The sequence below is a fragment of the Providencia sp. TYF-12 genome, from assembly GCF_041344805.1.
Taxonomy (GTDB): domain Bacteria; phylum Pseudomonadota; class Gammaproteobacteria; order Enterobacterales; family Enterobacteriaceae; genus Providencia; species Providencia huashanensis.
The window spans coordinates 1,268,129-1,383,471 of record NZ_CP166833.1 but is presented as its reverse complement, the minus strand read 5'-3'; the positions used below and the strand labels follow the sequence as shown (position 1 = coordinate 1,383,471).

At 39.9% G+C, this 115,343-nt stretch carries 86 protein-coding genes and 1 tRNA gene (2 of these 87 running past the window's edge); 43 read left to right on the top strand and 44 right to left on the bottom strand.

The window, feature by feature from the left end:
* Both ABE954_RS06035 and ABE954_RS06030 read right to left on the bottom strand, forming a co-directional pair.
* Nucleotides 1–205 carry the start of an integrase arm-type DNA-binding domain-containing protein gene (locus tag ABE954_RS06035; protein ID WP_181488339.1) on the bottom strand. The gene continues 1,007 nt to the left of window position 1, outside the view, so the window shows 205 of its 1,212 coding nt (coding positions 1–205); the start codon lies at nt 203–205; its stop codon lies beyond the left edge, outside the window.
* 165 nt (nt 206–370) lie between these two features.
* Nucleotides 371–447 (bottom strand) — tRNA-Arg (locus ABE954_RS06030).
* A gap of 187 nt (nt 448–634) precedes the next feature.
* On the opposite strand from ABE954_RS06030, the gene folD reads away from it, so the two are divergent.
* From folD to fruA, 5 genes are all read left to right on the top strand, one after another.
* Nucleotides 635–1,492: a bifunctional methylenetetrahydrofolate dehydrogenase/methenyltetrahydrofolate cyclohydrolase FolD gene (folD, locus tag ABE954_RS06025; RefSeq protein ID WP_042845338.1), complete on the top strand. Its 858-nt coding sequence runs from the start codon at nt 635–637 to the stop codon at nt 1,490–1,492.
* Nucleotides 1,493–1,509: 17 nt separating this feature from the next.
* Nucleotides 1,510–1,722: a ribosome-associated protein YbcJ gene (gene ybcJ / locus ABE954_RS06020; protein ID WP_071548520.1), complete on the top strand. Its 213-nt coding sequence runs from the start codon at nt 1,510–1,512 to the stop codon at nt 1,720–1,722.
* 403 nt (nt 1,723–2,125) lie between these two features.
* Nucleotides 2,126–3,298, top strand: coding sequence for a fused PTS fructose transporter subunit IIA/HPr protein (fruB, locus tag ABE954_RS06015; RefSeq protein WP_166686108.1), 1,173 nt, complete (start codon nt 2,126–2,128; stop codon nt 3,296–3,298).
* Nucleotides 3,295–4,239 (top strand): 1-phosphofructokinase, encoded by a 945-nt coding sequence (fruK, locus tag ABE954_RS06010; RefSeq protein ID WP_042845343.1) that lies wholly within the window; start codon nt 3,295–3,297, stop codon nt 4,237–4,239. Before fruB ends, fruK begins: the two co-directional genes overlap by 4 nt.
* A gap of 11 nt (nt 4,240–4,250) precedes the next feature.
* A complete protein-coding gene (gene fruA, locus ABE954_RS06005; RefSeq protein ID WP_210814356.1) occupies nt 4,251–5,945 on the top strand; it encodes a PTS fructose transporter subunit IIBC in 1,695 nt (564 codons plus the stop codon).
* Nucleotides 5,946–6,744: 799 nt separating this feature from the next.
* Here fruA and cysS read toward each other — a convergent pair.
* Complete coding sequence (gene cysS / locus ABE954_RS06000) at nt 6,745–8,133, bottom strand: cysteine--tRNA ligase (RefSeq protein WP_129466312.1); 1,389 nt, start codon at nt 8,131–8,133, stop codon at nt 6,745–6,747.
* 269 nt (nt 8,134–8,402) lie between these two features.
* Between cysS and ppiB the strand changes: the two genes are divergently transcribed.
* From ppiB to ABE954_RS05975, 5 genes are all read left to right on the top strand, one after another.
* Nucleotides 8,403–8,897 carry a peptidylprolyl isomerase B gene (ppiB, locus tag ABE954_RS05995; protein ID WP_042848090.1) on the top strand — a complete coding sequence of 165 codons (495 nt, stop codon included), beginning with the start codon at nt 8,403–8,405 and terminating at the stop codon, nt 8,895–8,897.
* Nucleotides 8,898–8,907: 10 nt separating this feature from the next.
* Nucleotides 8,908–9,633 carry a UDP-2,3-diacylglucosamine diphosphatase gene (lpxH, locus tag ABE954_RS05990; RefSeq protein WP_042848091.1) on the top strand — a complete coding sequence of 242 codons (726 nt, stop codon included), beginning with the start codon at nt 8,908–8,910 and terminating at the stop codon, nt 9,631–9,633.
* A 149-nt stretch (nt 9,634–9,782) separates the two neighbouring features.
* The gene (gene purE / locus ABE954_RS05985) at nt 9,783–10,298 is read left to right on the top strand and encodes a 5-(carboxyamino)imidazole ribonucleotide mutase (protein WP_210814248.1); all 516 of its coding nucleotides are present in this window, start codon (nt 9,783–9,785) and stop codon (nt 10,296–10,298) included.
* Nucleotides 10,298–11,380, top strand: a complete 1,083-nt coding sequence (gene purK, locus ABE954_RS05980) for a 5-(carboxyamino)imidazole ribonucleotide synthase (protein ID WP_042848094.1) — start codon at nt 10,298–10,300, stop codon at nt 11,378–11,380. The genes purE and purK overlap by 1 nt, the downstream gene beginning before the upstream one ends.
* Nucleotides 11,381–11,499: 119 nt before the next feature.
* On the top strand, nt 11,500–12,738 hold the full coding sequence (locus ABE954_RS05975) for a CynX/NimT family MFS transporter (RefSeq protein ID WP_217008418.1): 1,239 nt from the start codon (nt 11,500–11,502) through the stop codon (nt 12,736–12,738).
* Between the two features lie 129 nt (nt 12,739–12,867).
* Here the strand turns inward: ABE954_RS05975 and ABE954_RS05970 are convergent, their stop codons facing one another.
* From ABE954_RS05970 to ybbA, 3 genes are all read right to left on the bottom strand, one after another.
* On the bottom strand, nt 12,868–14,238 hold the full coding sequence (locus tag ABE954_RS05970) for an esterase-like activity of phytase family protein (protein ID WP_042848098.1): 1,371 nt from the start codon (nt 14,236–14,238) through the stop codon (nt 12,868–12,870).
* A 214-nt stretch (nt 14,239–14,452) separates the two neighbouring features.
* Nucleotides 14,453–16,900 (bottom strand): putative ABC transporter permease subunit YbbP, encoded by a 2,448-nt coding sequence (ybbP, locus tag ABE954_RS05965; RefSeq protein WP_371025799.1) that lies wholly within the window; start codon nt 16,898–16,900, stop codon nt 14,453–14,455.
* Nucleotides 16,897–17,583 (bottom strand): putative ABC transporter ATP-binding protein YbbA, encoded by a 687-nt coding sequence (ybbA, locus tag ABE954_RS05960; RefSeq protein WP_042848102.1) that lies wholly within the window; start codon nt 17,581–17,583, stop codon nt 16,897–16,899. The genes ybbP and ybbA overlap by 4 nt, the downstream gene beginning before the upstream one ends.
* Between ybbA and tesA the strand changes: the two genes are divergently transcribed.
* The 5 genes from tesA to ABE954_RS05935 all read left to right on the top strand — a co-directional run bounded on the left by tesA (nt 17,551) and on the right by ABE954_RS05935 (nt 21,427).
* Nucleotides 17,551–18,192: a multifunctional acyl-CoA thioesterase I/protease I/lysophospholipase L1 gene (tesA, locus tag ABE954_RS05955; protein ID WP_129466315.1), complete on the top strand. Its 642-nt coding sequence runs from the start codon at nt 17,551–17,553 to the stop codon at nt 18,190–18,192. The two genes, ybbA and tesA, sit on opposite strands and share 33 nt — an antisense overlap.
* Nucleotides 18,193–18,271: 79 nt before the next feature.
* Nucleotides 18,272–19,075: an SDR family oxidoreductase gene (locus ABE954_RS05950; RefSeq protein ID WP_042848107.1), complete on the top strand. Its 804-nt coding sequence runs from the start codon at nt 18,272–18,274 to the stop codon at nt 19,073–19,075.
* A gap of 60 nt (nt 19,076–19,135) precedes the next feature.
* Nucleotides 19,136–19,993, top strand: a complete 858-nt coding sequence (locus ABE954_RS05945) for a co-chaperone YbbN (protein WP_042848109.1) — start codon at nt 19,136–19,138, stop codon at nt 19,991–19,993.
* Between the two features lie 13 nt (nt 19,994–20,006).
* Nucleotides 20,007–20,951: an SPFH domain-containing protein gene (locus ABE954_RS05940; protein ID WP_042848111.1), complete on the top strand. Its 945-nt coding sequence runs from the start codon at nt 20,007–20,009 to the stop codon at nt 20,949–20,951.
* Nucleotides 20,948–21,427, top strand: coding sequence for an NfeD family protein (locus tag ABE954_RS05935; protein ID WP_129466316.1), 480 nt, complete (start codon nt 20,948–20,950; stop codon nt 21,425–21,427). The genes ABE954_RS05940 and ABE954_RS05935 overlap by 4 nt, the downstream gene beginning before the upstream one ends.
* Here the strand turns inward: ABE954_RS05935 and cueR are convergent.
* Nucleotides 21,381–21,791, bottom strand: a complete 411-nt coding sequence (gene cueR / locus ABE954_RS05930) for a Cu(I)-responsive transcriptional regulator (RefSeq protein WP_129466317.1) — start codon at nt 21,789–21,791, stop codon at nt 21,381–21,383. The genes ABE954_RS05935 and cueR overlap by 47 nt on opposite strands.
* 117 nt (nt 21,792–21,908) lie before the next feature.
* Here cueR and copA point away from each other — a divergent pair, with 117 nt between their 5' ends.
* The 5 genes from copA to ABE954_RS05905 all read left to right on the top strand — a co-directional run bounded on the left by copA (nt 21,909) and on the right by ABE954_RS05905 (nt 27,354).
* Nucleotides 21,909–24,851, top strand: a complete 2,943-nt coding sequence (gene copA / locus ABE954_RS05925; RefSeq protein ID WP_042848116.1) for a copper-exporting P-type ATPase CopA — start codon at nt 21,909–21,911, stop codon at nt 24,849–24,851.
* Between the two features lie 151 nt (nt 24,852–25,002).
* A complete protein-coding gene (locus ABE954_RS05920; protein ID WP_042848118.1) occupies nt 25,003–25,584 on the top strand; it encodes an HdeD family acid-resistance protein in 582 nt (193 codons plus the stop codon).
* A gap of 170 nt (nt 25,585–25,754) precedes the next feature.
* Entirely contained in the window at nt 25,755–26,552 is a 798-nt protein-coding gene (locus ABE954_RS05915; RefSeq protein WP_129466318.1) for a TraB/GumN family protein, read from the top strand.
* Nucleotides 26,553–26,581: 29 nt separating this feature from the next.
* Complete coding sequence (ybaK, locus tag ABE954_RS05910) at nt 26,582–27,055, top strand: Cys-tRNA(Pro)/Cys-tRNA(Cys) deacylase YbaK (RefSeq protein WP_042848122.1); 474 nt, start codon at nt 26,582–26,584, stop codon at nt 27,053–27,055.
* A gap of 11 nt (nt 27,056–27,066) precedes the next feature.
* Entirely contained in the window at nt 27,067–27,354 is a 288-nt protein-coding gene (locus ABE954_RS05905; protein ID WP_042848125.1) for a hypothetical protein, read from the top strand.
* Nucleotides 27,355–27,396: 42 nt separating this feature from the next.
* Here the strand turns inward: ABE954_RS05905 and ushA are convergent, their stop codons facing one another.
* Entirely contained in the window at nt 27,397–29,067 is a 1,671-nt protein-coding gene (gene ushA / locus ABE954_RS05900) for a bifunctional UDP-sugar hydrolase/5'-nucleotidase UshA (protein WP_129466320.1), read from the bottom strand.
* A gap of 256 nt (nt 29,068–29,323) precedes the next feature.
* Between ushA and ABE954_RS05895 the strand changes: the two genes are divergently transcribed.
* The 3 genes from ABE954_RS05895 to ABE954_RS05885 all read left to right on the top strand — a co-directional run bounded on the left by ABE954_RS05895 (nt 29,324) and on the right by ABE954_RS05885 (nt 33,488).
* Nucleotides 29,324–30,547, top strand: coding sequence for an MFS transporter (locus ABE954_RS05895; protein ID WP_042848128.1), 1,224 nt, complete (start codon nt 29,324–29,326; stop codon nt 30,545–30,547).
* A 286-nt stretch (nt 30,548–30,833) separates the two neighbouring features.
* The gene (gene ybaL / locus ABE954_RS05890; protein ID WP_042848129.1) at nt 30,834–32,585 is read left to right on the top strand and encodes a YbaL family putative K(+) efflux transporter; all 1,752 of its coding nucleotides are present in this window, start codon (nt 30,834–30,836) and stop codon (nt 32,583–32,585) included.
* 111 nt (nt 32,586–32,696) lie between these two features.
* Entirely contained in the window at nt 32,697–33,488 is a 792-nt protein-coding gene (locus tag ABE954_RS05885; RefSeq protein WP_131680958.1) for a hypothetical protein, read from the top strand.
* 68 nt (nt 33,489–33,556) lie between these two features.
* On the opposite strand, the gene ABE954_RS05880 is transcribed toward ABE954_RS05885, so the two are convergent.
* The 4 genes from ABE954_RS05880 to ABE954_RS05865 form a co-directional block, all read right to left on the bottom strand.
* Entirely contained in the window at nt 33,557–33,907 is a 351-nt protein-coding gene (locus ABE954_RS05880; RefSeq protein ID WP_042848131.1) for a DUF1937 family protein, read from the bottom strand.
* Nucleotides 33,908–34,015: 108 nt separating this feature from the next.
* Nucleotides 34,016–34,792 (bottom strand): DeoR/GlpR family DNA-binding transcription regulator, encoded by a 777-nt coding sequence (locus tag ABE954_RS05875; RefSeq protein ID WP_042848132.1) that lies wholly within the window; start codon nt 34,790–34,792, stop codon nt 34,016–34,018.
* A 35-nt stretch (nt 34,793–34,827) separates the two neighbouring features.
* The gene (locus ABE954_RS05870; RefSeq protein WP_042848135.1) at nt 34,828–36,057 is read right to left on the bottom strand and encodes an NAD(P)/FAD-dependent oxidoreductase; all 1,230 of its coding nucleotides are present in this window, start codon (nt 36,055–36,057) and stop codon (nt 34,828–34,830) included.
* Nucleotides 36,054–37,454: an NAD(P)/FAD-dependent oxidoreductase gene (locus tag ABE954_RS05865; protein WP_206227457.1), complete on the bottom strand. Its 1,401-nt coding sequence runs from the start codon at nt 37,452–37,454 to the stop codon at nt 36,054–36,056. Before ABE954_RS05865 ends, ABE954_RS05870 begins: the two co-directional genes overlap by 4 nt.
* 241 nt (nt 37,455–37,695) lie before the next feature.
* On the opposite strand from ABE954_RS05865, the gene ABE954_RS05860 reads away from it, so the two are divergent.
* Together ABE954_RS05860 and eutH are read left to right on the top strand one after the other, a co-directional pair.
* Entirely contained in the window at nt 37,696–39,135 is a 1,440-nt protein-coding gene (locus ABE954_RS05860) for an FGGY family carbohydrate kinase (RefSeq protein ID WP_371025798.1), read from the top strand.
* Nucleotides 39,136–39,155: 20 nt separating this feature from the next.
* Entirely contained in the window at nt 39,156–40,400 is a 1,245-nt protein-coding gene (gene eutH / locus ABE954_RS05855; protein WP_042848141.1) for an ethanolamine utilization protein EutH, read from the top strand.
* A gap of 331 nt (nt 40,401–40,731) precedes the next feature.
* Here the strand turns inward: eutH and ABE954_RS05850 are convergent, their stop codons facing one another.
* From ABE954_RS05850 to apt, 9 genes are all read right to left on the bottom strand, one after another.
* Nucleotides 40,732–42,045: an inosine/guanosine kinase gene (locus ABE954_RS05850; protein ID WP_048608064.1), complete on the bottom strand. Its 1,314-nt coding sequence runs from the start codon at nt 42,043–42,045 to the stop codon at nt 40,732–40,734.
* A 105-nt stretch (nt 42,046–42,150) separates the two neighbouring features.
* Complete coding sequence (gene wzz(fepE) / locus ABE954_RS05845) at nt 42,151–43,272, bottom strand: LPS O-antigen length regulator Wzz(fepE) (RefSeq protein WP_371025797.1); 1,122 nt, start codon at nt 43,270–43,272, stop codon at nt 42,151–42,153.
* Nucleotides 43,273–43,395: 123 nt separating this feature from the next.
* Nucleotides 43,396–44,361, bottom strand: a complete 966-nt coding sequence (gene hemH / locus ABE954_RS05840) for a ferrochelatase (protein ID WP_071548528.1) — start codon at nt 44,359–44,361, stop codon at nt 43,396–43,398.
* 173 nt (nt 44,362–44,534) lie between these two features.
* A complete protein-coding gene (adk, locus tag ABE954_RS05835; protein ID WP_004913624.1) occupies nt 44,535–45,179 on the bottom strand; it encodes an adenylate kinase in 645 nt (214 codons plus the stop codon).
* Nucleotides 45,180–45,371: 192 nt separating this feature from the next.
* Nucleotides 45,372–47,240 carry a molecular chaperone HtpG gene (gene htpG / locus ABE954_RS05830; RefSeq protein ID WP_042848252.1) on the bottom strand — a complete coding sequence of 623 codons (1,869 nt, stop codon included), beginning with the start codon at nt 47,238–47,240 and terminating at the stop codon, nt 45,372–45,374.
* A 495-nt stretch (nt 47,241–47,735) separates the two neighbouring features.
* Complete coding sequence (gene recR, locus ABE954_RS05825; protein WP_042848149.1) at nt 47,736–48,335, bottom strand: recombination mediator RecR; 600 nt, start codon at nt 48,333–48,335, stop codon at nt 47,736–47,738.
* Nucleotides 48,335–48,664 (bottom strand): YbaB/EbfC family nucleoid-associated protein, encoded by a 330-nt coding sequence (locus ABE954_RS05820; protein ID WP_004260403.1) that lies wholly within the window; start codon nt 48,662–48,664, stop codon nt 48,335–48,337. The genes recR and ABE954_RS05820 overlap by 1 nt, the downstream gene beginning before the upstream one ends.
* Before the next feature lie 48 nt (nt 48,665–48,712).
* Nucleotides 48,713–50,635: a DNA polymerase III subunit gamma/tau gene (gene dnaX, locus ABE954_RS05815; RefSeq protein WP_371025796.1), complete on the bottom strand. Its 1,923-nt coding sequence runs from the start codon at nt 50,633–50,635 to the stop codon at nt 48,713–48,715.
* Between the two features lie 111 nt (nt 50,636–50,746).
* Nucleotides 50,747–51,298 (bottom strand): adenine phosphoribosyltransferase, encoded by a 552-nt coding sequence (gene apt / locus ABE954_RS05810; RefSeq protein WP_042848155.1) that lies wholly within the window; start codon nt 51,296–51,298, stop codon nt 50,747–50,749.
* Nucleotides 51,299–51,441: 143 nt separating this feature from the next.
* On the opposite strand from apt, the gene priC reads away from it, so the two are divergent.
* Together priC and ABE954_RS05800 are read left to right on the top strand one after the other, a co-directional pair.
* Nucleotides 51,442–51,990: a primosomal replication protein PriC gene (gene priC / locus ABE954_RS05805; protein ID WP_042848158.1), complete on the top strand. Its 549-nt coding sequence runs from the start codon at nt 51,442–51,444 to the stop codon at nt 51,988–51,990.
* A 27-nt stretch (nt 51,991–52,017) separates the two neighbouring features.
* Nucleotides 52,018–52,194, top strand: coding sequence for a DUF2496 domain-containing protein (locus ABE954_RS05800; protein WP_042848160.1), 177 nt, complete (start codon nt 52,018–52,020; stop codon nt 52,192–52,194).
* Here the strand turns inward: ABE954_RS05800 and mscK are convergent.
* From mscK to acrR, 3 genes are all read right to left on the bottom strand, one after another.
* Entirely contained in the window at nt 52,191–55,571 is a 3,381-nt protein-coding gene (gene mscK / locus ABE954_RS05795; RefSeq protein WP_371025795.1) for a mechanosensitive channel MscK, read from the bottom strand. The two genes, ABE954_RS05800 and mscK, sit on opposite strands and share 4 nt — an antisense overlap.
* Before the next feature lie 106 nt (nt 55,572–55,677).
* A complete protein-coding gene (locus ABE954_RS05790) occupies nt 55,678–56,031 on the bottom strand; it encodes a DsrE/DsrF/TusD sulfur relay family protein (protein ID WP_042848163.1) in 354 nt (117 codons plus the stop codon).
* Nucleotides 56,032–56,043: 12 nt separating this feature from the next.
* The gene (gene acrR / locus ABE954_RS05785; protein WP_042848164.1) at nt 56,044–56,694 is read right to left on the bottom strand and encodes a multidrug efflux transporter transcriptional repressor AcrR; all 651 of its coding nucleotides are present in this window, start codon (nt 56,692–56,694) and stop codon (nt 56,044–56,046) included.
* A 134-nt stretch (nt 56,695–56,828) separates the two neighbouring features.
* On the opposite strand from acrR, the gene ABE954_RS05780 reads away from it, so the two are divergent.
* Together ABE954_RS05780 and ABE954_RS05775 are read left to right on the top strand one after the other, a co-directional pair.
* Entirely contained in the window at nt 56,829–58,016 is a 1,188-nt protein-coding gene (locus tag ABE954_RS05780; RefSeq protein ID WP_042848165.1) for an efflux RND transporter periplasmic adaptor subunit, read from the top strand.
* A 15-nt stretch (nt 58,017–58,031) separates the two neighbouring features.
* Entirely contained in the window at nt 58,032–61,190 is a 3,159-nt protein-coding gene (locus ABE954_RS05775) for an efflux RND transporter permease subunit (protein ID WP_042848167.1), read from the top strand.
* A gap of 60 nt (nt 61,191–61,250) precedes the next feature.
* Here ABE954_RS05775 and ABE954_RS05770 read toward each other — a convergent pair whose 3' ends face one another.
* Nucleotides 61,251–67,658 (bottom strand): TcdA/TcdB pore-forming domain-containing protein, encoded by a 6,408-nt coding sequence (locus ABE954_RS05770; protein WP_371025794.1) that lies wholly within the window; start codon nt 67,656–67,658, stop codon nt 61,251–61,253.
* 237 nt (nt 67,659–67,895) lie between these two features.
* Between ABE954_RS05770 and ABE954_RS05765 the strand changes: the two genes are divergently transcribed.
* Entirely contained in the window at nt 67,896–68,834 is a 939-nt protein-coding gene (locus ABE954_RS05765; RefSeq protein ID WP_042848169.1) for a filamentous hemagglutinin N-terminal domain-containing protein, read from the top strand.
* Between the two features lie 75 nt (nt 68,835–68,909).
* Here ABE954_RS05765 and ABE954_RS05760 read toward each other — a convergent pair whose 3' ends face one another.
* From ABE954_RS05760 to mazG, 5 genes are all read right to left on the bottom strand, one after another.
* Nucleotides 68,910–70,295: a DASS family sodium-coupled anion symporter gene (locus ABE954_RS05760; RefSeq protein WP_042848171.1), complete on the bottom strand. Its 1,386-nt coding sequence runs from the start codon at nt 70,293–70,295 to the stop codon at nt 68,910–68,912.
* A 299-nt stretch (nt 70,296–70,594) separates the two neighbouring features.
* Entirely contained in the window at nt 70,595–76,549 is a 5,955-nt protein-coding gene (locus ABE954_RS05755) for a TcdA/TcdB pore-forming domain-containing protein (RefSeq protein WP_371025793.1), read from the bottom strand.
* 230 nt (nt 76,550–76,779) lie between these two features.
* Nucleotides 76,780–78,081 (bottom strand): phosphopyruvate hydratase, encoded by a 1,302-nt coding sequence (eno, locus tag ABE954_RS05750; protein ID WP_042848174.1) that lies wholly within the window; start codon nt 78,079–78,081, stop codon nt 76,780–76,782.
* Nucleotides 78,082–78,146: 65 nt separating this feature from the next.
* A complete protein-coding gene (gene pyrG / locus ABE954_RS05745) occupies nt 78,147–79,784 on the bottom strand; it encodes a glutamine hydrolyzing CTP synthase (protein ID WP_042848176.1) in 1,638 nt (545 codons plus the stop codon).
* Nucleotides 79,785–80,258: 474 nt separating this feature from the next.
* Nucleotides 80,259–81,053 carry a nucleoside triphosphate pyrophosphohydrolase gene (mazG, locus tag ABE954_RS05740; protein WP_129466331.1) on the bottom strand — a complete coding sequence of 265 codons (795 nt, stop codon included), beginning with the start codon at nt 81,051–81,053 and terminating at the stop codon, nt 80,259–80,261.
* A gap of 363 nt (nt 81,054–81,416) precedes the next feature.
* Between mazG and ABE954_RS05735 the strand changes: the two genes are divergently transcribed.
* Nucleotides 81,417–82,061 (top strand): hypothetical protein, encoded by a 645-nt coding sequence (locus tag ABE954_RS05735; RefSeq protein WP_129466332.1) that lies wholly within the window; start codon nt 81,417–81,419, stop codon nt 82,059–82,061.
* 44 nt (nt 82,062–82,105) lie between these two features.
* On the opposite strand, the gene relA is transcribed toward ABE954_RS05735, so the two are convergent.
* The 3 genes from relA to dgt form a co-directional block, all read right to left on the bottom strand.
* On the bottom strand, nt 82,106–84,337 hold the full coding sequence (gene relA / locus ABE954_RS05730; RefSeq protein ID WP_042848182.1) for a GTP diphosphokinase: 2,232 nt from the start codon (nt 84,335–84,337) through the stop codon (nt 82,106–82,108).
* Nucleotides 84,338–84,353: 16 nt separating this feature from the next.
* The gene (gene rlmD / locus ABE954_RS05725; protein ID WP_210815353.1) at nt 84,354–85,685 is read right to left on the bottom strand and encodes a 23S rRNA (uracil(1939)-C(5))-methyltransferase RlmD; all 1,332 of its coding nucleotides are present in this window, start codon (nt 85,683–85,685) and stop codon (nt 84,354–84,356) included.
* Nucleotides 85,686–85,858: 173 nt separating this feature from the next.
* Nucleotides 85,859–87,385: a dGTPase gene (gene dgt, locus ABE954_RS05720; protein WP_042848185.1), complete on the bottom strand. Its 1,527-nt coding sequence runs from the start codon at nt 87,383–87,385 to the stop codon at nt 85,859–85,861.
* Nucleotides 87,386–87,629: 244 nt separating this feature from the next.
* Between dgt and mtnN the strand changes: the two genes are divergently transcribed.
* Entirely contained in the window at nt 87,630–88,322 is a 693-nt protein-coding gene (gene mtnN, locus ABE954_RS05715; protein WP_048608086.1) for a 5'-methylthioadenosine/S-adenosylhomocysteine nucleosidase, read from the top strand.
* Between the two features lie 71 nt (nt 88,323–88,393).
* Nucleotides 88,394–89,224 (top strand): vitamin B12 ABC transporter substrate-binding protein BtuF, encoded by an 831-nt coding sequence (gene btuF, locus ABE954_RS05710; RefSeq protein WP_131680967.1) that lies wholly within the window; start codon nt 88,394–88,396, stop codon nt 89,222–89,224.
* A gap of 483 nt (nt 89,225–89,707) precedes the next feature.
* Here the strand turns inward: btuF and erpA are convergent, their stop codons facing one another.
* Nucleotides 89,708–90,052: an iron-sulfur cluster insertion protein ErpA gene (erpA, locus tag ABE954_RS05705; RefSeq protein WP_042848258.1), complete on the bottom strand. Its 345-nt coding sequence runs from the start codon at nt 90,050–90,052 to the stop codon at nt 89,708–89,710.
* A 212-nt stretch (nt 90,053–90,264) separates the two neighbouring features.
* Here erpA and hemL point away from each other — a divergent pair, with 212 nt between their 5' ends.
* On the top strand, nt 90,265–91,554 hold the full coding sequence (gene hemL, locus ABE954_RS05700) for a glutamate-1-semialdehyde 2,1-aminomutase (protein ID WP_042848260.1): 1,290 nt from the start codon (nt 90,265–90,267) through the stop codon (nt 91,552–91,554).
* Nucleotides 91,555–92,409: 855 nt separating this feature from the next.
* Here the strand turns inward: hemL and mrcB are convergent.
* Both mrcB and hrpB read right to left on the bottom strand, forming a co-directional pair.
* Entirely contained in the window at nt 92,410–94,932 is a 2,523-nt protein-coding gene (gene mrcB / locus ABE954_RS05695; RefSeq protein ID WP_048608088.1) for a bifunctional glycosyl transferase/transpeptidase, read from the bottom strand.
* A 188-nt stretch (nt 94,933–95,120) separates the two neighbouring features.
* Nucleotides 95,121–97,601 (bottom strand): ATP-dependent helicase HrpB, encoded by a 2,481-nt coding sequence (gene hrpB, locus ABE954_RS05690; protein ID WP_166696570.1) that lies wholly within the window; start codon nt 97,599–97,601, stop codon nt 95,121–95,123.
* Between the two features lie 95 nt (nt 97,602–97,696).
* Here hrpB and sfsA point away from each other — a divergent pair, with 95 nt between their 5' ends.
* The 7 genes from sfsA to panD all read left to right on the top strand — a co-directional run bounded on the left by sfsA (nt 97,697) and on the right by panD (nt 103,922).
* Nucleotides 97,697–98,407 carry a DNA/RNA nuclease SfsA gene (sfsA, locus tag ABE954_RS05685; protein WP_042848192.1) on the top strand — a complete coding sequence of 237 codons (711 nt, stop codon included), beginning with the start codon at nt 97,697–97,699 and terminating at the stop codon, nt 98,405–98,407.
* A 195-nt stretch (nt 98,408–98,602) separates the two neighbouring features.
* The gene (gene dksA, locus ABE954_RS05680) at nt 98,603–99,058 is read left to right on the top strand and encodes an RNA polymerase-binding protein DksA (RefSeq protein ID WP_042848193.1); all 456 of its coding nucleotides are present in this window, start codon (nt 98,603–98,605) and stop codon (nt 99,056–99,058) included.
* 742 nt (nt 99,059–99,800) lie between these two features.
* Nucleotides 99,801–101,144, top strand: a complete 1,344-nt coding sequence (gene pcnB / locus ABE954_RS05675) for a polynucleotide adenylyltransferase PcnB (RefSeq protein ID WP_206074972.1) — start codon at nt 99,801–99,803, stop codon at nt 101,142–101,144.
* 20 nt (nt 101,145–101,164) lie between these two features.
* Nucleotides 101,165–101,656 carry a 2-amino-4-hydroxy-6-hydroxymethyldihydropteridine diphosphokinase gene (gene folK, locus ABE954_RS05670; RefSeq protein WP_042848194.1) on the top strand — a complete coding sequence of 164 codons (492 nt, stop codon included), beginning with the start codon at nt 101,165–101,167 and terminating at the stop codon, nt 101,654–101,656.
* Between the two features lie 58 nt (nt 101,657–101,714).
* Entirely contained in the window at nt 101,715–102,506 is a 792-nt protein-coding gene (gene panB, locus ABE954_RS05665; protein WP_042848196.1) for a 3-methyl-2-oxobutanoate hydroxymethyltransferase, read from the top strand.
* A gap of 31 nt (nt 102,507–102,537) precedes the next feature.
* Nucleotides 102,538–103,401, top strand: a complete 864-nt coding sequence (gene panC / locus ABE954_RS05660; RefSeq protein WP_048608094.1) for a pantoate--beta-alanine ligase — start codon at nt 102,538–102,540, stop codon at nt 103,399–103,401.
* 140 nt (nt 103,402–103,541) lie between these two features.
* The gene (gene panD, locus ABE954_RS05655; protein ID WP_042848200.1) at nt 103,542–103,922 is read left to right on the top strand and encodes an aspartate 1-decarboxylase; all 381 of its coding nucleotides are present in this window, start codon (nt 103,542–103,544) and stop codon (nt 103,920–103,922) included.
* 57 nt (nt 103,923–103,979) lie between these two features.
* Here panD and ABE954_RS05650 read toward each other — a convergent pair whose 3' ends face one another.
* The 8 genes from ABE954_RS05650 to ABE954_RS05615 form a co-directional block, all read right to left on the bottom strand.
* The gene (locus tag ABE954_RS05650) at nt 103,980–104,519 is read right to left on the bottom strand and encodes a fimbrial protein (RefSeq protein WP_042848202.1); all 540 of its coding nucleotides are present in this window, start codon (nt 104,517–104,519) and stop codon (nt 103,980–103,982) included.
* A gap of 9 nt (nt 104,520–104,528) precedes the next feature.
* Complete coding sequence (locus tag ABE954_RS05645) at nt 104,529–105,074, bottom strand: fimbrial protein (RefSeq protein ID WP_042848204.1); 546 nt, start codon at nt 105,072–105,074, stop codon at nt 104,529–104,531.
* A gap of 16 nt (nt 105,075–105,090) precedes the next feature.
* The gene (locus ABE954_RS05640; protein WP_042848207.1) at nt 105,091–106,113 is read right to left on the bottom strand and encodes a fimbrial protein; all 1,023 of its coding nucleotides are present in this window, start codon (nt 106,111–106,113) and stop codon (nt 105,091–105,093) included.
* 15 nt (nt 106,114–106,128) lie between these two features.
* Complete coding sequence (locus tag ABE954_RS05635; protein ID WP_226619096.1) at nt 106,129–108,603, bottom strand: fimbria/pilus outer membrane usher protein; 2,475 nt, start codon at nt 108,601–108,603, stop codon at nt 106,129–106,131.
* Nucleotides 108,604–108,732: 129 nt separating this feature from the next.
* Nucleotides 108,733–109,410 (bottom strand): molecular chaperone, encoded by a 678-nt coding sequence (locus ABE954_RS05630; protein ID WP_042848213.1) that lies wholly within the window; start codon nt 109,408–109,410, stop codon nt 108,733–108,735.
* 49 nt (nt 109,411–109,459) lie between these two features.
* Nucleotides 109,460–110,005, bottom strand: coding sequence for a fimbrial protein (locus ABE954_RS05625; RefSeq protein ID WP_042848214.1), 546 nt, complete (start codon nt 110,003–110,005; stop codon nt 109,460–109,462).
* A 710-nt stretch (nt 110,006–110,715) separates the two neighbouring features.
* The gene (locus tag ABE954_RS05620) at nt 110,716–111,486 is read right to left on the bottom strand and encodes an ABC transporter permease (RefSeq protein ID WP_042848215.1); all 771 of its coding nucleotides are present in this window, start codon (nt 111,484–111,486) and stop codon (nt 110,716–110,718) included.
* Nucleotides 111,483–112,424 (bottom strand): ABC transporter ATP-binding protein, encoded by a 942-nt coding sequence (locus ABE954_RS05615; protein WP_042848216.1) that lies wholly within the window; start codon nt 112,422–112,424, stop codon nt 111,483–111,485. Before ABE954_RS05615 ends, ABE954_RS05620 begins: the two co-directional genes overlap by 4 nt.
* Before the next feature lie 257 nt (nt 112,425–112,681).
* Between ABE954_RS05615 and can the strand changes: the two genes are divergently transcribed.
* Both can and ABE954_RS05605 read left to right on the top strand, forming a co-directional pair.
* A complete protein-coding gene (gene can / locus ABE954_RS05610) occupies nt 112,682–113,335 on the top strand; it encodes a carbonate dehydratase (protein WP_042848217.1) in 654 nt (217 codons plus the stop codon).
* Nucleotides 113,336–113,766: 431 nt separating this feature from the next.
* A protein-coding gene (locus ABE954_RS05605) for a filamentous hemagglutinin N-terminal domain-containing protein (protein ID WP_166687287.1) crosses the window boundary here: on the top strand, nt 113,767–115,343 show its 5' end (the start). The gene runs 2,608 nt beyond the window's last position; only the first 1,577 of its 4,185 coding nucleotides appear in the window; its start codon is at nt 113,767–113,769; its stop codon lies beyond the right edge, outside the window.

Here is a 115,343-nt window from a genome sequence, read left to right as displayed (position 1 = left end):
CTCTTTTCGCCCTAGCTTGTGCGAGTGATATTGATGGATATACACCTAAAGCCAGCCTTTTCTCTTTACCAGCATATCTATATTTCATACGCCAATACTTAGAACCATTTGGAGCAACTTCTAAATACATGCCCCCACCGTCAGAAAGTTTATAAGCTTTCTCTTTTGGCTTGGAAGTGTCTACTTGTCTGGCTGTTAGCTTCATTTGGGGGCACCGATTTTCATTGAACGGGGTAATGCCCCCAATTATGCCCCCACATATATGTAAATTTCAATAGACGTAACTAGACCTTGGAATACTAGGAATTCTTGTGATAGCTGATTTTATAAGGGTTTTATAGACTGTTGTAGACTTTGAAATACTTGAGAATGGTACGCCCTACAGGATTCGAACCTGTGACCTACGGCTTAGAAGGCCGTTGCTCTATCCAACTGAGCTAAGGGCGCATTGATAATGCAGGTAGCCTATATGGCTGATGGCGTTGAATTATACGGTTGCTGAGCGCCGAGTCAATGGCTTTTCGCTACTAAAATTACTAGATGCTCAATTTATGTAACAGTTTGAACTGACAATAGTGTGAAGTTCTGACAAAATAGAGATATTACCGTGTCTCATATATGGATTAAGTTACAGATGTTAGCAAAAATTATTGATGGGAAAACGATTGCGCAGACAATTAGGCAAGAAGTTGCCCAAAAAGTACAGTTACGTTTAGAACAAGGAAAACGCGCTCCAGGGCTTGCCGTTATTTTAGTCGGTGCCAACCCTGCCTCGCAAATCTATGTTGGCAGTAAGCGTCGTGCTTGTGAAGAAGTCGGTTTTATTTCGCGTTCCTATGATTTACCTGATACAACGTCAGAAGCGGAATTACTAAAACTGATTGACGATTTAAACCAAGATACCCAAATTGATGGGATCTTAGTTCAATTGCCATTACCTGCGGGCATTGATAACGTTAAAGTTATTGAACGCATTCATCCAGACAAAGATGTTGATGGCTTCCACCCCTACAATGTGGGTCGCCTTTGCCAGCGAGCACCTCGCTTACGCCCTTGCACACCAAGGGGCATCGTTACGTTGCTAGAACGCTATAATATCAATACACACGGTTTAAATGCCGTTATTATTGGCGCATCTAACATCGTTGGTCGCCCAATGAGCCTAGAGCTACTATTAGCAGGTTGCACCACAACCGTTACCCATCGTTTTACCCAAGACTTAGAACAACATGTGCGCAATGCGGACTTACTTGTTGTTGCGGTTGGTAAGCCTAATTTTATTCCAGGAGAGTGGATTAAACCTGGTGCTATCGTTGTTGATGTTGGTATTAACCGTTTAGAAAATGGTAAAGTAACAGGGGATATTGATTTTGATGAGGCGTCAAAACGCGCATCTTGGATAACCCCCGTTCCCGGTGGAGTTGGGCCAATGACCGTAGCAACCCTGATTCAAAACACGTTACAAGCGTGTGAAGAGTACCACGATATTTAATGTAATCTGGAGCAACAATGGAAATTTTCAATCTTGATGGGCATCCGCACGTCGAACTGTGCGATTTGCTAAAAATTCAAGGCTGGGCTGAAAGTGGCGCAATGGCTAAAGCAATGATTGCTGATGGCTTAGTACAAGTCGACGGCGTCGTTGAAACACGTAAACGCTGCAAAATTTTGGCTGGAAAAACCGTTTCAATGGGTAGTGAAACAGTCAGAGTTGAAGAATAGTTTATTTGGGTAAGCTGAGCCAGTCAGCTTACCCACCTCCCTCTTTACCCCATCATAACACTCCTTTATCTGTTAGCTCATTTCCAAGTAAACCATCAACAATTTATTTTGAGATATTTTTTATCCCCTGCCTTTTTAAAAAAACATTATTCTTTGTTTTTGATAAGAAAATAATTTCAGCAACACTTCAGCTCGCAATAAAACTCTCCTTATAAAACGTATTTATTTAAGTTAAAAAATTTAACTTAGATCTCAATTTCAACATAATTTTCTTCTATTCCATAGACAAGACTAAACGATTCAGCTATCGTTGTTAACGATAACATGATTAACAAACAATCAGATCTGCTCGTAAGCATTCTTTCTGGCTGGTCCGGTTATCACTAAATAATCAGGAGAAATTATGTTTAGCCTATCAATTAATGATATCCATCTTGCTGCATCAGCAACTGACAAAAAGAGTGCCATTGAACAAGTGGCTCTAGCATTAGAAAACTCAGGTTATGTTAAAAGTGGTTATGTACAAGGGATGCTTAATCGAGAACTGCAAGCCCCCACTTTTTTAGGCAATGGGATTGCTATTCCTCATGGGACAACAGACACTCGAGACCAAGTATTAAAAACGGGTTTCTCTGTATTCCAATTTCCTCATGGTGTTGAATGGGGCGATGGGCAAACTGCTTACATTGTCATTGGTATTGCTGCTCAATCTAATGAACATTTAGAATTGCTTCGCCAATTGACCCACGTTATTAGTGATGAAAATATTGCGCAAGCAATGGTAAAGGCAAATACACCTAAAGCACTAAAGCAATTATTAATGGGAGAAAGCCAAATTCAGCCATTAAAATTTGACGATACGATGGTTACTATTAATGCCCATGCAGATAATATTAATACACTGAAAATACAAAATATTATTAACCTACAAAATGCCCAAATAGTGAGTACTGACTTTATTACGCAAGTGCTCACTGAAACACCTTATTACCTTGGACAAGGTATTTGGCTAAGTGATAGCCCTGTTGGGAACATTCAAAATGGTATTGCGTTATCGGTCGCCAAAAACACCTTTCATTTTCAAGAGCATCCGGTCAAAGCCTTAATCACCATTTCTTATGCGAATAACCAAGTTGAGTCATTTCTATCAAAAGTAAGTCAGTTATTACAAAACCAACAAATCAGTCATATTTTAAAAAATGATAACGTTAACTCTTTAGTTTCACGCTTTACAAATGAACAAAACACAAACTCCCCTTCCCCCTCCGATTCACTTATAGAACCAAGCCAGTCTGGGATCACTCAAGATTTTACCATTATGAATCCACATGGCTTGCATACTCGTCCAAGTACCCTGTTAGTCAGCACTATTAAAAAATTCGAAAGCACAATCACCGTCAGTAACCTTGATGGGACAGCAGTACCTGTTAATGGGCGTAGTTTAATGAAAATAGTCAGTTTAGGCGCTAAATGTGGCCATCGTTTACGAATTCACGCAGAAGGAGTTGATGCACAGCAAGCGATAAGCACGATTGGCGAAGCCATTAATTCCGGACTTGGAGAACAAATTCCATGAGTAGAAGAGTTGCAACTATCACTTTAAACCCAGCTTATGACTTAGTTGGTCTGTTAACTGATATCCATCGTGGTGATGTGAATTTAGTTAAAACTGCAGGTCTTCACGCAGCAGGAAAAGGGATCAATGTCGCCAAAGTACTTAAAAATTTAGATATTGATGTCACCGTCGGTGGTTTTTTAGGAAAAGAAAACCAAGATGGCTTTCAAAAAGTCTTTAGTGAAACGGGTATCGCGAATCGCTTCCAAGTCGTTGAAGGACGTACACGAATTAATGTGAAACTCACAGAGCAAGCTGGGTCTGTGACTGATTTCAATTTTTCAGGTTTTAGCATTACCAAAGCAGATTGGCAGCGTTTCGTAACAGACTCACTAAGCTGGGCTGGGCAATTCGATATGATTTGTGTTAGCGGAAGTTTACCTCAAGGCGTCGACTTAAATGATTTTACCCAATGGATGCGCCGCCTGCGTGAACAATGCATGTGTGTGATTTTTGATAGTAGCCGCGAAGCCTTTGTCGCAGGCTTAAAAGCATTACCTTGGCTAGTCAAACCCAATCACCGTGAATTAGAAATTTGGGCAGGCAGAGCACTATCTACCCATCAAGAAATTGTTGAGGCCGCGAATCAGCTCCGGCAGCAAGGTATTGCCCATGTTGTCGTTTCTTTGGGTGAAGAAGGTGCTATGTGGGTTAACGCATCAGGGGCTTGGTTTGCAAAACCACCTAAATGCGAAGTTATCAGTACTGTTGGTGCCGGAGACTCCATGGTTGGCGGGCTAATCTATGGCTTATTAATGAGCCAAACTAGTGAACATACCTTACGTCTTGCTACAGCGGTATCCGCACTCGCAGTCTCACAACCTAATGTCGGTGTTACTAACAGAGCTCAACTTGCACGCATGATGGCTCAAATTGACTTACAGCCGTTTACAGTAGAATAAGGGTAAACATGATGAAAATACTAATCGCTCCGAGTCATCAACAAGGTCCTGCTATTGTCTGGCTGGCTATTGATGCCTTAAAAAAAATATCTGCTAGACAAAATATTACGTTTACAGAACAACTTTCAGATGCCGATATTATCATTTGTTTTGAAAATCAACTACCTGATAGCTTTACTTGCATTGATAAAAAAGTTTATTTTGGCCTTCCTGAGCACGCAATTAGGCAACCTGCTGAATTTCTTTCAGCAGCTCTTAGCCAAGCTATATTCTTAACAGAAAATGCTTCAGCACCATCTCATTCATCTCCTCTATCTGTTCTGGCAGTTACCGCCTGCCCTACAGGGGTTGCACATACCTATATGTCAGCAGAAGCTCTTGAAACTGAAGCCAAAAAACGTGGCTGGCATATAAAAGTAGAAACTCGAGGTTCCGTCGGTGTAGGAAACGAAATTACACCAGAAGAAATAGAACGGGCCGATCTTGTTATCGTCGCGGCAGACATTGAAGTCAATGTTGATAAATTTGCGGGGAAAAAAATGTACCGCACCTCCACCAGTGCGGCATTGAAAAAAACAGCTCAAGTAATGGATAAAGCTATAGAAGAAGCGAGTCTATTCACGCCACAATGTGGAACCCCCTCCTCGCAATCACATAAAACCAATGAAAAACGTGGAATATATAAACACTTACTCACTGGAGTGTCTTATATGCTTCCGATGGTTGTTGCCGGAGGTCTGTGCACCGCACTGTCATTTGCTTTTGGTTTGGACGCTTCCAACATTGAAGGGTCACTGGCTTGGGCACTTAGCCTAATTGGTGGACAAACAGCTCTCGCGTTGATGGTGCCAGTGCTATCCGGTTATATCGCCTACTCTATTGCTGATAGGACTGGTTTAACGCCAGGTCTAGTCGGCGGTGTACTTGCAACCACTTTAGGTGCTGGGTTCTTAGGTGGGATTATTTCTGGCTTCCTTGCGGGTTACAGTGCTCATTTTATTAGTACTCGATTAAAATTACCGCAAACAATGGAGGCACTAAAACCAATTTTAATCGTGCCACTAATTTCTACCTTAGTGACCGGCCTAGCCATGATCTATGTAATAGGGCATCCCGTCGCTTGGTTAATGGATTGGCTAACAAACTGGCTAAATACGATGGGAACCACCAATGCCGTGATCTTAGGGGCGATTCTCGGTGCAATGATGTGCACTGACATGGGAGGCCCGGTCAATAAAGCTGCCTATGCTTTTGGTGTGGGACTGTTAAGTTCACAAACTTATGCGCCAATGGCAGCGATTATGGCAGCAGGAATGGTTCCCCCTCTAGCAATGGGTATTGCAACCTTTTTGGCTCGTCATAAATTTGTTCCAGCAGAACGTGAGGCAGGCAAAGCTTCATTTGTTCTAGGATTATGCTTTATTTCTGAAGGAGCCATTCCCTTTGCAGCAAAAGACCCTATCCGTGTTCTCCCTGTTTGTATCATTGGTGGCGCAATAACTGGAGCGTTATCCATGTACTTTGGTATTCAGTTGATGGCACCTCACGGGGGTCTATTTGTGCTGTTAATACCCGGAGCCATTAATCATGTATTGATGTATTTATTCGCGATAGTAGTTGGCACAGTGGTTTCAGGTGTGCTTTATGCCATTGTCAAAAAAGCAACCCCTAAAGAAGCTCAACAAGAAATGGCAAGTATCGCTTAGTCATACCAATTTAAGTTCCATTCCTAGTCCCTGTTGGTAGTCTTATTCCCCCCTTAATTGGGGGGCTTTTATCTAGAACAAAATAAAAACGGTTAGATATCACTACCTAACCGCTTAAATATCTAACGCTTTATTTTTAACTCAATTTATATTTGAAATAAAACTTATATTAATATGCTGAATATTTAATGTTATTGCTAGGCGCTGAACGCGGATAACTTGGGGAGCATACAAAAGTATGTGACCCAAGTAGCCAAGTGATGGCAACACCGCCACAACGTGAAGTTGATTCTTATTAATACGCTAAATAGTTCGTGTTGTGGCTAGGCACCGAAAGCGGATAACTTGGGGAGCATACAAAGGTATGTGACCCAGTAGCCAAGTGATGGCAACACCGCTACAGCGTGAAGTTGACTCTTATTAATACGCTAAATAGTTCGTGTTGTGGCTAGGCGCCGAACGCGGATAACTTGGGGAGCATACAAAGGTATGTGACCCAAGTAGCCAAGTGATGGCAACACCGCCACAACGTGAAGTTGATTCTTATTAATACGCTAAATAGTTCGTATTGTGGCTAGGCACCGAAAGCGGATAACTTAGGGAGCATACAAAGGTATGTGACCCAAGTAGCCAAGTGATGGCAACACCGCCACAGCTTGAAATTAACACTTATTAATACGCTAAATAGTTCGTGTTGTGGCTAGGCGCCGAACGCGGATAACTTGGGGAGCATACAAAAGTATGTGACCCAAGTAGCCAAGTGATGGCAACACCGCCACAGCGCGAAATATGACGCGTATTATTTGCGACGCCACGTAGTGCCAGCCGCACCATCCTCCAACACCACCCCCATTGCAGTAAGTTCATCACGCGCCGCATCCGCTTGTGCCCAATCTTTATTCTGACGCGCATCTAAACGTTGTTGAATTAATGCCTCAATTTTTGCCACTTCCGCATCATCTTCAGTCTGTGCGCCACCTTTTAGGAAACTTTCTGGGTCTTGTTCTAACAAACCTAGAACACCGGCTAGCTCACGAAGTTGTGCCGCCATCCCATTGGCCGCTGACATATCTTCTGATTTCAAGCGGTTTACTTCACGCACCATATCAAACAATACAGAATAGGCTTCTGGAGTATTAAAATCGTCATTCATCGCTTCAATAAAACGAGCTTTAAATTCTTCACCACCAGCTGGTACAGCTGATTTATCGGTGCCTCGTAATGCGGTATACATGCGCTCAAGTGCTGTACGAGCCTGCTTTAAATTTTCTTCGGTATAATTGAGTTGGCTACGATAATGACCAGATAACAAGAAATAACGTACCGTTTCTGCATCGTAATATTCAAGCACATCACGAATAGTAAAAAAGTTATTGAGAGATTTAGACATTTTCTCTCTATCGACCATCACCATCCCTGAGTGCATCCAATAATTAACATATGGGCCATCATGGGCACAGGTAGATTGTGCAATTTCGTTTTCATGGTGTGGGAACATTAAGTCAGAGCCCCCACCGTGAATATCAAAATGGTTACCTAACGTTTTGCTATTCATCGCGGAACATTCAATATGCCAGCCTGGGCGACCTAAACCCCAAGGTGACTCCCAACTAGGTTCACCTTGTTTGGACATTTTCCACAACACAAAATCCATTGGATTTCGTTTAACATCCGCAACTTCAACGCGTGCACCCGCTTGCAGTTGTTCTAAATCTTGGCGCGACAATAAGCCATAATTCGGGTCAGTTTTTACCTCAAACATGACATCGCCATTACCTGCAACATACGCGTGTCCACGTTCAATTAAACTTTGGGTTAATTCAATAATTTCACTAATATGGCGTGTTGCACGTGGCTCGCTGTCTGGGCGCAAGATATTTAAAGCATCGAAATCTTTATGCATTTCAGCCAGCATACGCGTTGTCAGCGCTTCAACGCTTTCATTATTTTCCGCCGCACGTTTAATGATTTTATCGTCAATATCAGTCACATTACGAACATAATTCAAGTCATAACCTAAATAACGTAAATAACGGCTAATTGCATCAAACGCTACAAATGTACGGCCATGACCGATATGACACAAGTCGTAGATAGTGATGCCACACACATACATCCCAATCTTACCTGCGTGGATGGGCTTAAACTCTTCTTTTTGGCGACTTAGTGTATTAAAAATTTGCAGCATCTGAACTTTTCCATTTTATTTGAAAAATGATTATCGATTTCTATCGATAAAATATCATGTTATTGAACCCCGTTCACCTTAAGAATGCAAGGGTTTAACCTACCTTTACTATCGGTTTTTTCATTGTATTTAAGACGCACCTATTATGCTATAAAACAGCTACAATGCGTACTGCTGCTTCAAGTCAGGTTTTATCTGTGATATAAACTTGCTGATCTCAACGCTTTCGCAAGATAGCGCATAAAAAACAATTATTCAGGATAGCTATTATGGTTACATTTCATACCAATCACGGTGACATTGTTATCAAAACCTTTGACGATAAAGCCCCCGTCACAGTCGAAAACTTTTTAACTTATTGTCGTGAAGGTTTCTACAATAATACCATTTTCCATCGTGTTATTAATGGTTTCATGATCCAAGGTGGTGGTTTTGAGCCCGGCATGGAACAAAAAAACACTAAAGCTCCTATCAAAAATGAAGCTAACAACGGTGTCAAAAACAGCCGTGGTACATTAGCAATGGCTCGTACCAACGACCCACATTCTGCAACCGCACAATTTTTTATTAACGTTGTTGATAATGACTTCTTAAACTTCCGCTCAGAGCGCCCTGATGGCTGGGGTTACTGCGTATTTGCAGAGGTTGTTGAAGGCATGGACGTTGTCGACAAAATCAAAGGGGTATCTACTGGTCGCAGTGGGTTCCACCAAGACGTTCCTCGTGAAGATGTAATCATTGAGAAAGTGACAGTTAGCGAGTAAGCCTGAGCGCATGTCCACTTATATCATTGCAGATTTGCATTTGAGTGAAGATGAACCGGCGATCACCGCCGGTTTTATTAATTTTATTCAACAGCAAGCCATCCACGCCGATAGCCTGTATATCCTCGGTGATTTTTTTAATTATTGGGTGGGTGATGATGATCAAGGCCCGCTTCATCAACTTGTTGCTAACGAATTAAAAACACTGACAAGTCAGGGAGTCCCTTGCTATTTCATTCACGGAAATCGGGATTTTTTGATGGGTAAACGTTACGCCAAACAATGTGGCATGACTATTTTGCCCCAAGAAACATTGCTGGAACTTTATGGCAATCGCATTTTGATTTTACACGGTGATACTTTATGCACTGATGATGCCGCTTATCAAAACTACCGTAAAAAAGTCCATACTCCATGGGTTCAACGTATTTTTCTTGCACTTCCCTTATTTATTCGCCGCCGCATTGCCCAAAAAATGCGCCAAAATAGCCAGTATGCAAGCAGTATGAAAGCAGAATCCATCATGGATGTTAATCCTCAAGCGGTTATTGACGCACTAAAAAGGCACCAAGCCCAATGGATGATCCACGGTCATACCCACCGCCCTGCTATTCATGAAATCAATATTGGTGGTAAAGTTCATTTTCGTGGCGTGTTAGGTGCATGGCATCATGAAGGTTCTGCCTTTGTTATCAATCAACAAGGTATCGAACTCATTTTCTTCCCATTCGAATAACGCTTCTGCAACTTCTTGGTTGTAAACATAACTGATTGCCTATTTATTAATCACGCAAACGTTTTCCTTGCTGCTTTGTCGTGATATGATCGGCACAATTCAATTCTCCGCCTTCGGGTGACGTTTTTTTCAATACAGGAAAGCACCAAATGACTGCCCAAGCTTCTGATCAATCTGCGGCAAAAATCGCCATTGTTATGGGTTCGAAAAGTGACTGGACAACCATGCAGCATGCTGCTGATGTGTTAACCGAGCTCCAACTCCCTTTTCATGTCGAAATAGTCTCAGCACACCGCACCCCAGACAAACTGTTTTCTTTCGCTGAAAATGCGAAAGAAAATGGCTTTGATGTGATTATTGCCGGTGCTGGCGGAGCCGCTCATTTACCGGGTATGTTAGCAGCGAAAACCTTAGTTCCTGTATTTGGCGTTCCTGTACAAAGTGCTGCACTCAGTGGCGTCGATAGCCTCTATTCTATCGTACAAATGCCCAAAGGGGTCCCCGTTGGGACCTTAGCTATAGGCAAAGCAGGCGCTGCCAATGCGGCTTTATTAGCCGCTCAAGTACTCGCAATCAGTGACTTCGTCGTTTTCAATCGCCTCGCTGCATGGCGTGCGACGCAAACTAATGATGTGTTAAACAACCCAGATCCGAGGGAAGCCTAATGAAGCCCGTCTGCGTTCTTGGTAATGGCCAATTAGGCCGAATGCTTCGCCAAGCGGGCGAGCCATTAGGTATCGCTGTTTTTCCTGTTGGCCTTGATGCGGAACCTGAGGCGGTTCCTTATCAACAAAGCGTGATCACTGCGGAAATTGAACGCTGGCCTGAAACCCCATTAACAAAAGAACTCGCACGTCATAACGCTTTTATTAATCGTGATATTTTTCCACGCCTAGCGGATAGGTTCCCACAAAAAAGCCTATTTGATAGTTTGCAGCTTGCAACGGCGCCTTGGGCACGGCTTGAGTCACCAGAACAATGGCCTGAGCTATTCGCTACGTTAGGGGACTTTCTCATCGTCAAGCGTAGAACTGGCGGTTACGATGGCCGAGGGCAATGGAGAGTGCGCCCCGGCGATGAAACTCAATTGCCCGCAGAAATTTATGGTGAGTGCATCGTTGAGCAAGGCATTCCCTTTGATGGCGAAGTGTCTGTGATTGGCGCACGCAACCAAGCAGGGGAGTCCGTTTTCTACCCAATCACCCATAACCTTCATCAAGAAGGGATCTTGCGTACCAGCGTCGCTTTCCCTAAATCTGCTACTCCATTACAAGCGCAAGCGCAGGCGATGTTAAGTGCAGTCATGGATGAATTAGGTTATATCGGTGTCATGGCAATGGAATGTTTCGTGGTTGGCGATAACTTACTTATCAATGAGATTGCCCCTCGCGTTCATAATAGTGGGCATTGGACTCAAAACGGTGCCTCCATTAGCCAATTCGAATTACATTTAAGGGCAATTTTAAACTTGCCGATGCCATCCCCTGAGGTTTATAGCCCTGCGGTTATGGTCAACCTTATTGGCACTAATATCAACCTTGACTGGCTTAAACTACCGCTTATTCACCTACACTGGTATGAAAAAGAAGTACGCCCTGCCCGTAAAGTTGGTCATTTAAATTTAGCCCATAATGATTACCAGCAACTTATTTCAACCCTTAATAGCCTAATTCCGCTTTTACCAAATGAGTACAAAAGTGGCATTGAGTGGGCAAATGCAAAATTAGACTGGCACTCTCAGCAATAAATAGCGAAAATAACGCTTAATCGATGCCCGAACATGTTTTCGGGCATTCTGCTATTTTTGGCCGTCACCCAATCAATACGTATCCTGGTTTCAAGGTGTGCGGCATTACCGGAGTTAATATGTCCTCGCAGCCTTTTAGTCCGCTTTATCAATGGTGCATTCTCATCCTTTTAGGGCTGGTTTACTTTTTAGCCACCGCAACAACCTTTACCTCTTTGGGTGTGGTACTACCGGAGATGATAAGCGAACTTAAATGGAGCTGGAGCGAAGCAGGCTTCGGTTTTACTTTACTCGGGTTAACCTGTGGTCTCGCCAGTTTTCTCCCTTCACTTCTTATCCGTAAAATGGGGGTACGCGCCACTTTACTGTTGGGAACATTGGTCTTTATCACGGGTTTTTATAACTTATACTCCACACATACCATCAGTACTTATTTTCTTGGCACAGCACTAATTGGGATAGGTTTTACCCTACTGGCTACCGTTCCAGGGACTTATGTCCTCTCACGGTTATTTGAAAAACAATCTCTCGCCTTTGGGATGTATTTCACCATAGGCGGGTTAGGTGGCGTAGCAGGCCCATGGATCTACTTTTATGCCTCTAATCAGCTCGGCTCATGGCGTATGCATTGGGTGCTTTGCGCCGTTTACCTGAGCATTGTTACTTTAATCACGATTTTTATGTTGCGCGAAGGCAAACAAGAACAAGCTCATGCAAAAAAAGTGATGCAAAAACAAGTGAGTGATGCCAATAAACCCATTTATCGTACTGCTGAAGTATGGACTGTCGGCAGAGCACTGCGTACATGGCAATTTTATTTAATTGCAGCAACCTACACCTCTTTTTTATGGTGTGGCATTACTGTCAACAGCTTTGCCGTGGCACATATTGAGGAGCGCGGGTTTGGTATGACCGTTGCAGTTTCATTACTTAGTACAATGGCATTTGTTAATGCATTCTCAAGGTTTATTGGTGGAGCTGCTGGTGAATGGTTAGAACCTAAAAAACTATTAATTGGTAGTCTAATCATTATGGTACTTGGCGTGGTTTTCCTAAGCATTGCGACATCTTGGTTATGGCTCATTTTATTCGTACTGTGTGTCGGTGTTGGGTATGGTATGACCTTCCTTGCATCGAGTGTTCTGCTGTCTAACTATTTTGGTCGTGGCCCTTATTTAGAATTGTTTTCCGTGGTAAATTTAATTTCTACTATTGCCTGTTTGGCCCCTTTTATCGCTGGCGCAATAAAAGATTTTACAGGCAGCTTCACCCCAGCATTTTTAATTATTGCTGCCCCTGTTGTCGTTATTTTACTGCTAACATTGATGATGAAGCCTCCTGTACTCAATACCCAATAAAAAATCCCGAGACTCTAGCTCGGGAAAGATTAAAACCAAGGGAAAATAAGCTAAAAGACCAGATATTGGATCAACACATGCGTATCAGTTTATGCCACCCAACATCGTGTTAAAGTGGCATAAAATAAATTAAGGTTTTAGTAACTCAGGGACTTTCAGTAAAATAAATTCGTTGTCATCCGCTTTATTCGGGTCACGGCTCGATGAGAATGGGAAATTATTGTCATTCCCCACAATAATATGTTCATCATCCACAATATCCACATTTTCAATAGTAAAGAATGGGAAGGTAAATACGCCCTCGTTTAACGCTTTTCTTGCTTGGTTATTCGGGTCTTTAATCTGCATCAAATCTATATATGCTTGCTTATCGACCGCACCGCCTACATTTTTATCCGAGAACTCAATGCGATATACGCGTTTAAATTTCGCTAAATGACTAAAACAATTTTCAGTGTTACTACTACCCGCTGCACATGCCTTGTCAGCTGTCCCCTCGCCATTATCACGCTCAATAATTAAACCGTGGGTATCATCAATTAAATTGAAATCACCAATCGCATTTTGGTTATCTTCAAAGACATACAACCAACTTCTGCCTGTCCAACCTTGTTTCTTGACATCAAATTCCAAAATGCGAGCGGCTCGCTTACCATCCACACTTTCATAGTCTTGCTTTTTATCGTCCCAAATTGCCCCTTCTAGCATCGGATATAATTTTGAGCCATCCGGTGATGATGCCATCCCTTCGAAACCTTTTGAGCGATTAACTTGAAAAGCCACTGTATCAGATGGTTTGCCTGGCGTTGTTACTTGGTAGTGATCTGGAGAAATCACTTTTTCCCCATTCACTTGGGTTTCAAACAATGCCAAGACTTTACCATCAAGGTCCATCTTGATTAAATAAGGGCCAAATTCATCACCTACCCATAACGCACCATCAGCAAACTGAAAGCTTTCTGGGTCGAAATCACTCCCCGTCAGATAACGTTCTTTTGAGTCTTCATTAATAATATGAAAAGGAATAATTTTATTTGGGTCATGGAAGAAAACGGTTTTCAATGGTGTCGTTTTACCTGATTTAAAATCAATATCATATTGCGTGATATATAACATAGAATCTGGTGAATTTACTTTGTTACCAAAGCCGTTATCAGTCAAAACCCAATAAGTACCATCAGCCATATGCTTGATACCTGAATGACCTTGCCGCGGTTGACCTTTAATTGGAATAGACATCCCTGTTGGTCGATCAGCAGATTTACCTTCGACTTTACCGAGAGTATCAACACGAGTCCCCGTAGTAAATTTACCGCTAACTTGTAAACCTGAAGGCGCATTGTGTGGCGCTGAAACCGTTGAATCAACAGGCAAAATAGAATGCCCAGCCAGCGTTGCTGGTACTTCCTGTTGAGCGAACCCTGAAATGCTAAAAGTAATTAAACTTGCCAACAAAGATAAAGAACCGAACTTACGCTTAATAGAATTGTTATATTGCATTGTTATATTTCCACTGTATGACCATCAATAATAGACAGCGGAATCATAACTATAGTGAATGACAATTTTGTGATGAATTAAAGACAGTTATTTGACTAGAGACACCAACAAACGGCCTGCTATGATTAAGGGCAAGCAAACAGCACTCATACTTGCCCCTTTATTTAAGTTAACTTTTAGCATTACAGACCGCCTAACGCTAAAAATCACCCTGTTAACTATTTGGTAGCCGCCTGTGCTGGTTTCCTGTTCCAACCAGACGCAGCCCCAGCCACCCGCCACAAATAGATAACAATAAGGCGGCACTTAAAGGGAGTAATACCCACATACGCCACTCGGGTTGCCATGGAAAATCAAATACTTTATTTTGCAGTAACCATAACGCGATTTCTGCGCCAAATGCAGCCGCAAGACCCGCCATTAAACCAAGTAAAGCAAATTCACTCCACAATGTTCTTCGCATCAGTTTTTTACTTGCACCGAGGGTGCGATAAACAACCAACTCACGTTCGCGCTGGCTCATTCCCACTTGGATCTGCGCTAATAGCAACAGTATTCCACAGAAGATAACCAACACAACCATTACTTCAAGAGCTTGGCTGACTTGCTGAAGAATTTGCTGGATCTGTGTGATAATCGCCCCAGTATCAAGGACATTAATAGTTGGATACTGACGACTAAGTTGTGTCAATAACTGACCATCGCCTTCGTAATGGAAGCTACTTAGCCAAGTTGCTGGCATGGCCGATAACGTTTCTTCTGAAAAAATAAAATAGAAGTTTGGCCGTAAACTTTCCCAATCAACAGTACGAATACTGCTTACTGTTGCCGAAAACACCTGAGCACCTGCGTTAAAAGTAAGTTTATCGCCGATTTTTAAACCTAGCTCTTTAACCACCGTCTGTTCAATTGAAACTTCACCTGCTTTAGGTGGCCACGTCCCTTCATCCACTACATTCGCAGGGGCTAATTCCGATTGCCATGTTAAACTTAATTCACGCCTAACCGTATTATTATTGGGATCTCGCTCATCTGCCCATTCAATAGCAGATTGATCGTTAATATCCGTTAAACGTGCAAGTACCACAGGGTTAAACTCTGTCGGTTTAACTTGGTACTGTGCAAGTAATTTTGTCACAGGCTCAAGCTGTGAGTGATTCATGTTGATCAAAAAATAATTAGGGCTATCCGCAGGAAGTTGCTGCTGCCAACGATCAAGAAGATCACCGCGCACTAAGATCAATAACGCCAATAACATAAACGATAATGAAAATGCACTCATCTGAGTAATCGTTTGTAGTGGTTGCCTTAGTAACCGGCTCACAGAAAGACGTAAGCTAAGCTGGCGGAATTTAATATGTCGAAGCCCCCATAGCCCTAGCCAACCAATTAAAGCCAATAAAATAGCAACAACCACAATCCCTGCTAGAATCGACCATAACAGTGGGTTTACCCCCGCAAAGATAAATAAACCACCAACAACAATGAATACTACGATAGGTAAATAATAATATAGTGGCCAAACAGGAGACTGAGCATCATCCCGTAATACCCTTGAAGGCTGAGTTGCCATAAGTTGGTAATAAGGCCGGCTACCAACAATAATAGCAATAATAAATAGGGTACCTACAGCCCAAACCCAAGGCATTAAGCTTGCTGATGGAAGTTCTTTCGGTAACATGGCCCCAAGGATTTGCATTAAAATGCCTTCAAAAGCCAACCCTAATAATGAGCCGAGTAGTGCCGCAGCAATTAAGATCACCAACCATTGGCCAATAATCCATTTCCGTAACGCATTTCGCCCTGCACCTAAGGTTTTAAGCACTGCTATTAACTGGTGACGGCTGCGACAATAATGGGTCATAGACACCACTACCGCGGCAATGGCTAACAATAAGGTTAATAAAACTGACAGTAACAAGAACTGTTGCGCCCGCTGGAAGGTTTTTCCGACCGCCCCGTTATTCTCACTTAAAGTATACCAACGTTGGTCACTTCGGAGCTGTTGATCAAATTTTTGTTGAAAACTGCTGACCATGTCGGTATCACCAGCAAACATATCGCGATATGTTAAACGGCTCCCCAATTGAATTGCCCCTGTTAATGGTGCATCTTCAATCGCAATTAATACCCTTGGCGCTATTTGAAATGGGTTAAAACCGCTATCAGGTTCTTGGAGCAATTTACCTGAAATTTTAAGTGTGGCATCACCAATATCGAGGCTATCTCCAACTTTAAGTCCCAATAACTCAAGTAGCCGTGGTGCAACTAAAACCTGCCCTTGTCTAGGCTGTAAGCCTTCAGGTTCAGTTACTAACCCACCATAGAGTGGGTAAGCGTTATCTGCGGCTTTGACTAGTACCAGTTGCGGCCTTGCATCTTCATCTTCGGTTGCATATGCCATCGTCGAAAATGAAATCTGCTGGCTCAGCTGTAGCCCTGTATTTTTCGCTTCTTGCAACCATTTTGGGTCAGCGGGGTGTGAAGAACGTAAAACTAAATCACCAGCCAGTAACTCACGGCTTTGGTAACTCATACTATTTTCAATACGATCACTAATGCGCCCCAACGCTAATACGCAGGCAACAGCAAGCGTCAATGCAAGCCAAACAATAAGTAGCGATGGTGTTTTCCATTCACGCCAAAACCAACGCCAAATCATATTTCTTCCCTCAATTGCCCATCAACTAACCGTAAACGACGCTGGCAACGAGCGGCTAATTCGTTATCATGAGTGACTAAAATTAAGGTTGTGCCATGGTCTTTATTCATAGCAAATAATAAATCAGCAATTTTATCCCCAGTATGGCGGTCTAAATTCCCCGTTGGCTCATCTGCAAACAAAATTTTCGGGCGCCCATTAAAAGCGCGAGCTAATGCAACCCGTTGCTGCTCCCCTCCTGAAAGCTGAGCCGGCATATGATTAAGGCGTTTCCCTAGCCCTAATTCAGCCAGTAAATCAGCGGCTTGTTGGTAGCTTTTTGATTCAGATTCACCACGTAATAAGGCAGGTAGCTGCACGTTTTCAACCGCATTTAATGTTGGAATAAGCATAAAAGACTGGAAAACAAAACCGACACTTTCAGCACGTAAACGCGCACGTTGTTCTTCATCCATACGGGTTAGCTCTTGCCCTAGTAAACTAACCGTGCCACTAGAACCATCATCTAAGCCTGCGATGATCCCCAATAGGGTCGATTTTCCAGATCCAGACTCGCCAATTAAAGCAATTGTTTGACCGGGCTCGACAATTAGCTCAACACCTTGCAATATAGTCAGTTCATGTTCACCTTGACCAACACGTTTAATGAGATGATGAACTTCAAGAATATTATTCGCCGACATATATTGGTTTTTCTCCTGTTACTAACCGCGAGTGGACACGCACTGGCGTCAACTAAGTTATTGATCTTAGGGGATAGCCTGAGTGCAGGCTACCGTTTACCGGCTGAGCAGGCTTGGGCCTCGCTACTTGCCGACCGTTGGCAGAAACTGTCACCGCCCATTGCAGTTATTAATGGCAGCATCAGTGGGAATACCTCAGCACAAGGGCTTGAACGCCTTTCTACCTTACTTACACAAAACAAACCAAACTGGGTTCTGATTGAATTAGGTGCAAATGATGGCTTACAAGGCCTCCCTGTTGAGGATCTCGAAACTAATTTACAGCAAATTATCGACCAAATAGAGCAATCTGGTGCAAAACCGCTCTTAATGCAAATTCGTATTCCACCCAATTATGGAAAACGTTATACAACAAGCTTTGAAAAAGTTTATCCCAAACTTGCTGAAAATAATAAAATACCTTTATTACCATTTTATATGGAAACAGTGATTACAAAGCCTGAATGGATACAACAAGATGGTATTCATCCTACAGTAGAAGCCCAACCATCAATTGCTGATTTTATGGAAAAGCAACTTTCTGCGCATATTTTACCGTCTAAGCAGTAAAATAATGGCTAAACTCAGAGTATAAAAGCCCTCTTTTATACTCGAAATAATTTAAATTGCATGGAATCAAGGTAAAGTTATGCAAACATCAGCACGAAACAAAAAATCAATCTTGGTTACCGGAGCATCGAGTGGTATTGGCTTTTGTGCTGCACAAACCCTACGCCAGCGTGGTTACCATGTTATTGCCGCTTGTCGAAAAGAAAGCGATATTTTACGCCTTCAAGCACTTGGCTATGACACGGTCTCCCTTGATCTTAATGATAACAATAGCATAGATGCTGCGGCACAAACTGTATTATCTCTCTGTAACCATCGGCTTTTCGGATTATTCAATAACGCAGGGTTTGGCGTATATGGGCCTTTAAGTAGCATTAGTCGCGAGCAACTCGAAGCGCAATTTTCCACCAATTTTTTTGGTGTCCACCAGCTTACCTTACAATTACTCCCTTCCATGCTAGAGCACCATGAAGGCCGAATAATTCAAACTAGCTCCGTAATGGGCATTATTTCGACCCCTGGCCGCGGGGCCTATGCAGCCAGTAAATATGCCCTTGAAGCTTGGTCAGATGCATTACGATTAGAGCTAAAAGGTAGCGGTGTATTTATCAGCTTAATTGAACCCGGCCCTATTCATACTGCATTTACCCAAAATGTCGAACAAACTCAAAAAGATAAACCCATTCAAAACCCAGGGATTGCTTCTCGCTTTACATTAACGCCAGAGCATGTGGTTGAGAAACTAATCCATGCTTTAGAAAGCCCACGCCCCAAAGTACGCTATTCAGTCACATTATTAACCGTTGCCGTGCGTATACTTAAACGTATTCTACCCGACAAATTAATGGATAAAATACTGGCAAATCAGGGGAAAAAGGCTTGAAAAAAGCAAAATCAGCCCCACTCTACTATTAATGTTAAAAAAATTCTAAAGAGATACCTTATGTTTGCTAACGCTCAAATTATCGATATCAACGAAACTAACCTGCATCAAGTCATTGAACAATCAATGAACTTACCTGTCATGTTTTATTTTTGGTCCCCTCGCAGCCCACACTGCCAAGATTTTGGTACCCTGTTGGAAAAAATCACCAATGACTATGCAGGTTTATTTATTTTAGCTAAAGTTAATTGTGATGAAGAACAAATGATTGCAGGTCAATTTGGCTTAAAAGCAATCCCAACCGTCTATGTATTGCAAAATGGTCGCCCCGTCGATGGCTTTGAAGGGCCACAACCTGAAGAGGTTGTGCTAGAAATTTTATCTCGGGTACTCCCTAGCCCAGAAGAAATGAAAGCGGCACAAGCCGCGGAGCTAATCGCGGAAGGTAAAGCACAAGAAGCATTACCATTATTAAAAGAAGCTAACCAACTTAACCCTAAAAATAGTGACATCACACTATTATTGGCAGAAACACAAATTAGCTTAAACTTAGTTGATGATGCCCAAATCACCCTAAATAGTGTTCCATTACAAGATAAAGACAGCCGTTATCAAGGTTTAGTTGCTCAGATTGAATTGCTGAAACAAGCTGCAGATACCCCAGAAATTCAACAATTGCAGGATGAATTTAACCAAGAACCACAAAATACAAATTTAGCAGTACAATTGGCATTAAAACTCCATGAAGTGAACCGTAATGAAGAAGCACTGGAATTATTATTTGGCTTCTTACGTAAAGATTTGGGCGCTGGTGAAGGTGCCGTTAAAAAAACTATGATGGATATCATGTCAGCAATGGGTACTGGCGATGCGTTAGCAAGTAAATATCGCCGCCAAGTTTATTCATTACTTTATTAATTAAGAGGTCGATATGGACTTGTTCGCCTATGGTGCAATACCGATTATCATTTTTGTCGCTATCGTTATTGTTTTTACCTGTGTTAAAACAGTGCCTCAAGGTTTCCAATGGACTGTAGAGCGCTTTGGTCGTTACACCCGTACCTTACAACCAGGCTTACATATCATCGTGCCATTTATGGATAAAATAGGCCGTCGTATTAATATGATGGAACAAGTCCTTGATATCCCATCTCAAGAAGTCATTTCTCGGGATAACGCCAACGTCACTATCGATGCCGTGTGCTTTATTCAGGTCGTAGACCCTGTTCGTGCAGCTTATGAGGTCAGTAATCTAGAGTTATCCGTACTGAATTTAACCATGACCAATATTCGTACTGTATTAGGTTCAATGGAACTTGACGAAATGCTGTCTCAACGTGATTCTATCAATACTCGCTTATTACATGTCGTTGATGAAGCAACTAACCCTTGGGGGGTTAAAATCACCCGTATTGAAATTCGTGATGTCAAACCACCAAAAGAACTTATCAGCGCGATGAATGCACAAATGAAGGCTGAACGGACTAAGCGTGCTGATATTTTGGAAGCTGAAGGGGTTCGCCAAGCGGCTATTTTAAAAGCCGAAGGTGAAAAACAATCCCAAATCCTAAAAGCAGAAGGTGAACGCCAGTCTGCTTTCTTACAAGCAGAAGCGCGGGAAAGAGCCGCGGAAGCCGAAGCGAAAGCGACTCAAATGGTGTCCGATGCTATAGCCGCAGGGGATATGCAAGCGATTAACTATTTCGTTGCCCAGAAGTACACTGATGCGCTAACCAGTATTGGTTCCGCTGAAAATAGCAAAGTGATTATGATGCCATTAGAAGCTAGCAATCTAATGGGAGCAATCGGCGGAATTACAGAGCTAATCGGCGAAAGTAAAAAAGCCAACAATACCAAAAAACAGGTCGCAGAATGATAGAGCTTATCAGTGCTCAGCCGGCATGGTTTTGGCTGTGTCTTGGTGGGCTATTGCTAATTGCCGAACTACTTGGTACTGGCGGCTATCTACTATGGTCAGGAATTGCCGCTGTTGCCGTCGGGTTACTCACTTGGTTACTGCCATTTCTTGGTTGGGAATGGCAAGGAATTTTATTCGCCGTATTAACGGTTGTGTCTGCCGTTTTATGGCGTAAGTGGTTAAGTGGGCGAAAGAAAACGACTGCCGATGACGTCAATCAAATTAGTCACCAACTGGTTGGCTTCAAAGCACGTTTATTAACCGATACTGAAGAGGGCTATAGCCGCATACGCCTTGCCGATGGCAGTTGGCGTGTTTATAGCGACGTCCCTCTTTCTGTAAACACTGAAGTGGTCGTCGTTGCCGTTGATGGTATCACTTTGAAAGTTAAGCCTTCTGATGGTGACAACAACTACGCGCCAAATGGTCAATAATTGGGCAGTCAGCACCATCATCCCCGGGGCACACATCGACAAGCTCTTGTAATGTATCTCGAATAGCAGACAATTTTACGATTGTCTGCTCTATTTCATTTATCTTAGCAATAGTTGTGCTTTTTACATCCGCACTATGTCTGCTGGGGTTACGGAATAACCCTAACAGCTCGCCACATTCATCCAGTGTAAAGCCAACGTCTTTTGCTTGTTTGAGTAACACAAGTTCATTCAAGTGCCTCTCTTGATAATAGCGGTAGCTATTCTCCCCCCTTTCTGGTGGAGTAATTAGCCCTTTCTCTTCATAAAAACGAATCGCTTTTGCAGTTAGGCCAGTTTTTTTGGCAATTTCACTAATATTCATAATTCCTCTTGACCTTAACCTTGCTGGAAGGTGTAACCTTTGCATATCGACGAATTATAGACCAAATTAAAGATAAAATTATAGACCCATTTACTAAAAGGGTTTGGAGGCTGGAAAATGAGTAATAAAGTTATATTGAAATTACAAGGGCTAAGCTGCATGCATTGCGTCAGTTCAGTCACTAAAGCATTGGAAAGTCGTGATGATGTGGCTAACCTTAAAGTTACCATCGACTATGCTGTTTTTGACAGTGATACCGATGCAACTGATTTTATTCCTACAATCACCGACGCTGGCTATGAAGCTACAGTCGCAACAACCCCTGACGTACAATTACAGCTTTCCGGTCTAAACTGCATGAAATGTGCAGGTAAAACCCAGCAAGCACTTGAATCCGTTGATGGTGTTGCCGTCGCAATTGTTGATACCACGCATGCAAAAGTCTATGGAACCGCTGATCCACAAGCTTTAATTAGCGCGGTTCAGCAAGCCGGTTATCATGCGGAGCTTGCACTACCTAATACAACAACACTAGCTCTTTCTGGCTTAAGTTGCATGAAATGTGCAGCGAAAACGCAACAAGCTTTAGAAGCCGTTGAGGGGGTTGAACGTGCTGAAGTTGATACTAAATCGGCTGTTGTTCACGGTCATGCTTCCGTTGATGCACTAATTAGTGCAATTGAAGGGGCAGGATATCAAGCATCCCTCAGTCAAGAAGGTTCTGAATCCCCAAAAACTGAGCCGCTGACGATAGAAACTGAACAGCCGGAAGCTGATTCAGCGGCAATATGTGATATTCCGGCACAGCAGTCTGATTTAGATGAACAACCTAACATAACACCAACCGATGACAGTGTTCAATTATTATTAGACGGGATGACTTGTGCCAGTTGTGTCAGTAAAGTGCAAAAAGCATTAAATAGCGTCCCAGGTGTTGAGAATGCACGTGTAAATTTAGCTGAACGCAGTGCGTTAGTTACAGGAACCGCAGTCCCTGAAGACCTGATTAACGCCGTCATAAAAGCCGGTTATGGCGCTGAAATTATTCAAGATGAAGCAAAACGCCGCGAACGACAGCAAGAAGTGGCGCAGGGAAATATGCGTCGTTTTCGCTGGCAATCAGCGTTAGCACTCGCTCTTGGTATCCCAGTGATGGTCTGGGGGATGATGGGCGATAATATGGTGCTCACTGAGCAAAACCATACTATTTGGCTAACCATTGGTCTGTTAACCCTTGCCGTCATGGTGTTTGCAGGCGGCCACTTTTACCGTAATGCATGGCAAAGCCTAAAAAATGGCAGTGCCACAATGGATACCCTAGTTGCACTAGGAACAGGTGCAGCTTGGCTTTACTCTATCGTCGTCAATATTTGGCCAGAGTGGTTTCCTGATCAGGCAAGGCACCTTTATTACGAAGCCAGTGCAATGATTATCGGTCTGATTAACCTAGGCCATGCGCTAGAGCAACGTGCTCGTCAGCGTTCATCAAAAGCTCTCGAAAGGCTATTGGATTTAACGCCCCCTACTGCCCGTGTCGTCACAGAGCAAGGCGAAGTGGATATGCCATTAGAGCAGGTGACAAAAGGGATGGTGTTACGCTTAGCGACGGGCGACCGCGTACCTGTCGATGGTGAAATCATTGAAGGAGAAGTCTGGCTAGATGAAGCAATGCTAACTGGTGAGCCAATCCCTCAGCAAAAAAGCAAGGGTGACCAAGTCCATGCAGGTACTGTAGTTCAGGATGGAACTGTGCTATTTCGCGCAGCAGCTGTGGGGAGTCAAACTACCTTAGCTCGTATTATTTATCTTGTTCGCCAAGCACAAAGCAGCAAACCACAAATCGGCCAACTTGCTGACCGTATTTCTGCGGTATTTGTACCTATCGTCGTGGCTATTGCTTTGATTTCAGGTGCCATCTGGTACTTTGTTGGCCCTGCCCCACAAATTACCTATGCACTGGTCATTACCACCACGGTACTTATTATTGCTTGTCCTTGTGCCTTAGGTTTAGCGACGCCTATGTCCATTATTTCAGGCGTAGGTCGAGCTGCTGAATTTGGTGTCTTAGTGCGTGATGCAGATGCGTTACAACAAGCCAGTGAATTAGATACCATAGTATTCGATAAGACAGGTACATTGACTGAGGGTATGCCACAAGTTACCGATATCCATGTATTTAATGGTTATGAACAAGATACCGCCTTACAACTGGCGGCCTCATTGGAAAATGGTTCTAATCACCCATTAGCACGTGCGGTATTAGCCCGAGCAAAAGGCTTAACATTACCAACCAATGAGCAATTTAGGACTCTCGCAGGCCTTGGTGTCAGCGCCATCATTAATGGGCAAACCATTTTATTAGGCAACCAAAAGCTGTTAACACAAAATAATATCGACACCCGCGATATTGAAGAGACATTGCATCAACAAGCAACTCAAGGTGTAACACCTGTCATGTTAGCGGTGGATGGCAAAGTCGCTGCACTATTATCTATCCGTGACCCATTACGTGAAGACAGCATAAGTGCGCTGGCGCGTTTACATAAACAAGGTTTCCGTTTAGTCATGTTAACCGGAGACAACCCAGTAACCGCCAATGCGATAGCCAAAGAAGCGGGTATTGATGAAGTTATCGCCGGCGTAATGCCTGACGGTAAATCAGCAGCAATCGAAGCCTTGCAAGCCAAAGGCCACAAAGTGGCGATGGTCGGTGATGGTATCAATGATGCCCCTGCTCTAGCCCGAGCTGACGTTGGTATTGCGATGGGTGGCGGTAGTGATATCGCGATTGAGACCGCATCCATTACCTTAATGCGCCAAAGCTTACATGGCGTTGCCGATGCAGTGTCTATTTCAAAAGGAACACTGCGTAACATGAAACAAAACCTGTTTGGTGCCTTTGTTTATAACACATTAGGCATTCCAATCGCGGCGGGTATTTTATACCCAATTACGGGGACTTTACTTAACCCTGTCGTTGCAGGTGCAGCAATGGCCTTATCATCCATTACCGTGGTCAGTAACGCCAACCGCTTATTACGCTTTAAACCTGAGAAATAACCCTGTAAGGAGAGGAAATTGATTTCCTCTCCTTTTATCCATTCTCACAGAAAATGCTTTATGCAGTAAAATCTTATTATCTTATATGTTATTAATTGAAAGCGAAGTCTATAATGTTAAATATCCCGTTATTTAATATTTGGAGTACAAAATGCTTAATATTGATAGTGATAAGCTCGCAAAACTCGCTAGTGAAGAGTTTAAAAAACAGCGCACCATTTTGTTAATATTATCTTTTTTACTATTAGCAGGTGGGATTTTTTGTATTATTAACCCAATGATATCTGGTATCGCCGTCAGTACAGTACTAGGTGTTTTGCTTATTATTGGTGGTGTTGGCGCAATTGTGAGCATCTTAAGCACCGTTATTTACACGGGGTGGTCACGCTTATTTGGCTTTATTATTGGGCTAATCTATATCATTGTTGGCTATTCCTTTATCAAAGACCCGCTCCAAAGTCTAATTGCTCTCGCCATTTTTGTAGCCGCTCTTTTTATTATTGGTGGTGTTATTCGGCTATATGTTGGCTTCCAACAAATCAGCTCCGCTAGCGGTTGGTTGCAAATTATTATTGGTCTTTTAGATTTCTTTATCGCCTATTTACTCATCGGAAACGGCCCAATTACGTCAATCACTTTACTGACAACATTGATTGGTATTGAAATGGTATTTAGTTCCTTTAGCTTATTTACGTTGTTAAGCGTGTTTAAAAATATCAATAAGCAAAGTTAATCACTGATAATGCCTCTATTATAGAGGCATTATTTCCTCGGTTTTATCCACCCTTTATTTAATCACTTTTAATGACAAACACACTAAAAATGCGCAATTGACGTTCAACATTCGCAAAATGACCAAAGATTGTTTAACCTAGTTGTCTAACTAAGAATTGGGTAGGGAACATGGGAAAACTTATCGAAAATTTAAAAAATTGGCTCCATATGGAAACTGCGCCAGTCTATCCTTATCCCGCCATTGATGTTCGACTATCAAAGTACCTCAAACTGCACATAGTGGGCAGTATTCATATGGGAACAGAAAATATGTTTCCCTTATCTAGTGTACTATTAGACAAACTTAACCAAGCAGATGCATTGATTGTTGAAGCGGATATTACTGATACCCACTCACCTTTTTCTGACGGTAATACTGAGCTACCTCCAGTCCAACAGCGGTTAACTGATAAAGAGTTCAGTCTTTTCTTACAGTCTTGCCAAGAAATACACCAATCACCTGAACGCTTTGACGCACTACCTTCATGGCAAATCGCGTTGATCTTACAAGCAACACAAGCCCAAGAACTGGGTTTGCGCGGTCATTATGGCATAGACTATCAATTACTCCGCAGTGCCCAATCGCAGAATAAACCTATTATCGAGCTTGAGGGAACCCATTCCCAAGTTGAATTGTTGCTTTCCTTGCCTAATAATGGGCTTACGTTATTACAAGACTCACTGGTTCACTGGCGAGAAAACGCACGTTTACTGCAAACCATGATAGGTTGGTGGCTAGATTACCAACCCAATAATCGAACGATTCTCCCAAATACCTTTAGCGAAGGGACATATCAAGTATTAATGAATCAACGTAATGCAGATTGGGGAAAGAAGCTCAAAGCGCTCCCTGATGGAAATTATGTTGTCGCCGTGGGCGCATTGCATTTATTTGGTGAAAATAGTCTTGTTGAATATTTGCGTTAGTAAGTCATAACTCAATAAAAGGCAAAAGAATGACTCCAGCCGTTAAATTACTCGAAAAACAAAAAATTCAATTTACACTGCATCCCTATGAACATGACCCCAATGAAAGTAACTTTGGTGATGAAGCAGTGCGTAAGCTCGGGTTAGATGCCAAACAGGTATTTAAAACACTCTTAGTCGCCTTAAATGGTGACCAAAAAACATTAGCCGTTGCTGTCACCCCTGTTTCAGGTCAATTAGATTTAAAGTTAGTCGCCAAAGTATTTAAAGTAAAAAAAGTTGAAATGGCCGACCCTCAGATAGCCCAAAAAACAACGGGGTATTTGCTTGGGGGGATTAGCCCATTAGGCCAAAAGAAGCGTCTGCCCACCGTTATCGATGACCAAGCACAACAATATGCGACGATGTTTATTTCTGGGGGAAAACGTGGATTAGATATTGAGCTCGCCCCCACAGACCTCGCTAACGTACTGAATGCCACCTTTGCTGAAATTCGCAAGTAGCTACTGATTTAATGTTTCCCGTTACTATTGAATGGGTATTAACTAAAAATGGTGGTAGAAAACAACTACCACCAATCGGGCTCTATTATGCAGTCGCTCACTTCGATATCCCTAACAGTAAAAATTGGAGTGTAGTATTTCAACTTGAAATCCACTTAATAAATAGCCATCAGTTGTGGTTAACACAAGGAAAAGTTCGTTTTCTTGTTGACCATGCACCTAATGACTATTTTAAGCACTTATCTACTTTCAAGATCTTTGAAGGACCACGTTTAGTGGCAAATGTATTTTTGCGATAAAAAAGCCCCATATAAATGGAGCTTTTCTACTGGTTTTATGAATTATTTATTGTTGTAAATAATTTCACCTTTAGGTTCATAGTCCGCGGCCTTCAGAGGGGAATGTTTTTCAATATACCCCTTGAGGACTTCTGCATCGACAAAACCTGTATTGACGTAGTTTGGATGGTTGTCGATTTTCGGATAACCATCTCCACCGATAGCATTGAAGTTTAATGTTGCCATGCGATAAGTTTTGCTAGGGTCAACAGGCTTACCATCAATTTTAACATCACTGATAGTGCCATCTTTATTCAGTGTTAAATTCACATTATAAAACTGACCATACGCACCCGCATCAGGCTTCATATTTGCCACAGCTGTCAAATAAGGGATCACTTCATCCCCTTTAAAATCAACATACACTAGCTCATTAGCAAACGGTTGAACTTTAAGGACATCTTTGTAGGTAATATCACCACTTTCAATAGAATCACGAACACCACCACCGCTCATGATGGCGAAATCGGCCCCTGCTCGCTCTTTTTGTGCAGCTAACAGAAGATGCCCCATATTGGTTTGAACAAAACGAACTTTACTGCGGTCACCTTCAAGTTTACCTTCAACTGACCCCACCTTCACACTAAGTTGCTTATCACCTTTTTCTTGGTAAGGCGTCAGAAGCTTGGTCATTTCAGGGTTGTGAGCTATTTCTTGCGTATAATAAACGCGCTCACTCGTGCCGTCTTCTTTCGTGATTTTTTTCTTTAAGTTAATTGGAATTAACTGGTAATGTTTCAGGGTAAACTTACCATTTTTAAATTCAAAATCAGCACGTCCGACATATTTACCCCATTCGTGTGCTTGAACAATCCAAGTCCCATTTTGGTTATCTGGCGCACAAGGCGTGCCTGGCACATAATCAGCTTGCTTGTAGTTTTTATTTTCTTGAGACATACAAACAGGGTCTTGTGAATGCCCCCCAACAATCATATCTAAATAACCCGCGGGTAAACTACGAGCCATTTCTACATCACCCGGCGCATTTGAACCATGATTGCCATCATCATAGTGCCCCATGTGGGTTGCGGCGATGATGATGTCTGGTTTTTCTGTTTCTCGTAACTCTTCGACGACTTTTTTCGCTTCATCAGCAGGTACGCGAAACTCAACGTCAGGGAAGTTTGCTGGGTTACCGATACGAACTGTATCATCGGTTGTTAGCCCCATCACGGCGATTTTTACGCCTTGCTTATCGAAAACTTGGTAAGGCTTAAATAAACGCTTACCTGTGCTTGCCTGATAAATATTGGCAGATAAGAAAGGAAACGTTGCCCATTTTTCTTGCTGGCGCAGAGTTTCCAAAGGATTATCAAATTCATGGTTACCCAATGCCATTGCATCGTAACCTACAAGGTTCATACCTTTGAAGTCAGGCTCTGCATCTTGCAGATCTGATTCAGGAACACCTGTGTTTATATCACCACCAGACAGCAATAAAACGCTACCACCCTGCTTTGCTACTTCATCGCGAATTTCATCAACCACTGTTTTCTGAGCTGCTAGCCCGTATTCGCCATGGTCATTATGCCAAAAGTGCCCATGATGGTCATTGGTATGCAAAATAGTGATATTATAGGTTTTATCTTTTTCCCACGCATTTGCCATAGTGGCAGGTATTAACGCTAATGATACCGTCAATGCACATGCGGATGCCTTAAATGTAAACCTCATACATTTCTCCCTGCTGGTATAGGAATTTTAATTGACTAATATTAGATTATAGCTTGTCACGACCCTCAGTTTTATAGCACAAAAATATGAACAGGATTTGATACCTATTGCAGAATAAGAAATTCGTTTCATAAAAATGAGATCGCCATCAAATAAATCACTGGTGTTATTTTTTCATGTGACTTATTTATTCATTTAAATAAATTGTATTTCAGCTATATTGATAACAATTATGTAACACAGAAAGTTGATAATTATGAGTGAGCAAACCACAACCCCAAATAACACGAATCCATCAAAACCACTGAATAAAACTGGGAAAACTGTTTTTAGTATTCTAACTGCTATCAGTGTTTCTCATTTACTCAATGATATGATCCAATCGTTGATATTAGCGATTTACCCTTTGTTGCAAGCTGATTTCTCATTGAGTTTTGCCCAAATAGGGATGATCACCTTGACCTATCAGATTACGGCTTCATTATTGCAGCCTATCATTGGGTACTATACCGATAAGCACCCGCAGCCGTATTCATTGCCGATTGGAATGACCTTTACCCTAACGGGGCTTATTTTGCTCGCAATGGCTGAAACTTTCCCTACCATTTTGCTCGCTGCCGCTTTAGTCGGAACCGGCTCTTCGGTCTTTCACCCTGAGTCTTCGCGTGTTGCTCGTATGGCATCAGGGGGACGTCATGGCCTCGCTCAGTCCTTTTTCCAAGTTGGCGGCAATTTAGGCGCTTCTTTAGGACCATTACTCGCGGCTTTAATTATAGAGCCTTATGGGAAAGGGAATATTGGCTGGTTTTCATTAGCGGCATTACTCGCCATCGTCATTTTATTACAAGTCAGTAATTGGTATAAGCAACAGCACCGTGCTGCAAGTAAAAAACCCGCTTCTACCGCTGATATTAACGTGTTACCACGTAAAGCGATTATTGGTTCACTAGCAGTATTGTTAGTGTTGATTTTTTCCAAATATTTCTATTTGGCCAGTATTAGCAGCTATTACACTTTTTATCTGATCGATAAGTTTGGTGTTTCTGTGCAAAACGCCCAGATCCACTTATTTGTTTTCTTATTCGCAGTTGCAGCAGGCACCATGATTGGCGGCCCTATTGGTGACAAAATAGGGCGTAAATACGTTATTTGGTTCTCAATCCTCGGAGTTGCACCTTTTACCTTAATTTTACCTTATGCCTCACTGTATTGGACTGGTATCCTTACCGTGATTATCGGGATGATTTTAGCCTCCGCTTTTTCTGCTATTTTGGTCTATGCGCAAGAACTAATCCCCGGTAAAACAGGCATGGTGTCAGGGTTATTCTTTGGTCTCGCTTTTGGAATGGGAGGCGTCGGTGCTGCCGTCTTAGGGCATATCGCTGACTTAACCAGTATAGAACAAGTTTATCATTATTGTGCTTTCCTACCATTACTTGGCATTTTTACAGTATTGCTGCCGAATATCGGTCACAAATAGATTTATTTTGTTATATTTCCCACACTTACCTAAAAATAAGTGTGGGTCTTTCTCACCACATTAGAGATAAATTCCAGATAAAAATCCCATAATCTTATCGTTTGTAACGATTTAGCACCCTTAAAGCGTCTTTTTTTTAAAAACATTTCATTTTTTTAAGGAAATTTTTCTCAAAAAAAGTTAAAATATAAAAACATCGCATTTGCATTTTAAAATGAAGGCCTCATTTTAAAAGTCAACGGCATGTACCCACCTATTATTATTTATACTAATCAGAGGAGACTAAATGGAGCATTCAACGCCCTTAATCACAACCATTGTTGGTGGTCTCGCCCTTGCATATGTGTTAGGTATGATCGCACAGCGATTAAAAATCTCCCCTTTAGTTGGTTACCTTGCAGCAGGTGTTCTCGCAGGCCCATTTACGCCAGGGTTTGTTGCGGATGCGGCTCTTGCACCCGAGTTAGCTGAAATCGGTGTTATTTTACTGATGTTTGGGGTTGGCCTACATTTTTCACTGAAAGATTTACTCGCCGTTAAATCCATCGCCATTCCTGGGGCAATTGCACAAATCGCAGTAGCCACCTTACTTGGTCTTGGGTTATCCCTATTGTTCGGCTGGGGGATCTTTACGGGTATTGTTTTTGGTCTTTGTCTTTCGACCGCCAGTACTGTGGTATTACTTCGTGCATTAGAAGAACGGCAACTGATTGAAAGTCAACGTGGGCAAATTGCGATTGGCTGGCTGATTGTGGAAGACTTAGCCATGGTATTAACCTTGGTCCTACTCCCCGCAGCCGCTGCCATCATGAATACCGATGACGCAAGCTTTAGTGAATTAGCATTAGGCCTAGCTTGGACTATCGGGAAAGTTGTTCTATTCATCTTCATTATGATAGTGATTGGCAGAAAGGTCATTCCATGGATTTTATCGCGCACCGCTTCTACGGGGTCTCGTGAACTATTTACCCTTGCAGTACTTGCGCTAGCATTAGGTATTGCCTACGCAGCAGTCGCGATTTTCGACGCTTCATTCGCTCTTGGTGCTTTCTTTGCTGGGATGGTATTAAACGAATCAGAATTGAGCCACCGCGCAGCACAGGATACCTTACCATTACGTGATGCATTTGCTGTTCTGTTCTTTGTCTCCGTCGGGATGCTATTTGACCCAGTCGTACTTATTGAACAACCTTTAGGCATTCTTGGTGTACTCGCCATTATTATCATTGGTAAATCTGCGGCGGCATTAGCACTAGTCAGGATGTTTGGCCATTCACGGCGAACCGCCTTAACCATATCAGTTAGCCTTGCACAAATCGGTGAGTTTGCATTTATCTTAGCAGGTATGGGCTTAACACTCGGTGTCATGGATAAAGACGCGCAGAACCTTGTGTTAGCAGGGGCAATTGTCTCTATTATGCTTAACCCTGTGTTATTTACTTTATTAGATAAATACCTCGAAAGTACCGAAACCATTGAAGAACAACTTCTGGAAGAAACGCTGGAAGAAGAAACTCAAGTGCCTGTCGATATTTGTGGCCATGCCATCATTGTCGGTTATGGGCGTGTAGGCGGTATGCTAGCAGACAAGCTACGTAGAAAAGAAATCCCTGTTGTTGTCGTTGAAGATACTCGAGCAAGGTTTGAAGAGCTGGCCGAAAATGGCTTTAGTGCGATTTTAGGTAATGGCGCGAATAAAGACATTATTAGCCTTGCCCGCATCGAATGTGCCAAAACGTTACTGCTAACCATTCCTAATGGTTATGAAGCAGGTGAAATTGTGGCAACAGCTAAAGAAATGAACCCTAACATTACTGTGATTGTTCGTGCTCACTATGATGACGAAGTCAGCTTTATCAAAGAACGCGGTGCTGACCATATCATTATTGGTGAACATGAAATTGCCAAATCAATGGCGACACTCATGTGCCACGATGTAGAGGAATTTGGCTGTTCTGTCGATGATTTTATTGATGGTGACAACGATAAAAAAGGTGAAGGCAAGAATTTAGCGGAATACCTAAAACCTAGCCACTAGAGCCTTATTCCCCCTTTAAAGCCGTAACTCGAGTTACGGCTTTTTTACACAAACTTTTTGATTACACCTTCTATATTATTTCCTACTCGTTAAAATTCAGGAAAATAATAAATGAAAAAAAACCACCTGCTTTGCTTATTGTCATTATTTATTTCATCGGCTTATGCAGTAGATGACTGTCGTGATGAGTTACGAAACACACATCGTGAAAACTTGCATTTAATGACTCAAAAGATAGTCTATGGCCCTATTAAATCAATAAAGTCAGTAAGCTATGCATCAACTCCCACAGGCTCGCCTCTAGATACAAAAACGCTACAAATGCAGTTTTCAACTTGTGGTGCTTTAGAAAGCTATCAAAGTGAGTCAAAATGGTTTTTAGACAAAGAACTAAACTCATCACTAAAGAGAACCATCCAAAAAAATCCAACCTATGAAATGGTAAATATTATTTCATTCGGCCAGCCAATACAGAGTATCGAAGGTAAGTTCACCTTTGAGCAAGACCCATCCGGGAAAATATCCACAGTCAAAACCCATGACCAAGCAGGTAATGACTATACAGTCAGTACCACGTACAAAAATGGCAAAATAGATTCCACAAAGGGCTTTACTGAAGGAGTCGAGGTATTTTACCAATATTCCTATGATGACCAAGGAAAACTTGTCTCAATGGTCGGTAATTCAGGGCAAGATATCCGCCAGTTTAGTTATGACACTCACGGTTTTTTTAAACAAGAAATACGTAAAATCAAACTCAATAATGAGGAAGTCTCCACCACTATTGAGTGTTTAGAAACTGATAAATTTGGTAACTGCCTAACAGAAAAGTTAACGAATTCACGTAGTAATCTACCTGATACTTTAATTGAAACGTTCAAATATCAGTACGAATATTATTAAATAATTGGCATAAATAAAAAGTCCATAACAACAATAGGTTATGGACCGATTTATTTTATGGCTGGAAATTATTTTTCCATTTGAGCCTTAAACTCGTCGCCAGTCCAAACAGGCAAGCCTTTATCTTTAAAAAATTGAATTTCTGCCGCAACACCACCACTCTTTTCCCAGCCGGGTAACGTCAATACAATTAACCCATCACAACGTTTCAAGAATTCCATATCGATGGAAGACCAAGCCACTTTTTGTCCTTGTGTTGCAAGAAATTGATTTATTGGATGAGTCATTGTGATCTGGCTATAAGTTGCAATCCCTTGAAGGGCGAGTTCAGCGGCAAATTTTGTACACTCCTGAAAGCGCATTTCCACAACATTGCTATCAGGGTCTGAGTAAGGGCAAGCAATAAAATAAAGGCTCATAATAATTCCTAGTGTTGGCAATAACGTATTTTGGATAAAGCAACCCTATAAAAAATAATTCATTATTTTCCATAGGGAGAACTAAAATTTAATTTTTAAAACTACAGCTTATTCAAGCTCTGCAATAATAATCTTTGTTTTTGGTCGTTTTTTATTTTCAGGTAATTTAAAGTCTTTGCTGGTTGTCACTAAATAATCAATATTATCCCAACCTGTAACAAAATTAATGGCATGCTTATTGGCTTTTGTGCCGTCCGCTAATACCATTAATTTGTCACTATTTTCCATCATTTTTTGCGCAATAGCAGCCTCATCAACATGTTGATCCATAACCCCATGTAATGAATGAATAGCCCCTGCACCTATAACCGCATAATCAGCAAAAAATTCAGCAATATTCTTTAGCGCAATAGCCCCTAAGCAGGCATTTTGCGCTGCATTAAATTGCCCACCAATTAAAATAGTTTCAATTGTTGGGTTTTCCTGCAATATATTCGCTAATAGCGGTGAGTTAGTAATTATTGTTAGGTTATCAATTAGCTTTACTCGCTGGCTAAATTCAAATGTTGTTGTACCAAAATCGATAAACAACGTATCACCCGGTTTAATAAATTCAGCCGCTTTCGCTGCAATCGCTTTTTTTTCATCAACCGCGGCTTGAGCCCTTTCAGTAAAATTACGTTCAAACTTTGACTGAATATTAACTGCGCCACCATGAATTTTCTTAAGTAATTTTTGAGTTTCGAGCTTACTCAGATCTCGACGGATAGTTTCTTGCGCGACATTAAAATGCTTTGCGAGCTCTTGTACATACACCTGACCCTGAGTAGAAAGTAACTCAATGATGGTTTGATGACGTACTTTTGAGGAACGCCCCTCACACATAGTTTAACCCTTCTTGACCATTTACATTTCTAGCACTATACAACAGCGATACTAATTTCAGTAGCATCTCGTTGTATTTTTGTTAAATCGATATTTTTCAGCAAAATACGCCTAGTTGGCAAACCTCGATGGTGCTTTTCATATAATAATGTACTGCCAGCCATAACCTTAATAGTGCCATTCACCGCGTGCTCGACTTTAATATTAAAATTAATTTTATTTATTGAATTATCATTAATATCAATGCAAGCAGGCACACTAAAGCAAATTTTATCATCCAGATGCACTGGGAGCCGTTGAGTCTCTTTTAGTTGCTGTTGGTGATGATTCGCCAGTAGGTCATCTGCAATCTGTTCACCTACCCAAAGCCCCTCTTGGTAACACTGATCACCCATATCTGCAGGGTGTAACATATTACCAGCAGCATAGTAGCTCGTATCAGAGCAACGACCCCGTTGGTCCGTTACAGGTTTGCCTGTCGCCGCATCATAATCAAGGTGGCTTTTGCGAATTAATGTATTTTCCCCAACAAATTGCCCAGTAAAAATGACCGAATCACACATAATTTTGTGAGTTTTACCGGCACTTTCAACTACCACATACTCTACACGCTCTAATCCACCAATTTCAGTAATTTGGCTATTAAGAAACACTGGCGTTCCCATTGCTTTGGCAAATAATGTGGCTGGCTTAAAGGCCAAAATGCGATCACCACTTTCAATCATAGCCTGCGCTTTAACGCCTGCATTTTTTAGTGTCCATAAAGCAGAAAAGCTTACCAGTTCGCTCCCCACAATAACTGGGTTACGACACGGTTTTTTACCATTAAGATACACAAATTGCTGTAATGCACCCGCAGTGATAATACCTTGGGGACGCAACCCTGATACCAAGCGTGGATGCCTTGGTGTCTCCCGCACTCCTGTTGCAATTAAAACACGTTTTGCTTGCGCCTCTACAAGCCCATCAGGAGTAGAAATGGTTAAATGCCCATTAGGGTGAAGCTGAGTCACCGTACTACGGGTAAAGATAGGAGTGTCTCCCAGTTGAGCTACAATCTTTTTAGCAAACTGGTTCCCTTTCATTGGGCGCTTAAAGGCAAGTACCCCAAACGTTGGGTGCTGACAATGACGCGGAACCCCGCCAGCATCAGCTTCACGTTCAATGATAGCAACACGTTGAATACCGCGACGGCGCAACGAATACGCAGCAGCAACCCCAGCAGGCCCTGAGCCTATGATAACCACATCATAATTCAAACTCATTTTACTGCCTCCACTGCTAATGTATGGTCAAACCGGCCATTGATTATTTCTGCTACCTGACTGCTACAATAAAACCCATTACAACGCCCCATCATCACGCGCGTTCTACGTCGCAATGCCCCTAAGCATTCAGGCGGAATATCGGAGTCAAACGCAGCTTCAATTTCTCGCTGCGTAACAAGCTCACAGTGACATACGATGCCACCATTACTTTTACACTGATAATCCCGTTGGTGATATTCGGATATCATTGGCATTGTTGGCCAAATTAGCGTTTCTGGAGGAGAAAGCTCAAATAATGGCGTAAAGTGTTGTTGGTATAGTTTTGCCAAGTAGTTAGCAACACCTAAAGCAGAGGTTAACCCCGTTGAGCGGATCCCGCCTGCGCATATCCAGTGTTTTTCAGGATAATCATTTATACGATAATGTTTTTCTTCTGTTGCAGGGCGCAGTCCCGCATAAGTTGCCGTTACACTATAATTATGTAATGAAGGTAACATCTGAGAGCCTTGGGAGATTAAACCCTCTAGCACTTCTTGTTTCACTTCCGCTTTCCAACGGTCATCCTGTTCTTCTGCTGTTGGGCCTAATAATAAGTTACCAAAAATAGTTTTTGATAATAGTACGCCTTTAGTTATTGCGGTTGGCACTGGTAAAATGATCGCATTAATATCGGCAGCGGCGGCTTTGTCATAAACCAAAAACTGCCCTTTGCGTGGTTTTATTTGGAATGGTGATGGGTGGCAGATCGACTCCACAATATCACCGTTAATACCAGCACAATTAATTACCAAACGAGCAGAAAACTCACCTTTTGATGTGGTTAAATCCCACACCCCATTGTTTAGCGAACCGTTTTTTACTTCACAATGAAAACGATATTCAGCACCATGTTTCACTGCTTGAGTTAAATAAGACAGTGGCGTACTCCAAGGGTCGATAACCGCTTCACCGGGGACATGAACCGCAGCCAGCGCGCCCTGAGCCAAATGTGGTTCTCGGCGATATAACTCCTCTTTATTGATGATTGCCACATCTAATACATTGTTAGTGTGTGCTTGCTCAACAATCGCAGGGAGTTTACTCAATTGCTCTTCATTCCATGCAACAACTAATGCTCCGGTTTCGAGTAACGGTAAATTCATTTTTTCTCTGATTTCAATGAATTCACGATACCCATCTTGCATACATTCAAGTTCCAGACTCCCTGGTGTGGCGTCAAAACCCGTATGTAATAGTGCACTATTTGCCTTACTTGCTCCCGAAAGAATGTCTCCACCACGCTCTAACAGCAGTGTTTTGGCACCCATTAGTGTAAATTTACGTGTCACAGCACAGCCAATGACACCACCGCCGATGACAATGACATCCCAAATTTTTTTATTATTAATATCCATGGCTGAGATCCTTAATTTCTAACTTGCACACATAAAACCACATAATTCCCACAACCACAACAAATAAAACAACACAAACCACAACATTAACAAAAATATTATTCACATTGTTACAATATTGTGAGTTTTATCACATTAGTGAAACTTATTGTGAGTTTTTTGTGGATTTTATTTCCGATTAAACGATAGTAAGCAAAAAAACAGACTAATTTACAACATTTACAACACTGGGAATATTGCGATGCTCAATCAACGTTATGCGGCTATCGATCAGGGAACAACGGGAACCCGGGTCGTTGTCTTTGAAGAAGGCGGCCATTATCACTCCCCAATGAGCATTCCTCATAAACAAATCACGTTGAACAGTGGTTGGGTAGAACATGACCCTGAGGAAATCTTGGCAAATATTATTAAATGCTTAAATAGCTGCGAGGTTGTTGATGCGATTGGTCTTTGTCATCAAGGTGAAAGTATTGTCGCATGGGATGCTCAAAGTAAGCGCCCTTTATACAATGCGATCGTTTGGCAAGATTTACGCACTGAAAAAACCATTTCACGGCTGAAAGAAGCAGGCTTGGAACCACTAGTGCAATCTAAATCAGGTTTGCCGCTAGACCCTTATTTTTCCGCCAGCAAAATGGGATGGATTATTGAGAATGTGGTGGGAGCGAAAACGCTAGCGGATAAAAACCAGCTACGGATAGGCACAATGGATGCTTTTTTCCTCGACCGTTTATGTGGTGTATTTGTCACTGACTATAATTCCGCATCACGAACCTCACTACTCAATATTCACACTTTAGAGTGGGATCAACAACTATGTGACATTTTTGGTGTGCCTATTCATTGTTTGCCACCTATTAAAGACAATATTGGTGATTTTGGTGCCATCAACCTCGATGGGCATTTAACCCCTGTCACGGCAATCATTGTTGACCAGTTTGCCGGCACATACGGTCATGGCTGCCGTGAAAAAGGGGATGCAAAAATTACTTTCGGTACAGGCGCTTTTTTACAAGCACTGACAGGGGCTGATATTCCTAAAACTCACGAAAGTGGATTATTACCAACCTTGTGCTGGAAATTTCCGGGTACACCTGCCGTTTTCGGATTAGATGGAGGGGTATATAACGCAGCATCAGCCATTAATTGGGCGCGTAAAATTGGCCTTTTCGACTCATTCGATGAACTCACCGATTTTAGAACTGAACCAGCAATTAAACGCGGCCTTGCATTCGTACCTGCATTATCTGGCTTAGGCTGCCCTTACTGGGATCGGAGTGCCGCGGGGTTATGGGCGGGGCTTTCTCTAGATACCGATAAAAAAGACATAATGCAGTCCGTTCTTGAAGGAATAGCAGCTCGTTCAGCGGAAGTTATTTTTGCAATGGAGCAAGTTTCACCTTTAGGTCAGTCAATTTCAGTCGATGGAGGGTTATCTTCAAATCAATACTTTAAGCAGTTTTTAGCCAATTTATTACAAAAAAATATTGAAGCACCAGCAAACCGTGAAGTAACAGCATTAGGCGCAGCCTTATTGGCTCGTAAAGGCCTAGGTATCACTCACGAAATGGCAGTTAGACGCAATGCAACCATAACACGCCCAGATGGAACCAACATGCAAGGCGTGATGGAACAGTATCGCGACATCATTGCCCGTTCTCGCCAATTAAGACACTAAAATAATAAAAGGACCCTACCATGGCTGAATTCGGAAATTACATTATCTATTTAATCATGTGCGGTGCGATTATAGGCGCAGTCGCATCTATTGTTAGACCAACAAGTGACCTCGGAAAAGAGTTTGTTAATGGTATATTCTCTATTGGTCCCGTTTTCCTTGCACAAGCAGGGATTATGGCAGCCGTACCGTTACTATCACAGTTAATATCCTATGTGCTTGGCCCTGTTTTTTCATCTGTAGGGTCAGATGTTTCAATTGCTGCATTGTCAATTATTGCAGTCGATATGGGTGGCTATCAATTAGCTGATGCACTCACAACAAACCGCGATATGTGGATCACGGCCATGTTGATCGGCTATACCTCTGGTGCCACCATTGTTTATTTGATCCCTGTTGGTTTAACCATGTTAAATCGTAAAGATCATAAATATCTAGCACTGGGTGCGATGGCAGGTCTGATCTCGATCCCCTTTGGCGTACTGGCATCCCTGTTGTTAATTACATTCAATAATATTCCAGTTAGAGACATTATTTCGACTAACTCACCCGCAGCGCATCAATTAACCTTAGACTTCTTCACGATGTTGCAATACTTGATGCCACTGTTTGTATTCTGTTTCTTACTCGCAGCTGGGTTAAAATATCGCCCAATGCTAATGGTTACCGGTTTTTTAATTTTCGGTAAGATTATGGATGCATTTGTGAAATTAGTCTTAGCATTCTCTATTGTTGAGCATTTTACTGGCGTATTTAGTAAAGTCTTCGGTGCATGGGGCTTTGACCCACTGTTTGCAGATCAAAATGAGCTATTCCGTGCAATCGAAATTGCAGGTTATATTGGTATCATGCTGGCAGGGACATTCCCAATTTGTTACCTGTTCCAACGTTACTGTAAACCATTAGTTCGCGCATTAAGTAACCGTTTAAAATTGAGTGATACCGGTTCGTTAGGTTTTATTATGGTAATGGCAAACATCATTGCAACTTATCACTTATTCAAAGATATGCGTGCAAGAGATAAAGTATTATGTGTTGCATTCGGTGTTTGTGCACAGGCTACAATTGGTGATCACTTAGCCTTTACCGCAAATTTCCAACCCACGCTTGTTCTCCCCATTTTACTTGGTAAATTGGTCGGTGGGGCCTTAGCCGTATTTATTGCAATCAAAATATCAGTCCCTCAAGCTATGCGCTATGAAGAGGAAGATGCAAAAGAATCTGAAAAGGTGGAGGTAGAGCACCAACTTGCTACCACTAAATAAAAATAATTCACATTAGTTATGTTTATATAATTATTATTAGAGATTAGCTGCATTTGAAATGTCTATACCCATAAAGTAGGATGCAGCTTTTATTTATTCGTCGCTTTTAAATGCCAAAATTCATCCATTAACTACATTTAGTTAATGCCCCATGATTTATTTCTTGTCATCATTATTCACAATTTATCTCATAATTTGTTACTAATTAATTAATATATTAATCAATTAATATATAGATGTTATATATTGATATAAAAAACCCCAATATTTATATTGGGGTCAATTAACTTAACATACTTCAATAATATAAATATTGAATATCATTTTTAACTTAGCGATCCCAGTAGGATTCTTCCAAACTATCTTCTTTTTCAGGTAACCCGCGAGTTAACCGTGGTGAATGCTGTGTTAACACTTGATAACTAACACGATTAGCATACTTACACACTTGAGCTAAAGATGAATATGTTAAGTATTGGCGTTCATGTTTACTGGAGTTTGGGACGTTTGAACGGTGATAAGAATTTGCTGTGATATCATGGAGTAATGCAGATAATGCGCCGTCTCCTGCACCATTCGTATTCATTATTTTTTCCGGCCCCCCCATATAAGGTTCAATATGAGAAAAAATCCGTAATGGTACTTGGCAATCTTGCTGGCGCATTGCACGACTAAACTCATACAAATTAAACTCTGCAATCGCCCCTGGTAACAATGGGTGCTGTGTTGTACGTTTATAGCTTTCTTCTGTGTACCCAGCCATATACAACCCTGACGGCCCAGCGGTACAAAGCACTAAATCAACCCAATCTAAAGCCATATTCGAGGCTAATAGAGGGTCACTTAAACCGGTTAGTTCTTGTGCTTCATCTTCGTTCATCGCGACTACTGAAATATGTTCGGCGAGAAAATCACGCCAAAACTGTGGGTCCTGAGCAATAACGAATTTAGTCCCCAAAGTTAATACCACTGGCACATTATGTTTTTTCGCATATGTAATGGCTTGCATCGTCGCTTCAGGCATGGTCTCACCTGGCTTACAACGTACTAAATAGGCCGTTAATACTAATGCAGAAGCCCCTGCAATAATATCTTCAGGGATACTACTAGGCTGTAAGCGGTTCATATGGCCAGGGCTAATAGCAAACGTCCGCTCACCATTTTCAGTAATTAGCGTGAAACAACGCCCAATAGGGCCATCAACACCTTGCAAGAAATTTAAATCCATACGGCTAGAGGTATGACATAAATAACGATAAGCATAACTGCCAATTTGGATATTGTTACACATTGTGCCTAACAGGACAGAGCGATCATCCGCTAAGACAGAATAATTATGCAATGTATTACCAATCGTACCACCCGCAAATTCATGTGTAATCAATGCGTTATCTGTTAATTCTTTATATAACGCCTCAGCAATAGCATCTTCTATAACCAGTGAGTGCCCTTTGCTTAATTGATAGCGTTGAATAAACTCATCATCCACTTTTGCTTCGATGTCGACCAAAGTTTGGTCGATACCAACAATATAGGATTTACAGTTTTCTTCATCAGCCAACGTTTCTTTTAGGGGCTGTAAAAGCGGATCTCTGAGACTAACAGGGAAGTAATGTTTTGACTTACGCTGACCGGGGAATTTCATAATTAGGAGATTAAAAATGGAACATCTCCCTATTCTAACACGATAAAGCTAAGCCAGCACCTCAAAAGAAAGTGCTGGCTTGATTACTATCATCTAGCTGAATAATTACACATTTTGCTGTTTATAATCACGATATAACTGGCGACTCAATACAAATGAACAGCTCAATATAAAGCCGAGAACTGCGCTCAATGCCACAATAAGCGATGATTTAGGTGAATCTTTTTGTAGTGGGAAATCCGGTGTCAAAATAAACATCACGGGTGCAAAGTCTAACTCCTTGCTCGTTAACGCATTAAGTTCATCAATATAAATTTGACGGTTCTGCAAGGTTTCGCTCATTAAAGCTAAATCACGGTTTTGTGTCTCAATGAGTAATTTCTTTTCTAAGGCTTCTGTACCAAGCGCAATTGGGTAGTCAGGGTCATCGTTGATCGTTACAGAATCACTCGCAATCGGTTTTTCTATCCCAGCAGCTTTCGCGATGTCAACAGCTCGCTTTAAGCGTTCAACTTTAACATCATATTCCGTTTGGATTTTACTGACTTCGCGTTTCAGTGATTCGCTAGCAAAGATCAACCGCTGAGAAACAGTGTTATCTATCTCAACTTTAATTTGCTGCCTCACTTTTGATGCACTATAGCGAATATACCCCTCAAGTAAGTCTTGTGCTTCGATAGGTAAAGACGCCGTAAACTTTAAAACAATGTCATTGGAGGTACTGTTTTTTTCTTTCGATTGGTCTTGAATTTGGATATCGTTGGTAATGATTTGATTCACTAACCGTTGTTGACTAGCAACATCATCTTTCGGTTCGATATTTTGCGCTAACTGCTGAAAATACCGTGTACTTTTTACATATTCGCTCTGGTTAACTTTTGAACGAAACTGATCAACAAACACGCTAAAAATGCGCTGAGCACTTAAATCAATAGGGATTTCTAGTGCGTCTAATTGCGCTTTTAATTTGTTTACTTCTTGGATGTTTTCAGATGTAGGAGGAATAACAATTGCTGTACTACTCCATTTTTGGGGTAAAAAGCTGACAATCCCCGCGCTCAACACAATACAGAAAGCAGTAAAAATAATAATTAAGAGCTTATGCTTTAATAAAATCGAAAATAATGCCATGAGGTCAATTTCATCATTCTGCTGTAAATGAAACTGAGGAGCAGTATTTGGTTTCTGCTCTATATTATTGCCTCGTGGCGGTTGCTCATTGCTCATATTAATTCCAAAAGACATAAAATTTGTTTAATCGTTTTTAATTTCAGATAAGTTATTATAGTCTATAATCGAATTTTTGATATATCGATAAGCTAACTTTTTTGTATTAATTGTATGCATTGACTACTTTAATGCATCTTCAATTATTAAATTAATCATGCTAATACTATCTTGATTATCATTTAAAGCCGATATGTAATTATATTTATGACCACCACTGCTAATAAAGAACTCTTTATTTTGTTCGCTTATCTCTTCTAATGTTTCCAAACAATCAACTGAAAACCCAGGACAAATAACCTGAACTGATTTTACACCTTGGCTGGGTAATTCATGCATTGTTTTATCCATGTAGGGCATGAGCCAAGGCTCTCGTCCAAAACGTGACTGGTAAGTGAGTAACACGTTATCACTTGGATAATTTAAGGCTTCACGCAATGCCTGAGCGGTTTTTTCACATTCTTGCTGATAGATATCACCTGTATCACAATAACGCTTAGGAATGCCGTGGAAAGACAATACCAGCCTATCTGGTTCACCGTGCTTGGCAAAACTAGCTTCAATAGAAGTTACCAGTGCTTTAATGTACGCAGGATGAGTGGCATAACTCCGAATAAATTGAACTGACGGAATAGTACGTCGACCTTGAAATGCCCTTGTAACTGCATCATAAACCGCAGCAGTTGTGGTACATGAATATTGTGGATATAAAGGTAAGACCACTAAATCAGTAACCCCTTGCTCCATCAGGTTATCAATCGCAGTTTTAATTGATGGTGAACCGTAGCTCATCCCTATATCTACTGGAATATTAGGCAACAAAGCGGCTAATTTTTGCTTTTGGCGTAAAGAGTAAACCAATAATGGGGAGCCGTCTTCTAACCAAATAGATTGATATAATTTCGCGACTTTCGACGACCGAATAGGCAAAATTGCACCATATAGAATAGGTTTCCAAATTAGACGAGGTACATCAATAACGCGAGTATCACTAAGAAATTCTGCTAAATAGCGTCTAACTGCTGAGGTTGTTGGGGCATCAGGTGTTCCTAGGTTAGCCAATAAAATGCCGTATTTTTTTTCTGACATGAAACAACTCCTAATTGATAATCATTCCCAACATTAACATAGTTAAATAACTATTTTTATCACCAAGTGGTATAACAATAAAGGCAGCGATCTCGCTGCCTTATACTTGGCTTACACCCTTAATAATGCAAGTTACTGTTATACAGTAACAAGAAGCATAAGGAGTGCCAATATTAACCTAAAATTTTTGCTAATTCTTCACTAACTTCAGAAACTTTACGTGTACCATCCAATTTGAAGTACTTCGTATTACCTTGTTTTGCTTCATTTTGATAATAAGCAATTAAAGGAGCCGTTAATGCATGGTACTCAACTAAACGTTTACGTACGGTATCTTCTTGGTCATCTTTACGTATCGTTAATTCTTCACCGGTTACATCGTCTTTACCTTCCACTTTCGGTGGATTAAAGTTGATGTGGTAAACACGACCAGATGGTGCATGTACACGACGGCCAATGATGCGCTCAACGATGATTTCGTCTGGTACATCAAATTCAAGGACGTTATCAACGGTAATACCCGCTTCTTTCATGGCATCCGCTTGCGGAATTGTGCGAGGGAACCCATCTAACAAGAACCCATTACGGCAATCATCTTGTTTGATACGCTCTTTAACTAATGCGATAACCAATTCGTCAGTCACTAATTTACCGTTATCCATTAATTCTTTAGCTTGCAAACCAAGTTCGCTCCCTGACTTAACAGCTGCACGTAGCATGTCACCTGTTGAAATTTGAGGGATCCCAAACTTTTCCATAATAAATTGAGCTTGAGTGCCCTTACCAGCGCCTGGAGCGCCAAGCAGAATGATACGCATTGCGTAAACCCCTTGCTATTTAGATTTTTATAATTTGAAAAGAAAACAAGCTACCATACCATTAGCATGGCGCTTTACTCAAGAACACACGTAAACGTTTTCGCATTTATCTTTTTTCGCAAAAGAAAAAAACCACGCTAAAGCACAAGCAAAAGCGTGGTTTATGTTCAAAAACGAAAGTACAAAATTAACTTATTTTAAAAGCAATTCGTTGATTTTTCGTATAAATAAATTTGGATCTTCCAATGTACCACGCTCGGCCAATAATGCTTGATCCAATAACACATCAACCCAATCAGCAAATACAGACTCATCTGACACTTCAGACGCTTTTTTCACCAATGGGTGTGCTGGGTTTAATTCGAAGTTGTATTTCACTTCTGGCGCAGCTTGACCAGCCGCAGCGAATAATTTCGCCATCTGAGTGCTCATTTCATCAGCATTTGTAGTGACAATCGCTGGAGTATCGGTTAAACGATGCGTCAGTTTGACGTCTTTAACCCTTTCACCCAAGAATGATTTTACACGCTCAACAAATGGTGCTAATTGTTTATCCGCTTCTTCTTGTTCAGCTTTGTTTTCATCCGCAAGTTTATCTAATGACTCATCAGCTTTACTGACTGATTGGAATTGTTTGCCATCAAACTCAGACAAATAGTTCATCATCCATTCGTCAATACGGTCGGATAACAACAATACCTCAATACCTTTTTTACGGAATAATTCGAGGTGTGGGCTACCTTTTGCCGCCGCATAGCTATCTGCGGTGATATAGTAAATTTTATCCTGCCCTTCCACCATACGGCTAACGTAGTCTTCTAAAGAAACATTTTGCACGCTGCTATCTGTTTGAGTGGTCGCGAAACGCAGAAGTTTAGCAATGGTTTCACCATTTGCCATATCTTCCGCAGGGCCCTCTTTCATCACTAAACCAAATTGTTGCCAGAAAGTTTGATATTTTTCCGCATCTGTTTTCGCCAATTTTTCAAGCATTTGTAGAACACGTTTAGTCAATGCACTACGTAAACTGCGTGTTAATGCGCTATCTTGCAATATTTCACGAGAAACGTTCAATGGCAAATCATTGGAATCTAATACACCACGAATAAACCGTAGGTAATTTGGCATAAACTGTTCAGCGTCATCCATAATAAATACGCGTTGAACGTATAATTTCAGGCCATGCTGTTGGTCACGATTCCATAAGTCGAATGGTGCTTGAGAAGGAACATACAGTAAACTGGTATACTCTTGTTTACCTTCAACGCGGTTGTGCGTCCAAGTCAAAGGGTCAGCATAGTCGTGGGAAATATGTTTATAGAATTCAACATACTCTTCATCAGAGATCTCAGACTTACTACGTGTCCATAGTGCTTTAGCTTGGTTAATCTTTTCCCACGTTACCGTACCGTCTTCTTCATTTTTATCTTCAATTTCAACAGGTAAAGCAATATGGTCTGAATATTTACTAATTACTGAGCGTAGACGCCAGTTATCAAGGAATTCTTTTTCATCGTCACGTAAATGCAACGTAATTTCTGTACCGCGTTCCGCTTTTTCAATATCGGCAATAGTATACTCACCTTCACCCGCAGATTCCCAAAAAACACCTTCATCCGCAGGGGCTCCTGCTGCACGGCTACGTACTGTGACTTTATCTGCGACAATAAAAGCTGAATAGAAACCAACACCAAATTGACCAATCATTTGGCTATCTTTTGCCTGATCAGTACCTAGAGATTCTAAAAATGCTTTCGTACCTGATTTTGCGATAGTCCCCAAGTTATCAATAACTTCTTCACGGCTCATACCAATACCGTTATCACTAATCGTTAATGTACCTTGGTCTTTATCTGCGCTAATACGTACACGCAATTCACCATCATTCTCATACAGTTCTGGTTTAGATAACGCACGAAAACGCAGTTTATCCGCCGCATCTGATGCGTTGGAGATCAATTCGCGTAAGAAAATCTCTTTATTCGAATAAAGAGAGTGGATCATTAATTGGAGGAGTTGCTTAACTTCTGATTGGAAACCACGCGTTTCCTGTCCTTTCATACTCATTAATCGCCTCTATTTCATCAATCTAATTGGATAGGTTTGACTTATCGATGCAGATTAGTTGGGGGCGAAAAACAAAAATTCAAGCGATAAAGACAAAAAAATTTACTGAAGAAAAAACCAAAACCAATGATTAGAAAGGAAATAATAACAACCGCAATCATTTTAAAGATAGTTAATGAAAGGAATAATTCTACTCATCTCCAATCATATACTCTAAATAATTTGTGCTGTAGCTAGGCGTCAAATACGTTAATCCCTAGGAACATACACCAATATGTGACCCAAGTCACCGAGTGTAGCCCCCACGACTCAAATTAGTAACTGAATTCTGTAGGGTGATTTTAGAAAAACGAAATCAATACTATCCTCTAAATAGTTCAAGTTGTAGGTAGGCGGCAAATGAGGAGATCTCGGGGAGCATACATCAGTATGTGACCCGAGTCGCCGAGTGCAGCCAACACCCCTACAGCTTGAAATATGACGAGGATATTACAATCGAGAGCGGCCGGAGAGCGAATGAGACAGCGTCGTACTATCGACTAACTCTAATTCCCCACCCACAGGCACCCCATGAGCAATTCGGCTCGCTGCCACCCCATATTGTGCGCACATTTCCCCAATATAGTTTGCTGTTGCTTCACCTTCTACCGTCGGGTTTGTCGCTAAAATCACTTCTGTGATCGTCTCTACCGCTAAGCGTTCTTCTAACCTATCAAGGCCAATATCTATCGGACCAATACCGTCCAATGGCGATAAATGCCCCATAAGAACAAAATAGCGCCCTGAAAATTGCCCAGTTTGTTCAATGGCATAGATATCTGCTGGGCTTTCGACAACACAAACTAAACCATTTTGCTGACGACGCGGATTCGCACAAATATTACAAACCTCTTGTTCGGTAAACGTTCTGCAATCACGGCAATGACCAATTTCAGACATTGCACTTGTGAGAGATTGCGCTAAACGCATCCCACCGCTCCGGTCACGCTGTAGAAGATGGAAAGCCATACGCTGCGCTGACTTTGGCCCAACGCCGGGAAGACAGCGCAACGCTTCCATTAATGATTCAAGAAGCGGACTTGTTTGCATTAGAATGGCATCTTAAAGCCTGGTGGTAATTGCATACCACTAGAAACGCTCGCCATTTTCTCTTTTTGTGTCTCTTCAATGCGTCGAGCCGCATCGTTAAATGCCGCTGCAATCAAGTCTTCTAACATTTCTTTGTCATCTTCTAACAAGCTAGGGTCGATCTCAACACGGCGGCAATTATGCGAACCATTAATTGTCACTTTCACTAAGCCAGCACCAGACTCGCCTGTAGCTTCAAGTTGAGCGATTTCTTCCTGAACTTTTTGCATTTTATCTTGCATTTGCTGGGCCTGTTTCATCAGGTTACCCAATCCACCTTTACCAAACATAGTTTTCTCTCACAACTGAGGCTACAGATTAACCAATATACTGTAGCGTTAAACGGGGCGAATACTTTCTTCATCCAACTGCGCATCAAACATAGAGCGAAGTTTTTGAATCGTCTTATCCGCAATAATTGACTGACGAGCTTGCGCCAGTTTCTCTTCATAAATCGCCTGTCGCCATTCTAGTGGTGTTTTCACATCACTATTATCATCATGAACGATTTTCAGTTCAACAGAACGACCATACTGCTCGCTCAGAGCTTCCTCTAGCGCTTTATGCGCTTGGGGCTTATCGAGGTGCTTCTGAGATGAACGCAAATGTAAAATAATTTGCGACTCACTTAATTCTTCTATATATGAATTCAAAGCTAATTGTTCAACCAGCTTAGGAATATTTAATTTTGCTATTGTCCCGGACCAGCTGTCTCGCTCCCGCCCTTCTTCAATAATTTTTACTGCTAATTCAGGGGTTTTCTCATATTCTAACGCTTCTTTGATCTCACTTGGCGTCGTAACGGCATCTTTTTGAGCCATTGTTTCTTTGTTCTGAGCTTTCCACTGATACGGCTTTGGTTTCTGAGCTTTCACCCCTTGTGAAGCTTTGTTTTCCACATTTTGTTGGTGTTTGCTGGTCACGGCGGCCAGCCTTTCTAGTGCTGATACCGCCGGCTTAGCCTTTTCAGACGTCGCCGGTTTAGCCTTTTTTAGGCCAGGGTCCTCGCTTTGGGGTGATTGCAGGGTCTGCCTAGCTTTTAATAACTGCAAGGTTGGGCTATTTTCTGGCAAATTCTCTGCACGAGTTTGTGGCGGCGCTCCCCTTTGAGGTGCACTCTGTGTTACCGTTTGTGTGATCACCCGAGGAGGCGCTTCAATTTCTTCGATTACACTTTTAGGGTGAAATGCCAGTGCTCGCAATAAGGCCATTTCTACCCCCATACGCCGCTCAGGTGCATAGGGCAATTCTTTTCTTCCTACCAACAAGGTTTGGTAGAAAAGCTGTAAATCTGCTGGAGAAATAACCCTTGCAACTTGCCGCAAGCGCCCGTCTATCGAAGATGGGTCTGTTTCTTGCTCCGCAGGAAGAAGTTGGATCATCGCGATGCGGTGTAACTGGGTTAAAATTTCAACCAGTAAATTCTCCCAGTCCGCACCTCGGCTAGCCGCTTGCTCCACTTGGGTCATCACGGCGATGCTATCAGCACGGACTAATGCCTCAATGATAGCTAATGGTTGCTCATCATCCAGTGTGCCAAGCATTTGACTCACTATGTCAGCAGTTACCTTGCCTTGCCCCATCGCGATGGCTTGGTCTGTTAAACTTAATGCATCACGTAAACTACCATCAGCGGCTCTCGCTATCAGCTGGCGAGCACGCAGGTCATGTTCAATATTTTCAGCATTAAGAATTAATTCAAGTTGTTCGCTAATTTGAGTGACATCTAACGCTTTTAGATGGAACTGCAAGCAACGTGACAAAATAGTCACGGGAAGTTTTTGTGGGTCAGTCGTCGCCAAAAGAAATTTTACGTGTTCTGGCGGCTCTTCAAGGGTTTTCAACAAGGCATTAAAGCTATGACGTGACAGCATGTGGACTTCATCAATCAAGTAGACTTTGAAGCGACCGCGTGCTGGTGCGTATTGGACGTTATCGAGTAATTCGCGGGTATCTTCCACTTTAGTTCGTGAAGCTGCGTCAATCTCAATTAGGTCGACAAACCTGCCCTGTTCAATTTCCAAGCAGTTGACACATTGACCACAAGGGGATGCCGTGATCCCTTTTTCGCAATTAAGACCTTTGGCAAAAAGGCGAGCAATCGTCGTTTTCCCTACGCCTCGTGTGCCCGAGAAAAGATAGGCGTGATGAAGCCGCTGGTGCTCCAGCCCATTAGCAAGTGCAGTCAAGACGTGTTGTTGGCCAACAACGTCTGAAAATTTTTGAGGTCGCCACTTACGGGCAAGTACCTGATAGCTCATGGTTCCCACAGTAATTTAACATGATACGTGAATAAATATAATCTTAGTACATGCTACCACAGCCTCAACCCTTACGGCGAGGTTGTGATAAAAATAGAGGGAAAATAAAGATTAGTGCCCAGGGAATTCAACTAAGCTGTAAGAAGATACGCCTTCTTTTTGTAGCCGCTCCACACCACCAAGGTCAGGTAAGCTAATGATAAATGCGGCTTCAACCACATTAGCACCGAGCTGCTTGATCATTTTAACTGTTGCTTCAACAGTGCCACCAGTTGCTAATAGGTCATCAACAACCAATACATTATCATTTGGGGTAATGCTGTCTTTGTGGATTTCAAGGGTATCGGTACCGTATTCAAGGTCATAAGTCATACTTAATACTTCACGCGGTAGTTTCCCTTTTTTACGTACAGGAACAAAACCAACACCTAAACGTAATGCGACAGGTGCACCGAATAGAAAACCACGTGCTTCAGTCCCTACAATTTTAGTAACCCCTTTATTTTGGTAATGCTCAACTAACATATCAATGGTTGCTTGGTATGCTGCTGGGGTGTTTAACAAAGTCGTGATATCACGAAAAATCACACCTTCGATTGGATAATCTTGAATAGATGCGATACTTTCTTTAATCAATTGCAGTTGTTGCTCTTTAGCGGTCATAATAAAAGCCAATATAGTAAACACGAAAGTGTAGAATTTATGTAAAGTACCATAAAAATGCAACAAGAAGCCGACTATTTGCAGTTGCTTTTGTTGCTGAATATCAATATTACGCTATTTTTCACATTTAATGAGAATAAAAAATGAAAATCCCCGCTCTTTTAGATGCGTTAAAAAAGCAGATTGATGAATTAGAGACGCGAGTGAGCCCAATAAAGGACCTTGAGTTTTCGCATTCCCGCTTTGATGTGCAATTATTTAATCGTAAGTCGACGCGCCTTGGTGATTGCCAAAACGAGTTAAAAGCACTTTATCTACAGCTTTGCCATAGTGTCACGCTAAACCATGCAGAGCAGGTCAATTTCCTCACAGAAAAAATCGTTCACCAGATACAGGCAATTTCTCGTGAGATTTCGACACAACCCTTGCGGGAGAAAGAATCAACATTTACCAAGAAGAAAGAGCAGATTGATTTATATGAACGTTTATCACAACATCAAGACTACGAACGCCGTTTGCAGTCAATGGTCAGTGAAAAAGAACTTCACCTAAGCCAACTAACGGATCATCGTTTACAGCACCAATGCCAAAAAGAACTTGCCGTATTGGCAGGCCGTTTATACCGTTGCCGACAAGCACTGTTACGGATAGAAAAAGCTATTGAGCACCAAGAAAACCAATATTTTGATTAATCAACATTAACGACAAAAGGAATTGCCATGTCTTCGCTTAAAGATGCACCGCTAGAAATACAGCTTGCCGTTGATTTGATTTATTTATTAGAAACCTCAGAAATAGACACAGATATCGTACTAAAAGCCCTTGATATTGTTAGAAATGACTATATTTCGAAGCAAATGCAGGCGGCCCAAGCCACCTGCACGAAAGACCGCTAATTAGCTAAGTTGCCATCACCGTCTTTTAATGTACGCTTGACTTCTTGCACTTCATCCCCTTGGCTATTATGCAAATGAACTTCTAGTTGGTTGAAGGCAATATCAATATCATTTTCTCTACATAGTTTGTCTATCGCTCGGTTTATTTCATCATTCGTTACAGACCGATCACCAATTTGGCGTACGTAAAAACGCAATTCGTGATCTAAAGTACTCGCGCCAAAACTAGTAAAATAAACATTAGGTGCAGGTTCTGTCATTACTTTGCTGTTACTGGTCGCCGCAGATAATAAAACTTGCTTAACTTTGTCGAGATCTGACCCATAAGCAACACCAATTGCTATCGTTACCCGTGTGACGGTGTCTGAAAGCGACCAGTTGATCAACCTTTCAGTCACAAAAGCCTTATTGGGAATAATGACCTCTTTACGATCAAAATCAACAATGGTAGTCGCTCGGATGCGGATCTTACTCACCGTCCCTGAATATTCGCCGATCGTCACCGTATCACCAATACGAATTGGCCTTTCAAATAATAAGATGATCCCAGAAACAAAGTTAGCAAAAATTTCTTGTAAACCAAACCCTAAGCCAACGGTTAAAGCAGCGGCTAACCACTGTAATTTATTCCAAGTTACGCCAATCATCCCCAGCGAAGCAATCGCTCCTATACCAATAATACTGTAAGTTAATATGGCTTTAATGGCGTAGGTTGAGCCCTGACGCAACTTCAAACGAGATAATACCAGAACTTCCAATAACCCAGGTAAGTTATGCGTCATCACCCATGACACAACAATAATCACTAACGCTAAAATTAAATTGGCAAGCGTCACGTATTGTAAAATATTGCCACCTTCCGCCGAAGTCGCCGTGTAGCCCCACAAATTCACGCTGTCTAAGAAGGAAAAAATCGTAATAAAGTCAGACCAAATAGCATAGAACGCTAGTGCAAAGATAATAAATAAGACCATTGTCATTAAGCGCAACGACTGTTGGCTAATTAAATCAATGGCCATAGGGGGTTCTTTAATTGGCTCATTTTCCGTCTCTTCTTGCTTAGACATCGCACGTCGTTCAATAGCTCGTTGATACGCAAGCTTTCGAGCGACTAATGTCAACCCCCTCAAGCAGGCATTATAAGTGATATGCCACAGCAACAATAAATATAAGCTGTCTATCCAACGATTCGTCAAACGTAATGTGGTGTAGTAGTACCCCGCCATCATCAACCCCACTAAAATCAATGGTGAAAATGTCAGTAGTGCCACAACAATACTCCGAGTTAAATGACTGCCCCTTTCTTGCCAAACCCGCTTACAAAATGGAGTGGTAAAAATACACAGTAGCACTAAGGAAATTAACACTACTAGCTGACCAATCACATCTTCTGACACTTTTAATGGATTGCTAATTCCGTAAGTCGAAAAGAAAATAAGCGGTAACAAAGGGATAGATAATCTGAACAGACCACGTCGAGCAAGTGTTATTTTCTCTTTTTCGATAGCAAAGTGTTTTTGCGCGATACCTTGGGGTTTAAGTACCCGATAAGTTAGCTCAAATAACACCCAGAAGATGGCTAATTGCTGACAAAATTTCCAAACAAAGGGCCCTTGAGCATTACCTGTTTTCAAAAACCAATAACCAATAGCTAATAAAAACAATGATACTGGCAAGGTCTGCATTAACGTTAATAATAAGGCAAATGGTGTACTTAATACGCTGTCACTACGTAAACTTGAAAGGTGCTGGTCGATATCCTGTAATCGTCGATTAATCTTACGGTTAAACCAAATAAAAATTAGCGCGACTAACACTAACGGAATAACCACCAGCAAAGAGTTACTGACGCCCTTCATAATGCTACGGCTTGAAATGGATAAATCAACATTGTCGAATTGTGCAGTCGCCGCTTCGGGAAAGGCTTTCAGCCATTCTAAATCAATCGGTTTATTACTGTTCACCCAAAATATTTGCTGTGCCAATATGTTTTCAAGAGAACTCACAACACTCAATAATTGGTTTTGATCTAACTCTAAATTAATTGCTTGTGAAATTTGCCCTCCGAGTTGTTGATTCAGCTCATCTAACAACCCTCGGCGAACTTCCAACAGTTTTATTAAAACCGCTTTGTCTTCCTCTGATAATAAGGTTGACACTTCTGGGTCATCCCCCGTTTTAATCTCTAATTGCTGTTCTAATTTAGTGATGTAATCACTGGGTTGGTATAGTTCATCACGCTGCTGATTAATATCAAATTGTTCAAGACGCAAATCAGCAATTGTCGTAGGTAAGTTTTTAGTTAAAATATTAGCGGGTAAATCAATTTGTTGTTGAAATAAAATTCGAGATAACAACAAACTACCTCGTAATACATTGATCTGTTCTTTTAAGTTTCGCTCTGATTGTGTCGCTCTTTCAAGCCACGTTTTAACTCGTATACCATTTTGTACTAATTTATTACTGTCTTCTGTCACCGCAATAAGCCGATCACTTAATGTATTATTAATCGCAATTTCTTTTTGAATAATCGGGTTTTGTTGAACGTTAATATCTGTTTCAGAGGTACTCAATGCTTCACGTACCGTCGATTGGGAATCATTAAGCCGACGGTGGCTAATTTCAGCTTGGATCTGTTGAATGTAGACTTCGAGCTGTTCAATATAAGCCGCGGTATAATCGCGTTGTTTTTGCAATACATCTTGCAATTGGGTATTGCTTTGTAGAATGCGTTTTTGATACTCATTTTGCTGCTGTAATAGATATTGTTCTACCAGTAGCATATTGATTTGGGTTGGCCTTAAGCTCACCACATCGTCTTGTGTATTATTTAATTCATTACGAATATCTTGCAAACGCTTCGCATTTTCTAGCATCAGCGCTTGGGCTCGTTCAGGTTGAGTTTGTAACCCTATCAATTGACTACTGTAGGTAGCGAGGTCACTGTGTTCAACTTGAAGGTTTTCTAGGTAAGATGATTTCAATGCTTCTAATTGGGAAAGTGTGCTTTTTTGAATTTGTTCAGCGAAGTTTGCTGCAAGTTGTTTATTTTCTTTTTTTATTTGCTGTAAACCTTGAACCGCTTTTCTCGAATCTTCACTGGTATTGTTGAGTTTTTCTTGTAGTTCTTCAGTTCGTTGTTCTAATTTACTCAGTTCCTCATAAAAATCAGATGTTTTTTCTAAATCCGCTAACGCTAATTTATCATCTTCATTCAAGGTACTTTTTTTATTCAATGCATCGAGTGCACTTTTAATCTCATTTTTACTCGGTAAATGACTCGTGGTTAATGCGTTAACAGGATAGGAAAAAAGCACTGTGGCAAATAATAAGATTATGCTAATTAAATGTAGCCAATTCCGTTGTTGTTTCATCATAACAACATCCCTATATACTCATAATAAGCTTTCACATATTGTTTTATTACACAAAGTGCTGATAAAGAACTATCAGCACACTAGGTAAATATTGCACGACCCCAGACTAGAACGTTAATACTTTCTCAGCACTTAATGTCCAACTGGCGAGTTCAACAAGCGTCCCAACTTCAACACCGTCCGCTAAAGCAAGTTCGCTAATTCCTCGTGCATCCGTACATGTTTTACACAATTTCACGGGAACATTTTGTGCGGTTAAAATTTCTAACATCTGTTGAAGATTATAACCTTCTTTGGGTTTTTGCGCAGCCAATCCCGCAGCCACTGCATCTGACATTAAGAAAACTTTTAAATCCAACTGTGAATTTTGCTCTTTTAAGGTGATCGCCAAACGCAATGAGTTAAATAATGTTTCACTGCCGTAAGGTGCGCCATTGGCAATAATCAGGATAGATGACATTTTACACTCCAATTATTCAGTTTGAATTGGTTTAAGCCGTATTGCGGCATTACTTTTTAAAGTCTCTAATAGTGTATCAACCAATGTAATGGTGTGTTGATTTATATTGAAGTTTTCTGTCTGGAGTAGCCAGTTTTCCAATAAACCTGACATCAAAGAACGGATCATAATAGCAGCGCAGTCGACATTTAGGTCTGCCGGTAATTGCCCTGCCGCAATACACGAGTGTAAGTTTTCAACAATTCGACATTGGCTAGCAACATAATTAGCCCGTTTAAAATCAACTAGCGCCGCCATTTCACCGACTAATTCGCACTTCAAAAAAAATATTTCCATCAGAGCGCGGTTTTTAGGGCTTTCAATGAAATCAGTTAAAATAAAAACTAACAATTCTCTTAGTATTGAAAGTGGATCATTGGTATATTTAGAACGATAATATTCTTCAGCTTGTACAATTTGGTTATCACCAAACTCACAGGCTTGATAAAAAAGATCAACTTTATTTTTGAAATGCCAATATATCGCCCCACGGGTAACCCCGGCGGCTTTTGCAATATCGGCTAATGATGTGGCAGAAACGCCTCGTTCAGAGAATGTTTTGATAGCAGCATCTAATATTTCCTGGCGAGTTTCTTCAGCCTGTTGTTTAGTTTTTCGTGCCATTGTGACCCGTTTCTATCGAAAGCTGATTTACATACAATCGTGTATGTTTGTACTATAGCACAGTGATAAATCATATTGTTTACCATTTTTCTTATTTTTGTTTTGAACTCATATTGATTAATTGAGGTTAACTTATGCGAAAAAACAGAGGGGTGTTACCTCTGGCTCTGTTGGTTCTTTCAGGTGGCTTAGCTTTATCCGGTTGTAACGACGAACAACAAGGTGGCGGAGAACGCCCGGCGCCTGAAGTAGGAATTGTTACGCTTAAAGCCGAACCTCTGACGCTCAAAACCGAGTTACCAGGCCGTACATCTGCATTTCGTGTTGCTGAGGTTCGTCCTCAAGTTAGTGGCATCATTTTGAAGCGCAACTATAAAGAAGGTAGCGATGTCGAAGCTGGCACATCTTTGTACCAGATTGACCCTGCACCATTCCAAGCAACCTATGACAGTGCAAAAGCTGAATTAGCGAAAGCGCAAGCAAATGCAAATTTAGCAGGATTGACAGTTAAACGTTATAAACCATTGTTAGGCACTAATTACATTAGCCGTCAGGAATACGACCAAGCAACATCAACTTATGCACAAGCTCTTGCTGCTGTTAAAGCGGCTGAAGCCGCAGTTGAAACTGCACGTATTAACCTGAACTATACCAAAGTAACTGCGCCAATCAGTGGTCGTACTGGTAAATCGAATGTCACTGAAGGGGCATTAGTTTCTACTGGTCAAGCAACTGAGTTAATGCGTGTTCAGCAACTAGACCCTATCTATGTAGACGTCACTCAATCAAGCGATGATTTTTTACGTCTAAAAAATGAGATAGCCAAAGGTGCTGTCCAAAGAGAATCTGGTCAAGCCCCTGTAAGCTTAATCAGTAATGATGGCCTAGAATACGCACAAAAAGGTGTTCTCGAGTTCTCTGATGTGACTGTTGATGAAACAACAGGTTCTATCACAATGAGAGCCGTTTTCCCTAATCCGAACAAAGAGTTACTTCCAGGTATGTTTGTTCGTGCGGTATTAGAAGATGGCATAATTGAAAAAGCGATTTTGGTGCCACAACAAGGGTTATCCCGTACAGCTCAAGGGACTTCTCAAGTTATGGTCGTCAACGCTGAGAATAAAGTTGAAGTCAGGGCGGTTAAAGCTGGTCAAGCTATTGGCAATAAATGGCTGATAACTGATGGCTTACAAGAAGGTGATCGCATCATTGTCATCGGCTTACAAAAAATCAAACCAGGAATTGTTGTGAATCCTAAGGAAGCTAACTTAGAAACGCAATCCATAGACAATCAGGCAAAACCTGAAGAAAAGTCTAAATAAGGGAGCGGCTGATTAATGCCTAAGTTTTTTATAGAAAGACCAATTTTTGCGTGGGTAATTGCAATTATCACCATGCTTGCTGGTCTGTTGGCAATTATCCAGTTACCTGTTTCACAGTACCCAACCATCGCGCCACCGGCTGTTTCTATTTCAGCTAACTATCCGGGAGCGGATGCTGAGACTGTACAGAACACCGTAACTCAGGTTATCGAACAAAATATGAACGGTATCGATAACTTGGTATATATGTCATCGAGCAGTGATTCATCAGGTTCTGCTAGCATCACAATAACGTTTGAAGCAGGTACTGATGGTGATATAGCGCAAGTACAGGTACAAAATAAATTGCAACTGGCAATGCCATTGCTGCCACAAGAGGTTCAGCAGCAAGGTATTAGTGTTGATAAATCAACTAGTTCCTTCTTAATGGTTGCCGGTTTCGTTTCTAATGATGGCTCAATGGGGCAATACGACATTGCTGACTATGTTGGGTCAAATATTAAAGACCCACTTAGCCGAGTAAATGGTGTCGGTGAAACGCAACTATTTGGTACGCAATATGCGATGCGTATCTGGTTAAAACCAGAACAGCTCGTTAAATACAACATGACCACAACGGATGTCATTAATGCTATCAAGGTTCAAAACAACCAAGTAGCAGCAGGGCAACTCGGTGGTTCACCTTCAATTGCTAACCAGCGTTTAAACGTTTCTATCATTGCACAAACACGTTTAAATAATGCTGAAGAATTTAGCAATATTTTGCTGCGTGTAAACCAAGATGGTTCACAAGTACGCATTAAAGATGTTGCTGATGTCGAATTAGGTGCAGAAAACTACAGCACGATTGCCCGTTTTAATGGTAAACCTGCTGCTGGTATTGGTATTAAGTTGGCGACAGGTGCAAACGCATTAGATACCTCTAATAACGTGCGCGCAGCTCTTGAAGATATGAAACCTTTCTTCCCTCAAGGGTTAGAAATTGTTTATCCATACGATACAACCCCATTCGTTAAAATTTCGATTAACGAAGTGGTTAAAACGTTGGTTGAAGCAATCATGCTAGTTGTTGTGGTAATGTATTTGTTCCTACAAAACATTCGTGCAACCTTAATACCTACAATTGCCGTTCCAGTCGTATTATTGGGTACTTTTGCTATTTTATCGGCATTCGGATACTCGATAAATACCCTGACGATGTTCGCCATGGTTCTTGCCATCGGTCTTCTGGTCGATGATGCCATCGTTGTTGTTGAAAACGTTGAGCGGGTAATGCAAGAAGAAGGCTTGTCACCAAAAGAAGCGACCAAAAAATCAATGGGTCAAATCCAAGGTGCATTAGTCGGTATCGCAATGGTACTTTCGGCAGTATTTATCCCAATGGCTTTCTTTGGAGGGTCTACGGGGGCTATTTATCGTCAGTTCTCAATCACGATTGTATCATCAATGGTATTCTCAGTTCTGGTGGCAATGATTTTAACGCCAGCACTGTGCGCAACCATGTTGAAGCCGATTGAAAAAGGCAGTCACGGTAGCCAGAAAGGGTTCTTCGGTTGGTTTAACCGAATGTTTGAAAAGCAAGCTCACCATTATACTGACAGTGTAAGCCGCATGCTTAACGGTACAGGCCGTTATCTTGTCATCTACCTGATATTAGTGGCGGGCATGGCCTTTATGTTTGTGCGTTTGCCGTCTTCTTTCTTACCAGCAGAAGACCAAGGGGTATTCCTGTCAATGATCCAATTACCACCTGGATCAACCCAAGAACAAACGCAAGCGGTATTGGATGAAGTTAACAACTACTACCTTACCGAAGAAAAAGCAAACGTTGAGTCAGTCTTTACCGTTGGGGGCTTTAGCTTCGCAGGTCAAGGACAAAATATGGGTCTAGCCTTTATCGTTCTGAAAAACTGGAGCGAGCGTAAAGGTGATGAAAACCACGTCGATGCGATTGTACAACGCGCTAATATCGCGCTGTCACAAAAACAAGAAGCGCTAATCTACGCATTTAACCTACCGGCAATTGTTGAGTTAGGTACCGCCGACGGGTTCGACTTCGAGCTTGTAGATAAAGCTAACTTAGGGCATGAAAAATTAATGGAAGCCCGTAATCAGTTACTTGGATTAGCAGCTCAGCACCCAGAAATGCTGCAAGGTGTCCGTCCAAATGGTCAGGATGATACCTCACAGTACCGTATTTATATCGACCAACAAAAAGCACAGGCACAAGGTGTTGCGATTAGTGATATTAACGCAACATTAAGCTCGATCTTCGGTGGAGCCTACGTGAATGACTTTATCGACCGCGGTCGTGTGAAGAAAGTTTACGTACAAGGTGACGCAGAAAGCCGCATGCTGCCAAAAAATATCAGTAACCTGTATGTTCGTAACAACCAAGGTAAAATGGTTCCATTCTCTGCATTTTTGGACACATCCCAAGACCCTTGGAAGTTTGGTTCACCACGTTTAGAGCGTTATAACGGTGTCCCATCAATGAACATTCAAGGTCAGGCTGCCCCAGGTAAAAGTACCGGGGATGCTATGCTGCTAATGGAAAAACTCACGACTGAAAACCTGCCAAAAGGAATTGGTTATGAGTGGACGGGGATGTCTTATCAAGAACGTTTAGCAGGTAACCAAGCCCCTGCTCTATATGCGATTTCCTTGATAGTCGTCTTCCTATGCTTGGCAGCACTGTATGAAAGTTGGTCAGTTCCGTTCTCTGTTATGTTAGTCGTTCCGCTAGGTATTATCGGAGCATTAATCTTCACCTCAGTTCGAGGCTTAGATAATGACGTTTACTTTAAAGTAGGTCTACTAACAACCATTGGGCTCTCGGCGAAAAACGCAATATTGATTGTTGAATTCGCCAAAGACTTAATGGAAAAAGAAGGGAAAGGGTTAGTCGAGGCAACACTTGACGCAGTTAAGATGCGTTTACGACCAATCCTGATGACATCACTGGCATTTATGCTAGGTGTTATTCCACTGGTATTTAGTAATGGTGCAGGTTCTGCATCTCAGAACTCAGTAGGTACGGGTGTTCTGGGTGGTATGTTCGCAGCAACTTCACTGGCTATTTTCTTTGTCCCAGTCTTCTTCGTGGTGATCCGTCGCCGTTTCTCTAAGAAGTCTGAAGATATTGAACACAGCCATCCACCAGCTTCGCATTAATTACCTATAAGACTTAAAAAGAGCCACTTACGTGGCTCTTTTTTTCAACCTGATCACTATTTAATGTTGATTCACTGTATCGAATAATAATGTATCGGAATAACGTTGCCCTTGCCCTAAGGCTAATTTCTGCAACGTATTGACTCCATCATCCACAGCCATTTGAGTTGTAAATCCCCCTAATAGCGCGATTTCGTCATTTATTCTTAGCTGCTCATTAAAATAAGCGGATAAATACATTAAGCCATGACGAACCTGAGGACGTTCAGCAAGAATACTAATATCAATAAATTGTTCAGTTTCACCAATTTGAATTTGTAGGTGACGGTAGGAGTCAGCCTGTGAGCTATAAGCTTTATATATACATAACGATGTATTGTTTATTGGGTCCGTAATGATTAAATCCTCCCCTTGGCGACTAGCATATATATCCCCCAGTTGAGCTTCTATGGGGAGAACTAGCCGATCAACAACCCGATCTGCCGAGTAATTATTGATAATAATCGCTTTATAATACTGCCAATCTGCTTTCTCGAAATTATACGTATCTGAGCCTTCACCTAAGCTAATAATCAAAACAAATGTATTTCTGAATTCCTCTAACTTTAAATTATCATCACCCCTTGTTCCTTTTATAATTAACGATGAACTTAGCTGTTTATTATTCTGCAAAATTGGGTGATATATAATTTCATCACTATCTATTTGTAGCATTAAACCACCCGCTATTTTTTTTACGGACTTAAAGCTGAGGTTTGGGTATAAATCCATATATTCAGGTAGGTTCTCAGGGTGTATCATAACCCTATTCTGATCAAAAATGCGGTCAAATTGAGCAGAGTCAATTGCCTTTACTTGATATAATTTCTTTGATTTTGTATCAAAAATTATGCCCTGCTGTTTAGCATCATCAAACCCCATGATTTGTAATTCACTCTCCGGTGAAAATGATGGTGATATGATAATTTTACCTTTTAAATACCATGCAGGTAATATACGTTTCCCATCAGCACCTTTTAACCCAAATAACGCAATAGGGTGTTTTTCATTTGAAAATTGATTGAAATTACTCCACTTAAAAATTGACTTATTAAACCAATTTTTATTAAGGGCAACTGTATCAGCAGTGCCATCAGCATTAAGTTGCTTTACTGTGCCATCATCTTGAATAATTAAAATATTATTCTGCCAGTTAATAACATTCTCTATCTGGCGGAAATTTAAACGTAAAGCCGTTGGGTTATTTGGTTCAATAATATCTTGCCCAAGCCCCTCTTGGTAAAAAACTACATCTTCTTTTCGACTATAAAAAAAGAATACTTCCTGTCCACTTTGATTAAACAGGCTACCAACCAATATTAAATCTTCAGGTGATTGCCATACCCACTGGTCGCTTCTCAAGTCATAGAGATCATGAACTACCCCCAAAACCTTGGCTAAGGTTGCTTTCTTTCCACTAATTTTAAATAAATTCTCAGCTCGTATTAAGTGTTCTTGTGATATACCAAAATGAGAACTTTCCATAATTGTTTTTAGTGGTATACCTGGTTTAGCTAATAGCAAATCAATTTCGACTTGTTTTTCTGCCGTTATGGAATATCGCCGTAATAACTGTGAACTTAGCTGGCTATCATAATTATCAGGTCTGGCTAAATTACACTTAATTAATGTCCCACTCTCACTTCGTAACCAATAACGGTAAGTAAAACCTTTGTCTGTCCCTATTAGCTTTACGATTTTCCCAACGGAAGTTTCGGTCTGTGAACTAGGGTTTCCAATATGTTCAGGATGATAAGTAAAACCTTGTTCCCTTTCGTGGTTTTGCTCCTGTTCTGTGAGTATGACGACTTTCCTAACATTTGGCTCAATAGGCATGTATAAATCTGAACTAGAGTTTATTACTTCATCAGAAAAAACTAAGTAGTCATGTTGTAACAGTTTTTGACGTTGTTCTTGAGATAATATAGTCGGGGTATTATGAAGCATATTAATTAACTTTCTATTATTAAATACCTTTGTTAGCTCTAATTTATCTCTAAGCACTCGATAAGTGCTATCTATTTTCTGCCCCAGATAATTTTGACGTAATGTAATATTAAATTGATTATATTCTAATGAAGCATGAACAATTTCTGCTCCACTACCTAAAACTGATGAAGCCTCTATTTTATGGGTAATATCGCCGGTCTTAACATTGGCTTGCCAAGCTATCGCTTTTTCTCTCGAATAGAAATAAACCACATCACCAATAACGCCGATTAATTCTGCTGTTTGGTTTTCTTCTGATAATGAATTCGTAAATAACATACGTTTTGTTGCAACGTCATAAAAAGCACGCCCAACATCTAAGCCATTATGCTGATAACTATTAACTACTACATATTGCCCATGTAATTCATGTTTATCCGCTAATTCATTAAGGTGTTGTTCAATAGATTGGCCTTTTACACTCCATCGGTGTCCATCTAAACTAATGGGTTCAATTGTTTGAGCACTAAAGTTAATTATATTAAGCTCATTCTTACTATTAATAATTTTTATCAGGCTTGATTTAGCTGTAGCATCAATTCCAATCGTAAACCCATTTATTTTAATATGGTCATCATAAAATGAAACATTAAGTTCTTTACCATCATCAATCAGACTTGTATCAAGTATCCATTGGGATAGCTTATCACTGCTTAAGTCTTCCATTAGCCGCAAGGAAGCACCATGGTTAACTGTAATTTGATATTCCCCGCCATTCCCTTTAACAACATGTTCTATATGACCTCGCCATGGTTCAGGCATTAGTGGAACAACCAAATGTTTATTTTCAGTGTTAAGCGTAACTTGGATTTTAGTATTGACATACTCATGCATTAATTCTGAGATTATGTACTCGGCACTACAATAGAGAAAATCAAAATAAAATTGGTAGTCTTCCTCCATTTTCCGCAATATTGAAAAGCCATTATCATTACGTACTGTTCCCCCGAAAAGAACACTGTAGTTATAACGAATATAAGATTGCGGAACGACGGGCAACACAATAATATGAGACTGTCCCCCATCAAAGCTGACCTGATTATCTACAACGCCAACCGCTTCCCTAATATTAATGGCATTCTTTCTATCAATATCTGCTCGTGGCGCTGACTGAAAATCACTCATACAACAATGCGGAATAGTCCATGTCATGTTTTCACCACGGTAGATATATTGACTCCCCAGTTTAAAAAAACCTCTTTGAAAGTTAATTTCTTCTATTACTACTCCATAAGTTGGGATTAAAAGTTTTTTTTCATCATCATAAGCTATTGCCGCATTCTGGTAACTTTGCTGATAAGCCGTAAATTCCAGACCAACAGCAGTTGCTTTTTGTGCGTGGCGTTGATTAATATTGATTAAAGCAGTAAAACCAATCCCTACCCCCATAATCGGTACAGATAATGGCCCAGTAATACCTGCGACGGTTTCAGCACCGAGTATAGAGGCACCTATACCGACAAGACCAGCTCCGAGTGACGCTGAGTCAAAAGCCAATTGCGTTCCGAACACGGCTCTTTGTGCTTCATTTTGTGCATTAGCTAACTCATAAATATCAAATACAACCATTGCTCCTTGGAAAAGAATACCAAGCCCTTCATTTGCCATACGTACTAGCGATAAAGAAAAATTGTTCATCATTGTTTTAGCCGCTACGCTTCCTTCTCGCCACAATGAGTAAGCTATTTTTCCTACTTTAGCAGCATCATTGATCACCCCATGTGCCATCATTGAATAACTAATGTAAGTATGAATACGTAATGCTGTTTCTAGATTTGATGGCTGTTCCGAAGAAGCCGCTGCCTTGCGATTTCGATTTGCAGACCATTGAATTATTGCTTGTATACCCATTGCTATATTGAGGCCATCTACATGTTCCGCTTCCCCAATACCACTTTTTCTTTGTAACTCCTTACCATTAAAAGAATAATTTTTCTTTAGTATTGCTATCTGTTTATGAAAATATTCTTTAAATTCAAAAAATGTTGCGTTTTCTGTTTCAATCCACCGTGTTTTTGCTTCTACGTCTTGGTGAATAAATTGAATGCGGTATCGGTCATCGCTCAATTTCTCAACATTTTCAAAAACGGGTAACCACTTTTCATCTAATTGATGTTTATTAATCACTTCATAAAGAGCCGATTCAAGGCGTTCTCCCAACCGCTCTGACTCTAAAATGGCTAAGGAAGCCTGTATTTGCTTGTCTCTTGCGATTAAGTCTTGACGAGCAATTATCTCTGCTACCTCCTCGCTTTGGTGAATAGACTCCGTTAAATCATCCGACTGAACTAAATCGGCAACAGTTAAACGGCTACCAATTTGAACATCAGACATTTGCTCTGTATCAATTGATACCATTTCAAATTGACCACCGACAACTGAATAGTGCTGAGCCATGTTATTTTCAAACATAAATTTATTCAAAGCAGAAAATAATTTATCAGGATCATCAAAAGCATAAATACCAAAGTTAGGATCATAAAAATAATAATTTGTTTCATCATTAATTATCGTTTTCCCTAATAGCATCGAGTGTGTAACACTATTAAGTGCATACATATTTGATCCTTTAGAATCAACCAGAATTTCTTTTACCTTATTTAATTCAAATGTACCAAGAACTGTTGATGCCTGAGTCGCCTCTATATTTAAATGGAGATTCTCCAGTGCAAATTTTAATAAAATTGAGTTTTTATCTTCAGGTGATGCTGCTGCAAAAAACATTTTATTTAGAAATTTATTTGCACCTATCATCCCCTCTGACTTTAATGCAACAGACATCGTCCTAACTAAAGGATAACAACGCCCCCCCGAATTATCCCCCATTAAAGGCAAGTAAAAATCTTGGGGAGCAATTCGTTGGTCAATCCCCCCCGCGTCTCGAAACAATGAATTAGATTTCAAAGTGAAGCTTAAAATATTACTTTCAAACTCTGCTTTCTCCTTTCTAATTATATGTTGGTATAAAGCCCCCCTCTTTTCAATACTTAATTCACTCTTAATATATAACTCTTTCATTTTTAATGATGACATATCATCATTAAAACCATCAATAACTATCTGATCATATTGTTCAATACCCTCATTAAATTTAACATTATGTTTTACTATGTCATTATATAACACCAGCTCATAAAGCTTTTCAATTGGCTGGGTTTTAAAATTAATTCCACTCTGGATACTCGGGTCTTCCATTTGAATAATTGAAGATTCCCCATGTTGTTTTTTTATTTGTAACCATAACCAATTGCGTTCAACGACTAATGCTTCTGCCAAAATAGAACCATACTTCTGCCTATAGTATCCACGTGTAATCTTATGTTCCTCAATAGATTTTTTAAATTGTGCAATTCTAATCGAATCCTCATTACTATGTGTTTCTTTTCTATTTAACGCTGTCAATTCTAAATTTATTTCTTCTATTTTATTATTTAGTATATTAATATTTTTAGCAATTTGAATTTTTATCTCATCACGTAAATTTAACCAAGGCGTAATAGCAGGATGCTGTAATGAAAACTCCCCTTCAAAATACACGCCATCTAAAATATTATCAGTATCAATACCAAATTCACTTGCAATTTGTTTTAATTTTTTATGTATTTCATTACGATGAAGGTTAAATTTATCTAAAACATCATGAGAAAGCCGCTCATTTGGGTATAAAGCACTAATCGAGGCACTATTTCTACGCAATATGGGGGTGGGAGTGCCATTAATGACTTCATATTCTTGGCGTTGTAGTAATAATTGCCACCCACCATGATTAAACTGCATATAAGCAACGGCAAGCCCTTCTTCAGTGCCAGATATTTGATAATCTTTAAAATCAAATGCCATTACTACGTTATCATATAATACTGAACTGTTTACTCGGCCATCATGATAAACACGGTATGTTGTCTCGTTTAACTTTGTGACAATAACAGAGCACCCTGTCAAAGACCCTGTAAATAAAAAGCTATTTTCAGTTGCTTGTATAGGTATATCAACATAAGCAGGTGTTTTAATTGACTGATTAGCCCCATTATAGCCTAAAAAATAGGCTTCAACGGCTAATTTAGGGTCCATTCTTGAAGGCTCATACAGATATTCAGCTGCATAACTGTTTGGTGCTAGCTTGACTAATTGAGCACGGCCGTGTGGAGGAAGCTTCCCCATTTTTGTCATGTTATCGCCACTAATGGCATTCAGCCTAATAAAGGATAATGGGTCTGTGGCTAATTGCTGAATATCATGGCTTGCAAGACCATTTTTTGTTTGTATCCTTCGCCCCAAAAGGCCCGTTTTTAAAGATCTATCCCGCAATACTTGAGCTATTAATTCGGGGCTAACTTGCATTATTTTCTGTGCTAATACATTTCCTACATATATTAGCTTAATCCCAAAATGTTTTTTTATAATTAAAAAATCTAGCAAACTATATTTATCATTCAACATTTATATCATTCCTTTGATGTAATAATCTATTAATTAAATAATCATTTATTAATTAACACTATAAATTTAAATAATTCAACTAAAAAACAAAAATAAACAAATAAACCCCATACAGTCACCATGGGAAATAACTGATATTTTTTATTATCATGGTGTTTTTTTTGTTATTTTAAAAACCTTACTTTTAAGTATAATCAACACTGTTCAGGAGTCATTATAATAGCAAGGAAGTTATATATGAAATTAATAATTGTAAAAACCGCCACATATCTAAGTTTATTTCTACCTTTTATTTCTAACTCAACCCCTCCCAACATCGATAAAGCAAAAGTCATTAACATTGAAGCTCCACTTAAAAACCATATTTCATTCAATACTTTTGAGAGTTTATCTTCCAATGAAGACGGTTTAGTTTTTAACAATGATATAAACAGCAATAGCAATCTTAATAATAAAGCTGCCAAGCTTATATTTGCTGAAGTAACAGGAAATGAAGAAAGCCAATTACAAGGAGTTTTAGGCATAAAAGGCCAACGGGCTAACCTAGTTATCGCAAACCCAAATGGTATTTCATGGAAGAATGGCATAACTAATAATATAAATAGTTTGTCATTAGTAGCAGGAAAGTTTGAAAGGCAATATATCAAAAATAAAGAAAAAGATAACCAACTTGAACCAAAAAAGTTAGAGGACTACAGCCAACTAAAGTTTTCAACCCAGCCAGATAGCCTTGTCACCATTACTCAACAACAAGGTAACCCTATATTATTGTCAAAAATAAATGTATTCGCTGACCAAATAAAGCTACAAAACACTCTCAATATCAATGCAGCTATACAAAATTATATTAGTGCATCCGGTATCGGTACACTGTCACCTAGTGAAGCAGTCATTAAATATAGCTCAAAGTTTAAAACAGACATTCCTTACATCCAAGGAAACCAATTTGAACTGGACGAACAAGCAAAATTAACTGGGAGAAATATTACACTTGAGAGCCATCAGTACCAATGCCAAGATAACTTCCTTTGCCCACAAAATAAAATTGATATTAAAGGCCTTATCAGTGCAATGAGTCTTTCAGTACGTGGAGACGGTGATATTATGCTTTCAGATAAAGGTGCTATAAAGATAGGTAAAAACCAACAAATACTCATCGCTCAGCCACCCCAGTAATACCAATCTTACGAAATAACAAACAAAACGGCCTCCGAATAAGAGGCCGTGTGTTAATTCAAATTTGGGCTTAAGTTACATCCAAACGAACCATGCAAACAGTGAAATCACTATGATACAAGCAACGTTCAACACTGCCCCAACCCGCACCATTTCGATTTGCCTAATATAGCCAGAACCGAACACAATTGCATTTGGTGGTGTCGCAACTGGTAACATAAATGCACAAGATGCACCAATACCAATGATCATTGTTAATACAATAACTGGCATACCTAATGCCTCAGCAACTGTCGCAAAAATAGGCACTAATAATGCCGCACTCGCTGTATTACTGGTAAATTCGGTTAAAATGATGATAAAGGCTGTGACGGCGATAATAATCACAAACCAGTGACTTTGGCCAAATGTTAATTGCATCCAATCTGCCATGATGCGGCTCGCACCTGAAGAGCTTAAAATTGCGCTCAGGGTCAAACCTCCACCAAATAACATTAGCACGCCCCATTCAGTATTCTTTTGAATTTGCGCCCAACTAGCTACGCCAGAAATACCAATTAGGATCGCGGCACTGACTGCAATAATAGTATCTAAGTCTTTAACACCACCGAATGCATCACTGATAAATGTACTAGTGATCCAACATACAACAGCTAATAAGAAAATAACCATTGTTGTTATGCGTTTACCATTCCATTCCACGTGTTCTAATTCAATTTCAAAACGGTGTTTAAGATTAGGACGCAGCATCATATACATCAATACAAACATCATTGGCAGTAATACCACCATGATAGGAATACCGTATTTCATCCATGATAAGAAATCTAACCCTAATGCAGCAGCTGCGATCGCATTAGGTGGGCTACCAACAATGGTTCCCAAACCACCAATACTGGCACTATACGCAACACCCAATAATACAAATACAAAAGTGTTACGTTCATGGCGAACATCTAGGTTAGATAAAATACCCAACACTAACGGTAGCATCATAGCAGCAGTTGCAGTGTTACTGATCCACATCGACAGTAAAGCTGTAACGCCAAATAATAATAAAACAGCAACAGACAAGCGACCGCGAGCTGCCATCAGTAAACGATTAGCAATTAGCCTGTCAAGACCTTGAATGTGCAATGCTGTTGCTAATGCAAACCCACCAAAAAATAAAAAGATAATTGGGTTCGCAAAAGATTTCAGCGCATCACCTGTATTCATTAACCCAAGCACTACAGCGAGAATTGGAATACATAAAGCAGTGATTGTAACGTGAATAGCTTCGGTCAACCAAAGCACGCCAATAAAGACCATCATAGCGAGGCCTGCATTAGCTTTGTCATCAAATGGCAAGTATTTCAACAGTAACAGCAATAGTACGATATCAACCGCTAAGATTATCCAACCCCGCTTGTTTGATGGACCAGGCCCTACTGCTGGTGTTAAAGATTCAGAAGCATCCATGTAAACTCCATAGCTCGGAAGCAAATTCAGTTTCGAGTTTTATTGTTAATATTTATTTACGAGAAGTGAAATATAGAGTTAATTTATTAGGATGAAAATGTGGATACTCCAAAATTGCGATCTATGTTGTGTAATTTAGCTATTTTTTCATTGTAATGACAATAAATAATCGACTTTATCGATTAAAGTAGCTTAGATATGCTGCCCTAAGTCCCCGATAGAAACAAGCCTCGCTAAGCTTAGCATCTTATGTCAGCCAGCCTAACAACACTGGCTGTATTTTAATCCATAATTAACAATTACTGTTTTTCATTAAATAAAGAAAAAACCTGTTCAGATGTATGTTTTTGAAGATGTTGATTTGTTGCGTCACTGGTTAAAAATGATTTTTCACTGCTAAAAGGCGCCATCACTTCAGTTAACCTAGATATACTAAGATCACTAAACTCCCCTTTATAAGGGGCACTCTCAAGCTTTTTTCTTAAACTAACTTCAGTACTCAATCGACTTTCAAATGATGCTTTCTGAATCAGTTCATCCACGTTGTACGAAGCAAACTTATTAATACAGTTTATCTGTAAATGTTTATGAGTTTGAGATTGTTCTCCGAAAACTTGGCGTAACATTAATATTGTCCCCGTACTGGGGTCAGTTAAAAGCAGATCATCATTGTACTGATTTACTAGTAAAGAATCTAAATCATCAACAGGCAAAGAGATTGTATCTATTAAAGAGTCATTTGCGTAATTATCAATAACAATTACCTTATAGTGCCGCCAAACAGATCTGATTAATACATACCTACCTAGTCCCTCACCTCCGCTCAATACTAAATTTTTAACATTAGAAATGACTGGAGGAATAAGTATTCCATTCTCTTTTTTTGCTTGGATAATTAATGATGTCCCCACAGGGCTAGGTTTATTCTCACCATTTAAAATTACATCATGATAAAGTATTTCATCATTTTCTGTAAAAAGAAGCACCCCTGAATTGACTCTTTTGACACTTTTAAACTTAGTATTAGGATGTAATTCAATAATAGAAGGCAAGCTAGAAACCTCCTTAATTTGGTAACCGGAACCAAACGAGTCTCTTAACTGCTCAGGAGTTGCGTACTTTTGTATGTAAATTTTACGACTAACTGTATCAAAAATAAGTACACCGGAGTCGTCCTTATTTCTACCTAATAATTTTAGTGTGTTTCCTGTTAACAATTCTTGGGCGATAACAACTTTGTTATCTACATACCATGCAGGTACCGTATCCTTACCATTTGACGATTTAATACCGAATAATGTCAGTATAGGCAAGTCACCGAATAATTCATTCAAACTATCCCACCAAAAAGGGTGTTGCTCAAACCAAAAAGTATTAAGTGCGACTTGATGTGATTTCCCATCTGCATTTATTTGATAGACTATTCCATAAACATCTATGGCTAAAATACTTTTTTCCCAAAGAATAACATTTTTTAAATCAGGTATCTCAATACTCTCCATGACTGATGACGTTGAGTTTAAATTTTGTTTTTCAAAACTTTCTTGGCGATAGATTATTTTATTCTTATCATTATAAAAATAAAATACTTTATTTCCTTTTTCATCTAACAAGCCCCCCACTAAAAATAAATTAGAAAGTAGAGATGTGTCTTCTTTAGTCGGATTTAATGATAAACCACCTCTTTCTCTTATAGAATTATAATTAGGAATTATTATTTTATCATTTTCTATAAAATACCAATAACGCTGTGATACCTTACCTTCACTTTCTTCTGATATCATAACTACTTTTGCTAATTCAGAAGTAGTAGAGTTTGATACCCGACCATTGTCTGTAATACCTACCATATGTTCAGCTAAAAAAGACACCGTTTTATTTGATGATATCTTATCAAATAATTCAGAGGGATTTTCTTGTGATATCACATCAATGGTAATACTCAACAACTGTATTTTATTATTATAAAATAAGTGGGTAGTTTTAACTAAATTACCTTTTACCATTATTTCACATGAAATATAAATACTTTCATCCTCTTGCCATATATCAATAATTTCAATTGAAGCAGTTTCCGGATAGGTCATTTTATACTCAGATAGAATATCTCCGGAGCTAATATCAACCCCCAACATTACATTACTTTTTAATACATAAAAGTATGCCACTTCGTCAAGTGCCGTTCCAAGGACCATATTATTATTTTTATATTTTTCTGAATTAATGAATATAAATCGTTCTTTATCCATTTCAAAAAAAGCACGCCCGACGTTTATCTCATTGTGTTTATAATTTTCTATAACTATATATTTTTCATATAATTTATTTTCATGAGATAATTGTCTAAGATGACTAACAAGCGTTTGCTGACTATTTCCCCATTGACTCGCATCTTCACTGACAACACTCACTGTTAATGCTTCAAAATTTACTTTGCTCAACTCATTATTTTTATCTAATACAAAAATATTATCTTTATTTAAATAAGATGAAATTTCTATTTCAACACCACCGATATTCAGGCCATTTTCCAGAACCTTAATGCTTGGGTTATTCAGTTGCTCTGTATTTATCACCCAACGAGATGCCTTCCCATCATCATCCATTAACTTAATTTTAACGCCTTCTTGTATGCTTATTTGATATTCACCCCCACCACCTTGGATTTCATATTTTATATACCCATGCCATTCCTTGGCTAATTTTGGAACAAATAAATACCTATATTGTTTATCTAACCTAACTTCAATTGGTGTATCAACATATTCATGGTAAATTTGTGTAATTGTATTCTCACTCGGGAATATATAAAAATCATAATCAAAGTTATCTTCATTTTCTAGGCGCCTAATCACATCAAAACCGCAATCATGGCGCATTGTTGCTCCTGGCCATAAGTTATAATTATATTTAATATACGATTTAGGTATGACTGGCAAAATTAGCGCTTCTACATTTTCGGTCTCTAATTTATGTACCTTATTTTGATAGCCTATCCCATCACGAATATTAATCGCTTTATCTTTATCAATTACCATTGTAGGGAAATTGCCACCCCAAAAAATATAATTTCTCCTTCCACCACCGGCTGATACTGAACTGGTTCGATAAATATATTGGCTATCAAACTCAATTTGCTTCGACCTTAAATCAATTTTTCTAAATACCGCACCAAAACGAGGCACTAACGCTTTTTTGTCACTTAAATAATCATATCCATTACCTTTATAAGCTTGATCAAGAGCATAAAAATAACGACCAACTGCTTTTGCATTATCACCTATAATAGCAAAATTACGTGCTAGCCCCGCAAACCCAATGCCAAGTCCTGCGAATATAACACTCGCACCTCCCAAAGCCATCGAGGTACTCGCTGCACCTAAAAAACCTGCCCCCGCACTACCAGCCCCTGCAATTAGCCCTACTGAATCAAAAGCTAATTGAGTACCAAACACCACTTTTTGAGATTCATTTTCTGCATGTTCTAGTTCATAAATATCAAAGCCAACAACTGCACCATTAAAAATTAGCCCTACACCTTCATTTGCTACATTAGCTAAAGAAAAAGAAAAATCACTAATTACCATCGCCGATGTATCGGATTCTTCGATTAATACTGTTTTAACTAATTCCGTTATTTTCACTGCATCGGTCATTGTCCCATGAGCCGTCATCGTATAGTTAACATAGCTATGCAATTTAAGTGCTAATGATAAATTAGAGGAGTTCTCGTTATCTTCACTCAACTTTTTCGTTCTATTTTCAGCCCATTGAATTATAGATTGTATTGCTATTCCCGCATTTAAGCCTTCAATAGGTACTGTATTGATATCCCCCCCTTTTGGAACCACTTTATTTTCATTAATATAATAATATTGCTCAAATGCCAGCATATTTTTTTCATAGTAATTTTTAAATGCAATTAATGAGCTGTCTGTTGTTTCAGCCCAATAGGTTGATTGTGGATCATCTTTATTAATGAATTGAATCCGATAGTGGTTATCTTCAATTTCCTCGATATTTGAAAATAAAGGAAGCCAACTTTTTCCTAACCGATGTTCAGATGATATTTTTTCTATCGATTTACTTAGTGATTTCCCCCACTGCTGTGCATCTAAAATAGTAAGTGATGTTTTTAACTGAATATCTACTTCGACTATATCCTGTCGTTCAATTAGTTGAACAACCGATTGTTGGCGCTCTGAAGCTGTACTGAGAGACTCTACATCACTTAAATTGTCAACATTTAAATAATTACCAACAGGAACTAATGCCATATCATCATTGACAATTGTCAGCACTGAAAAAGTAGGCGTACTATCTGTACCAAAGGCAGAATAATACTTCGCCATTTGGTTATCTATCATAAACTTATTTACCGCAGAAAAAAGAGATTTGCTTTTATCAAAAGAGAATAACCCAAAGTTAGGGTCATAAAAATAATATAGTGTATAACCATCCGTAACTGTTTTACCAATCAACATGGAATGTGTTCTTGTATTTACTGCAAACATCATATTTTTTTCTTTTAAAGTTAATAAATTTTTTATGTCATTTAAGTCCATATATCCATGGGGAATTGAAGCCTCTACTGCACTAATATTAGAATGTAATTTAGCTAATGCTGATTTAAACAAAACAGAATCCGTTTCGTTGGGGGTTGCTGAAGCAACAAATAACCTATCAATTAATAAATTAGCGCCCTTTGTTCCTCGGTTTGATAATGCAACTGACATGGCCCTAACTAATGGATAACACCGCCCATTAGATGTATCATCAGCTAGCATCAAATAGAAATCTTGTGGTGCAAGGCGATTTGTTATACTACCATTTAAATAAAAAAGCTCGCTAATTTTTTCCGTTTTATTTAATATATTATCGATATATTCTTTATGCTCAGACTCTTCTATTTTTTTATATAACGCCCCTCTATCTAATGCAGTTAAATTTTGATTTACATATATTTCTTTCATTTGTAGAGATGTCATATCATCCCTAACTAAAGCTATGCTAATCTCACTAAATTTTTGCATCCCATTATTAAAATCTATTTTGAATTTTATATTAGCTGAGTTTTTGTGGATATAAACCAAGTTATGATAACGGTTTGTAATTAAAAGATCAGACTCGATATTTCGTCGTTTAATTGACTTACGTTCAATAACCCAATCCATCCCTTTTTTTTCTTTGACTTGATACCACAGCCAACTCCGCTCCGCATCCCGAGTTTCTATAAGAAGCGATTCATATTGTTCTGTTATAAATAATAAATATATTCTATTTTTGGCTGTTTTTGTTTTTAAAACATTAATTCTATTTCTTTCTTTTACCTTGTTAAGACTTAATGATTCTAAATGTTTTAATTCAGATTCCCATTTTTTTAAAAGCTGTTTAAGTAAGATTGAGTCAGACTTAATTTTATTGCTTATATTATTTATTATTACCACCCAAGGATTAGATGCTAAGTTATCTAATGAAAAATCGTCAAATTCAAAATTATCTTTATTTATATCATTTGTAGGAATATTATATAGCTTTGCTAAATTCAATATTCTCTTGTGTAACCTACCCCTATATTCTATAAATTTTCGCTTTTTGTATGATAGAAAATTAACACTTGCATGATAGCTATCTAATGGTTTATTTTCATCTCGAAAAATAGGGATAGCAATATTGCCCTCTATTTTATATTTTTGCTTTTGTAATAAAAGTTGCCATTTACCGTTAATATATTGCATATATGCTGTGGCAATTCCTCCGTGACTCCCTTCTACTCTATAGTCATTATAGTCAATAGCCATAACGACATTATCATAGAGGATAGAACTATTAGTTCGCCTATCTTGATAAACCCGATAACTCTCTGAATTTAAGTCAGTTACTATTATTGAGTGACCTGAAAGCGTCCCTGTAAATAAAAACTTTATTTCTTTTGCATTTTTAGGGATATCTATATAAATAGGTCGCTTATTATTATCGTTTATTCTGTTACACCCTAAAAAATAACTTTCAATACTTTCTCCATCCCTAAGTACGTCAGAACCACTGGCATATTCCATACTATAAGCGCCATCCGCAACCTTAATGAATTGTATTCGACCTTCTGTAAATGGCTGCTCAAAATGTGTTATGCTATCAGTATTAATGGCATTTCTTTGAGTAAACTCGATAAAATTAGACGTAATTAAATTAATATCATTGCTTTTAATTAGTTCTTTTCCTATTTTTTTTTGCGCATCATTTATTACAATCATTAAATACCCATCCCTATTGAATACAGGTTAAAATTAATATAAAAACAGTTAAACACTATTAGTTATAAAAAATTTAAGCAATAACTCATTAGGTAATAGAACTAAAATAAGAACTAATTCAGCTGGTAGAAAATAATATATTAATTATTTAAATTTATTATCTATGAATAGTAGATAAAAAAGGGAAGCCTAAGCTTCCCATGTAATAATATTATTAAGGTCAAACTAAATTAAGCTTGGCCTTTCACTTCTTTCAGGCCATTGAATGGCGCATTTTTGCCTAATGCTTCTTCAATACGAATCAGCTGGTTGTATTTAGCAACACGGTCAGAGCGGCTCATAGAACCGGTTTTGATTTGGCCTGCTGCTGTACCTACAGCTAAATCTGCAATAGTTGCATCTTCAGTTTCACCTGAACGGTGAGAAATAACCGCAGTATAACCGGCATCTTTCGCCATTTTAATTGCAGCCAAAGTTTCAGTTAACGAACCGATTTGGTTGAATTTGATCAGAATAGAGTTAGCAATACCTTTATCGATACCTTCTTTTAAGATCTTAGTGTTCGTTACAAATAGGTCGTCACCAACCAATTGGATTTTGTCACCAAGTACTTTAGTTTGGTATGCGAAACCGTCCCAGTCAGATTCGTTCAGGCCGTCTTCGATAGAAACGATTGGATACTGTTTAGTCAGTTCTTCTAAATAGTGAGTAAACTCTTGTGAAGTAAAGGTTTTGCCTTCACCTTTTAACTCGTAGTTACCCGTTTCTGCGTTATAGAACTCAGATGCTGCACAGTCCATCGCTAGAGTAACGTCTTTACCTAATACATAACCAGCTTGTTCAACGGCTTCTTTAATTGCGGCTAAAGCTGCTGCGTTTGATTCCAAGTTAGGAGCATAACCACCTTCATCACCAACTGCTGTATTCATACCTTTAGATTTAAGTACTTTAGCTAAGTGATGGAAGATTTCAGAACCCATACGAACCGCTTCTTTCAGTGTTGGTGCACCAACAGGCTGGATCATAAATTCTTGGATATCAACGTTGTTATCTGCATGCTCACCACCATTGATGATGTTCATCATAGGTAAAGGCATAGAATATTGACCATGAGTACCATTCAGATCAGAGATATGCTCATACAGAGGCATGCCTTTTGCTGCTGCTGCTGCTTTTGCGCTTGCTAAAGAAACAGCCAGAATTGCGTTTGCACCAAATTTAGATTTGTTTTCTGTGCCATCAAGGTCAATCATGATTTGGTCGATATTGGCTTGATCTTTTGCATCTTTACCAGTTAGGGCTTCTGCGATTGGGCCATTTACAGCGGCAACTGCTTTCAGAACACCTTTACCCAGAAAACGTGCTTTATCACCGTCACGCAGTTCCAGTGCTTCACGAGAACCTGTAGATGCACCTGATGGTGCAGCTGCTAAACCAACAAAGCCGCCTTCTAAATGAACTTCAGCTTCTACAGTTGGGTTACCACGAGAGTCAATGATTTCACGGCCGATCACTTTAACAATTTTGGACATTAGGTTTTCCTCAGTACAAGTTAAATTTCGGGAAGCTGGCACACCTGCACCGACTTCCCCATATCTTATTTCAACTCACCTTTCTGGTACTTACCAGCGGCTTTAACAAAACCTGCAAACAATGGGTGACCATCTCTTGGAGTAGAAGTAAATTCAGGATGGAACTGACATGCCACAAACCATGGATGATTTGGGTTTTCAATAATTTCCACCAATTTGTTATCTACTGAACGACCTGCAATTTTCAAGCCTGCATTTTCAATGCGTTTCAACAGTAAATTATTTACTTCGTAACGATGGCGGTGGCGTTCAATAATGGTTTCTGAACCATACATATCACGCACTAAGCTACCATTCACTAAGTGACATGGCTGACCGCCTACTCGCATGGTACCCCCAAGGTCACTCTCCTCAGAGCGAACTTCAAGGTTACCCTCTTCGTCACGCCATTCTGTAATCAACGCAACAACTGGGTATTTACAATCTGCTTTAAATTCTGTTGAGTTTGCATCTTCCATATTGGCAACGTTACGAGCAAATTCAATCAACGCAACTTGCATTCCCAAACAAATACCTAAATAAGGGATGTTATTTTCACGTGCATATTTTGCCGTCAGAATTTTCCCTTCAATGCCACGTTCACCAAAACCACCTGGAACTAAAATAGCATCCAAGCCTTTTAGTAATTCAACACCACGAGTTTCAATATCTTGTGAATCAATTAATTTAATGTTCACTGTTAAACGGTTTTTCAAACCACCGTGTTTTAGTGCTTCAATAACTGACTTATATGCATCTGGTAACTCAACATATTTACCTACCATCCCAATAGTGACTTCACCTGCAGGATTAGCTTCTTCGTAAATAACTTGTTCCCATTCAGATAAATTCGCTTCTGGGCATTCGATACGGAAACGGTTACAAATATATTCATCCAAACCTTGTGATTTTAACAATGCTGGGATTTTATAAATAGAATCAACGTCTTTTAAGGAAATAACCGCTTTTTCTGGTACATTACAGAATAACGCAATTTTTGCACGCTCATTCGCAGGGATAACACGGTCTGAACGACAAATTAATACGTCAGGCTGAATTCCAATTGATAGTAACTCTTTCACAGAATGCTGCGTTGGCTTAGTTTTCACTTCACCCGCTGCTGCAAGGTATGGCACTAAAGTTAAGTGTAAGTATAAAGTACGCTCACGACCTACTTCTGCCGCCATTTGACGAATAGCTTCTAAGAATGGCAATGATTCAATATCACCAACAGTACCACCAATCTCGACAAGAACGACATCATGGCCTTCGCCACCACGGATAATTCGGTCTTTGATTTCATTAGTGATATGCGGGATAACTTGAATTGTCGCACCTAAGTAATCACCACGGCGCTCTTTGCGCAGAACTTCGGAATAAACACGCCCAGTCGTAAAGTTATTGCGACGTGTCATTTTGGTACGGATAAAACGCTCATAATGACCTAAATCTAAGTCAGTTTCAGCGCCGTCTTCTGTAACGAAAACTTCCCCGTGTTGGGTAGGGCTCATTGTACCTGGATCTACGTTGATGTAGGGGTCCAGTTTCATAATCGTCACATTGAGTCCACGGGCTTCGAGTATAGCCGCCAAAGAGGCTGCGGCAATGCCTTTACCCAGAGAGGATACGACCCCGCCGGTCACAAAAATATAATTAGTTTTCATGCTGAACCTGAAAGTTTAGGTTTAAAAGATGATGGATATAACAGGACGGGAAAACAGTATACCCGAACCTTAATTTCGCTACAAATGTTCTAAGCATAATAAGGCTAAATTTCATCAATACTCTATTATTATCAGCAAGTTAAAAACGAAAATTATTTATCGCTTTAAAAGTAGTCATCTATGTCTGTTTTTATAGATTAACACAGTTTAAAGGCAAAAGCTAAATCCTTTCAGCTGATTATATGGCGTAAAAAATGCGATTCTGCACTAACTTTGATTTTGAATAACTATTTACTCTGCTTATCGCTATTTAGCCCTCAAAAGTTTCAGTTCTTTCATTATTTTTGAAGCTTTGTTTGTCATTATAAAAATCTAAGTCATGCGACTTTAGCTGTATCAAGCAATCACTCTACATCATTCATAATACCGCTAGGGATAACCAACAATGCTGTGATGCAAAATATAATGTCTCTTTTATTCTTGGCGCTTAACCTGCTGCCAAAGTGCTTCCATCTCCTCAAGTGTAGCACTTTCTGTAGATTTACCACTTTCAGCTAAACATTTTTCAATTTGACGAAAACGAGATTCAAATTTGTTGCATGCTTTTTGTAGCGCTATTTCAGGTTTATGCCCCAAATGGCGAGATAAATTTACTGTGGCAAATAATAAATCACCAATTTCTTCTTCAAGGCGCGTTTCATCGACAACAACCTGAGTTGCTTCCTCCATAACCTCTTCTAATTCTTCATGAACTTTACCAACTACAGGACCCAGTGTATCCCAATCGAAACCCACTGATGCACATCGTTTTTGAATTTTATACGCTTTCATCAGCGCGGGTAATGAGCTTGGAATATCATCCAGCACAGAAAACTGGGATTTCTCAGCTCTCTCTTTCGATTTACGTTTTTCCCACCCGTCAATCACCTCTGTACTGCTCAGCGTATTATCAGCATCAAAGATATGGGGATGGCGGTGCTCAAGCTTATCACTCACGGCTTGGCAGACATCATTAAAATCAAACAATGACTTTTCATTCGCCATTTGTGCATAGAAAACCACCTGAAATAATAAGTCCCCTAATTCACTTTTTAAGTCAGCAAAATCTTCACGCTCTATTGCATCTAACACTTCATAAGTTTCTTCAAGTGTGTATGGTGCGATAGTTTTAAACGTCTGTACTTTATCCCATGGACAACCGCTTTGAGGGTCGCGTAGCTGTGCCATAATAGACAATAAGCGTTCTATCTGAGGATTGGCCTGACTCATTTTTATTCCCTTTTTTCTTTGATTTTGTACGCGTTGGCTTTTTATCACTGACTGATTACAAGATAGAACCAACTGAAACGATTTTTACAATGGCAGTTTTATATTTTAATTAATGCAAATTGCATGTAGACGACAAACAAAAATAGTCTGATAGGCATACACCAATGCGTAATGCAGTTACCTGAATGCCCGTTCCATGCAACTTGAAGTATGACGAGTATAATATGGGAATTCAATAAGCTATCTCCCCTTCATCAACTATCAATGACGATAAAAAAACAAATTCGACATTTTTACCTTCATTTATGAAAAATACTGCCCAAAAAATAAGTATGGTAAGAAAAACATTAAAGAGCTAATAGCATGTTTAATAAAATTACGTATCCAGTCAGTGAATTAAACACAACGGATATCACACCAAAAAATCGCCTTAAATCTTTGTTTTCAAAAAAAGTAAAATTAATTAGCAACTCTTCAATCAACCTTCATCCGAAAGGAGTTGGTAAAGGGTATGAAACTTGCAAAGCCTTTAGCCTTGAGAAAAGTACTCGATCAGATATCTACTTTAAAATCGGTTATATCAGTGATTTTAAAGGAATGAAGGAAGAGGCTCTAACCATACACGGAACTCCTAATGGACAAGTTTCAATGTATTCGAATAATACGGCCAATAGAAAATACTTAACGGTAAAAGAGGCGATATCTCATATAAAATCAGTTCACAATGTTGACCTTACGGTTTCCCAAAAACCACTGCATGTCCTATCATGCTTTGGTGTTACTAATGGTGTCTATCAATCATTTGCGAATGAATTAAACAGAGAAGTCATAGGATATGGGGATGGAGGTGTGCTAAGAGGTAATGATACCTCTGAATATTTATCTAATCCCAATGTTGACCCTCTACTTTCGGTCATTGACCACAATACACCACAAGAAAAAACGATGATCGCGAGTGTTCATAAGTATTACCCTGCTCACGCAAAAAATAGTATTTGGCTAAAGTAAAATACCGCAGCCAACAACGCTGCGGCTCAATATCTGACGACAACCTATGATGAATGGCGTTTTGCTTCTATCACATCAGGTAACTGATTTAATTTTGCGAGTACCCTGCTTAGTACCTCAATGTTATAAAGCTCAATTGTCATATCTATTGTCGCTAGTTGCTGTTTAACATCACTACGACTACTGACACCAAGGACATTAACTTTTTCGTTCGCTAAAATTGTCGTAATATCGCGTAATAACCCACTACGATCGTTTGCGACTACCCTGACGACTAAAGAATAACCACTTGAATAGTTTTCCCCCCATACGGCATCAATAACACGCTCAGGGGCATGGCTTTGCAATTCAGCCAACTGTTCACAATCCGCACTGTGAATGGAAATCCCTCGCCCTTTGGTAATAAAACCGACAATTTCATCACCCGGGATTGGCTGGCAACAACGCGCAATATGGTGCATCAGGTTACCCACCCCTTCGACGACCACACGACCACTTCCATGAGATGGTGCCCTTGGAACTGAAGACTTACTTTCCAGCGTCTTCATCGCTGCACGGTCTTCTTCTTCTGCTGTCGCCTTATTAAACTTACTTTGTAGGAAGTTAACTAATTGGTTGATACGAATATCACCACCACCAATACCCGCTAAAACTTCATCTAATGAATGAACGTTATACCGCGCTATCAACAGCTTTTCTGCTTCTCTAAGACTAATATCGAGGTGAGATAACTCGCTATCCAATATTTGGCGACCCGCAAGGATATTTTTGTCTCTATCTTGCTTACGGAACCAGTTTTGTATTTTCGCTCGTCCACGGCTAGTGGTAACATAGCCAAGGTTAGGGTTTAACCAGTCACGACTAGGATTTGGATGCTTTTGCGTAATAATTTCAATTTGATCCCCCATTTGTAGTTGGTAACTAAATGGCACGATGCGACCACCAATCTTAGCCCCTATACAACGGTGACCCACATCACTGTGGATATGATATGCAAAATCAAGTGGCGTCGAACCCGTTGGCAAATCAACGACATCACCTTTAGGTGTAAAGACATAGACTCGGTCATCAAATACTTGGCTACGCACCTCATCCAGCATTTCACCAGAATCGGCCATTTCTTCTTGCCATGCAATTAACTTACGCAGCCATGCAATGCGGTTTTCATAGCTACTGCCCTTGCCAACACCCGTTGCGCCTTCTTTATACTTCCAGTGCGCTGCAACCCCTAACTCTGCATCTTCATGCATTTGACGAGTTCGTATTTGAATTTCAAGGGTTTTACCATTTGGCCCAAGTACCACCGTATGAATCGATTGATAACCATTTGGTTTTGGATTCGCCACATAATCGTCAAACTCATCCGGCAAATGACGAAAGTGGGTGTGTACAATCCCTAGAGCAGCATAACAATCTTGCAAGCGTTCGACGACAATACGCACTGCACGCACATCGAACAGTTCATCAAACGCTAAAGATTTTTTCTTCATTTTGCGCCAGATACTGTAAATATGCTTAGGGCGACCGTAGATATCAGCTTGAATACTCTCTTTTAACATATACTTTCGTAATGTCCCTACGAAGTTATCAATGTATTCTTCACGATCGATACGGCGCTCATGGAGTAATTTAGCAATTTTTTTATACTCATCAGGGTGTAAATAACGGAAACAAAAATCTTCTAGTTCCCATTTTAGCTGCCCTATCCCCAAACGATTTGCTAAAGGCGCATAGATATTTGAACATTCTTTAGCGGCTAATACGCGCTCATCTTCTGTTGCATCTTTTACCTCACGTAAATGTGCGATGCGTTCAGCTAATTTTATGACAACACAGCGGAAATCCTCTACCATCGACAGTAACATACGACGGATATTATCCACTTGTATCGAGCTTGTTTCACTCGACTGCGTGGCTTTGAGCTGGCGAATTGCGTCCATTTCCAACACGCCCTTAACAAGTTCGTTAATAGAATTACCAAACTCATCAATCACATCTTGCTCTTTTAGCTCCCCTTCTTCGACTAAAGGGAAAAGCAAAGCTGCTTGTAAGCTACCGATATCCATACTCAATGTAGAGAGTATCTCGGTCATTTCAATGCCGCGCCATAGCAATAAAGGCGCTTTTTCTTGTCCAGCTAATTTGTCATGACAGTATTGCCAGGTATGGATGAGCTTTTCTTCTGATTGCTTATTGCCCAAACCTAAACCATTAACCCAATTTTCTGGGGCAAACTCACCTGCTGGGGTAAGATGTGCACTTCTTACTGCAACCATATATTCTCCCTACCGATTAAACCTCTGGGCGACGGATAAATAATGCCATTGATTCTAAATGGCTAGTGTGCGGAAACATATCCAACATCCGCAAATGTAATAATTGATAACCCCCACCAAGTAAAACCTTGCTGTCCCTAGCTAATGTTGTGGGGTTACATGAAACATAGACAATTTTTTCTGGCATCAGTTTAATTAAATGTTCCATTACACCAGCAGCTCCGGCCCTTGCAGGGTCTAATAACACTTTATTAAACCCTTGAGCTGCCCATGGCTGTGTATGAATTTGTGCTTCTAAGTTCTCATTATAGAATGCTACATTATAAATAGTATTGAGCTGAGCGTTGTTTCGTGCTTGTTCGACTAAATTTTCAACACCTTCAACCCCAACGACAGATTTCGCTAGCCGAGCAATAGGCAGTGTAAAATTACCCATTCCACAAAACAGGTCTAATACCCTGTCTTCACTGTTGATATCCAACCATGCTAACGCCTGCTCGACCATTTGTTGGTTAACTTGCGCATTAACTTGAATAAAGTTTGACGGATTAAATCTCAACCTTTCCCCTGCGACTTGATATTCAGGTAATGGGGAAGTCTCAGTCAGCGTATGTAAGTTTTCATCATTACCTGCTAACCAGATAGACACTCCGTGCTGATTTTCAAAATCAATGAGTTTTTGTTTATCTGAAGATAGCAAAGGAGCCAAATGCCGGATCAATACAACTTTGCAGTTATCCGCATAAATTAATTCAACATGCCCCAGTTTCGCGGCAATACTGAGTTGGTTGAGACATTGTGAAAGCGGCTCAAGCAATATGTCTAGATCGGGTGATAAAACAGGACAATGTTTTATATCAACCAAAGTATTCGATTGAGTTTTTCGAAAGCCCATGACTAACCGATGGCTTTTAGAATGGTATTGCAAACCCAAGCGTGCTCGTCGACGGTAGCCATATGACTCACCGCTGATAACCGGGGTTGCTGGTTTATCTACCCCCGTTTCGCGTAACATTACATACTGTAAAGCAAGGGCTTTACTCTCCCTTTGTAGTTCAATATCAACATGCTGTTGTTGGCAACCACCGCATTGTTCAAAGTAACCGCAGCGTGGCTTAACCCTTTGTGGATTGGTACTCAACCGCCTAATAACCTTCGCTTTTGCAAAATGACGTTTATCTTCTGTTAATTCAATCTGAGCTTCTTCATTAGGCAATAAACCTGCCACAAAAATCGTTTTGCCATCGACACGAGCGACACCTTGCCCAGCAGCATCAAGGCTTTCAGCAATAACCGTTATTTGACGGCGTGAAGTAGTACGGCGGTTCGGAGAGTAAAATTGAGCCATAAGTAGTCACTACGGAGTATTAAGTTATAAAAATAATGATTGCCGTTTTTCCCGTTTCAACACGTTGCTTTTTCCGCCTATTAATAAGGAAAAACCTGTCCCCTTAGTATACCTGTTTTTCCTATCATTTTATTGAATACTTTGCGAATTTATTACATAACATCAATATAATGTTAGTTGCTGACCATAAATTTTCTATATTCTTCATAGGCATAGTGATCTGTCATCCCACTAATATAGTCTTGTATTAAACGTGCCCGGTAATAAAACTCGAGGATTGAGCGGTCAGACTCATTGGTCGCAGAAATTTTTTCAAGCGCTTCAGTATAAGATAAGCGGTGCTTATTAGATAACTTATGGAATAAACGAGTTTCAATAAAAAAATGCTTATGATAGTTTTTGTCCACTAGTTCCGCAAAATCTGTTCTGCTCATCATTAATAATGGGCTATAGAAATCGAGTAACCCACTAATAATGCGATACCCTTGAAGTTCTAGTTCCTCAACTTCATGGTGGTTAAAAACATGCTTAAATGCCACTGTTTTTAATACTTTCAATAACCTATGCTCAGGGCTTTTATCTTCCAGTAATGCGCTATTAAAATTACCATGGTAAATTTCAGGTAAGTTTTTTATAAACTGTTGAGCACTGTAATGGCATAACTTACTCGTAATATTGACGCGTAAGTACATAAAAAACTGATCTTGTTGAATGCGCCTTGTGTGATTATCACTAATATTGTTATAAGCACGCATAATGGTTTGGTCAAACAAATCGTTTGGTTCAATAGGACCCCATTCTGCCTTTAAATAATCGATTAATTTTTCGACGGTAAAAATACCTTTTTCAGCAGCGTCATCCAGATCAGCAATGCAATATGAAATATCATCAGCCGCTTCCATAATATAAGAGAGAGGGAAGCGACAATATTTCTCCATATCGAGTTTTTTTGTCAATTCACTGACAAAATCTGATTCAGACCAATAATAACCCGGTTTTTTCATTAAATAGTCAAATTCTGCAGGGATCGGAGCTAAATCATAAGCCCCGCGAGTATATTTCAAAATTGAACCAATCTGTGCGTAGGTCAAATTTAATTTGAGCAACCGATGAGCCATACGCAACCCTTGAGCATTGCCTTCAAATGAACACAAATCGTGCTTCAATTGACGACGAAAAAGGTCTTGCTTTTCATTACCTGTCAATTGTAAGGCGTGTATTTGGCATGGATCAGGAGAGTCTGGTGTATAAAGATAGCCGGGAGCCAATAATTTACTGAACCAACGCTGTATTGCAGCTTCACCAAAATGACCAAAAGGTGGGTTGCCGATATCATGCATTAAGCAAGCCATTTCAACGAGGCTTTCAAAGGCGTCACACCTTTCATCTAACCCATAGGTTTCTAATAACTTTCTCTTTTTTAATTCACCCAAAACGGTTTTACTAATGTAACGCCCCACTTGCTGAACCTCTAGTGAGTGAGTCAATCGGCTACGTACAGCAGAATTTTGTTCTAACGGAAAAACTTGTGTTTTTTGTTGTAAGCGACGAATGGCAGCAGAATTAATGATACGCCCCCGATCACTTTCAAATAAGCGATTAACGGCGTCTTCATCTTTTTCCGAAACTTTTTGATTCTTTGCGCTACTCGTATAATTACGCTGAAAGCTTAGCTTTTTAAGAAAGTTAATCTCCCCCATTCTTTCCTCTCCCTTATCTAAATTTATTAGTCATTATATAACCAAAGTGCAGGAAAAATACTTCACGCCTCAACTTTCAATGCTACACTTCGTACAGCTTTGTAATTTCATTGCTTAAACATGAGATATTGCAATATTAGTTGCGATAGCGCTCGAAGATCAAAGCAATAACACAACAAAATTCTATTTTCCCTAAATAATGTGTTGTAAACACTAAGTAGGGGAATATGGTGAAGGAGACAAAATGAAAGTTGGGGTCATTGGTGCAATGGAGCAAGAAGTTGCTATTTTGCGCTCACAAATTGAAAATTGCCAAACGATCAGCCGCGCAGGCTGTGAAATTTATACCGGAAAAATTAATGGTGTTGACGTTGCTTTATTAAAATCAGGTATTGGTAAAGTTGCGGCTGCAATCGGTACAACATTATTACTAGAACATTGCCAACCTGATGTAGTTATCAACACTGGGTCCGCAGGTGGGTTAGATCCTCGTTTAAATGTTGGTGATATTGTTGTCTCTACTGAAGTTCGTTATCACGATGCCGACGTCACCGCGTTTGGCTATGAGCCAGGCCAAATGGCACAATGCCCACCAGCTTTTGTCGCGGATAGCAACCTGATAAACGTTGCGGAACAGTGCATTAATTTATTGGATATGAATGCAGTACGTGGTTTAGTCTGTAGTGGTGATGCTTTTATTAATGGAGCAGAACCATTAGCTCGTATCAAAGCCATGTTCCCTCAAGTTGCTGCAGTTGAGATGGAAGCGACTGCGATAGGGCAAGTTTGCCACCAGTTTGGCGTACCATTTGTTGTCGTTCGCGCCATTTCTGATGTAGCCGATAAAGAGTCTCATACCAGTTTTGATGAGTTTTTACCTATTGCTGCTCGCCAATCTTCACTGATGATCAACGCGATTTTAACAAAACTCGCTTAATTTTCTCCTATGAAAAAGCATAACTAACATTCCGTTATGCTTTTTCATTGCAGCTAAGATAAATGATAGTCATGAAAAGAATTCCTCATTTTTATTCCTTCACTGTTACCTTGTTATGTACCTTGTTGGTTACTTTTTCTGCTCTAGCTACCCCCAAACAACGGGTTATTAGTTTATCACCAGCAAACACCGAACTCGCCTACGCGGCTGGATTAGGTGATAATTTAGTTGCAGTTAGTGCTTACTCCGACTATCCAGAACAAGCAAAAAAAATAGAACAAGTTGCTGATTGGCAAGGGCTAAATGTGGAGCGTATTATCGCACTTAAACCGGATTTAATTCTTGCATGGCGAGGAGGAAACCCACAGCGCCCTCTCGAACAACTCGCATCTTTTGGTATTCCTATTATTTATTTCGACCCGCAAAGCATCGATGAAGTGATTAATTCAGTTACTGAATTAGCACAATACAGTCCTAACCCCAAAATTGCACAACACAATATTGAAATGATGCGGGCAACCTTAGCCTCTTATCAAAATAAAAAAGCCTTAATCAACAAACCAAAACGTGTGTTTATTCAATTAGGTATCCAGCCTTTATTTAGTACTGGTAATCAGACATTGCAAAATGATGTTGTGGAATTTTGTGGTGGTGAAAATATTTTTGCTAATAGTACAGTGCAATGGCCGCAAGTCAGCCGTGAGCAAGTACTTACCCGCAAACCAGATGTGATTATCATGACAGGTTCAGCAGAACAGGAAAAAGCAGTGAAAGAATTTTGGCATCCCCAACTCAATGTCCCTGTTATTCGGTTAAACGAAGATTGGTTTCATCGAGCAGGCCCAAGGATTGTGAATGCAACCGAACAACTGTGCGAACAGCTAAACTCACTATCTAATTGATAATTAGTAACTAAAATCCGAGAATTATAGGTTATAGGTTATAGGTTATAGGTTACAGGTTACAGGTTACAGGTTACAGGTTACAGGTTACAGGTTACAGGTTACAGGTTACAGGTTACAGATTACAGATTACAGATTACAGATTACAGAAATTTTCTAAATAGTTCGAGTTGTGGCAAGGCGGCAAATGAAGATACCTAGGGGAGCACACACAAGTATGTGACCCGAGTAGCTGAATGAAGCCAACACCGCCACAGCTCGAAATATGACGAAAATTTGGCAAGGCGGCAAATGAAGATATCTCGGGGAGCATACACAAGTATGTGACCCGAGTAGCTGAATGAAGCCAACACCGCCACAGCTCGAAATATGACGAAAATTTGGCAAGGCGGCAAATGAAGATACCTCGGGGAGCACACTCAAGTATGTGACCCGAGTAGCTGAATGAGGTCAACACCGCCACAGCTCGAAATATAACGAAAATTAGACGCTAAAGGACGACCCACACCCACAAGTAGACTTAGCATTCGGGTTCGTCACAATAAAGCGCGAGCCTTCTAAACCTTCAGTATAGTCAACACTTCCGCCAACTAAATATTGTAAGCTCATTGGGTCAACCACAAGAGCAACACCTTGCTTCTCAATGGTCATATCACCTTCATTGATTTGGTCATCAAATGTGAAACCATACTGGAAACCACTGCATCCGCCACCGGTAATATAAACACGTAAACGCAGATTTGGGTTATCCTCGTCAGAAACTAGATCTTTAACTTTTATTGCTGCCGCATCAGTAAATTGTAAGGGCAGAGCTGAATCATCACTCATTTTTAGCTCCAAACCGGTAACCGGTAAATTCATGGGAAGCAAAAGCCGCCCCAGATCAATTAATCTAATTATCCGCCACTTGACTAAATCGTTCAAGTGTTGTTACACAATTAGACACATTGTGCATATCTTAGGATCAACATTTGGTTTAATTGAGACAGTGCTTTAGAATGGAGGCAAATTTCTATTTAGCCTCTTTTTGGAGCCCTGCCATGTCGCAATCTGAAAAACTTTATGCACTAGCAAAAGAACAAATTCCTGGTGGTGTAAACTCACCAGTTCGTGCCTTTAATGGTGTTGGCGGAACCCCTTTGTTTATAGAAAAGGCTGACGGTTCATATATTTATGACGTCGATGGCAAAGCCTATGTGGATTACGTTGGCTCATGGGGGCCGATGGTCTTAGGGCATAATCACCCAGTTATTCGTGATGCAGTAATTAAAGCTGTGCATAAAGGTTTAAGTTTTGGAGCGCCAACCGCAGCGGAAGTTGAAATGGCTGAACTCGTCTGTGAACTAGTGCCCTCTATGGATATGGTACGTATGGTGAATTCAGGAACAGAAGCTACCATGAGCGCTATCCGCCTTGCTCGGGGCTACACTGGACGTGATAAAATTATCAAATTTGAAGGTTGTTACCACGGCCATGCAGACTGCTTATTAGTAAAAGCAGGGTCAGGGGCACTCACTATGGGGGAGCCGAATTCTCCAGGAGTCCCTGAAGATTTTGTTAAACACACCTTAACCTGTACTTATAACGATCTTGCCTCAGTTCGCCAAGCATTTGAAAACTACCCTGAAGATATTGCTTGTGTGATTGTTGAACCTGTTGCTGGCAATATGAACTGCGTCCCTCCTACAGCTGAGTTTTTACCGGGTTTACGTGAGCTTTGTGATGAATTCAATGCTGTATTAATCATTGATGAAGTCATGACAGGCTTTCGCGTAGCTCTGGGCGGCGCACAAGACTATTACGATGTTCAACCTGACTTAACTTGTTTAGGTAAAATTATCGGTGGCGGTATGCCTGTTGGCGCGTTTGGTGGCCGACTTGAGATCATGGAAAAACTCGCGCCAATTGGTCCTGTTTACCAAGCTGGTACATTATCGGGTAACCCTGTCGCGATGGCAGCGGGTCTCGCTTGCTTAAAAGAAGTCGCTCAGCCAGGTGTCCACTCACGTTTAAATGAGCTAACAGAAAAATTAGCCCGTGGTTTAAAACGCGTATCCCAAGAACAAGGTATCCCGATGGTAATCAACCATGTGGGCGGTATGTTTGGGGTTTTCTTTACTGATGCACCGACTGTAACTTGCTACCAAGACGTGATGAAGTGCGATGTAGAACGGTTTAAGAAATTCTTCCATTATATGTTAGAGCAAGGCATTTACCTTGCACCTTCGGCTTTTGAAGCTGGTTTTATGTCTATCGCTCACAGTGATGAAGACATTGAAAAAACGATCAAAGCCGCCGAAACTGCACTGATGAAAATTAAAAACAATTAATTTACACTAACATTATAGAGGTGAAGCTATCTCCACTTTCACCTCTATTCTTCTTATAGTTAACGATAGATAACTATATCCTCACGCAATAACTCAAACTGTACTTAGTAATTCTCTAAATAATTCAGCCTGTAGCTAGATGGTTAGTGAGCTAGAACTTAAGGTATACAACCGTGTGGGGCTAAATCTAGTGAATACAGCCAACAACGCTAAAAAGTGAAACGTTACGCGGCAATTCTCTAAATAATTCAGCCTGTAGCTAGGCGGTAAGTGAGCTAGAACTTAAGGTATACAACTGTGTGGGGCTAAATCTAGTGAATACAGCCAACAACGCTAAAAAGTGAAACGTTACGCGGTAATTCTCTCAATAATTCAGCCCGTCGCTAGATGATTAGTGAGCTAGAACTTAAGGTATACAACCGTGTGGGGCTAAATCTAGTGAATACAGCCAACAACGCTAAAAAGTGAAACGTTACGCGGCAATTCTCTAAATAATTCAGCCTGTAGCTAGGCGGTAAGTGAGCTAGAACTTAAGGTATACAACCGTGTGGGGCTAAATCTAGTGAATACAGCCAACAACGCTAAAAAGTGAAACGTTACGCGGCAATTCTCTAAATAATTCAGCCCGTCGCTAGATGATTAGTGAGCTAGAACTTAAGGTATACAACTGTGTGGGGCTAAATCTAGTGAATACAGTCAACAACGCTAAAAAGTGAAACTTTACGCGGCAATTCTCTAAATAATTCAGCCTGTAGCTAGGCGGTAAGTGAGCTAGAACCTAGTCACATACAATAGTATGTGACTAGGTCTAGCGAGTGCAACCAACAACGCTACAGGTTGAAGTATGACGAGAATTTAGGGATTATTGCCAAACATATCCTTAACCCAATCCGGTGCATCATTTTGTGGCTCATCGTTATTGCCATTTAGGTTCCAAACTGGGTCTTGGTTTTCTGATGCTTGGCATAAAGCATCGGGGTTATCCGTCCAGATTGGTAGCATTCTACCCCCACCAAAATTTGAACAGCTTAATTGCCCATCGGCAGTCACTTGCATATCTACAACCCCTTCTGGGGCACGATTGATTAATGCCAAAGGTGTTTGATTATCAAGGTAACGTTGATATACCTTCAGTGCTCCTGTTGCGCCTGTTAATTGCGTAGGGCCATTGTTATCACGACCTACCCATACAATCGCGACTTCCTTACCGTCAATGCCGGCATACCAGCTATCGCGCAAATCGTTAGTTGTCCCTGTTTTACCTGCTAAGTTATATTTGCCATATTTAGACAATAATACACGGCCAGTCCCTTGCTTAACCACTTGTTGCATACCGTATAACGCTAAGTAGGCAGCTTGTGAAGGTACAGCACGCTCTGCAGATGGATAGCTTTGATAAATCTCTTTACCATCACCATCAATCACTGAACGCAGCGCAGATAATTTAGCGCGATTACCGCCGCCGCCAATGGTTTGATAAACTTGTGCGACTTCAGCTGGCGTCAAATTTACCGCCCCTAGTAGCATCGCAGGCACTTTTTCCATTGCTGCAGCTGGCGCTCCTAGACGTACAAAGGTATTAAATACCTGATCTAGACCAACTTCCAACCCTAAGTTTACTGTTGGGATATTCTGTGAGCGAGCAAGTGCATCGACTAACATCATACGGCCATTAAAATTACGGCTATAATTCCTTGGGCTCCAATTTTGATTACCCACCTTAACAGTGAGTGGTTCATCTTTTAACCATGTATTTAAACGATAGCGATCAGGCTCACTCAGTGCAGCAAGGTAAACAGGAGGTTTCGCTAACGAACCAATACTACGGCGTGCATTCAATGCTCGATTGAAGCCAGAAAACTGAGGTTGAGAGCCACCAACCATGGCACGAACTTCACCATTAATACGGTCAACGACCACCATTGCGCCTTCGATATCGTCTAACTTACGAGCCTTACGTAAATCAGCGACTCCATTTTCCACCGCATTTTCCGCAGCCGTTTGAGCGACAGGGTCTAAGGTTGTAAAGATTTTTGCACCGGATAACTCTTTAACTTGATCACCCAGTTTTTGATTTAACTCTAAACGTACCATTTGCATAAAGGCAGGCTGAGAAGCCACCAACCCTTCTTTATTTTTCACGCCAAGAGGCCTTGCACTGAGCACTTGGTACATTTCTTGGTCGATTACGCCGCGTGTTTCCAAGATTTTCAACACAATGTTACGGCGTTTAATTGCATTTTGTGGCTTAGTCCATGGGTTATAAGTTGATGCCCCTTGTACCATACCCACTAACAGTGCCTGCTGGTCAAAACTTAACTCATTAATTGGACGACCGAAATAATACAAACTTGCTAGCGGGAAGCCACGAATTTCATCATTACCATTTTGGCCTAAGAACACTTCGTTTAGATACAGCTCTAAAATACGTTCTTTGCTGTAGTTATAATCCAGCAAAATAGCCATGTAAGCTTCATTGGCTTTACGTTTTAATGTGCGTTCATTAGTTAAAAATAAGTTTTTTACTAACTGCTGCGTCAGGGTACTGCCCCCCTGAACCGAACGCCCAGCCGTTAAGTTGGCAACAACAGCACGGCCAATAGAGTATAAACTGACCCCATCGTGCTCATAGAAGTTGCGATCTTCGGTTTCCAGTAAAATTTTGACCAACGATTCGGGGAAATCAGACAATGGCAATACTAAACGTTGTTCATTATTCGCCGATTGCATCATCGTGATCAGTTTAGGGTCTAATCGGAAAAAGCCAAATGAACGGCCATTTTCCATATTTTCAATTTTACTTAACCCATTATTTTCAAACACCATACGCGCTAATATTTGCCCTTCTTTTTGGTCAGGGAAATTAAAAGGACGGCGTAAAATTTCAATGCTATTACCGCGAACCACAAATTCGCCGGAGGTGGTGATTTTACTCACTTTTCGGTATTGCATACCTTCGAGCAGGCGAACCATTTCAGCTTGGCTATAGTCCATTCCCGGTTCAAGGTTAACCATCCTGCCATATACTGCCGCAGGTAAATCCCACACCTTACCATCGAGACGTTCTTTAATTTGTTGATTTAAATAAAAACCGTATGCTGCTAATAAAACAGCAAACACAATCATTAGTTTGACTAACAGCCAGAACCAACGCCATTTGCTTTTCACTTTACGTGGTTTGTTATTTTTCGAGCCTTTTTTAGCCATTTGCTCTTCTTCGTCTTCATCATCGAGATATTGTTGGTCAATATCATCATTTTCGAATAAATCTTCATCGTCATAATCATCGCGGTCTCTGCGACGGCGGGATGAAGATTGTTTTTTCCCAGCAGATTTTTTGTTGCGTCTGCCTATTGGTTCAAAATCTTTACCTGACATGGTCGCTCCATATCACCTTACAAAATAACTTAACAACATAATCATTCACTATTTGAATAGCTTAGTGGTTAATTTTGGCTCATAACCTTAGAGATTTCACCAAAGAAAGCTCTTAATTACATTTCCTTACTCACATTAAGCAGGGATAAGCCATTTTTATGAACCTGCTATTAGAGCATAAAAATAGTTTATTTCGCACCCATCATCGCTTTTTTTGTTTGCCGCGTTGGTGCTGTATTTGCTGGGTCATCGGGCCATAAATGTTTTGGGTAGCGGCCTTTCATTTCTTTTTGTATTTCTTTGTAGCTTCCATGCCAAAATGCGCCGAGATCTTGTGTAATTTGTAATGGGCGCATCGCAGGGGAAAGCAAACAAACCGTTAACGTGATTTTCCCTTGCGCAACAGTTGGATTCGTTTTCTCACCATACATTTCTTGCATACGAATTTCTATGACAGGCGGCTTATCCAATGCATAGTGAATACTCACATCATGTGAAGAAGGTGCGCGGTAAGTTGTAGGGAACATGTTCGCTAGCCACTGCTGTTGTTGCCAATCTAACCGGTTTATTAGCAATTCTGCTAAATTAATTTGCTGCAACTTTTGTTTATTGGTTACCTCAATAAGATAAGGCTCAAGCCATTCATCTAATGTTGATAACAATGTACTTTCATCAAAGGATGGTAATTCAAACTCAGGGAAATATTGCTGTGCTAACGTACAACGAATACACAGTTGCAACGCATCCTCTTGCCAATTCAATTGTTGCAGCCCATTTTGTTTTAGCCAATAAACCAACGCTTTACTGATATCAGCTTTATCTGGGTTACTCATGCGTTCTGATTTCACCACTAACTGGCCGCACTGCAAGCGCTTCCATGCTAGCAATGTCCCTTTTTGCTCATCCCATTCAACGGTTTCTTGCTCATTAAATAGTTCAGTACAATCTTTTTGCAATTCTTGTATATCAATGGGGTACGCAAGTGCCACTCGTGCATCTGCGCTATTTTCTGGTTGCCACAACAATGGCACGATTAACCAAGAAGTTCCCAATAGCCTATCCGTTTCGTGTAGCGATGCTCCAAGCCCACTGGATAACTGATAACGCAATTGATTGTCCCTCGTTTTTGCTATTTGGTCGGGAAAACCGGCTGCTAATAATGTTGGTAACCACTTACTTATCAGTGCGGTTTGCTGCCCTATACTCGCGTTAACTTTTCGCCCACTTAAAATGGTCGCACGCCGGCACCAGCTTTCGCTTGGCCGGTCTAAGTAATAACGTAAGTCGCACTCACCACCTCTTGGCGGCTCTTCAATAATAGCCACTAATAATGCGGCTAATTGCAAAACTGACTCATCTTTAGCGACTTGTGCTTTATACAATATCGCGGCAGTACGTACTGAGCTACCTAGTTCTGCCATCTTCTGTCCCATGATAGACAGTTTCCCTTGTGCATCAATCGCGCCAAGTTTAGCAAGTAGATTTTTTGCCGCCCCAATCGCGGGGGCTGGGGGTAAGGTGAGCCATGATAATTGTGTCACATCATGGCAGCCCCACTGTAGTAAAGAAAGCCATAGCCCACTGAGGTCACTTTGGTTGATTTGTGCTTCACTAAATTGAGCCGCACGCTCCGCTTGCTCTTCACTAAATAGATGCCAACATACCCCAGCTTCTAAGCGCCCCGCTCGTCCAGCTCGCTGTGTCATTGATGCTTGGCTAATGCGTTGCTTAACTAATTTTGTTATCCCTGAACGAGGGTTAAACTGCCCTACTCGCTCCAGGCCGCTATCCATCACTAAGCGAATACCTTCTATAGTTAAGCTGGTCTCCGCAATATTAGTCGCTAGCACAACTTTACGTTTCCCTTCGGGAGCTATTTGGATTGCTTGCTGCTGTGCTTTAAGAGATAAAGCTCCATATAAAGGACACAAAAGTATGTCCTCACTCACTATCGAAGCTAATTCAGCTCTTACTTTTTCTATTTCCCCCACGCCCGGGAGAAATAATAATAGTGACCCTTTCTCTTGCTGCAAAAACAGCCATGCTGCTGCCGCGACTTCTTTATGAAATAATTTATTAGGATTTATGGGATGATATTCACGAATAACGGGGAAACTGCGTCCTTGTGAAGTGATCACTGGAGCATTAGGGAACAACTGGGAGAGCCCTTGGTTATCAAGGGTAGCAGACATCAATAACACCCGCAGGTCATCCCGTAGAGCTTGTTGTGAATCAAGTAATAATGCAAGGCCAAGGTCTGCTTGTAAGTTGCGTTCATGAAATTCATCTAAAATCACCAACCCAACCCCTTCAAGCATAGGGTCATTTTGTAATAGCCGTGTTAAGACGCCTTCCGTTACGATTTCTAACTGAGTATCACGACTAACTTTAGTTTCTGAACGCATACGTAAACCAATGGTATGGCCAATTTCTTCCCCAAGTTGCTCCGCTAAACGCGCGGCAACTGCTCTAGCCGCAAGACGCCTAGGTTCCAACATAATAATCCGCCCATTAACCACCCCGCTTTTTAAGATTTCTAATGGCAAAACGGTGGATTTACCGGCTCCCGTCGGTGCATGTAATAGCACTTGAGGGGATGATTTTAATGCGGTAATTAGTGATTCTCTGACGTCTAATATGGGGAACACTTTGGTTATCACTCCATGCATTTAACTTTTACTATCAGACATTGTAGCATTAGCCACTTTCAATCATATTAAAATCAGTGTATTGACAACTCACCTCGTATGACAGCGGAGAATATATGGAGTTTAATCCTTGTTTAAAATCGGCCACGCTAATTAAGCGCTATAAACGCTTTTTGGCTGATGTCACCCTGCCTAATGGTGAAGAAATCACTATTCATTGTGCTAACACCGGCGCAATGACTGGCTGTGCGACACCGGGTGATACTATTTGGTATTCCACATCTGATAACCCAAAACGTAAATATCCCTACAGCTGGGAACTTACCCAAACAGCTAATGGCGATTTTATTTGTATTAATACGCTGCGTGCGAACCAATTAGTTGCTCAAGCTTTAGCCGAAAAACACATTCCAGAATTATCCGAGTACAGCGTAATAAAGCCAGAAATGAAATATGGTTCAGAAAATAGCCGAATTGACTTTTTTCTCTCAAACAGTGAATTACCAGATTGCTTTATTGAAGTTAAATCAGTAACTTTACTTGAAAATGGCCACGGTTTTTTCCCTGATGCCGTCACGCTAAGAGGGCAAAAACATTTACGCGAGCTATCACAGATTGCTAAAGAAGGAAAAAGAGCCATACTATTGTTTGTTGCTTTACACACAGGTATTCACGTAGCATCTGCGGCTGCACATATTGATAAAAAATATGCGCAGTTATTAGAGGAGGCACGGCAAAGTGGTGTTGAAGTACTTTGTTATCAAGCTGATATAACTGTTCAACAAATGGCGTTAGGGAAGCAGATTCGCTTTAACTCTATTAAATAAAGTTTTTTTAACCAATTTTTATACGAGGCCGCTGAGTTCTGGGCGCTAGAAAGGGAATAAACACGCTCGCCCTCACAGCATTACAAAACTCATTGCAGGAACGATTGCCAAGAGAGCTCTCTTCTGCTATTTATAGCGACCTTAATTTTTCCCCTTTGGGGTTTTTGTAAAATTTGCGTGTGTAGGAGAAGCATTATGCAAGAAGGGCAAAAACGTAAGACATCGTCCTTAAGCATTCTCGCCATTGCTGGGGTTGAACCCTATCATGAAAAAGCTGGCGAAGAGTACATGAACGAGGCCCAGTTGGCGCATTTTAAGCTCATTCTCGAAGCATGGCGCAATCAACTCAGAGATGAAGTGGACCGGACTGTTACTCATATGCAAGATGAGGCAGCTAACTTTCCAGACCCCGTTGATAGAGCCGCTCAGGAAGAGGAGTTCAGCCTTGAATTACGTAACCGGGATCGTGAGCGTAAACTGATCAAGAAAATAGAAAAAACCCTGAAAAAAGTTGAAGATGATGACTTTGGCTTTTGTGAATCATGTGGCGTAGAAATTGGTATCCGCCGTTTGGAAGCCCGTCCTACTGCTGATTTATGTATCGACTGTAAAACATTAGCTGAAATTCGCGAAAAGCAAATGGCAGGCTAATAGCTCAGATGGAGTCCTAAACGGCGCATATCACGTGCGCCGTTATAAGGTTTTGTCACCGTGAAAACTTGCTCTCCCAGCATTCTCCCCCCCGTTAGTCATGGTTTATATTGGTTACCCCCTGCATTTTTATGGTGTTTTTAAGCTATCTTGCTGTTTTATCTAAATTTAGTATTATCATTAATACTAAATAATACTCATCCATTACACCTAAAATTTTAGAGGGCTTAAAATTAGCCATTTTTTTGGCCAATGATTAAAAAAAACAAATAACCTAACGCCCTAAAATAGCTTAAAATAAGGCATTGCAGGTCATATCTTACGAAAGCAAAAATAAATTATGCTATTTTTTGAGTTAATTTTATTGGTAAAATTAATGATTAGACATGACTTTTATGCGTTTAACCATTCTCAAAGAAACTTCTGTGAGCTATGATTAGCCGCTTATTTTGTTTAATGAATATTGGTAATCACATCGAGGTGTACTATTTTTAACCGTGTAGCAAATTTCTGCCGTAATATTTTATCTCGCAATACAAATGCATCAGATGAAGATGCATCACAGCATCGTGACATTTTACGAGATACTCAGGCAGCCGGTAAAAGGCCAGTCACTCATTCTGCTGATGCGCAAACTGCATCAAAAGAACAGAACACTAAGCAAACTCATAAAACAGCGCCTATTAAAAAAACGGTTCGTCAATCTCAACGTGCCGACCCTACGCCTGAGAAACACACCATAATGACAACCGTTAACGACGAAAACATTACTGTTATTCCCCGTGCGGAGCACTCTATTTCCCGTAGTGATATTAGTGATAATGCTCTAAAAGTCCTCTATCGATTAAATAAAAGTGGCTTTGAAGCCTATTTAGTCGGCGGAGGGGTTCGCGATTTACTTTTAGGTCAAAAACCTAAAGACTTCGATATCACCACCAATGCAACACCGGAACAAATTCGTAAGCTATTTCGTAATTGTCGCCTAGTCGGCCGCCGATTCCGTTTGGCTCATATCATGTTCGGTCCTGAAATTATTGAGGTGGCAACGTTCCGGGGGAATCATGACCAAAATGCTTCAGAAGATAAAAACCTGTCTTCTCAAGCACAAAACGGCATGTTGCTGCGTGATAATATCTTCGGCTCTATTGAAGAAGATGCGATTCGTCGTGACTTCACAGTGAATAGTCTCTATTACAATATTGATGATTTCTCCGTACGTGACTACGTTAATGGGTTAAAAGACTTAAAGGATGGGGTTATTCGCTTAATTGGCGACCCTGAAACCCGTTACCGTGAAGACCCAGTTAGGATGCTAAGAGCGGTACGCTTCGCATGCAAACTCAATATGAGTATCGAGCCAAAAACCGCAGATCCTATTTATTCACTCGCTCATTTATTAAAAGAGATACCGTCGGCAAGGCTGTTTGAAGAATCACTTAAGTTGCTACAAGCTGGGCAAGGTTATACCACTTATATGATGCTCAAAAAATATGGTTTATTTGAGCAGCTATTCCCTGTTGTTGCCAGCCGTTTCACTGAAAACGGTGACTCACCAATGGAAAAAATCATTGAGCAAGTCCTGAAAAATACCGATTTCAGGCTTAAAAATGATAAACGCGTTAACCCTGCTTTTTTATTTGCGGTTATGTTATGGTACCCCGTAACCGAGCATGCTGAAAAGCTTACTCAGGAGGGCGGATTGGCTTATTATGATGCCTTTGCGCTGGCCATGAATGACATTTTAGACGAACAATGTCGGTCGATTGCAATACCGAAACGTATCACAACCACAATGCGTGATATTTGGTTATTACAACTTCGATTACCTCGTCGTCAAGGCCGCCGTGCAAATAAACTAATGGAGCACCCTAAATTCCGTGCTGCGTTTGATTTATTAGAACTAAGAGCCAATGTCGAAAACCGGAATGAACTACAAGAATTAACATTGTGGTGGGCGGATTTCCAACAAGCTAATAATAGCAAGCAGCGTGAGATGATTTCCGAATTAGGCAATATGCCAACGCGTCGGCGTCACCGCCCACAACGCTCATCAAACGCTGGGGCTCGCAAGCCTAATAAGTCATAGTAATACATAGAGAGAGTACCATGGAACAAGTCTATATTGCTGTAGGAAGTAACCTTGGTAAGCCACTACAACAGGCTCAGCAAGCTATTGCAGCATTAGATGCGATCCCTAACAGTCGTGTCGTTTCAATCTCTTCTATTTATCGAACTAAGCCTTTAGGGCCACAGGATCAGCCAGATTTTCTCAATCTGGCTGTATTACTAGAAACAGATCTCGAGCCCGAAGAGCTACTTGATCACACACAAAAAATCGAATTAGATCTTGGACGAGTGCGTAAAGAAGAACGTTGGGGTCCTCGCACTCTTGACCTTGATATCATGCTTTTTGGTAACCGAGTTATCCATACCCCCCGGTTAACCATTCCACATTACGGGCTAAAAGAGCGGGAATTTATGTTGTATCCGCTCAGTGAAATTGCCCCCACCCTAGTTTTTCCTGATGGCGAAACGCTTTTGGAAAGACTCACACAAGTTCCTCGCAATGGCCTGACGCTTTGGGACATTACCCCTTAAAGTGTGCAACCTCTTATGAGGTATGGTCGCAAGGAGATCATTTCCGGAGGTTATTATAATGAAACCAATTTCTCTGGCTGATTTATGTCAGTTTAAACAAGACAAACGCAAGTTCGCAACCATGACAGCCTATGATGCTAGTTTTGCTCAATTATTTTATGAGCAAGGAATTCAAGTCATGCTCGTTGGCGATTCACTTGGCATGACTATTCAGGGCGAGTCTTCCACATTACCCGTTACCGTTGAACAAATTGCTTATCACACACGTTGTGTTCGTAAAGGGGCTCCAAACGCCTTTATCATCGCTGATATGCCTTTTATGAGCTACGCCACACCAGAACAAGCTTGTGCAAATGCCGCTATTTTAATGCAAGCAGGCGCCAATATGGTAAAAATTGAAGGCGGCAGTTGGTTGTGTGACACCGTAAAAATGCTATGTGAACGCTCCGTTCCTGTTTGTGGCCATCTTGGTTTAACACCACAAGCCGTCAATATACTCGGGGGCTATAAAGTCCAAGGGCGTGATGAAGTGACTGCTAATCAAGTCTTGAAAGATGCAATCGCCCTCGAAAATGCAGGAATGCAATTATTAGTACTTGAATGTGTTCCTACTTCATTAGCGAGTCATATCACTGAAGAATTACTGCTCCCCGTTATTGGTATTGGCGCAGGAAATGAAACTGATGGTCAGATTCTCGTTATGCATGATGCACTTGGTATTACAGCCCGCCCACCAAAATTCGCTAAAAACTTTTTAGCGCAAGCGGGTAATATCAATGATGCTATCCGCATGTATATTCAAGAAGTGGAAGATGGGATTTACCCAAGTGAAGCTCACTCCTTTTCCTAATTGACTACAAAAAACCATAAGGAACACACGTATGCTTATCGTTGAAACGGCACTTATACTACGCCGTGAAATCCGTCGCTGGAAACAAGAAGGCAAACGTATTGCACTTGTGCCAACAATGGGCAATTTGCATGATGGTCACTTAACACTCATTGACCAAGCTAAACAGCAAGCTGATATTGTTATTGCCAGTATCTTTGTTAACCCAATGCAATTTGATAGGCAGTCTGATTTAGCAAATTACCCGCGAACGTTGCAAGAAGACTGTGAGAAATTAAAACGTCTTGGTATCAATTTAGTTTTTGCACCTTCTCCTCTCGAATTTTACCCTGACGGGATGGAAAAGCAGACATATGTTGAAGTCCCTGAACTATCAACGATACTAGAAGGCGCAAGTCGTCCGGGGCATTTCCGTGGTGTCGCAACTGTTATTACTAAGCTGTTCAACTTAGTACAACCTGATATTGCGCTGTTTGGTAAAAAAGATTATCAGCAATTACAATTGATTCGTAAATTAGTTAATGATTTATCATTCGATACCCAAATCATCAGTATTCCAACAGTTAGAGCAAAAAATGGGCTAGCCTTAAGTTCTCGCAATAATAATTTATCTGCTGAAGAGCAAAAAATAGCCCCTCAGCTTTATCAAATTATGTTACAAGCCGGGCAAAAATTAGCAGAAACCCCTAGCATTGCAAATGACCTTGTCAATGAAATGGAAGAGTCTTTACGCCAAGCTGGTTTTACACCAGATGAGCTATTTATTCGTGATGCAGAAACCTTGTTACCCCTTAATGGGTCGAGTAAACGAGCCGTCATCCTGATGGCAGCATGGTTAGGGCAGACTCGACTAATTGACAATTTGCAAGTTGACCTTCCCGTCGATATTGCATAGAAACAAAGTACTTATAACAATAAAACAACACACTGCAATTACAGAGTTTACAGCTAGGCGTTCAATAAACAAATCTCTAGGAGCCTAAGACTAGGGAGGGAGAACGCCAACAACGCTGTGGGCCGAATGAGGAAGAAAAAATGTTAAGAAGAATGTTGCAAGGAAAACTACACCGCGTCACTGTTACTCAGGCTGACTTACACTACGAGGGCTCCTGTGCTATCGATCAAGACTTTATGGATGCAGCCGGTATCCTTGAATACGAAGCGATTGATATTTATAACGTTGATAACGGGGAACGCTTTTCAACTTACGCGATTTCAGGTGAACGAGGTTCGAAGATTATCTCTGTGAATGGCGCGGCTGCACGTCGTGCCGCTGTTGGGGATAAACTTATTATTTGTTCTTATGTACAAATTGAAGATGAAGATGCTCGCCTTCATAAGCCTAAAGTCGCTTACTTTGATGAAAATAACGTTATGAGTCGTGTGGCAAAAGCGGTACCCGTACAAGTGGCTTAACATAAGACTAAAGCGTCATCATATTAATGGCGCTTTAGTTTATTCAATATCTATTATTTATTGGTAAGTCACGTCTATATCCATCGAAGCATTCGCGATACCAGGAGTAACTACACTATCTGTTTGTACATAATACGATCTAAGTATAAGTGTTCTTTTTCCTTCAACGCCACTATATGATGCCAATATACTGCTATAAAATCCTATGGTTACACTGCTAGTTCCGAAATCCAATTCCGTCTTTATTCCGACCCCTTTAGCACTTCCAGGCAAAGGACTCAACATTAGTAATTCACGATCTCTACTAGAATTATTTCCCCGAAAATTAAAGTAAATGGTAGCATCTTTATCGCAGTTAAAATCAATCCGCCAATCTACCTTTTTAGATTTCGTATTGATACCAGAACCAAAACCACTCCAACCAATTATGTTGTCACCAAGATTAACATTGAATGTTTTCGCAGATTGAACTGAACACGTGTTTGCAGATACTCGCCCTGTAATATTAAAAATAGCATCATAACTCATAGATTTTGTAGAAAAAAAGAGCAGTGCTATTGCAAAAACATAAGTCGCATATCTAATATTTTGATTCATTGCTTTTCCTTAGTTATTTCGCACAACAAATGTAATAGAGGCATTTGCATCTCCTCCTGTTGCACTGTCTGCTAGTTGCTTATAACGTGCGCGCAATTGAACCGTATTCATTCCTGATGTTGTTCCCGCAAAACTAATTAATGTGCTCACTTCATTCGCATTTTTTTCTTCCCAACGCTTATTCTCTGGTGAATAAGCTTCAATTTGAATGGCCATTCCGCTTGCTGAACCAGCTGATTTATCTAACTCAAATAGTTTATTATCTAACTCGGCTGGCGTACCTTCTAATACACCGACCACTTGCCGCTTGTCCGGTGAACAATTAAACGCCAAATCAAATTCCACCCAATCAGTGACTGAATCGCGAGCAAAGTTACGCCCATTTCCCTCTAAAAACCAAGTCCCTAAATCAATATTCTGTGCTGCAGAGAACACGGTACACGACTTAGCTTTGATTGAGCCGCTAAAATTCACCTTGATATATTCGTCCGCGACAAGAACATTCATATAGGTTAAAGAAAATAAAAAAACGAGCAAATTAATTATATAATTCATTGATAATTTACCTTTTCTATTTATACACAAGGGTAACCGTGACCTGTGCATTACCATTAGTCGCTTTCACTTCATTAGACGTTTTGACGTACTTGAATTCAAATGTCTTTGTAATAATCGGGCTTAGACTCGTTTTATCTAGCAGAGAATATACATAACTATTAGATAATGAGCGATCTCCCCCCAACCTCAACGGAGATGACTTCCCAGATTCATATACACGTACAGCAAATCCTGGGTTCTCATTGTTATTTTCCAAATAAATGATATCTGTATTGATGTTACTGGGGTGCAAATTATCTGCGATCGTATAGGCAACAGACATTATTTTTGGACAATTAATCGTGATCGACTGCTGAGCATGACCAAAAGTATCACCTATATTAAGTGAACGAACTTTAGCAATATCGTGAACTCCAAGATCAACAGATTGACGAACAGATGAAATAGAGCAAGTACGCTGTGCCCATGAAATTAAAGTTGATGCAGGTAATATTTCGCCAACTGATGATATCCAATTCATATCACCAGTGCATTGCACTTTAATTGTGCTAAAATGTGTAGCAACCTTTTCTGACCCTTCAATATCCCCTTGAACCGTTTTGATATACATCATCCGCGTTTCAAGTTGTAGTGCCGATGAGCCATCAACTGCATTAATTTCGCTATTACTTCCCGTTAATGGATACCATTGACTCGTTCCCTTTTGCCTTACACCAACCACATAACCAACACCATCAATCCCAGTACTAAAAACAGGGTAACTACCTGAACCATCATTAATAGTCATTCCGGTCGGCTGACTATTAGCTTGTAACATAAATTTAAAATTTCCCGCATTTTCTGCAACACATAATTCATGGTTAGCGCTAGGTTCAAATTGCTTCCATCCATTACCGAGTATAGATTCACGGGGAAGTTTATGTGCCGCTGAATCAATTTCTAAATCCCCTAAATTGACACGAAATTGCCCAATACTGCATGCACTAAATGAAAACAATGTAATACCAATCGAAGTAATAATCTGTTTTATATTCATATTAAAAACCTATTCTCAGTGGCAATTAACAGGCAATATAGGTAAATGCTGTTTTAATTGTTCCGCGGTTAATTGGTATTCTGCAATGCATTGTTCTTGTAAGCTTTTACCCCATTTTATCTGTAATTGCCCTTGTTCCGGCATTCCACTGAGATAAACATCACCATTATCGCCCACAATACCTGTACTTATATTTTGATCATCACTTTGAGAGAATTGTGCCATTGCACCAAAAGGCACAGGTTTGCCATTATGCGTTACAGTAAATAATAGTCTGTAACCCACATGCGTTTGATAACTTGCCAGAATCGCTGCACCTTTCGTTGGTACGACACTCACGGTATTCGTTTTTAATTCAACATTATCTGGTAATGAATCTATGTTGAGCGTAATTTCATTTTTCGTATAAGGGTTTAAATAAGGAATAATTGCATAACCACGAGAGTCCGTTGAAATATTTGCTCGGTTTGAAACTTGTACATTTTTCGCCCCAGGAGCACGGACAATAGCAAAAGTATCATTGATTGGCTGAGACAATGTGATTCCATGTGGATGAGCGACAACGGCCCCCGTTAGACCATAGTTCGCTCGTTGTGAATATTTATCATATCCATAAGCCGCATTTGCAACCCCATAGCTTCCCCGATAAGATGCTGATGCATTTCCGCTCGCACGTGTTTCTTTATTCCCATAGGATTGTTGAATAGCATAATTAAAATTATTACTCTCACCTAAAGTACCACTTATCCCCATCATTGCATCCGTATTACCACTGTTATCAGCTGTAACGCTGCTGTTTATCGATGTGTAGTTGCCTGATGAATCATTCAAAGGAATAGTCATTGAAAAAGAAAAATAGTTATCCGCTTTACGTTGATAAGCACTATCAGTATAACTGTAGCTAAAATTGTAAGTGATCCCGCCAATATTATTATTATAACCTGCATTCAATGAGCGTTCTTTACCTGAACGGTTCCAATAATCTTGCTGATAACTCGAAAAATAGACATTACCGAATTCATTTAGTGATTGGTTAAGCGAAACCTGAAAACGATTTTTTTTATTATTACGATAGATTTTAGGCTGATTGCTATTTGCTTCACTAAATGTATAAAACCCTTCAGTTGAATAACGATAGTTTGCTAACGTTACTGAAGTACCTGTAGACGTGACATTTTTAGAATATTGAAAACGATATGACTGCCCGCTATCAGTATTGTCTTTCCCTAATAAGTTTTGGCTATTAGCTTGTGTTATATCTGCCGATAATGCCCCAAAACTTCCTAAGTTAATCCCCATTCCTGCCGCATAAGACTGGTAGTTTTTGGATAATAAAGTCCCTGCATACCCCGTAATACTTTTGGGTAATCCATAAATAAATGTACTTTGCAAAAAGTTTGGCTCAACCTCACCTGAAGTATTAGATTTATATTTCCCTCCAGTTAGTGAATATTTGAGCTGTCCTTCACGTTGCATTATGGCAATTGATGAAAAAGGAACTACAAATGAACGTTCAGAACCATCTGCTTCTTTAATCAAAACAGTCAAATCACCGCTGGTTCCTGTTGGGTATAAATCATCAATTTCAAATGCTCCGGGCGAAACATAAGATTGGTAAATAACATAGTTATTTTGTTTAACTGTAACTTCTGCATTACTTTGTGCTATACCACGAATAACGGGTGCAAATCCCCTCATTGAACTAGGTAGCATAGATTCATCACTTCGTAACTGTACGCCTCGAAATTGAAATCCTTCAAATATTTCACTTGGTGTAGCAGTATCACCTATTGTTAATTGTGATTTTAAATAATTAATTCCTCTTTCTAAACTGGTTTCAATGTTCTCCCACTCACGCTTCCCATTATTATCTGTATAGGTTGAGTAGTTTTTTAAACGCCACGGACCTAGGTTTCCAGTACTTCGCAAATTAAAGTAATGAGAATTGGAGTCTTTAGACTTATTGCGGCTCCAATTATTTGAACCACTATAATAATAATTTAAGACCAAAGCGGGAACACCGTTTTCCCACTGACTTGTTGGCACAGTACCTAATGCTTGCTTGTCCATCGCAATTTGAGGGATCGAAATATTTAACTTTTGTTGATTCAATTCCAATATAGATTTTGCATCAGGTATATATTCGCTGATAGGAACAATTTCTTGTTTCTCAGGAAGAGCTTTTAACGCAGGAATCGCATCAACTTTAACACCCCAAAGTGCTAATTCTTCTTTCGTTAATAGGGGAATTAGCTGATTTGACGACTTATCCTTAATGAACTCAACGACCTTCGATTCCATTAAAATACCATTTACAATTACATCAACATGGTATTCCCCTGCAAGCTGGCCACCCGGATTAGCAAATTGATTTAAATTCGGTAAATCTGCAATATTTTGACCATCAACCACACTTAATGAGCTTGGGCTAAAATAGTCATCAGCAAATGCATAATTAACATTCATACCAGTGAAAATAATTGCAGCCACTGCCTGACATACTTTCTTTAACCGAAAATACATTACCCAATTATGCGAACAGGTTATAGCATTAGCACAACAAATTGATAAGAGTTGTTTTCTTGGAATACAACGCATAATGTATATTCTTCCAACGAATTATTTTAATGTCTGAGTTTTTGTTTTTGTTATCGTTCCATGATCATTAACAGCACTCCAAGTCACCTGATTTGCTTGGATTTCTGAAATATTCCAAGTTGCTTCTCCCATTGGAGGCACCATGCCAGGATCAGTAATTTTTTTATTGCCAATTTTTAGTTCACCAAATGACACATAATAAGGTGTTGGGTTTTTAGATTTTAAGCTATTTCCTTTCTTTTCAAAGGTGAGCTTTTCATAGGCAGTAAATGCATCTGCTGTTGGTAAATCCACTGGGCGATAAATTAACTTAATTTTATTATTAATTGAGATAGTTAAATTATTTGTTGCATTAGGGTCAGACGGCGGTATTGATTTAACATTTAACCAATAAATAGACTCTTTATCTGATGGTAATTTAGGATCCGTTAATACAATTCGAATTGCATTTACTGATTCAGGCTCAATACGAAAAAGAGGCGGTGTTACTGTAAATGGTATTTTCTGTTTTTCACTATCATCAAAACTATTCACCCACGACTGAACAAGAAAAGGGATTTTTTCATCGTTCCGAACTGATATAGAGGCTTCTTTTTTATTACCTTCATAAATGACGCGCGTACCACCTAAAACCACACTAGCATTTACGTTAACTGCTGTCATACATAGAAGTACTAGTAAAATAAGAGATTTTTTCAAAATTTTCCCCTATCAAAAAGAGGGAACAATCGTTCCCTAATTAAGTTAATTATTGGTTGTATTGAATAGTTACTGTGACATCAGCATTCGCTTTACCTGCTGTAACTTCATTCGCAGTTGTAACGTAGCGTGCGTAATAGGTTTTCTCACCGCCATTACTCGTTAAATCAATACCATCAGCTTCAGTGTCTGGAGTATAAAAATTTGTTCCATTTACATCACCAGAAATACCAATACCAACACCTGTTGCTTCACTAACCGCATATAGTTTGTTGTCATCAGCATGTGCCGTCCCACCGAAAGTAACTCGTGCCCGAGTTAATGTTGCAGGGCAGCCACTTAAGCCTATTGTTAAAGGAACAGCTTCTGTTAATTCACCGATTTTATCAAAGGTATTTGTCATCCAAGTACCCAGTTGCACAGTACCTTCATTTTTATTTGTATTATTAACTTCAATAGTGCAAGTTGTATCAATAAATTGCCCTTTAAAATTTATCGTACCTCTAGCATTACCACTATCAACCGCTGCATGTGCCATGCCCGATAATGACACAATAATAATTGATGTCATTAATACAGATTTTTTTAAAATCATATAAACCTCTTATATACCAGTAAATAATTATTAATTATGTACAAGACTAGTAGTTAAATTACTTTTGAATACTTAATACCCCATATATTTAATTCACAAAAAGTATATTAGCTTTTTTAAATAAAATCCATATTAAGAGTAAACTCGCAAATTTAATTTAAAGAAAGAATTAAATCCATAATTAAACTTATTGACAATGATCATTTAGAGAAATATATCAAAAAATAAAGAAAAACCATTTGTTAACGATAACAAAACAAGCTAATTAAGTTAAAATATAATTATAACCAGCTATAACAACTACTTTATCTACTTATAATAAGCACGAGTTAATAATATAAATACTTTAATTGTATTTTGAGTCTTTAACTCTAAATTTTAATTACATCAGAGATAAATAACTATATATTTTGAAGGGAGTGTTATAAATAACCGTTTATTTATTGAAAAAAGCTATAGATTTAGTTCGGAATATTCCGAATGAGATGTTATAAACCTTGCAGTTTCCCAATAAAACTATTTCATATGTAAATAATCGCTAAATTTATTCCAAAATTTATACTACCAAACTTAATCTCTAATAAACTAAGTATTTTTACCAGTTAATTTAATTTTAAATCACCTGCGTATTTATACTTAAAAACTGACCATATCTAATTAATTAAATAACAAATTTAGATATGGCCTTAAGAAAAATAAAATATGCTAAGTTAGCTGCGTAACCCTCTACCTTGCTCAATTAAATACCAAGTCAGCAAATAGAAAACAACCAAGAAAATCATAAGCACCCCAAGGGTAATTCCGATAGAAACATCAGCAATACCTAAGAAACCGTATCTAAAACCACTAATCATATAAACGATGGGATTCAGCTTGGATACTGCTTGCCAAAATGGCGGTAGTAATGACAATGAATAAAAAACACCCCCCAAATAAGTTAGTGGTGTTAATACAAAGGTAGGAACAATGCTAATATCATCAAATGTCTTGGCAAAAATAGCATTCAATAACCCAGCTAATGAAAACACAATTGCAGTTAATAGAAGTGTCACTATGACCATAACCCATGAGTGAACCTGTAATGGAATAAAAAATAGTGATACTAAAGTAACCAAGAAGCCAACTAAAATCCCTCTTGCAACCCCCCCACCAACAAAACCAGCAATAATAATATGGGTTGGAACTGGAGCAACAAGTAATTCCTCAATGTTTTTCTGAAATTTAGACCCAAAAAATGAAGAACATACATTTGAGTATGAGTTCGTGATCACTGCCATCATTATCAGACCTGGTACTATAAATTGCATATAGTCCACGCCCCCCATATCACCAATTCTAGAACCTATCAGGTTACCAAAAATGACAAAATACAATGACATTGTAATAACTGGTGGTAACAAGGTTTGTACCCATATACGACCAAATCGAGTAACTTCTTTTATCCAAATGGTTTTCAATGCAACCCAATATAATGAGATCATGACACTATCCCCTTTTCAGTCACATTATTTTCTTTTTTAACCAAGTTCACAAATAACTCTTCTAAACGGTTAGCTTTATTACGCATACTTAAAATCTGAATACCTTGCTCACTAAGTTGACTAAAAACACTGTTCAGCCCTTGTTCCCTTTTGACATCAACTTCAAGAGTTGATGTATCAATTAAACGGGACTCATACCCCAATAACTGAGGGATAGGACTTTTGGGTACTAAATCGAAAATGAAAGTTTCTGATTCCAGTTGGCTTAACAATTGTTTCATACTGGTATTTTCAACTAATTCGCCATGTTGAATAATACCAATATTACGGCACAACATTTCAGCTTCTTCCAAATAATGTGTCGTTAAAATAATGGTTGTCCCTTGCGCATTTAAACTTTTTAAAAATGTCCACATTGAGCGGCGTAATTCGATATCAACTCCAGCGGTTGGTTCATCCAAAATTAACAGTTTCGGTTGGTGCATTAATGCTCTAGCAATCATTAAACGGCGTTTCATACCCCCAGACAAATTACGCGCACGCTCGTTACGCTTCTCCCATAAATCAAGCTGCGACAAATATTGCTCGGCACGTTGTACAGCCACGGGCCGAGCTACGCCATAGTAACCCGCTTGGTTAAGCACTATTTGTAATACTGTTTCAAATGGGTTGAAATTAAATTCCTGAGGGACTAAACCAAGTTGCTGCTTAGCTTGAACAACTTGTTTTTCTAAATCGTAGCCAAAAACTTTTACAGAACCACTAGTTTTATTAACTAATGAACTGATGATGCCAATTGTTGTAGATTTACCCGCGCCATTTGGCCCTAACAAAGCATAAAAGTCTCCATCTTCAACGCTTAGGTCTATTCCTCTTAGGGCTCTCACTCCACCAGGGTAGGTTTTGGTTAACTGTGATAACTCAAGTGCATATGTCATATGTAAAAAAAACCTTTATTCTTAAGACGGTTTACAGGCAATATAATCTTATGATGCCACTTTTTTCTGTTCTATGTTATGCAGAAAAGAGATAATTGATTTATTTAAAATAATTCAATGAGTTAGTAATTAATGGTTGTCTTGTCTAAAAGAGAGGTTCATCATAAGGATACTGTAATTAGTATAACTAATTATTATTTAATCAATAAATGTTGTATAAGATTTTATCGCAAAGTAACACAACTAGGCTATAAGTCATGATGAGAAAAATCGAAGAGCTGTTTGCTAACAATGAAGCATGGTCAGCATCAGTAAAAGAACAAGATCCTGAATTCTTCAAAGAATTATCAAAAGCGCAAAAGCCGAGATTCTTATGGATAGGCTGCTCAGACAGTCGAGTACCTGCAGAAAAATTAATTAACGCAGCCCCTGGTGATCTATTTGTTCACCGTAACGTCGCTAACTTGGTTATACACACAGACCTCAATTGCTTGTCAGTTATACAGTATGCGGTTGATGTGCTTCAAGTCGAACATATTATTATCTGCGGTCACTACGGCTGTGGTGGGATTGAAGCTGCTGTTGATAACACCGAGCTCGGTTTAATTAATAACTGGTTGCTGCATATACGTGATATTTGGTATCGCCACAGCTCAATGTTAGGTGAACTCAAACCATGCGAGCGCCTTAACCGCTTATGCGAACTAAACGTAGTTGAACAAGTTTATAATTTAGGCCATTCAACAATTATGCAATCAGCTTGGAAGCGTGGACAAAATGTTATGATCCACGGTTGGGTTTACGGGATTAATAATGGTCGTTTACAAGATTTACATATCACTGCAGACAGCAGAGAAAAACTTGAACTCTGTTATAGAGAAGCTATTGCAACATTAACTCAAAAAAAATAATTTAAATTCAAAGCTCTCATATGAGAGCTTTTTTATTTAATCCAAAATTAGAGTAATATAAAAATAAAATAAAATAAAATAAAATAGAGATTCATTAAAGGTAATAAATAACAAAATATATATATTCAATGAAACTTAACATTAACTCCAAATAAGAAAAATTATGTAAGTATAGACATTTAAGTATTAACACATAATTATCCTGCCGCAGAGTAAACCTTATTCATTGATACTAAAGGACTTAGTAAAAAAAACTACATTTTAATCCATATTTAGTTTGTTAATGGTATTTAATTTTATCAAATAAAAAACAAAGTCAGTTAAACACTTTTAAATATACTTATTTTTTAATTCTATCATAATTTACTGGCTATAATGGAATATTATTAGTTTATAAATATCAATCTCCAATTATATTTAGGGATATTTCTATGAGTTTGCCTATTAAAAGTGGGTCATCAACCCCCACGTTAAAACTAAAACCAATCGTTTTATGCGTTTCAGCAATTTTAGGAGTTACCTCTATTGCTCACGCAGAAATAATCAATACTAACGGTGCTGGTGTCATGAATCAAAACAATGGTCCTACCATTGTTCATATTAACAAACCTAGTGATAAAGGTGTTTCTCACAATATATACAGTAAGTTCGATGTTGATAAAAACGGCGCTATTCTAAATAACAGTAAAGATAATGTTAATACACAATTAGGCGGTTTAATTAACGGGAACCTTAATCTATCAGGTGGTGAAGCAAAAGTTATCCTAAATGAGGTTAACTCTAATAATGCAACTACCCTGAATGGTATGGTTGAAGTTGCGGGTAAGAAAGCTCAAGTTATTGTCGCTAACCCATCAGGTATTACTTGTAACTCATGTGGTTTTATTAATACTGAAAGTACAACATTGACGACTGGTAAGCCTTTGGTTTCAAATGGTGAACTCCTTGGCTATAATGTTGCCAAAGGGCAAATCATTGTCAATAATAGTTTAAATTCAGACTCACCAACAGAGCTTATTTCTCGTTCTGCGCTCATCAATGGGCGGTTAAAAGCTGAAGAAATTAAAGTGGTTACCGGCAATAATTTTGTTGATACGAATGGAACTGCAGTAACGTCTGTTGCGGGTACAGGAAGTCGTCCATCTGTCGGTATTGATGTCTCTGCGTTAGGTGGTATGTATGCGGATAAAATTACCTTAATTACCACAGAAGGTGGAGTGGGTGTAAAAAACCAAGGAACTATCTTAGCCGGAGATCAAGGGCTATCCGTTAACACGGCAGGTGGGTTGACTAACTATAAGAGAATTGAATCTTCTGGTAATATTAATATCAATGCTGACACCTTGAATAACAGTGAAGCTGCTATTACTGCCAAACAAGATCTTAATATAATCGCTAGAAAACCTGGTGAAATTGATACGACTTTTAATAATCAGGGAGGCCGCCTTACTTCAACCTCTGGTGATATCAATTTAACATCCCATAGCCTGATATCAAATACCAGGGGTGGCATAATTAATGCTAAAAATAATGTTGGCATTAAGTCCAATGTTATTCAGAATGGTGGTGGTTTAATTAAAACTGAAACAGGCGATATTAATGTCGATACTAGAGACACTCTTTATCAATGGCGTGATACTTCAAGATCTGAAGATAGAATTATTGCAGGCAGAGATGTCAATATTAATGCTGGCCGTATTTATAACGAAAATGCAAAAATTAAAGCAGGTAGAGATGTCAATATAACTGTAGGTTATAGTGAAATTACTAACTCATCCATTACTGCCAATCGTAAACTAGCACTTAATGCTTATACACTAAAAAATAAAGCATCATCAATTACTGCGAAGAATGCTAAATTAGATTTAATCGTTTCAGATGAAATTAGTAATGATGCAAACTCAATTATTAGTAGTGGAAGAGGATTAAATATTACCGCTAATAAGCTTACCAATAAAGGAAAAATAGTTTCTGCGACAAATACAGCTAGCACCACACCAACCTATAT

Excerpts from the sequence above, each read along its gene's own strand:
- hemL (WP_042848260.1), top strand. The coding sequence starts at position 90,265 with ATGTCGCAATCTGAAAAACTTTATGCACTAGCAAAAGAACAAATTCCT.
- recR (WP_042848149.1), bottom strand. The coding sequence starts at position 48,335 with ATGCAAACAAGTCCGCTTCTTGAATCATTAATGGAAGCGTTGCGCTGT.
- ABE954_RS05915 (WP_129466318.1), top strand. The coding sequence starts at position 25,755 with ATGGGAAAACTTATCGAAAATTTAAAAAATTGGCTCCATATGGAAACT.
- panD (WP_042848200.1), top strand. The coding sequence starts at position 103,542 with ATGTTAAGAAGAATGTTGCAAGGAAAACTACACCGCGTCACTGTTACT.
- rlmD (WP_210815353.1), bottom strand. The coding sequence starts at position 85,685 with ATGGCTCAATTTTACTCTCCGAACCGCCGTACTACTTCACGCCGTCAA.
- mtnN (WP_048608086.1), top strand. The coding sequence starts at position 87,630 with ATGAAAGTTGGGGTCATTGGTGCAATGGAGCAAGAAGTTGCTATTTTG.
- fruB (WP_166686108.1), top strand. The coding sequence starts at position 2,126 with ATGTTTAGCCTATCAATTAATGATATCCATCTTGCTGCATCAGCAACT.
- cueR (WP_129466317.1), bottom strand. The coding sequence starts at position 21,791 with ATGAATATTAGTGAAATTGCCAAAAAAACTGGCCTAACTGCAAAAGCG.
- ABE954_RS05640 (WP_042848207.1), bottom strand. The coding sequence starts at position 106,113 with ATGAATATAAAACAGATTATTACTTCGATTGGTATTACATTGTTTTCA.
- ABE954_RS05895 (WP_042848128.1), top strand. The coding sequence starts at position 29,324 with ATGAGTGAGCAAACCACAACCCCAAATAACACGAATCCATCAAAACCA.
- ABE954_RS05620 (WP_042848215.1), bottom strand. The coding sequence starts at position 111,486 with ATGATCTCATTATATTGGGTTGCATTGAAAACCATTTGGATAAAAGAA.
- cysS (WP_129466312.1), bottom strand. The coding sequence starts at position 8,133 with ATGCTGCAAATTTTTAATACACTAAGTCGCCAAAAAGAAGAGTTTAAG.
- ABE954_RS05775 (WP_042848167.1), top strand. The coding sequence starts at position 58,032 with ATGCCTAAGTTTTTTATAGAAAGACCAATTTTTGCGTGGGTAATTGCA.
- apt (WP_042848155.1), bottom strand. The coding sequence starts at position 51,298 with ATGACCGCTAAAGAGCAACAACTGCAATTGATTAAAGAAAGTATCGCA.
- ABE954_RS05650 (WP_042848202.1), bottom strand. The coding sequence starts at position 104,519 with ATGAATCAAAATATTAGATATGCGACTTATGTTTTTGCAATAGCACTG.
- pyrG (WP_042848176.1), bottom strand. The coding sequence starts at position 79,784 with ATGAAAACTAATTATATTTTTGTGACCGGCGGGGTCGTATCCTCTCTG.
- can (WP_042848217.1), top strand. The coding sequence starts at position 112,682 with ATGATGAGAAAAATCGAAGAGCTGTTTGCTAACAATGAAGCATGGTCA.
- ABE954_RS05920 (WP_042848118.1), top strand. The coding sequence starts at position 25,003 with ATGCTTAATATTGATAGTGATAAGCTCGCAAAACTCGCTAGTGAAGAG.
- mrcB (WP_048608088.1), bottom strand. The coding sequence starts at position 94,932 with ATGTCAGGTAAAGATTTTGAACCAATAGGCAGACGCAACAAAAAATCT.
- ybbA (WP_042848102.1), bottom strand. The coding sequence starts at position 17,583 with ATGTCGGCGAATAATATTCTTGAAGTTCATCATCTCATTAAACGTGTT.
- ABE954_RS05645 (WP_042848204.1), bottom strand. The coding sequence starts at position 105,074 with ATGAATTATATAATTAATTTGCTCGTTTTTTTATTTTCTTTAACCTAT.
- ybaL (WP_042848129.1), top strand. The coding sequence starts at position 30,834 with ATGGAGCATTCAACGCCCTTAATCACAACCATTGTTGGTGGTCTCGCC.
- folD (WP_042845338.1), top strand. The coding sequence starts at position 635 with ATGTTAGCAAAAATTATTGATGGGAAAACGATTGCGCAGACAATTAGG.
- adk (WP_004913624.1), bottom strand. The coding sequence starts at position 45,179 with ATGCGTATCATTCTGCTTGGCGCTCCAGGCGCTGGTAAGGGCACTCAA.
- purE (WP_210814248.1), top strand. The coding sequence starts at position 9,783 with ATGACTGCCCAAGCTTCTGATCAATCTGCGGCAAAAATCGCCATTGTT.
- ABE954_RS05970 (WP_042848098.1), bottom strand. The coding sequence starts at position 14,238 with ATGCAATATAACAATTCTATTAAGCGTAAGTTCGGTTCTTTATCTTTG.
- erpA (WP_042848258.1), bottom strand. The coding sequence starts at position 90,052 with ATGAGTGATGATTCAGCTCTGCCCTTACAATTTACTGATGCGGCAGCA.
- sfsA (WP_042848192.1), top strand. The coding sequence starts at position 97,697 with ATGGAGTTTAATCCTTGTTTAAAATCGGCCACGCTAATTAAGCGCTAT.
- ABE954_RS05885 (WP_131680958.1), top strand. The coding sequence starts at position 32,697 with ATGAAAAAAAACCACCTGCTTTGCTTATTGTCATTATTTATTTCATCG.
- dgt (WP_042848185.1), bottom strand. The coding sequence starts at position 87,385 with ATGGGGGAGATTAACTTTCTTAAAAAGCTAAGCTTTCAGCGTAATTAT.
- ABE954_RS05790 (WP_042848163.1), bottom strand. The coding sequence starts at position 56,031 with ATGTCATCTATCCTGATTATTGCCAATGGCGCACCTTACGGCAGTGAA.
- priC (WP_042848158.1), top strand. The coding sequence starts at position 51,442 with ATGAAAATCCCCGCTCTTTTAGATGCGTTAAAAAAGCAGATTGATGAA.
- ABE954_RS05820 (WP_004260403.1), bottom strand. The coding sequence starts at position 48,664 with ATGTTTGGTAAAGGTGGATTGGGTAACCTGATGAAACAGGCCCAGCAA.
- ABE954_RS05800 (WP_042848160.1), top strand. The coding sequence starts at position 52,018 with ATGTCTTCGCTTAAAGATGCACCGCTAGAAATACAGCTTGCCGTTGAT.
- ABE954_RS05770 (WP_371025794.1), bottom strand. The coding sequence starts at position 67,658 with ATGTTGAATGATAAATATAGTTTGCTAGATTTTTTAATTATAAAAAAA.
- ABE954_RS05935 (WP_129466316.1), top strand. The coding sequence starts at position 20,948 with ATGATAGAGCTTATCAGTGCTCAGCCGGCATGGTTTTGGCTGTGTCTT.
- ABE954_RS05615 (WP_042848216.1), bottom strand. The coding sequence starts at position 112,424 with ATGACATATGCACTTGAGTTATCACAGTTAACCAAAACCTACCCTGGT.
- eutH (WP_042848141.1), top strand. The coding sequence starts at position 39,156 with ATGGCTGAATTCGGAAATTACATTATCTATTTAATCATGTGCGGTGCG.
- panB (WP_042848196.1), top strand. The coding sequence starts at position 101,715 with ATGAAACCAATTTCTCTGGCTGATTTATGTCAGTTTAAACAAGACAAA.
- ybcJ (WP_071548520.1), top strand. The coding sequence starts at position 1,510 with ATGGAAATTTTCAATCTTGATGGGCATCCGCACGTCGAACTGTGCGAT.
- htpG (WP_042848252.1), bottom strand. The coding sequence starts at position 47,240 with ATGAAAGGACAGGAAACGCGTGGTTTCCAATCAGAAGTTAAGCAACTC.
- ybaK (WP_042848122.1), top strand. The coding sequence starts at position 26,582 with ATGACTCCAGCCGTTAAATTACTCGAAAAACAAAAAATTCAATTTACA.
- btuF (WP_131680967.1), top strand. The coding sequence starts at position 88,394 with ATGAAAAGAATTCCTCATTTTTATTCCTTCACTGTTACCTTGTTATGT.
- ABE954_RS05945 (WP_042848109.1), top strand. The coding sequence starts at position 19,136 with ATGTTTGCTAACGCTCAAATTATCGATATCAACGAAACTAACCTGCAT.
- copA (WP_042848116.1), top strand. The coding sequence starts at position 21,909 with ATGAGTAATAAAGTTATATTGAAATTACAAGGGCTAAGCTGCATGCAT.
- ushA (WP_129466320.1), bottom strand. The coding sequence starts at position 29,067 with ATGAGGTTTACATTTAAGGCATCCGCATGTGCATTGACGGTATCATTA.
- ABE954_RS05975 (WP_217008418.1), top strand. The coding sequence starts at position 11,500 with ATGTCCTCGCAGCCTTTTAGTCCGCTTTATCAATGGTGCATTCTCATC.
- ABE954_RS05625 (WP_042848214.1), bottom strand. The coding sequence starts at position 110,005 with ATGATTTTAAAAAAATCTGTATTAATGACATCAATTATTATTGTGTCA.
- ABE954_RS05905 (WP_042848125.1), top strand. The coding sequence starts at position 27,067 with ATGTTTCCCGTTACTATTGAATGGGTATTAACTAAAAATGGTGGTAGA.
- ABE954_RS05870 (WP_042848135.1), bottom strand. The coding sequence starts at position 36,057 with ATGAGTTTGAATTATGATGTGGTTATCATAGGCTCAGGGCCTGCTGGG.
- ABE954_RS05865 (WP_206227457.1), bottom strand. The coding sequence starts at position 37,454 with ATGGATATTAATAATAAAAAAATTTGGGATGTCATTGTCATCGGCGGT.
- fruK (WP_042845343.1), top strand. The coding sequence starts at position 3,295 with ATGAGTAGAAGAGTTGCAACTATCACTTTAAACCCAGCTTATGACTTA.
- fruA (WP_210814356.1), top strand. The coding sequence starts at position 4,251 with ATGAAAATACTAATCGCTCCGAGTCATCAACAAGGTCCTGCTATTGTC.
- dnaX (WP_371025796.1), bottom strand. The coding sequence starts at position 50,635 with ATGAGCTATCAGGTACTTGCCCGTAAGTGGCGACCTCAAAAATTTTCA.
- ppiB (WP_042848090.1), top strand. The coding sequence starts at position 8,403 with ATGGTTACATTTCATACCAATCACGGTGACATTGTTATCAAAACCTTT.
- ABE954_RS05860 (WP_371025798.1), top strand. The coding sequence starts at position 37,696 with ATGCTCAATCAACGTTATGCGGCTATCGATCAGGGAACAACGGGAACC.
- eno (WP_042848174.1), bottom strand. The coding sequence starts at position 78,081 with ATGTCCAAAATTGTTAAAGTGATCGGCCGTGAAATCATTGACTCTCGT.
- ABE954_RS05760 (WP_042848171.1), bottom strand. The coding sequence starts at position 70,295 with ATGGATGCTTCTGAATCTTTAACACCAGCAGTAGGGCCTGGTCCATCA.
- ABE954_RS05735 (WP_129466332.1), top strand. The coding sequence starts at position 81,417 with ATGTTTAATAAAATTACGTATCCAGTCAGTGAATTAAACACAACGGAT.
- ABE954_RS05940 (WP_042848111.1), top strand. The coding sequence starts at position 20,007 with ATGGACTTGTTCGCCTATGGTGCAATACCGATTATCATTTTTGTCGCT.
- ABE954_RS05780 (WP_042848165.1), top strand. The coding sequence starts at position 56,829 with ATGCGAAAAAACAGAGGGGTGTTACCTCTGGCTCTGTTGGTTCTTTCA.
- hemH (WP_071548528.1), bottom strand. The coding sequence starts at position 44,361 with ATGTCAGAAAAAAAATACGGCATTTTATTGGCTAACCTAGGAACACCT.
- relA (WP_042848182.1), bottom strand. The coding sequence starts at position 84,337 with ATGGTTGCAGTAAGAAGTGCACATCTTACCCCAGCAGGTGAGTTTGCC.
- purK (WP_042848094.1), top strand. The coding sequence starts at position 10,298 with ATGAAGCCCGTCTGCGTTCTTGGTAATGGCCAATTAGGCCGAATGCTT.
- ABE954_RS05850 (WP_048608064.1), bottom strand. The coding sequence starts at position 42,045 with ATGAAATTCCCCGGTCAGCGTAAGTCAAAACATTACTTCCCTGTTAGT.
- pcnB (WP_206074972.1), top strand. The coding sequence starts at position 99,801 with ATGACAACCGTTAACGACGAAAACATTACTGTTATTCCCCGTGCGGAG.
- mazG (WP_129466331.1), bottom strand. The coding sequence starts at position 81,053 with ATGAGTCAGGCCAATCCTCAGATAGAACGCTTATTGTCTATTATGGCA.
- ABE954_RS05875 (WP_042848132.1), bottom strand. The coding sequence starts at position 34,792 with ATGTGTGAGGGGCGTTCCTCAAAAGTACGTCATCAAACCATCATTGAG.
- ybbP (WP_371025799.1), bottom strand. The coding sequence starts at position 16,900 with ATGATTTGGCGTTGGTTTTGGCGTGAATGGAAAACACCATCGCTACTT.
- lpxH (WP_042848091.1), top strand. The coding sequence starts at position 8,908 with ATGTCCACTTATATCATTGCAGATTTGCATTTGAGTGAAGATGAACCG.
- ABE954_RS05880 (WP_042848131.1), bottom strand. The coding sequence starts at position 33,907 with ATGAGCCTTTATTTTATTGCTTGCCCTTACTCAGACCCTGATAGCAAT.
- ABE954_RS05765 (WP_042848169.1), top strand. The coding sequence starts at position 67,896 with ATGAAATTAATAATTGTAAAAACCGCCACATATCTAAGTTTATTTCTA.
- folK (WP_042848194.1), top strand. The coding sequence starts at position 101,165 with ATGGAACAAGTCTATATTGCTGTAGGAAGTAACCTTGGTAAGCCACTA.
- hrpB (WP_166696570.1), bottom strand. The coding sequence starts at position 97,601 with ATGCATGGAGTGATAACCAAAGTGTTCCCCATATTAGACGTCAGAGAA.
- ABE954_RS05755 (WP_371025793.1), bottom strand. The coding sequence starts at position 76,549 with ATGATTGTAATAAATGATGCGCAAAAAAAAATAGGAAAAGAACTAATT.
- tesA (WP_129466315.1), top strand. The coding sequence starts at position 17,551 with ATGATGAACTTCAAGAATATTATTCGCCGACATATATTGGTTTTTCTC.
- dksA (WP_042848193.1), top strand. The coding sequence starts at position 98,603 with ATGCAAGAAGGGCAAAAACGTAAGACATCGTCCTTAAGCATTCTCGCC.
- panC (WP_048608094.1), top strand. The coding sequence starts at position 102,538 with ATGCTTATCGTTGAAACGGCACTTATACTACGCCGTGAAATCCGTCGC.
- mscK (WP_371025795.1), bottom strand. The coding sequence starts at position 55,571 with ATGATGAAACAACAACGGAATTGGCTACATTTAATTAGCATAATCTTA.
- acrR (WP_042848164.1), bottom strand. The coding sequence starts at position 56,694 with ATGGCACGAAAAACTAAACAACAGGCTGAAGAAACTCGCCAGGAAATA.
- ABE954_RS05950 (WP_042848107.1), top strand. The coding sequence starts at position 18,272 with ATGCAAACATCAGCACGAAACAAAAAATCAATCTTGGTTACCGGAGCA.